Annotated in this window: 69 protein-coding genes (1 of these 69 only partly in view); 48 read left to right on the forward strand and 21 right to left on the reverse strand. The window is 70.1% G+C overall.

Features of this window, described 5'->3' with window-relative positions; all coding sequences use genetic code 11:
- Positions 1-1,005, forward strand: partial view of a fatty acyl-AMP ligase gene (locus tag KY661_RS26785; protein WP_225412929.1) — the 3' portion only. Its footprint begins 861 nt before the window's first position; 1,005 of the gene's 1,866 nt are visible here — the last part of the coding sequence; the start codon falls outside the window, past its left edge; its stop codon occupies positions 1,003-1,005.
- A gap of 66 nt (positions 1,006-1,071) precedes the next feature.
- The gene (locus KY661_RS26790; RefSeq protein ID WP_225412930.1) at positions 1,072-2,160 is read left to right on the forward strand and encodes an acyl-CoA dehydrogenase family protein; all 1,089 of its coding nucleotides are present in this window, start codon (positions 1,072-1,074) and stop codon (positions 2,158-2,160) included.
- A 15-nt stretch (positions 2,161-2,175) separates the two neighbouring features.
- Here the strand turns inward: KY661_RS26790 and KY661_RS26795 are convergent, their stop codons facing one another.
- The 7 genes from KY661_RS26795 to KY661_RS26825 all read right to left on the reverse strand — a co-directional run bounded on the left by KY661_RS26795 (position 2,176) and on the right by KY661_RS26825 (position 13,805).
- Entirely contained in the window at positions 2,176-3,480 is a 1,305-nt protein-coding gene (locus KY661_RS26795; protein ID WP_225412931.1) for a sensor histidine kinase, read from the reverse strand.
- Between the two features lie 98 nt (positions 3,481-3,578).
- Positions 3,579-3,872 (reverse strand): hypothetical protein, encoded by a 294-nt coding sequence (locus KY661_RS26800; protein ID WP_225412932.1) that lies wholly within the window; start codon positions 3,870-3,872, stop codon positions 3,579-3,581.
- Positions 3,873-4,058: 186 nt separating this feature from the next.
- Complete coding sequence (locus KY661_RS26805; RefSeq protein WP_075010335.1) at positions 4,059-4,352, reverse strand: hypothetical protein; 294 nt, start codon at positions 4,350-4,352, stop codon at positions 4,059-4,061.
- Positions 4,353-4,667: 315 nt separating this feature from the next.
- The gene (locus tag KY661_RS26810) at positions 4,668-6,590 is read right to left on the reverse strand and encodes a CocE/NonD family hydrolase (protein ID WP_225412933.1); all 1,923 of its coding nucleotides are present in this window, start codon (positions 6,588-6,590) and stop codon (positions 4,668-4,670) included.
- A 7-nt stretch (positions 6,591-6,597) separates the two neighbouring features.
- Positions 6,598-8,466 carry a gamma-glutamyltransferase family protein gene (locus tag KY661_RS26815; protein WP_225412934.1) on the reverse strand — a complete coding sequence of 623 codons (1,869 nt, stop codon included), beginning with the start codon at positions 8,464-8,466 and terminating at the stop codon, positions 6,598-6,600.
- 164 nt (positions 8,467-8,630) lie between these two features.
- A complete protein-coding gene (locus KY661_RS26820; RefSeq protein ID WP_225412935.1) occupies positions 8,631-12,164 on the reverse strand; it encodes an endopeptidase in 3,534 nt (1,177 codons plus the stop codon).
- A 135-nt stretch (positions 12,165-12,299) separates the two neighbouring features.
- Positions 12,300-13,805, reverse strand: coding sequence for an ArnT family glycosyltransferase (locus KY661_RS26825; RefSeq protein ID WP_225412936.1), 1,506 nt, complete (start codon positions 13,803-13,805; stop codon positions 12,300-12,302).
- 81 nt (positions 13,806-13,886) lie between these two features.
- Here KY661_RS26825 and KY661_RS26830 point away from each other — a divergent pair, with 81 nt between their 5' ends.
- The 23 genes from KY661_RS26830 (at position 13,887) to KY661_RS26940 (ending at position 45,350) form a co-directional block, all read left to right on the forward strand.
- Positions 13,887-15,395, forward strand: a complete 1,509-nt coding sequence (locus KY661_RS26830; RefSeq protein WP_225412937.1) for an FAD-binding oxidoreductase — start codon at positions 13,887-13,889, stop codon at positions 15,393-15,395.
- A gap of 158 nt (positions 15,396-15,553) precedes the next feature.
- Complete coding sequence (locus KY661_RS26835; RefSeq protein WP_225412938.1) at positions 15,554-16,474, forward strand: metal-dependent hydrolase; 921 nt, start codon at positions 15,554-15,556, stop codon at positions 16,472-16,474.
- A 113-nt stretch (positions 16,475-16,587) separates the two neighbouring features.
- Entirely contained in the window at positions 16,588-17,001 is a 414-nt protein-coding gene (locus KY661_RS26840; RefSeq protein WP_225412939.1) for an MGMT family protein, read from the forward strand.
- A gap of 60 nt (positions 17,002-17,061) precedes the next feature.
- The gene (locus tag KY661_RS26845) at positions 17,062-18,213 is read left to right on the forward strand and encodes an LOG family protein (RefSeq protein WP_225412940.1); all 1,152 of its coding nucleotides are present in this window, start codon (positions 17,062-17,064) and stop codon (positions 18,211-18,213) included.
- 37 nt (positions 18,214-18,250) lie between these two features.
- On the forward strand, positions 18,251-18,976 hold the full coding sequence (gene deoD / locus KY661_RS26850; RefSeq protein WP_075010343.1) for a purine-nucleoside phosphorylase: 726 nt from the start codon (positions 18,251-18,253) through the stop codon (positions 18,974-18,976).
- A 56-nt stretch (positions 18,977-19,032) separates the two neighbouring features.
- Positions 19,033-19,953 (forward strand): ribose-phosphate diphosphokinase, encoded by a 921-nt coding sequence (locus KY661_RS26855; RefSeq protein ID WP_225412941.1) that lies wholly within the window; start codon positions 19,033-19,035, stop codon positions 19,951-19,953.
- A gap of 141 nt (positions 19,954-20,094) precedes the next feature.
- Positions 20,095-21,234, forward strand: coding sequence for a serine/threonine protein kinase (locus KY661_RS26860; protein ID WP_225412942.1), 1,140 nt, complete (start codon positions 20,095-20,097; stop codon positions 21,232-21,234).
- Positions 21,235-21,274: 40 nt separating this feature from the next.
- On the forward strand, positions 21,275-23,578 hold the full coding sequence (gene eutB / locus KY661_RS26865) for an ethanolamine ammonia-lyase subunit EutB (RefSeq protein WP_225412986.1): 2,304 nt from the start codon (positions 21,275-21,277) through the stop codon (positions 23,576-23,578).
- 84 nt (positions 23,579-23,662) lie between these two features.
- Positions 23,663-25,600, forward strand: a complete 1,938-nt coding sequence (locus KY661_RS26870) for a two-component system sensor histidine kinase NtrB (RefSeq protein WP_225412943.1) — start codon at positions 23,663-23,665, stop codon at positions 25,598-25,600.
- A 91-nt stretch (positions 25,601-25,691) separates the two neighbouring features.
- Positions 25,692-26,339: a CDP-diacylglycerol--serine O-phosphatidyltransferase gene (gene pssA / locus KY661_RS26875; protein WP_225412944.1), complete on the forward strand. Its 648-nt coding sequence runs from the start codon at positions 25,692-25,694 to the stop codon at positions 26,337-26,339.
- A gap of 176 nt (positions 26,340-26,515) precedes the next feature.
- Complete coding sequence (locus KY661_RS26880) at positions 26,516-29,458, forward strand: choice-of-anchor D domain-containing protein (protein WP_225412945.1); 2,943 nt, start codon at positions 26,516-26,518, stop codon at positions 29,456-29,458.
- 167 nt (positions 29,459-29,625) lie between these two features.
- Entirely contained in the window at positions 29,626-29,979 is a 354-nt protein-coding gene (locus tag KY661_RS26885; protein WP_225412946.1) for a hypothetical protein, read from the forward strand.
- Positions 29,980-30,142: 163 nt separating this feature from the next.
- Positions 30,143-32,122, forward strand: coding sequence for a serine/threonine protein kinase (locus KY661_RS26890; protein ID WP_225412947.1), 1,980 nt, complete (start codon positions 30,143-30,145; stop codon positions 32,120-32,122).
- A 19-nt stretch (positions 32,123-32,141) separates the two neighbouring features.
- The gene (locus KY661_RS26895) at positions 32,142-33,857 is read left to right on the forward strand and encodes a serine/threonine protein kinase (RefSeq protein ID WP_225412948.1); all 1,716 of its coding nucleotides are present in this window, start codon (positions 32,142-32,144) and stop codon (positions 33,855-33,857) included.
- Positions 33,858-34,061: 204 nt separating this feature from the next.
- On the forward strand, positions 34,062-34,586 hold the full coding sequence (locus KY661_RS26900) for a MerR family transcriptional regulator (RefSeq protein WP_083423500.1): 525 nt from the start codon (positions 34,062-34,064) through the stop codon (positions 34,584-34,586).
- Positions 34,587-34,637: 51 nt separating this feature from the next.
- The gene (locus KY661_RS26905) at positions 34,638-35,129 is read left to right on the forward strand and encodes a sigma factor-like helix-turn-helix DNA-binding protein (RefSeq protein WP_225412949.1); all 492 of its coding nucleotides are present in this window, start codon (positions 34,638-34,640) and stop codon (positions 35,127-35,129) included.
- Between the two features lie 56 nt (positions 35,130-35,185).
- A complete protein-coding gene (gene purH / locus KY661_RS26910) occupies positions 35,186-36,784 on the forward strand; it encodes a bifunctional phosphoribosylaminoimidazolecarboxamide formyltransferase/IMP cyclohydrolase (RefSeq protein ID WP_225412950.1) in 1,599 nt (532 codons plus the stop codon).
- Between the two features lie 3 nt (positions 36,785-36,787).
- The gene (locus tag KY661_RS26915) at positions 36,788-39,415 is read left to right on the forward strand and encodes a tetratricopeptide repeat protein (protein ID WP_225412951.1); all 2,628 of its coding nucleotides are present in this window, start codon (positions 36,788-36,790) and stop codon (positions 39,413-39,415) included.
- A gap of 3 nt (positions 39,416-39,418) precedes the next feature.
- A complete protein-coding gene (gene purD / locus KY661_RS26920) occupies positions 39,419-40,678 on the forward strand; it encodes a phosphoribosylamine--glycine ligase (protein ID WP_225412952.1) in 1,260 nt (419 codons plus the stop codon).
- A complete protein-coding gene (locus tag KY661_RS26925) occupies positions 40,675-41,790 on the forward strand; it encodes an LptF/LptG family permease (protein WP_225412953.1) in 1,116 nt (371 codons plus the stop codon). The genes purD and KY661_RS26925 overlap by 4 nt, the downstream gene beginning before the upstream one ends.
- Positions 41,787-42,908, forward strand: a complete 1,122-nt coding sequence (locus KY661_RS26930; protein WP_225412987.1) for an LptF/LptG family permease — start codon at positions 41,787-41,789, stop codon at positions 42,906-42,908. The genes KY661_RS26925 and KY661_RS26930 overlap by 4 nt, the downstream gene beginning before the upstream one ends.
- Before the next feature lie 35 nt (positions 42,909-42,943).
- Positions 42,944-44,185, forward strand: coding sequence for an O-antigen ligase family protein (locus tag KY661_RS26935; RefSeq protein ID WP_317987306.1), 1,242 nt, complete (start codon positions 42,944-42,946; stop codon positions 44,183-44,185).
- Positions 44,172-45,350, forward strand: coding sequence for a glycosyltransferase family 87 protein (locus tag KY661_RS26940; RefSeq protein WP_225412954.1), 1,179 nt, complete (start codon positions 44,172-44,174; stop codon positions 45,348-45,350). Before KY661_RS26935 ends, KY661_RS26940 begins: the two co-directional genes overlap by 14 nt.
- Here the strand turns inward: KY661_RS26940 and KY661_RS26945 are convergent.
- Positions 45,345-46,415: a glycosyltransferase family 4 protein gene (locus KY661_RS26945; RefSeq protein WP_225412988.1), complete on the reverse strand. Its 1,071-nt coding sequence runs from the start codon at positions 46,413-46,415 to the stop codon at positions 45,345-45,347. The two genes, KY661_RS26940 and KY661_RS26945, sit on opposite strands and share 6 nt — an antisense overlap.
- Before the next feature lie 79 nt (positions 46,416-46,494).
- On the opposite strand from KY661_RS26945, the gene KY661_RS26950 reads away from it, so the two are divergent.
- The 3 genes from KY661_RS26950 to KY661_RS37370 all read left to right on the forward strand — a co-directional run bounded on the left by KY661_RS26950 (position 46,495) and on the right by KY661_RS37370 (position 52,845).
- Complete coding sequence (locus tag KY661_RS26950) at positions 46,495-47,613, forward strand: glycosyltransferase (RefSeq protein ID WP_225412955.1); 1,119 nt, start codon at positions 46,495-46,497, stop codon at positions 47,611-47,613.
- A 219-nt stretch (positions 47,614-47,832) separates the two neighbouring features.
- Positions 47,833-49,227: an undecaprenyl-phosphate glucose phosphotransferase gene (locus tag KY661_RS26955; protein ID WP_225412956.1), complete on the forward strand. Its 1,395-nt coding sequence runs from the start codon at positions 47,833-47,835 to the stop codon at positions 49,225-49,227.
- Between the two features lie 57 nt (positions 49,228-49,284).
- A complete protein-coding gene (locus tag KY661_RS37370; protein ID WP_263437387.1) occupies positions 49,285-52,845 on the forward strand; it encodes a GspE/PulE/PilB domain-containing protein in 3,561 nt (1,186 codons plus the stop codon).
- Between the two features lie 50 nt (positions 52,846-52,895).
- On the opposite strand, the gene KY661_RS26965 is transcribed toward KY661_RS37370, so the two are convergent.
- Positions 52,896-55,673, reverse strand: coding sequence for a vitamin B12-dependent ribonucleotide reductase (locus tag KY661_RS26965; RefSeq protein ID WP_225412957.1), 2,778 nt, complete (start codon positions 55,671-55,673; stop codon positions 52,896-52,898).
- A gap of 586 nt (positions 55,674-56,259) precedes the next feature.
- On the opposite strand from KY661_RS26965, the gene KY661_RS26970 reads away from it, so the two are divergent.
- The gene (locus KY661_RS26970; protein WP_075010363.1) at positions 56,260-56,610 is read left to right on the forward strand and encodes a (2Fe-2S) ferredoxin domain-containing protein; all 351 of its coding nucleotides are present in this window, start codon (positions 56,260-56,262) and stop codon (positions 56,608-56,610) included.
- Between the two features lie 12 nt (positions 56,611-56,622).
- On the opposite strand, the gene KY661_RS26975 is transcribed toward KY661_RS26970, so the two are convergent.
- Together KY661_RS26975 and KY661_RS26980 are read right to left on the reverse strand one after the other, a co-directional pair.
- Positions 56,623-57,333 (reverse strand): Bax inhibitor-1/YccA family protein, encoded by a 711-nt coding sequence (locus KY661_RS26975; protein WP_225412958.1) that lies wholly within the window; start codon positions 57,331-57,333, stop codon positions 56,623-56,625.
- Positions 57,334-57,431: 98 nt separating this feature from the next.
- Positions 57,432-58,904, reverse strand: coding sequence for a hypothetical protein (locus KY661_RS26980; protein WP_225412959.1), 1,473 nt, complete (start codon positions 58,902-58,904; stop codon positions 57,432-57,434).
- Positions 58,905-58,928: 24 nt separating this feature from the next.
- Here KY661_RS26980 and KY661_RS26985 point away from each other — a divergent pair, with 24 nt between their 5' ends.
- The 6 genes from KY661_RS26985 to KY661_RS27010 all read left to right on the forward strand — a co-directional run bounded on the left by KY661_RS26985 (position 58,929) and on the right by KY661_RS27010 (position 63,597).
- On the forward strand, positions 58,929-59,522 hold the full coding sequence (locus KY661_RS26985) for a 2-hydroxychromene-2-carboxylate isomerase (RefSeq protein WP_225412960.1): 594 nt from the start codon (positions 58,929-58,931) through the stop codon (positions 59,520-59,522).
- Between the two features lie 79 nt (positions 59,523-59,601).
- Complete coding sequence (locus tag KY661_RS26990; protein ID WP_225412961.1) at positions 59,602-60,042, forward strand: hypothetical protein; 441 nt, start codon at positions 59,602-59,604, stop codon at positions 60,040-60,042.
- A 272-nt stretch (positions 60,043-60,314) separates the two neighbouring features.
- A complete protein-coding gene (locus tag KY661_RS26995; RefSeq protein ID WP_225412962.1) occupies positions 60,315-60,815 on the forward strand; it encodes a hypothetical protein in 501 nt (166 codons plus the stop codon).
- Between the two features lie 98 nt (positions 60,816-60,913).
- Positions 60,914-61,291, forward strand: a complete 378-nt coding sequence (locus KY661_RS27000) for a hypothetical protein (RefSeq protein ID WP_225412963.1) — start codon at positions 60,914-60,916, stop codon at positions 61,289-61,291.
- 10 nt (positions 61,292-61,301) lie between these two features.
- Positions 61,302-61,907: a hypothetical protein gene (locus tag KY661_RS27005; protein ID WP_225412964.1), complete on the forward strand. Its 606-nt coding sequence runs from the start codon at positions 61,302-61,304 to the stop codon at positions 61,905-61,907.
- Between the two features lie 10 nt (positions 61,908-61,917).
- The gene (locus tag KY661_RS27010; protein WP_225412965.1) at positions 61,918-63,597 is read left to right on the forward strand and encodes a tetratricopeptide repeat protein; all 1,680 of its coding nucleotides are present in this window, start codon (positions 61,918-61,920) and stop codon (positions 63,595-63,597) included.
- Positions 63,598-63,600: 3 nt separating this feature from the next.
- On the opposite strand, the gene KY661_RS27015 is transcribed toward KY661_RS27010, so the two are convergent.
- The 6 genes from KY661_RS27015 to KY661_RS27040 all read right to left on the reverse strand — a co-directional run bounded on the left by KY661_RS27015 (position 63,601) and on the right by KY661_RS27040 (position 68,825).
- Positions 63,601-64,473: a metal ABC transporter permease gene (locus KY661_RS27015; protein ID WP_225412966.1), complete on the reverse strand. Its 873-nt coding sequence runs from the start codon at positions 64,471-64,473 to the stop codon at positions 63,601-63,603.
- The gene (locus KY661_RS27020; protein ID WP_225412967.1) at positions 64,454-65,263 is read right to left on the reverse strand and encodes a metal ABC transporter ATP-binding protein; all 810 of its coding nucleotides are present in this window, start codon (positions 65,261-65,263) and stop codon (positions 64,454-64,456) included. Before KY661_RS27020 ends, KY661_RS27015 begins: the two co-directional genes overlap by 20 nt.
- Positions 65,250-66,095, reverse strand: a complete 846-nt coding sequence (locus KY661_RS27025; RefSeq protein ID WP_225412968.1) for a hypothetical protein — start codon at positions 66,093-66,095, stop codon at positions 65,250-65,252. Before KY661_RS27025 ends, KY661_RS27020 begins: the two co-directional genes overlap by 14 nt.
- Before the next feature lie 3 nt (positions 66,096-66,098).
- Positions 66,099-67,016 carry a metal ABC transporter substrate-binding protein gene (locus tag KY661_RS27030; RefSeq protein ID WP_225412969.1) on the reverse strand — a complete coding sequence of 306 codons (918 nt, stop codon included), beginning with the start codon at positions 67,014-67,016 and terminating at the stop codon, positions 66,099-66,101.
- A gap of 24 nt (positions 67,017-67,040) precedes the next feature.
- Positions 67,041-68,336 (reverse strand): zinc-regulated TonB-dependent outer membrane receptor, encoded by a 1,296-nt coding sequence (locus KY661_RS27035; RefSeq protein WP_225412970.1) that lies wholly within the window; start codon positions 68,334-68,336, stop codon positions 67,041-67,043.
- A gap of 66 nt (positions 68,337-68,402) precedes the next feature.
- Positions 68,403-68,825: a hypothetical protein gene (locus KY661_RS27040; protein WP_225412971.1), complete on the reverse strand. Its 423-nt coding sequence runs from the start codon at positions 68,823-68,825 to the stop codon at positions 68,403-68,405.
- A 276-nt stretch (positions 68,826-69,101) separates the two neighbouring features.
- Between KY661_RS27040 and folE the strand changes: the two genes are divergently transcribed.
- The 5 genes from folE (at position 69,102) to KY661_RS27065 (ending at position 74,815) form a co-directional block, all read left to right on the forward strand.
- The gene (gene folE, locus KY661_RS27045) at positions 69,102-69,662 is read left to right on the forward strand and encodes a GTP cyclohydrolase I (RefSeq protein WP_075010377.1); all 561 of its coding nucleotides are present in this window, start codon (positions 69,102-69,104) and stop codon (positions 69,660-69,662) included.
- Positions 69,659-71,089, forward strand: a complete 1,431-nt coding sequence (locus KY661_RS27050; protein ID WP_225412973.1) for an FAD-binding oxidoreductase — start codon at positions 69,659-69,661, stop codon at positions 71,087-71,089. Before folE ends, KY661_RS27050 begins: the two co-directional genes overlap by 4 nt.
- 218 nt (positions 71,090-71,307) lie before the next feature.
- Complete coding sequence (locus KY661_RS27055) at positions 71,308-72,045, forward strand: sigma-70 family RNA polymerase sigma factor (protein ID WP_075010379.1); 738 nt, start codon at positions 71,308-71,310, stop codon at positions 72,043-72,045.
- Between the two features lie 170 nt (positions 72,046-72,215).
- Entirely contained in the window at positions 72,216-72,956 is a 741-nt protein-coding gene (locus KY661_RS27060) for a hypothetical protein (RefSeq protein WP_225412974.1), read from the forward strand.
- Positions 72,953-74,815 (forward strand): AMP-dependent synthetase/ligase, encoded by a 1,863-nt coding sequence (locus KY661_RS27065; RefSeq protein WP_225412975.1) that lies wholly within the window; start codon positions 72,953-72,955, stop codon positions 74,813-74,815. The genes KY661_RS27060 and KY661_RS27065 overlap by 4 nt, the downstream gene beginning before the upstream one ends.
- Before the next feature lie 138 nt (positions 74,816-74,953).
- Here the strand turns inward: KY661_RS27065 and tatA are convergent, their stop codons facing one another.
- Positions 74,954-75,193 (reverse strand): twin-arginine translocase TatA/TatE family subunit, encoded by a 240-nt coding sequence (gene tatA / locus KY661_RS27070; RefSeq protein WP_225412976.1) that lies wholly within the window; start codon positions 75,191-75,193, stop codon positions 74,954-74,956.
- Between the two features lie 75 nt (positions 75,194-75,268).
- The gene (locus KY661_RS27075) at positions 75,269-76,297 is read right to left on the reverse strand and encodes a sensor histidine kinase (RefSeq protein WP_225412977.1); all 1,029 of its coding nucleotides are present in this window, start codon (positions 76,295-76,297) and stop codon (positions 75,269-75,271) included.
- Positions 76,298-76,503: 206 nt separating this feature from the next.
- Between KY661_RS27075 and KY661_RS27080 the strand changes: the two genes are divergently transcribed.
- The 7 genes from KY661_RS27080 (at position 76,504) to KY661_RS27110 (ending at position 82,216) form a co-directional block, all read left to right on the forward strand.
- On the forward strand, positions 76,504-76,887 hold the full coding sequence (locus tag KY661_RS27080; protein WP_225412978.1) for a response regulator: 384 nt from the start codon (positions 76,504-76,506) through the stop codon (positions 76,885-76,887).
- A gap of 70 nt (positions 76,888-76,957) precedes the next feature.
- Entirely contained in the window at positions 76,958-77,284 is a 327-nt protein-coding gene (locus KY661_RS27085) for an SCP2 sterol-binding domain-containing protein (RefSeq protein ID WP_225412979.1), read from the forward strand.
- A 109-nt stretch (positions 77,285-77,393) separates the two neighbouring features.
- Complete coding sequence (locus KY661_RS27090; protein ID WP_225412980.1) at positions 77,394-78,605, forward strand: CaiB/BaiF CoA transferase family protein; 1,212 nt, start codon at positions 77,394-77,396, stop codon at positions 78,603-78,605.
- Between the two features lie 122 nt (positions 78,606-78,727).
- The gene (locus KY661_RS27095; RefSeq protein WP_225412981.1) at positions 78,728-79,018 is read left to right on the forward strand and encodes a hypothetical protein; all 291 of its coding nucleotides are present in this window, start codon (positions 78,728-78,730) and stop codon (positions 79,016-79,018) included.
- A complete protein-coding gene (locus tag KY661_RS27100) occupies positions 79,015-80,016 on the forward strand; it encodes a ferritin-like domain-containing protein (protein WP_225412982.1) in 1,002 nt (333 codons plus the stop codon). The genes KY661_RS27095 and KY661_RS27100 overlap by 4 nt, the downstream gene beginning before the upstream one ends.
- 3 nt (positions 80,017-80,019) lie before the next feature.
- Positions 80,020-80,448 (forward strand): acyl-CoA thioesterase, encoded by a 429-nt coding sequence (locus tag KY661_RS27105; RefSeq protein ID WP_225412983.1) that lies wholly within the window; start codon positions 80,020-80,022, stop codon positions 80,446-80,448.
- Between the two features lie 16 nt (positions 80,449-80,464).
- Entirely contained in the window at positions 80,465-82,216 is a 1,752-nt protein-coding gene (locus KY661_RS27110) for an AMP-binding protein (RefSeq protein WP_225412984.1), read from the forward strand.
- A gap of 10 nt (positions 82,217-82,226) precedes the next feature.
- Here KY661_RS27110 and KY661_RS27115 read toward each other — a convergent pair whose 3' ends face one another.
- Positions 82,227-83,279: a hypothetical protein gene (locus tag KY661_RS27115; protein WP_225412985.1), complete on the reverse strand. Its 1,053-nt coding sequence runs from the start codon at positions 83,277-83,279 to the stop codon at positions 82,227-82,229.
- Between the two features lie 74 nt (positions 83,280-83,353).
- Here KY661_RS27115 and KY661_RS27120 point away from each other — a divergent pair, with 74 nt between their 5' ends.
- Positions 83,354-84,493 carry an acyl-CoA dehydrogenase family protein gene (locus tag KY661_RS27120; RefSeq protein ID WP_075010390.1) on the forward strand — a complete coding sequence of 380 codons (1,140 nt, stop codon included), beginning with the start codon at positions 83,354-83,356 and terminating at the stop codon, positions 84,491-84,493.
- 1 nt (position 84,494) lies between these two features.
- Here the strand turns inward: KY661_RS27120 and KY661_RS37615 are convergent, their stop codons facing one another.
- A complete protein-coding gene (locus tag KY661_RS37615) occupies positions 84,495-84,635 on the reverse strand; it encodes a hypothetical protein (protein WP_317987307.1) in 141 nt (46 codons plus the stop codon).
- Positions 84,636-85,391 lie beyond the last annotated feature (756 nt).

Below are 85,391 nucleotides of genomic sequence, written 5' to 3' on the forward strand. Positions count from 1 at the left end.
TGGTTGGACCTCATCTCGCGCAACCGCCTGACCGTGAGCGGCGCGCCGGACTTCGCCTACCGGTTCTGCGTCGAGGCCGTCTCGGAGGAGGAGAAGAAGCGCCTGGATTTGTCGTCTTGGGAGCTGGCGTTCAACGGTGCCGAGCCCGTGCGCAGCGAGACGCTGGAGAACTTCTCCGCGGCGTTCGCCTCCTGCGGCTTCCGCCGGAGCGCCTTCTACCCCACGTATGGGTGCGCGGAGGCGACGCTGTTCGTGGCGGGGGGCCTGAAGGAGGCTCCTCCCGTGAAGCTCGTCGTCCAGCGCTCGGAGCTGGAGCGGGGCCGGGCCGTCGAAGCGGCCGAGGGCGGCACGCAGGATGTGCGCGTGCTGATCGGCTGCGGAAAGAGCGCCGCGGGCCAGAAGCTGTCCATCGTCCATCCCGACACCCGCGTGCAGGCCGCGGAGGGCGAGGTGGGGGAGATCTGGGTCTCCGGCCCGAACGTGACCGGCGGGTACTGGAACCGGACCGAGGAGAGCGAGGAGCGCTTCCGGGCGCCCATCGCGGGTGCGGAGTCCCGGCTCTGTTACCGCACGGGCGACCTGGGCTTCCTGCGCGATGGCGAGCTGTTCATCACGGGGCGGGCGAGCGATCTGATCATCATCCGCGGCCTGAACCACTACCCGGAGGACATCGAGCTGACCGTGGGTGCCGCGCATGAGCACTTCCTGATGTCGTGCGCGGTGTCCATCGACGTGGACGGGGAGGAGCGCGTCGTCGTGGTGCAGGAGGTATCGCGCGAGTTCCCGGACGAGCAGACCGACCAGGCAGGCGCCGCGGCGCGCCGGGCGCTGTCCGAGTTCCATGGCCTGGACATGCACTCGCTGATTCTCCTGCCCCGCGGCCGGTTGCCCCGGACCTCCAGCGGCAAGGTGCAGCGGCGCGTCTGCCGCGAGATGCTCCTGAAAGGGGCGCTGGAGCCCATCGTGGTCTGGACGGGCCCCCAGCAGCCCCCCACGCTGTCGTAGGATGGGGACAGGCCCGCCTCTGGCTTCCGCGGGCCTGGAGTTCCCCGGGGCCAGGCAGGTGCAGCGATGACGGAAGCGGATCTTCTGAAGGAGGCGGAGCGGATCAGCGCCTTGCTGGCGGAGCATGCCGCCCGGCATGACCAGGACACCACCTTCCCCCTGGAAGGCAAGGAGGCCATCTCCCAGTCGCCGCTGAACACCGCGCTGCAGGAGGGCATCTCGTGGCTGACCTTCGGCAGGGTGATCAGCACCCTGTCCCGGGGGAATGCCTCCTTCGGCACCGTGTGGTTGATGCATCAGGGCTCGGGCATCACCTTCCTGGCCCTGCCGGATCCCGCGCAGCGGGCCTTCTTCAGCGCCGAGTTCCGCCGCGCGGCCTGGTTCGGCAACGCCTTGTCCGAGCCCACCAGCGGCAACATGTTCCTCATGCCGCACCAGGAGGCCCGCCGGGTGGAGGGCGGCTGGCGCCTCTCGGGCGCCAAGCGCTTCGTGTCCGGGTGCGAGCACGCCCAGTTCCTCCTCACCAACGCCCTCTGTGACGGGCAGCCGGGCTTCTTCCTCATCGACAAGGATGCCTCCATCCGCGTGGAGGACATCTGGGACAGCATGGGCATGCGCGCCACGCGCAGCCAGCTCCTGCACATGCAGGACACCTTCCTGCCGGACTCGCGGCGCCTGGTGCTGGATCCGTCCCAGCCCAACGCCATCGCCATGGGGCTGCCGTGGATCTCCATCGGCCTGGCCGAGGCGGCGCTGGCGTTCGCCATCGGCTACGCGAAGGAGCGCACGCTGCCCCCGGAGAACAAGCCGCTCGCGCAGATGCAGTGGGTGCAGTTCTCCGTTGCGGAGATGAGCACGCGCCTGGAGTCGGCCCGGTCCCTGGCCATGCGGGCCGCGCTCGCCACGGATCGCCGCGAGCCCGACGCGCCCTTCCTGCAATTGCAGGCCAAGCTGGTGGCCAACGAGGCGGCCCTGACGATTTCCACCGCGGCGCTGGAACTCGCCGGGGGCAGCGGCTACCTGCGCAGCCGCCCCATCGAGCGCTACGTGCGGGATGCCCACAGCGGCCCGCTCATGGCCTGGTCCGCGCCCGTGACGAAGGACTTCCTGGGCAAGGCCCTGCTGGGGCTCCTGCCGCCACCGCCCCAGGGCTGAGCCCTCCGGGCGGGGCTACTCTGGCAGGACGGGCAGGCGGATGGTGAAGGTGGTGCCCTGGCCCGGCTCGCTCTGCACGTCGATGTGGCCCTGGTGGCTGGCGATGATGCTGTAGCTGACCGAGAGCCCCAGGCCGGTGCCCTGCTCACGCGGCTTGGTGGTGAAGAAGGGGGTGAAGAGCCGGGCGCGCACCTCGGGCGTCATGCCTTTGCCCGTGTCGGAGATCCGTACCACGATGGCATTCTGCTCGTGCCGGGTGGAGAGGGTGATGGCGCCCTGCGTCTCGATGGCCTGGGCGGCGTTGATGAGCAGGTTGGTGAAGACCTGGGCGAGCTGGGTGGGGTGGCACCGGAGCAGGGGGAGCGTCCCGAAGTCCCGCGTCACCGTGCATTTGTACTTGAGCTGGTTCCACACCATCTTCAGCGTGGACTCCAGCTCCGCGTTCAGATCCGCGGGCTGCGGCTCCCGGGAGTCCTCCCGGGCGAACAGCCGCAGGGTCTGGACGATCTCCCGGATGCGCCGGGCGCCCACCAGGGACTCCTGGAGCAGCTCGGGCATGTCCTCGAGGATGGACTTCACGTCCTCACGCTCCCATTGCGCGCGCATGCGCTCGAGGACGGGCTCCTGGGGGGCCCCTGTGGCCGAGGCGGCCAGCAGCTCCTGCTGAAGCCGGAGCAGGGGCAGGAGCACCGCGCCGTACTCGTTGAGCGCGCCCAGGTTGCTCAGCACGTAGCCCACGGGGCTGCTGATTTCATGGGCGACCCCCGCCGCCATCTGCCCCAGGGAGGCCATCTTCTCGGCCTGAATGAGCTGGGCCTGCCGCTCTTCCAGCGAGCGCGTGGCCTGGACCAGCCGCTCGGTCCGCTGGCGCACCAGCTCCTCCAGGTGGGCGCGGTGGCGCTGCAGCTCTTCCTCCTGGGCCAGGAGCCGCTTCTCGGCCTGCTTGCGCTCGGTGACGTTGCGGATGATGCACACCGCCTCGTTGGGGCCGCAGCGGACGATGCGCGACTCGTAGTGCTGGAGGCCCCGGAGCACCTGCAGCTCGTACTCGAACACCTCCACGGTGCCTTCCTCGATGGCCCGCTTGAGGCTCTGGAGCACCGTGTCGGTCAGCTCCGGGGGCAGGCCGAGCTCACGGATGTTCACGCCCCGCATGGACTCGGCGGAGGCGGTCAGCTCCTCGGCCTTGCTGACCACGAAGTCGAGGTAGGTGCCGTCGATGCTCTGACGGATGATGAGGTCCGGCAGGGAGTGCACCAGGGCCCGCAGGCGCTCAGGGCTCGTGCTCGGCGTCGCTGCTTCCTGAGAGGGGAGTTGCATGAGCGGAGTTCCTCACGGGCAGGCAGCCCGGCGGAAATCCTACTCGGAATGCGAGAAAACGAGAGCGGCCTGGGTGGCCGCGGCCCCACCACCGCTACTCAGGGGGTGAAGGAAAGTCCCAGGGAGCGGCCAGCCTCGAACTGGGGGGCCTGCTGGAGCCGCTCCAGCACCTGCTGCTGGCAGCTCAAGGTCACCATCGGGAGGGAGCCCGGCTCGCTGACCCACCGGACCGCGTCCATCAGCTGGTGGGAGTTCAGGTAGTCGAGCACCGCCGTGCGGAACCGGTAGCTCTCGGTGAGCGCCTTCGCGTGGACCTGCGAACGGTCAGGCCGGCAGCTGGGGCGGTACGGCGCAGGCTCCTCGCTGGGCATGATGATCGCATCAATCCACATCCGCGCACCTCTCCATTCTCAGTGGCCGGAAGGTAGCAAGGCGCGCCCTCAACGCATCCGCACAAGGTTGCATCTAGACGCCGAAAGGTTGCGTCTGGACGCCACGGACCGGGCCCTCTGTAAAAAGAGGAGCGCGGGCTTCCCATCTCTCGGGGCTATCGGGGTTTGGGAACGAGGAGCGCCGGTTCAGGCGTTCAACTCGAGGCCGGCGGAGCGGCCCGCTTCGAACTGGGGGGCGTTGCGCAGGTGCTCCAGCACCTGTTGCTGGCAGAGCAGGGTGACCAGGGGGAGGCAGCCCGGCTCGCTGACCCACTTCACCGAGCCCATGAGCTGGTGGCTCTGCAGGTAGTTCAGCACGGACGTGCGGAACTGGAGGCTCTCGTCGCAGCCTGCCTGGTGCACGGCACGGCGGTCACGGCGCGGCGAGGGGCGGTACGGCGCACGCTCTTCCCGGGGCATCACAATCGCCTCGATCCACATGGACGTGCCCTCTGCGTTCGTGAGCCAGGAAGTTGGCTACGTGATTATCGTACGGTTCCCGCCCCGAGTTGCGTCTAGGGGTAAAACGACAGGGCGACGAGATTTTGGAAGACCGGCAAAGGCGGGATGCAAGGGTGCGTACCGCCTGAGGATTTCCCCCTGCCGCGAGGCGTGACGGCCCGCGTCGCGGGCCGGTCAAAACACCCGCCTCTCCAGGCTGCAGGGTTTTCCATTTCTTCGGAACGGCCCCTCGCGAAGGCACCGACCCAGGGAGAGGGGCGCGCGGCAACCGACTCTCCAGGGAGGGTGCTCCGTTCAATCGCCCAGCGCGGGCAGCACCTGCACCTTGAGGGCGCTGGGGGTCGCCGCGGAACGGTACACGCGGTGGGTGGCGCGCACGAAGTCCTCCTCCTTCGCCTCGAAGATGTTGGGGACGAAGGTCTGCGGGTTGCGGTCGATGAACGGGAACCAGCTCGACTGCACCTGAATCATCACCCGGTGCCCGCGCAGGAACGTGTGGAAGACGTCGTTGATGACGAAGCGCACCTTCGTCACCTCGCCCGGCGTGAACGGCTTGGGCGTGGCGTAGTCCTCCCGGAACCGGCCGCGGAACGGCTCGCCCCGCACCAGCGTCTGCTGGCCACCCCGGTTGCGGGCGCCCTCGTCCTCGTCCTGCCGGCGCCAGCCGGGCAGCTTGCCCGGGTTCACGTCGATGAGCTTCACCACCCAGTCCGCGTCGGTGCCCGTGGTGGACACCCACAGCTCGGCCTCCAGGGGCCCCGCGAGCGTCAGGTCCTTGTCGAGCGGCTCGGTCTGATAGACGAGCACGTCCGGCCGGCGCGAGGCGAAGCGCTGGTCCTCGGCCATGTACGGCTTGTTCAGCTGGGGGGTGATCTCCGCCGTGAAGGGCACGGGCCGGGAGGGGTCACTCACGTACTCGTCGAAGAGGGCCCCCGTGCCGGAGGGAGGGGTGAACGTCAGGCCGCCCTTGGGCTGGAAGTAGAGCCGGGTCTCGCGCACGGTCTTGGGGGGCCAGGCATCGAAGCCCCGCCAGCGGTTGGCGCCCCCCTCGAAGACCCAGGCCTCGGGCAGCTCGGGCTTCGGGCCGTCCTTGAGGTGGTGCTTGAAGAAGGCCAGCACGGCCTCCTGGAAGCCCGCGCTCGTCGGGAAGCCGAAGTCGGCATCGCCCAGTGAGGCACCGTCTTCCCGGGCCCACCCGCCGTGGGTCCAGGGGCCCATGACGAGGCTGTTGGACGCCTTCGGGTTCTGCTGCTCGATGGCGCTGTAGGTCCGCAGCGGGCCGTACAGGTCCTCGGTGTCGTACCAGCCGCCCACCACCAGCACCGCGGCCTTGATGTTGCGCAGGTGGGGCAGCACGTTCCGCGCCTTCCAGAACGCGTCGTAGTTGGGGTGGGCGGTGAAGTCCTTCCAGAACGCGATGTCCCCCTTGAAGTAGCGCGTGTCCGCGTTGCTCAGCGGCCCCATGTCCAGGAAGAACTGGTAGCCGTCGGGCGTGCCGTGATCAAACCGGTCCCAGTCCTCGTTGGCCGTGGGCTGGGGCCGCGGCTTCCCGAAGGAGGAGAAGAAGTTGAAGGCCAGCATCAGGTTGAAGGCGCCATGCCGGTGCATGTCGTCCCAGTACCAATCGGCGATGGGGGCCTGGGGCGACACGGCCTTGAGCGAGGGGTGCGAGTCGATGGCGCCCGCCGCCGCGTAGAAGCCCGGATACGAGATGCCCCACATGCCCACGCGGTCGTTGTTGCCCGGCACGTTCTTCACCAGCCACTGGATGGTGTCGTAGGTGTCCGTGCTCTCGTCGATGTCCTGGGCCCCTCGCTTCGTGGGCAGCTGCGGCCGCACGTTGACGAACTCGCCCTCGGACAGGTTCCGGCCACGCACGTCCTGGAAGGCGAAGATGAAGCCCTCCTTCTCGAAGGCCACCGAGCTGCCCAGGCCCCGCTTGTACCGGTCCACGCCATAGGGCGCGACCGAGTAGGGCGTGCGCTGGAGCAGGATGGGGTAGCGCTTGCGAGGGCTCGCATCGGTGGGCACGTAGATGGACGTGAAGAGCCGCACGCCATCGCGCATGGGGATGCGGTACTCGTACTTGGTGTAGTGCTCGCGGATGAACCCGGCGCGCTCGGTGGGCTCGCCCTGGTAGGCGGGGCGCTTGGGCACCTGGGCCCACGCGGGGCTCACGAAGGCCAGCACCACCAGGGGGATGAGGAAGCGGGACATGGGGGGGTTACCAGGCGATGCCATAGTCCTCACCATGGTGGCTGGAGCCACCCCAGAAGGTGCCGTGCTTCGCGTCGAAGGCGATGGCGTTGATGGGGCCTGAGGTCCTCGCCTCGAAGCTCAGCTCGTACCCCATGCGCTTGAGCTCTCCGCGCACCCAGGGCGGCATCTGCTCGTGCAGCAGCAGCTTGCCCGGCTTCGAGGTGTGGTCTCCGAACGAGTTGCGCAGCTGGAAGCTGTTGATGTTGGCGGCCTCGGCCGCCTCCTGCACGGTCATCCCGAACTCCACCACGTTCAGGAAGAACTGGAGCAGGTTCTGGTCCTGGCTGTCCCCGCCCTGGACCGCGAAGGAGAGAAACGGCTTGCCGTCCTTCAGGGCCAGGCTCGGGGTGAGCGTGGCCCGGGGCCGCTTGCCCGGCTCCAGCACGTTGAAGGGGCTCTCCGCCTCGCTCATCGCGAAGCTCTGCATGCGCTGGCTCATGCCCACCCCCGTGCGGCCCGCGATGACGGAGGGCACCCAGCCACCGCTGGGGGTGATGGACACCACCCAGCCCTTCGCATCCGCGGCCTGGATGGACGTGGTCCCCGCGTAGAAGGTGCGCTCGAAGTCCTCCAGGCTCGTCTGCGGCGCGCTCGGGGGGGCCGGAGGCTTGGGGGGCCACTGCGTGAGCAGCTGCGCATACGGGTTGGTGCCGCCCTGGAAAGGGTAGGGGTCTCCCGGCTTGATGTCCGGATCGTTCTTCTCCCAGGAGATGAGCTTCGCCCGCTGCTTCGCGTACTCCTTCGACAGCAGGCCCCGGATGGGCTCCTCCGGCGGGAAGTACGGATCGCCGTAGTAGAAGTCCCGGTCGGCGAAGGCCAGGTTCATTGCCTGGTAGAGCGCGTGGATGTAGCGCGCGCTGTTGTAGCCCATGCCCTTCAGGTCCTGGCCCTCCAGGATGTTGAGCGCCTGGAGCAGCACCGGGCCCTGCACCCACGTGGTGAGCTTGTAGACCTCGATGCCCTTGTAGTCCGTCTTGACGGGCTGCTCGATGTGGACCTTCCAGCGGCTCAGGTCCTCCAGGGTGATGAGCCCTCCTTCCTCCTGGGCGCCCCGGACGAACTCGCGGGCGATGTCCCCCCGGTAGAAGCGCTCGTAGGCGGCCAGGATGGCCTGCTTGCGGTTCTTGCCCGAGGCCAGCGCCCGTTGCTCCGCCTCCACGAGCTTCTTCAGCGTGGCGGCGAGGTCCGGCTGGCGGAACACCTCGCCCGGCTGGGGGGCCTCGCGGGCCTCTCCCGCGTGCGGCAGCATCACCGCGCGCGTGTAGCGCCACTGCTTGAGCTTCTCCTTGTGCTTCTCCAGGCTGTTGGCCGCCTGGGCCTCGATGGGGTAGCCCTCGTCCGCCATCTGCAGCGCGGGGCCCAGCACGTCCCTCAGCGACAGGGTGCCGTACTCCGCGAGCATCACCATCAGCCCGCCCGGGGTGCCCGGGGTGACGGCGGCCAGGGGGCCGTACTCGGGGGGATACGCGAGGTTCTTCTTCTGGAAGAACTCCACGGTGGCCCCCGTGGGCGCCACCCCCAGGGCGTTGATGCCCACCACCTTGCGCGTGCGGGGATCATAGATGAGGGCCTGGGTCTCCCCGCCCCAGCTCAGCACGTCCCACATGGTGGCGGTGGCGGCCAGCATCGCGCAGGCGGCATCCACCGCATTGCCCCCTTTGTGGAAGATCATCGCGCCCGCGGTGGCCGCGAGCGGCTTGCCCGTGATGGCCACCCAGTGCTTGCCGTGCAGCACGGGCTTGGCGGTGGACTGCGCCCGGAGGGGCGCGGGGGTGAGCATCGCCAGGACAAGCAGGCCCATGAGGGCCCGGGGGAGCATCCCTGCTGCGTTCATGGCTTCTCCGGGAAGGGAGGGACAGGCGCGCAGCCTATGTCCGCGAGGCCTGAGGCTGTCCATTCTTCCGTCCCGCAAAGCAAAGGGCCCCGGGTTTCCCCGGAGCCCTTCACCGCTTCGTGCTCAGGGGCCTGCCCCGGTGCCGGAGCAGGCCCGCGCCGCCCTTAGCGGGGCGAGACCGTGAAGATCAGGTCGTCACGGTCATTGTAGTTGCCGGTGGAGCAGGTGCCCGCCGAGCTCTGGTAGCGGAACTGGGCGCGGATGGCCTGCAATCCCGTGGAGCTCGACTGCAGGTTGAACGTGTGGGTGAACGTCTTCGCCTTGCCCGCATCCGCCGCCGTGCAGGGGAGGCTGGTGGCCAGCGTGTTCCAGTACGGCTTGGACGGCTTGGTCGTGTAGTACAGGTCCAGGGAGTCCGCGGTCCCGAAGCACCACACCGTCACCTCGACCGTGACCTTCTTGCCCGCGTACAGGGGGCCCTTGTCCACGGTCTTGATGGCCATGCGGTCAATGCTCTCGTCCGAGTGGAAGGAGCCGCTGTTGCCGTCGGCGCAGACGGACGTCGACAGGGTGTTGGGCCGGTTCGTCTCGTTGCCGTTGGTCATGGTGCCCCGGCCCTTGATGAGCGTGGGGCCCGTGTCGCAGGCGCAACCCGCCGCGCACTTGGGAGCCGTCAGGGTGGCGTCGAAGCCGGCCTGGGCCGGCACGCAGGTGCTGCCGGTGGTGAACTTGGACACGCCGCTGAAGGCGCTCGGGCCGCAGACATCGGTCGAGCGCACCCGCCAGTAGTAGGTGGTGCTGGTGAGCAGCGCCGTCTTCGGCTCCCAGAGGCTGGCCGCCGAGGTGTGCGAGGCCACCACGTTGGTGAAGGCCTCGTCCGTGGCCACTTCCACCTCGTAGCCGGTGGCGCTCGGCCGGTCACCCCAGTTCAGGGAGAGGATGGGCTCGACGTTCGTGGCACCGTTCGTCGGGCTCTGCGTCGCGGGGGCCTGCAGCGTCACGCAGCCGCGCGTGGTGAAGGTGCGCGAGGCGCTCCAGTCACTGACGCCGCCGCAGGAGTTGGCCGTCCGCACCCGCCAGTAATAGGGGGTGGAGACATTCAGCGTGGGCGAGACGGCCCACTCCGAGCCGAGCACGCCAGTGGCCGAGGCCACCACGTTGGTGAAGGCCTCGTCCGTGGCCACCTGCACGTCATAGGTGCCGCCCGCCGTGCCCGTCCAGCTCAGGACCGCGGCCAGCTCCACGCCCCCGGTGCCGGCATCCGGCGCGCCCAGGGCAGGAGAAGAGGGCGCCGCGCACGTCGGCGTCACACAGGTGCAGGTGCTGCCCGCGCTGTAGCACGCGGCGCTCGAACCGGCCGCGACCACCGAGTAGCAGTACTGGCGGCCATTGGCCACCTCGCCATCGACGTAGCCCGGCGTGGTGACGGTGGCGATCTTCGCCTTGCCGAAGTCACAGCCCGCGAAGCCCTCGGTCTTCGTCACCCAGTACTCGGAGGCGTTGGGCACCGCGGACCACTGCAGGGCGACCTGGCCGTCCCCGGCGGTGACGGTGGGGGCGGGGGCCGTGGCAGGACCGGCGGAGCAGCCCGAGTCCACCGGCGCCGGCGTGGAGCAGGCGATGCCGTGGCGGTTGAAGGCCGCGTAGAGCGCGGTCATGTGCGGGGTGCCGTCGGCCAGGTTGCCGTTGTCATCGTCCGCCGCCAGCCACTGCATGTAGCCGTTGGTGGCGCCGCAGCCGTCGGAGGTACCCGCGGTGCAGTTGCAGCCGTGCCAAGTGCCCACGTTGCCGCTGCCCTGGTAGAAGATCTTGTTGGCCACCAGGAAGGCGGTGTTCGAGTCGTAGTTGTACGGCGCGGCCTGGAGGTCGCGCGCGACGAAGTCCCACGCCGCCTGGCGCACGGGCGAGGCCGAGCAGTGCACCTGCTTGCCGCACAGGCCTGTGCCCGAGGTGCAGCGGGTGCAGGTGAAGTTGGACGGGGTGGCCGGGGTGTTGGCGACGTGCTTCGCCCAGTCCGCGTCACGCACGCCGGAGCAGTTCGTGTTGCACCAGGGCTCGCCTTGGAGGGCCTCGTTCTGGTTGTAGCCCGAGCCGTCCAGCGTCTTGCCGCAGCCCTTGTCCGAGGTGTGGAAGAAGCCAAAGCCGACGCAGGAGGTCTGCAGGCGGTAGATGGCGGCGATGTCCGCGTAGCCCTCGCTGGAGTTGCTGAGCGTGCCGTTGGCATCGAAGTCATCCATGCCGTGGCCCCACTCGTGGTCGAACACGGCGCCGATCTCACCCGTGTTCCGGCACCCGCCGCCGCTCTTGTAGAAGTTGACGGTCGCGGCCGAGGGGCTCCAGAACGCGTTGCACGTCTGGGGCAGGTTGACGTTGGCGGTGAGCTGGCCCTGGAGCCAGGTGTTGCTGGGCAGCCAGCCACGGGCCTGCTCCTGCAGCTTGTTGGTCTCGTAGAAGCACGAGCGCGCCGCGGCCGTGTTGCCCGCGCCGCCGCCGCCGGTCACGCAGTCGTGGTCGTTGTTGTTTCCGCCCATGTTGATGCTGCCCGTGGCGGAGCTGAAGCTCGGCGTGCCGCAGGTGTCGGTGATCTTCACGTACTTGCCGGCCAGCGTGGTCTTCACTTCGCCCGCGCTGTAGCTGTAGACGCCCGCGCCATCCGTGTAGTTGTTGGGGGCGGGGAAGCCCGTGTCCGCCCAGGGCATGGGCGAGTTGGGCTGCATGGTGCCGCACACGGTGTTGTCCGCGCACGTGCCGACGTTGGTGGTCGGGTAGACGCCGCCCTTGATGGAGGCATCCAGGTAGTGGTTGTCGTCCTCCATGGAGAGGACTTCACCGGTCTGCGCGTCCACCGTGACCTTCCAGCGCTCCAGCTCGCCGGGCTCCTGGAAGCCGTAGGTCCACGCCAGGTTGTAGCTGTAGCCCTGGCCGAAGGTGCCCACGAAGGTCTGGCCCCGCTGCGCGTCCGCGCGCACCTGGGGAACGACTTCCAGCGTGGGCTGCATCCACAGGGTGCTAGGCGTCGAGAGCAGGCCGAACCGGTCGCCCGCGAAGGCGATGGCCTGCTCGGGCGCCACGGTGGGGCGCACCGAGAGCCGCTGGGGCGTGGACCACGCCTCGGTGCCGATGAGGATGAGGTTGCCGTGGCTGATGGTGGCCGCCACGCGGCTGTGCCGCACCGGCACCCCGTCCACCAGCTGGGGAATGTGCACCTGCCACAGCTGCGGGGTGATCTGCGTGACGCGCGGCTCGCCGAGCATCATCGGGTCCACGGCCATCGCGTCCTGGTTCTCGGCGATGAACTGGACGACGAGGTCGGCGATGGTGGCCTCGTCCACCCGGCGGACGTCACGGCCCAGGCGCTGGCGCAGGCTGTCGAGCGTGACGCGGTTGCCCACGCCGTCGCCGGGGATGAGGGGAATCACACCCTGGATGGACGTCGGGGTGCCCGTGCGCGCATCGAGGTAGACGTTGAAGTCGCGGCCGTGGCGCGCGAAGAACGCGTCCCACCCGCGCAGGCTCGAGGCGGACATCTGCGGCTGGAGCTCACGCAGGGGCACGTTGCTGATGGTCAGGGTGAGCTCGGGCTTGAAGAAGGCCTTGCTCGCCAGCGTTCCAGGACCTGACTCGGGGGGAACGATCGCCCAGCTCGCCGCTGCTCCCAGCAGCGCGCAACAGGCGGTCAACTTCGCGACATGACGCATTCAATTCTCCTACGGGGACCACGACACGACAAAAGGGACCGGAGCCGGTCCCAGGGGATGGGCAGCACGGGAAAGACGAATCTCGGAAGGTTCAGCAAGTGTAATAAATTGAACAGCCCGCTGAACAGGGGGGGCTCACGGTTTCGGCCAGATTCGCACCCAGTCGTCCTGGATGAGTTTGCCGCTGGTGCGCTCCGTGCTGCCACTGGCCATGAATTGGCGCGGTTCCCCGAGCGCGAGAGCGCCCGCTTCGACCCAAAAGAGCAACGTGGCGCCCGCCAAAAACAGGGGAACCTTGTGAGACAGGCGAGGGCGGGAATGAATGAAGACAATGAAAGGCAAAAGAATCAGCGGCACCAGCACGGGAAAGAGGACCAGCATTCCTCGCGCGTAACCAAAGAAGGCCAGGGTCACGAGCAGGCGGTGCAGGACCACGGCGGTGCAGAGGCTGAAGGCCCGGAAGGGCGCGCGCAGGGACAGCCCCGCCCCGATGAGCAGCAACAGTGCCAGCGGCCAGTGAAGCCAGGGGTGCTCGGGCACGAAGACATCCACGGGCGCGCGCGCCCCGGTCAGGCCCGAGGGCCAATCCGAGAGGCCGAAGCCCAGGCTCAGGCCTTCCAGCCACCGGGCCAGCTTGGCGAGCCACAGCCGGAGCCCCTCGCCGGGGTTTTCGGCCAGCCACCGCAGGCCCTCGGCGTAACCGTGTAACAGCAGGTGCCGCTGGGCGGGGTTCGAAGGGTCGAGGTGGCCCGCCGGGCCCATCTGGTTGATGAGGTCCGGCGTGAACCCTCCCGTGGCCCGCGCGTTGTTGGCCATGGCGAAGTTGATGGGGCCGTACGCGGTGACCAGGGTCAGCTCCGGCAGGGGCTCGAGCGCCGGGGCGCGAGCATTCAGCTCCTGGAGCATGCGCGCATTGTGCAGTGCCGTGGGGACCAGGAGGACCAGGGAGACGAGCACCGCGGCGGCCCAGCGCCCCAGCAGGGGCTTCAGCGCGGTTCCCGGGGGCCGGGTGAACAGCGCGTAGGCCAGGAGGAAGGGCCAGAGGTACAGGTGCTCGGCCCGCGTGAGCGCGCCCAGCCCCATGGCCGCGCCCAGCAGCACGAGGGTGCCCGCCGTCAACTGCCCGTCGCGGGTGCGGAGCACGAGCCCGCACGTGGCGGAGAGGAAGAACACGTACAGCACCTCGTTGCTGTACGTCGTCGAGAGGACGAGCCACCCGAAGCTGGAGGCGAAGAGCGCCGTGGCCAGCAGGCCCCAGGCGGGCCCCAGCAGCCGGCGCCACCACGCCCAGGACAGCGCCACCGTGGCCGAGTGGAGCACCGCCAGGCACAGCTTGTAGGGGAAGGCGCTGCCCCGGGGCGCTCCCAGCAGGCTGTACAGCATGCCCAGGAGCCCGGGGAACAGGGGCGGGTGGTAGGGCAGGGCCACGGGCGGCGGCTGGTGCCGGGCCTGCTCCAGGGCGGTGAGGTGGAAGAAGCGCGAGTCTCCATAGAAGAAGATGGAGAAGGGCCAGTCCCGGTCCGGCGAGGCCTGGAGGTAGAGCAGCCGGAGCAGGAGGCTCAGCAGAAACGTGGCCACGAGGCCCACGGCCAAGGAATGCCGGGCGCACAGCCGCCAGGTGCTGGAGAGAAACGCGCGCATGAAGTGCCGGGTGCCACCTTACATGGAAGCGCACCCCCAGGGCTGGGAGCGCGGCGGCGGGTGGGGCAGGATGAGGGCCGAATGCCCTCCTCCCTTGAGCTGTTCTTCACGGCCCTCCGCGAGCAACTTGGCGCCGAGGCCGTGGACACGAATCCCGAAACCCTGGCGCGCTACGGCGTCAACCTCCTGCCCTGCGGGGCCCGGCCCCCGGCCGGAGTGCTCTTCCCGGAGTCGACCGCCCAGGTGCAGACGGTGGTCCGCCTGGCCAACACGCATGGCGTCTCCCTCTGGCCCACGAGCACCGGGGAGAACCGGGGCCTGGGGCTCAAGTCCCCGGTGCGGCCGGGCCAGGTGGTGGTGGATCTCGGACGGCGCATGAACCGCATCGTCGAGATCGACGAGACGCTCGCCTATGCCGTGGTGGAGCCGGGCGTCACCTACGCTCAGATGTACGAGGAGCTGGGCCGGCGCGGGCACACGCTCATGATGGACACGACGTCGGGCCCGCCCGATGGCGGCATCCTGGGCAACACGCTCGACAAGGGCGCGGGCTACACGCCGTACTTCGATCACTTCGGGATGAGCTGCGGCTACGAGGTGGTGCTGCCCACCGGCGAGGTGCTGCGAACCTCCGATGGCGCCTCGCCCGGGGCGAAGACCCAGTACCTGTCCAAGTACGGGTACGGGCCGTTCATGGACGGCCTCTTCGTGCAGTCGAACCTGGGCATCGTCACCCGGATGGGGGTGTGGTTGATGCCCCGCCCGCCGGTGATTCGCGCGTTCTTCTTCACCTTCCCCGAGGACACGGACCTCGGCGACATCATCGAGCTGGTCCGGCCGCTCAAGCTCAACAACCTGGTGCCCACCCTCATCAAGGTGACGGGCGACCTCTACGCCCTGGGGACCGAGGAGACCTATCCGTATGCGCGGACCCAGGGCCGGACGCCGCTGCCGGATGCGCTCCGCAAGGAGCTTCGGGAGAAGCACGGCCTGGGCGCGTGGCTCGTCTCCGGCGCGTTCTATGGACCGACGGAAGAGGCCCTGCAGCCGATGCTCGAGCGGGTCAAGGCGCACTTCCTCCGGTCCGGCAAGGCCCGGTACCTCTCCCATGCCGAGGCGGAGCAGAGCCGCATCCTCCGGATTCACCTGGCCACCTTCAGCGGCCAGCCCACCCGGGACGAGCTGGATCTGGTCCAGTGGCGGCAGGGGGGAGGCGCCACCTGGTTCCTGCCGGCCACGCCCATGCTGGGCCCCGTCGCCAACGAGCATCAGGCCCTGTCCCGCCGCATCCTGGGCGAGCACGGCTTCGAGTTCGTCACCGAGTATGTCTGTGGCCCCCGCATGAGCCGGGCGCTGCACCTGATCCTCTTCAACCGCCAGGACGCGGAGGAGCGGCAGCGCGCCGGGAGATGCTTCCGGGCCCTGCTCAAGGCCTATGCCGAGGCGGGCTATCCCATCTCACGCGCGCCGCTCGATGCGCAGGAGGAGGCGATGGCCCGGCTCGAGGTGCTCCCCAGCGTGCTGTCCCGGCTCAAGAAGGCCATGGACCCCCAGGGCGTCATCGCCCCGGGCAAGTACGGCATTTCGTAAGGCACGCCCCCCTGAAGGGGAAGGGCCCCCGGCACGAGGGGGAGGGCACCTGACAGGTAGGAGACCAGGTGTCCTTTCCGGGCGATCCCAGGTTTTCGGGAGGCCGGGTATATGATGATGCTCACTGCTGAACGCTCACTTCTCCCTGTGAGATCTCCTTGGGGCACCTGCCGTCCACGGTCTTCATTCAACCCATGTCCCGGTTCGAGCACAGGCCGCTCGACACGGGGAACGTGCGGCCTCGGCGCACGGCCTTCTCCTTTCCGCAGTCCATTCCCCAGCACTGGTTGAAGGGCAGTCCAGCGCAGACGCACTTCTTCAACGCGATCAATCTGTTCGTGGTGTCCTTCGAGGACTTCATGGGGCGGGTGATGCGCGGGCAGCTGGTCAACCTGAAGGACCCGGAGTTCCTGCGGCAGGTGCGCGGCTTCATGGGGCAGGAGGCGACGCACTCCTTCGTGCACACGAAGTACCTGGCCAACCTCCGGGCCCAGGGCTACCAGATCGACGCGTACCTGGAGATGGCCGACCGCATCTTCAAGGACGTGTTCGAGAAGAGGCTCGGGCCCGCGCTCTGCCTGTCCATCATCGCGGGCTTCGAGCACATGACGGCCCTGCTGGCCGAGATCGTCCTGTCCTCGAACATGCTGGGCGAGGCGGAGCCCGCCATGGCCGAGCTCTGGAAGTGGCACGCGGCCGAGGAGATCGAACACAAGGCGCTGGCGTTCGATCTGCTGAAGGCGACGCACCCGTCCTACCTGCTGAGGCTCCTGGGCGCCTTCCTGGGGGCCCTGGTGGTCGCGGGCTTCCTGAACGCGGGCATGGCGATGCTGTTGAAGCAGGACCAGCAGCTCTGGCGGCGGCGGACCCTGAAGGACGCCTGGGAGCTGCTCCTGGGCAAGCACCGGATGGCCCCTCGCGCCCTGGGCCTCTTCATCAAGTACTTCCGGCCGGGGTTTCACCCCTCGCAATACGACAATTACTTCCTGGCGGACCAGGTGCTCCAGGGCCAGGAGCCCGAGCGCGAGGGCGTCCGGACGCGAAGCTCCCTGGAGCCGGCCGTCCCGTCCGTGAAGTGAGCCGGGGGGCTCCTTTTCACGATTGACACATGACCTGACCGGTAGTGTCTTTGCGGGACAACCCAGGACATGCCTTCCGGTGGGCGGTGTCCACGGGGAAGGCCAGGAGCCCCATGTCTCTCAGCAGCAGTGACGAGCGCGGCTATTACGAGCGCATCTATCAGGTCGTCCAGCAGGTCCCTCCCGGCAAGGTGACCACCTACGGGGATGTCGCCGCCATCGTGGCCGAGGGCTGCGACGCCCGCATCGTGGGCCATGCGATGGGGGCCCTCGGGCCCCGGTCCGTCGAGGTGCCCTGGCAGCGCGTCATCGGCCGCACCGGGCGCATCACCACCTCGGGCCTGCACCAGCGCGACAAGCTCGAGGCCGAGGGGATTGGCTTCGATGAGCGGGGGTATGCGCTCATGGAGCGCTTCCGCTGGGAGGGCCCCAGCGCGGAGTGGGCGCAGGCGAACGGCTGCAAGACGCTGTCCTCCGAGGCCGCCGCGGAGGAGGAGGCGCCGGACTCCCAGCTCCGCCTGTTCTAGGCGGAAAAAAACCGGGGCCCCGGCGGGGGCAGGCGTGGGATTCTCCCGGTGAGGATTCCCATGACCGAGCTCGACACCCTCGATGCCTTCGCGCGCCACCTCCGGGGTGGCGCCTCCCTCGCCAACGTCATCCTGCAAGGGCTCGATCTGCGGGGCCACACGCGGGAGCTGAGCGTCCTGCCGCTCGCGGGGGCCATCTTCCTGGGGTGCCAGCTCGAAAAGGAGGCGCTCCAGACGGCCATTGCCCACGGGGCGATGGTGTTCCCGCCCTTCACGGGGCTGCCCTACGTGCCCTACCGCAACAGCCTCTACACCCCCGAGGAGCTCTACGCGGGCTTCGAGTCCGCCCGGCCGGAGACCTACGCGCAGACGCTGGATGCGCGCATCTACGCGCACTGGAACGAGCGGGGGCGGGCCAACCCGCCGTCGCTGCTCGAGACGCTGGGACAGCGGCTGCATGACCACGCCATCACCGATGCGATGGAGGAGCTGCTGGCGGTGGAAGGCCCCCCGCGCAAGGTGGTGGCCATCATGGGGGGCCACTCCATGCGCCGGGGCGAGGCGGACTACCGGACGGTGGCGGTGCTGGCGCGCGAGCTGACGCGCCGGGGCTTCTTCATGGTGAGCGGGGGAGGGCCCGGTGCCATGGAGGCCACGCACGTGGGGGCTTGGTTCGCCCGGCGGACGGAGGCGGAGCTGGCACAAGGCCTGGCCGTGCTCGCCCAGGCCCCGAGCTACACGGACCGGGAGTGGCTCGCGCGGGCCTTCGAGGTGCGCGCGGCGTTTCCGCTCCGGGACGAGGACCTGCTGGCCTGCGCCAGCCTGGGCATTCCCACCTGGCACTACGGCCATGAGCCGCCCAACCCCTTCGCCACCCACATCGCGAAATACTTCGCCAACAGCGTCCGGGAGGATGGGCTGCTCACCATCGCCACGGGGGGCATCGTCTATTCCCCCGGCAGCGCGGGCACCATCCAGGAGGTGTTCCAGGACGCGTGCCAGAACCACTACAACTCCGTGGGGGTCATCAGCCCGATGATCTTCCTGGGCCGCGAGTTCTGGACGCGCACGCGCCCCGTCTACCCCCTGCTCGCGCAACTGGCCCAGGGGTACGAGTACGCGCGGTACCTGCGCATCACCGACGACGTGGAGGAGATCATCCAGGCGTTGGAGGCGTACGAGCGCGAGCGGGCGGAGGGGGCAAAGACCTGAGGCTTTTTCCGGCGGGCCTGGGCTATGGTCTCAGGCCATGCCAACTCCCCACATCTCCTCCGCGCCGGGAGACTTCGCCGAGGTGGTGCTGATGCCCGGAGACCCCCTCCGGGCCCGCTACATCGCCGAGCGGTTTCTCACCCAGCCCCAGCAGGTGACGTCCGTGCGCAACATGTATGGCTACACGGGCACCTTCCAGGGGCGAAGGCTGTCCGTGATGGGGCATGGAATGGGGATTCCCTCCCTGTCCATCTACGCCACCGAGCTCATCAAGGAGTACGGGGCCAAGGTGCTCATCCGGGTGGGCAGCTGCGGGGCCATCCGCAAGGACGTGCCGGTGCGCAGCGTCATCATCGCGCAGGGGGCGGGGACCGACTCGAAGGTCAACCGCATGCGGTTGATGGACCACGACTTCCCGGCGGTGGCGGACTTTGGCCTGGTGCGCCGGGCGGTGGAGGCGGCCGAGCGGCGCTCGCGCGTGGCCCGCGTGGGCAGCGTGTTCTCGACGGACCTGTTCTACCACCCGCAGGGCGCGCTGCTCGATGCGCTGGAGCGTATGGGGCTGCTGGCCATCGAGATGGAGGTCGCCGGGCTGTACGGCGTGGCCTCGGAGTATGGCGCCCGGGCGCTCGGACTGCTCACCGTGTCGGACCAGCTCCGCACGGGCGAGGCGCTGTCCGCGGAGGCGCGCCAGACGTCGTTCGATGAGATGATCGAGCTGGCCCTGGATGTCGCCGCCGCCGAGAGCGCCTCCATGGCGTGAGCGGGGGCGCCTCATCCGGTACCCCCTGGAAGTCAAAGACCTGCACGGGAGCTGTCATGCGCGTCGTCTTGATGTCCGGTTCGTCCCACCCCGTGCTGGGGGCGGCTCTCGCGGAGGCGCTCGGGGTGGAGCCTGGGCGGTGTGAGATTGACCGCTTCCCGGATGGCGAGCACCACGTCGAGGTCATCGAGGAGGTGCGGGGCTGTGACGTCTACCTGCTCCAGTCCCTGGGGCCCCCGGTGGACTCGCACCTGATGGAGCTGCTGCTGCTGGTGGACGCGTGTCGCCGGCGGGGGGCCGGGCGGGTGACGGCGCTCGTGCCGTACTTCGCCTATGCCCGGCAGGACCGCCGGGAGACGGGCCGGGAGCCCCTGGGGGCGCGGCTGGTGGCTGACCTCATCCGGGCCTCGGGGTTGGACCGGATCGTCACGTTGGACCTGCACAGCCCGGCCGTGGAGAGCTGCTTCAGCCTTCCGGTGGAGCACCTGAGCGCCATGCCCCTGCTGGCCGAGCGCCTGCGCCAGCTCGTCACCCCAGGCTCGGTCATCGTCGCGCCGGACCTGGGGGCCATGAAGCGCGCGGAGCGGTATGCCGCGCTGCTGAAGCTCCCCGTGGCCGTGGTGCACAAGCGGCGCACGAGCGGCTCCCAGGTGCATGTCCACCACATCACCGGCGATGTGAAGGGCTGCACCCCCATCCTCGTGGACGACATGATCTCCACCGCGGGCACCATCGAGGCCGCGGTCCAGGCGCTCCTGGAGGCGGGCTGCGAGCCCCAGGTCACCGTGGTGGCGACGCACTCGCTGCTGGTGGGCCCGTCCATCGAACGCCTCCGGCGGCTGCCCCTGCTCCGGCTGCTGACGACCGACAGCGTGCCGAGGCCCGCGGCCCTTCCCATTCCCCTGGAGACCGTCTCCATCGCCTCGTTGCTGGCCCGTGCCATCGAAATGTTGAGAGCTGGGCTGTCAGGACGTTAGACAAAGATGCTGAGTTCCCGAGGGCTTAGGTAAGCCGAGGCAGGCTTGTCCCGGAGTCTAAGAGGGGCGGGGTTGGAATGACCCACCAAGCTCTGCTAGGGTGGCCGTTGCTGCTGACACCTGGAGTTCTCTGTGTTGGACATGGAGATGTACGCAGTTCGTCCAGATGCATTGATTCCAGGAACCCTGGTGGGCAACTGGCGCGTCCTCCAACGCCTGGGACATGGCAGCCAAGGGGCTGTCTACCGGGTCGAGGATGTGCGTCAGCCCCGGGAGCACCTGGTGCTGCGCATCTCCCTTCGCGCGGCGGAGGGCCGGTTCGATCAGTGGACGGCCCAGCTCAAGCGAGCTCACCCCAACGTGGTGCTGCTGCACGCCTGTGGGCGCTGGCCCCGGCCCCGGAGCGGCTTCTTCTACTCCGTGCGCGACTACGTGAAGGGCCAGGCGCTGTCGAACTGGGTGGAGACCGTCAACCCCACCTTCCTCCAGGGGGCCGCCATCCTCAGCCGGCTGGCGCTGGCCATCGACGACATGCACCAGCGCGATGTCTGGCACCGGGACATCCGCCCGGACAACATCCGCGTCCGCGACGGGGATGGGGAGCCGGTGCTGCTGGACCTGCGGGCGGGCGGCAACGAGGAAGTCGATACGCTCACCCGGATGCCGCTGCCCACGGAGCTGCTGATGTACCGCAGCCCCGAGGCCCTGCGCTTCCTGCGGATGAACTGGGGGCGCCGGGGCGTGCGCTACCACTTCCGCCCCGCGGATGACCTGTACGCGCTGGGGGCCACGGCATACTGGCTGGTGACGGGGCACATGCCCTTCTCGGCGGCGCTCGCCCCGGACGTGCTCCACGGCGCGCTCGAGATGCGGATGCCGGTGGCGCCCCACGAGGTGAACCCGCGCGTCCCCCGGGCCTTCAGCGCGTTGATTCTCCGGCTGCTGGAGAAGGAGCCGGATTACCGGCCCCGCAGCGGTGAGGCCCTGAACGCGGAGCTGGTGGCGGCCGTGTCCGCGGGCGCCCGGTCCATCTGGGCCTCCCGCATCTTCGACTGGTGCCGGGATGCGGCGGGGCAGGAGCTGTCCCCGCTGCGCATTCTCCGCCCCACGGCCCCCTGGGAGGGCAGCTCCGGGTGCCCGCGCCTGCCCCGGGTGGTGCACTTCAACCCGCCCCACGACAAGGCGCTCTTGCCCTTCGAGCCTCCCCCCTGGTGTGCCAATCCGGTGCCGGTCCGCAAGTGTCCCGAGGAGCCCATGGGGCCCTGGTCCCAGATGATGTGAGCGGGGGAAGCTCGCTTCGCGGATGGAGGCCGTACCCATGATGCAGCCACAGCGGGTGTTGTCCGAGGAATCCTCTCCCACACCAGATGCCGCTGAAGGCCGGATTCCCCAGCGCCCAGAGCTCTTGGAGCCGGGCGTGGCCCTGCTGGAGATCCTCCCGGACGAGGACCTCTTCGGTTACCTGAAGCGCGCGCGTGGAGGCTTCGAGCCTCGCCTCTACCAGCAGCTGCTGGGCGCGGCCAACGCCTTCAAGGAAGGCGATGCGTCCATTGGCGTGGCGGCGGCGGACGCGCGGTCCCGGGACAATGCCCGGCTCCTGCTCGCGCGCACCCGGGTGGGAGACCTCCATGCCCACCCGCCCCTGGAAGACCGGCTGCACGTCTTCATGACGGAGGCGATCGACACCGAGGCCCAGGCCCTGACGGCGGACTGGACCCTGGGCCGGCTGAAGGACTTCCTGCTCTCGGCGGAGGAGGCGGCGGTGAAGTCCGTCTGCGCCGGGTTGGGCAGTGACGTCATCGCCTGCGCCGTGAAGCTGATGAGCGACGCGGAGCTCACCGCGCTGGGCAGCAAGGTGTTTCACCCGCTGCCGGGCAGCCACCTGGGCGCGCGCGGGTACCTCGGGGCGCGCATCCAGCCGAACTCGCCCACGGACCACCCGGACGACATCCGCTGGCAGGTGTTCAACGGCTGGTCCTTCGCGGTGGGGGACGTGGTGCTGGGCACCAACCCGGTGTCCTCGTCCCCCACGTCCGTGGCCGCGGTGGAGGCCGCGCTGCACGACATCCTCGTCACCTTCGGGCTCGAGGAGGTGATGCCCCACTGCGTCCTGGCCCACATCGATGTCCAGGCGCGCGTGGAGGAACTGCAGCCGGGCACCACGGGCATCTGGTTCCAGAGCATCGCGGGCACCGACGCGGCCAACGGCACCTTCGATCTCACCCTGGAGAAGATGGTGGAGTACGCGGCGCGGCGCACGGGCCGCTTTGGGCTCTACTTCGAGACGGGGCAGGGGGCCGACGCCACCAACGGCCAGCACGGCGGCTGCGACATGGTGCTGCTGGAGTCGCGCAAGTACGGCTTCGCCCGCGCGCTCAAGCGGCGCGTGGCGCTGGCGCGGGTGGGAGCGGGGCACGAGGCCGAGCCCTGGGTGCACGTCAACGACGTGGCAGGCTTCATCGGCCCGGAGGTGTTCCGCACCCGCGAGCAGCTCGTGCGCTGCTGCCTCGAAGACATCGTCATGGGCAAGCTGCACGGGCTGATGATCGGCCTGGACATCTGCTCCACGCTCCACATGGACGTGACGCTGGATGATCTCGGCTGGTGCCAGGACCAGATCGCCCCCGCGAGCCCCGGCTACCTGATGGCGCTGCCCACGCGCAATGATCCGATGCTCAGCTACCTCACTACGTCCTTCCAGGATCACGTGCGGCTGCGCGAGCGGTGGGGCACCCGGGTGGATGACCGGATGTGGGCCTTCTTCCAGCAGCTCGGCGTCATCGACGCGCAGGGGCGGCCCACGGAGCACTTCGGGGACCCCCGCTGGGTCTACGCGCAGTACCGCCGGCGCAAGGGTGACACCCGCCCGGACGCGGAGCTGCGGGCGGAGGCCGAGCGGGGCATGGCCGAAGTCCATGCCCGCAGCGTCGCGCTCGCGGTGGGGCACGGGGCGCGGCCCTGGGAGATGGTGGCCGGGCTGGAGCAGGAGGTGCGCGGCCACTACGAGGACGCCAAGGCGGGCATCTGGACGGAGCTGTCCCCCCGGTTCATCGAGACGATCTCCCAGGCGGTGCGCCTGCGCACCCAGGCGATGGACCGGCGCGACTACATCCTCCACCCCGTCTCCGGAGAGCGGCTGGAGGCCAGCTCGGTGAGCCGGGTGGAGGCGCTGCGCCTGCGCCGGGAGGCCCGCTGGGACGCCCAGATCGTCATCTCGGACGGCCTGGACCCCCGCTCGCTCATGGACGAGGGCCACCTGGGCCCCTTCCTGGAGGCCCTGCGGCGGGAGCTGGAGGCCCACGACTACCGGGTGGCCCCCGAGCACCTGGTGGTGTCCTATGGCCGGGTCCGCGCGGGCTACCAGGTGGGAGAGCTGCTGTTCGGGGACGCGGCCGACCCGCTGCCCCGGGCCCTCATCCACGTGGTGGGCGAGCGCCCCGGCTCCGGCCACCACAGCTTCTCCATGTACCTCACGGCCCCCTCGGGCAAGGGGTGGACGGGCGCGCCCCGGCCGGTCGACCACGACCTGACCCGGGTCATCGCGGGCATCTCGGACACGAGCGTCCGGCCGGAGGACGCCGCCCGGGAGGCCCTTCGCATCCTGGGAGAACTTTGCCGGGGTTGAGCACCGAAGAGGGCTTTGCCCTAGTGCATCCCCCCTGACGTGTGAAGTACATAGAAACGCATGTCCAGTGGCGATGGATGGTGGATGGCAGGGCAGCGCACCCGTGGGTACCTGCTGCTGCTGCCATTCCTTCTCCTGGTGGCCTACGCCGTCGCGTTGGGGCTGCACACGCTGCGGCACGAGGGGAATGCCCGTCTCCTCGGGGTGGAGGAGAGCACCGCCAAGAAAGTCACCCTGCGGATGGCCCGCCTGCAGATGGCGCTGGCCCGCAACCTCAAGGCCGGGCAGCTCGCCGCGGTGCGGGCCCGGATCTCCGAGCTGGGCGCCGACCCCCACGTCCGGGTGGCGCTGCTGGTGGATGACCAGGACCTGGTCCTGGCCTCGACCCGGCTGGAGCTGATCGGCAAGCCCCTGCAGGAGGCGTGGCCCGAGCTCGCCCAGCCTCCGTACACGGAACGCGCGGCGCACGCCCGCACGGACTGGACGGGAAGCGTGGACGTCAGCCCGGATGGGGGGCAGCTCGTGGGCAGCTACCCCGTCTTCCTCAACCCGGACACCACGCCCCCCCGGGTGGGCCTCCTGTTCCTTCAGCACGACCTGATGGCGCTCAAGGCCGCCAGCCGCCAGGAGACCCAGCGGACCGTGGTGCAGGCCACCTTCCTGTTCCTGCTGCTCGCCGCGGGCATCGGGGTGTTGTTCCACGTCATCCTCGGCCGGCGGCTCCAGAAGCTGGCCGACGATGTGCGCAACCAGATGGGCGTGGCGCCCTCCGCGCAGTCCGAGCTGCCCCGGACGGATGCCCTGGGCAACCTGGGGCTGGCCATCGACGAGCTGGCGGCGGAGATCGGCCGCAACCGCCAGCGGCTCGAGGAGAACGAGGAGCGCTTCCAGACGCTCATCGAGCGCTCGCCGGATGCCATCCTGATTCACCGCGAGGGCCAGCTCGTCTTCATCAACCCGGCCGGCGTCTCCATGCTGGGGTACGAGCGGGCCGAGGAGCTGCAAGGCCGCCCCATGGAGGCGCTGCTCCCCTCGTCGGACGAGGAGGAGACGCTGACGGGGGCGCCCCTGGAGGCGGCCTCCGCGGCCGCCGAGGTCGAGTGGCAGCACCGCTCGGGGCGCAAGGTGCTCGGCGAGGTGGTGGCCTTTCCGCTCGTGTTCGACGGCAAGCCCGCGGTGGTGTCCATCGTGCGGGATGTCACCGAGCGCAAGGCCGTGCAGACGCGCCTGAGGGCCGCGGACCGCATGGTCTCGCTGGGGACGCTGGCGGCGGGGGTGGCGCACGAAATCAACAACCCCTTGTCGTTCATGCTGAGCAACCTGCGGTTCATCGACGACGAGCTGCGCGCGCTGATGGAAGAGGGGCAGAGCCTCGCCAGCGAGCGCGGCAGGGAAGTGCGGGAGGCGCTCCAGGAGACGCTCGTGGGCGGCAACCGCGTCAACGACATCGTCAAGGACCTGAAGACCTTTGCCCGGAGCAACGAGGAGCGCTACGGCCAGGTGAACGTGCACGAGGTGTTGGACCTGTGCGCGAACATCGCCCGGAGCGAGCTGCGCCACCGCGCGCGGCTCGTGAAGGAGTACGGGACGCTGCCGCCCGTGCTCGCCAACGAGTCCCGGCTGGGGCAGGTGTTCCTCAACCTCATCGTCAACGCCGCCCAGGCCATTCCCGAGGGCGGGGACGTGAAGGCCAACGAGGTCCGCCTCACCACCACCCAGGATGCGCAAGGGTGGGCGGTGGTGGCGGTGAAGGACACGGGGACGGGCATCTCGCCCGAGAACCTCGGCCGGCTGTTCGATCCATTCTTCACCACCAAGCCCGCAGGCGTGGGCACGGGGCTGGGCCTGTCCATCTGCCACGGCATCATCGTGGCGCTGGGGGGCCGCATCACCGTGGAGAGCGAGCTGGGCAAGGGCAGCACCTTCCGGGTCTTCCTGCCCCCCGCGGGCGGAGGCGCCGTGACGGCCCTGCCGGAGCAGCCCCCGGCCGCCTCCGAGCAGAAGCGGCCGGAGGCCAGCTGAGCCGTCCGTCAGCGCACGCGGCGGGCCCCTGGCGCGTCAGGAGACGCGAAAAAGCATGGTGTGCCCTGGCGATCCCGGGGATCGTTCGGAAATGACGACCGAGTCTCACGAGAAGCAGAAAGGCCGCCATTTCTCGATGATCCGCACCTTCGTGCTCGCGGACTTCGTCACGCTGGGCAATGGCTTCTCGGGCGCGGGGGCCATCCTCTCGGCGATGCAGTACCTGGCCACCGGGGAGACGCGCTGGCTCTGGGTGGCGTTCTCGCTGATGCCGCTGGCGTTCGCGCTCGATGCGCTGGATGGGCGCATTGCCCGCTGGCGCTTCAAGTCCTCGCCCCTGGGGGCGGACCTGGACTCCCTGGCGGATGTCATCTCCTTCGGCATGGCGCCCGCGGCCCTGGCCTTCGCCGTGGGGATGCGCGGCGCGCTGGATGTCGCGGTGCTGCTCTACTTCGTGGCGTGTGGCATCAGCCGCCTGGCGCGCTTCAACGTCACGGCGGCCCAGCTCTCCGATGGCACGGGCAAGGTGCGCTACTTCGAGGGGACGCCCATCCCAACGAGCCTGGCGCTGGTGGCGGTGCTGGCGGTGGCGACGTGGAAGGGCCGCATTGGCCCCGGGGAGGGGCTGTTGGGCGGCGTGTGGGAGGTGGGCGCTTTCTCGCTGCACCCGCTGGTGCTGCTCTACCTGGTCAGTGGCAGCGCGATGATCAGTAAGACACTGCGCATCCCGAAGTTCTGAGCGTTGGCCAGTGCACGTTGGGCGCGGGGGATGCCTTCCCCTGTCCTGCCGTGGGCGGTTGCCCTGCCCAGGGCAGGTGCCTAGTTTCGCCACGTGATCCACGGGTCTTCCCATGTGGGTAGTGGGCGGGCCTCTGGAGGCAAACAGGGTGATGGTGTGGGGCGGGGAGGGGTATCATGCGGAGGCGTTGGGGCCTGTGGGTGCTCGTGCTGGGGCTGTTCTCCGGATGCGCGGACCGGGAACGCTCGTCGATGGCCGATGGCCGCCTGGCGGTGACGCCGGCCGGCATCGACTTCCAGCGGGTGGCGATTTTCGACGGGCGCGAGGTGGACGTCACCGTGCGCAACGTCGGGCGTGCGCGCCTCTCGGTCGATGAGGTGTGGGTGGAAGGGCCGGATGGCACGTACGTGGCCGCCTTCACCCACGAAGGACCCCACAGCCTGCTGCCCGGCAGCGAGTGCTCCATGAAGGTGCGCTTCGCGCCCCTGGAGTCCGGGGCGCTGCCCGCCACGCTCGTCATCCGCTCGGATTCGAAGGTGGAGCCCTTCATCCGCATTCCGCTCAACGGCACCGGCGTGGACGCCATGGCGCGCGTGTCGCCCCGGCGGCTGGACTTCGGGCGCATCGAGGCGGATTCCTCCAAGACGCTGAGCGTCAAGGTGGAGAACCCCACGGACATGCCGGTGGAGGTGGCCACGCGGCTGGTGGGCGCCGACAAGGACGAGTTCGTCATCGAGCCGGTGCAGCTGGCGCCGGGCGAGACGCGCGAGCTGCCGCTGACGTTCAACCCCGTGCTGGTGGGGCGCAAGAACGTGGCGCTCGCGGTGACGCCGTGCCACGGGTGCGCGGACGTGCCCGTGCTGGTGTCCGCCGAGTCCCTGGAGCAGGCGGTGGTGGCCGAGCCGGGCGCGCTGGACTTCGGCGGGGTGCCCGTGGACCGGGACAAGCGCTTGATGGCCCGCCTGCACAACCTCAGCACCGAGCCGATGACGGTGTCGCGCATGGACCTGGGGGGCAAGGACGCCTCCTTCACCCATGCCACCACGGCGTTTCCGCTGGTGCTCCAGCCGGGCGAGGTGCGCGAGTGGGAGACGCGCTACAGCCCCGGCCACATGGGGCCCGCGGACGACGTGATGACCTTCCAGGTGGTGAGCAAGCGCCACCCCACCACCACCATCTCGCTGATGGGGCATGGCGGCGCGGCGGAGCTGTGCATCTCGCCCATGGCGCACGACTTCGGCCAGAAGCCCATCGGCTCGAAGACGGCGGTGACCGTCAACATCAAGCACTGCGGCTCGGAGAACGGGGGGCCGCTGAAGCTCACCGGCCTGGCGCTCCAGGACACCTCGGCGCAGCCGCAGTTCAACCTCACGCCCGCCGTGGCGCTGCCGCACACGCTGCAGCCGGGTGAGGAGCTCAACCTCAAGGTCTTCTTCGAGCCCTCGGTGGTGGGGCCCGCCACGGGGGCGCTGGTGGTGGAGACGAACGCCTTCAACGCCGGGCGGGTGCAGCTCGACTTCAAGGGCGGGGCCGAGCCCCACGCGCCGTGTGAGCTGGCCATCAACCCGATGGCCGTGGACTTTGGCACCGTGCGGCCCCGGAAGGGCGCGGTGCTGGGTGTGAAGGTGGAGAACCGCGGCCACGACGTGTGCCCGGTGAAGAACATCCGCGTGCGCGACGATGGGGGAGGGGTGTTCCGGCTGCCGGGCGGGGACCTGGACGGGCTGGTCATCTATCCGGGCGACTGGTTCGCCTTCCAGGTGGCCTTCACGGCCCCGGCCACGGGCGGGACGTTCCTGGGCACGCTGCAAATCGAGCAGGCGGACCCCGCCAACCCGCTCGTGCTCGTGCCGCTGAGCGCCCACTCCCAGGGCACGTGCCTTGTGCCGGATCCGTACTTCGTGGACTTCGGCCTGGCGCGCCGGGATTGCCCGGCCGCGCCGCGGCAGGTGCGCTACGTCAACGCGTGCAAGGATCCGGTGACGGTCTCGAATGTCTTCGTGGGCCCGGGGACCACGGACCTGGAGTTCGCGCTGCGCTCGGCGCCGTCGCCCATGCCCTTCGCGCTGCAGCCGAACGAGGGCTTCACGGTGGAGGTGGACTACTTCGCCCAGGTGAGCGGCATGAACCTGTCGCCGCTCTTCGTGGCGTCGAGTGATCTGCCCCATCCGCTGCTGGTGCCGCTGCTGGGCGAGTCCTCGAAGAAGGTCGAGAACACGGACACGTTCATCCAGCAGGATGCCACCAAGGTGGACGTGCTCTTCGTGGTGGACAACACCGCGTCCATGGTGGAGGAGCAGCCGCGCTTCATCCAGGCGCTGCCCGCCTTCGTGAGCACGGCGCTCGACAAGCAGGTGGACCTGCACGTGGCGGTGACGACCACGGGCATCACCCCGGAGTCGAACGCCTGCCCCGGCGGCGCCCAGGGCGGTGAGGCGGGCCGGTTCTTCCCGGTGGATGGCAGCGCGCCGCGCGTGCTCACCCACCAGATGCCGGACCTGGCCGCGCGGCTCCAGGCCAACGCCCAGGTGGGGCAGTGCGCCGCGGTGGAACAGGGCTTCGAGGCGGTGCGCCGGGCGCTCTCCGAGCCGCTGGTGAACAGCGCGGATGACCCCCGCACGCCCGAGCTCAACGACGGCAACCTGGGCTTCCTGCGCGACGAGGCCGCGCTGGTGGTGGTGTTCGTGGGCGACGAGGACGACCACTCGCCCGACAGCGTGGACACGTACGTGCGCTCGTTCCAGGCGAAGAAGGGCCTGTACCAGCCGCAGCGCATGTCCATCTACGCCATCGCGCCCACGGGCAGCGCCTGCGGCACCGCGGGCGGCACCGGGCTCCGGTACTCCGAGGCCGCCCAGCGCACCGGAGGCGAGGTGGTCTCCGTCTGCGCGCCGGACTACGCGCCGCTGCTCCGCAACGTGGCCAACAAGGCGTTCTCGCCCCAGGACCGCTTCCCGCTGAGCGTGCTGCCAGAGGTGGGCTCGGTGGTGGTGCGGATCAACGGTGTGCCCGCCACCAGCGGGTGGACGTACGACGGCGTCTCCAACGCCGTCGTCTTCTCGCCGGGCCCCGCGCCCGGCGCCAAGGTGGAGGTCTCCTACCGGCGCGCCTGCCAGTGAACGCTGCAAGGGAGCAGCACGCGGAGCCCTGATTTCCGGCCCCGCACAGACGTGTCAGCCCCCGGTGCTACAGGGCTGCATGGAGCTGTGCGGATGACCAGAAAATTGGAGGACACCGCGTGCTGAGTACCCTGAGCCCGTCACTGCAGCAGCCGAGGAGACGCCCGGTGAGCACACGTCAGCCCAAGCCTTCGATGTCCGCGGAGCGGACGGGGTCCACTTCGCCGGGGCCGAACCTCCGGGTGATCCGGGGAGAAGGACAGAAGCGCCCCCCCGAGCCCCTGACGTCACGCGACGCGGTGGCCCGGGTGCTCATCGAAGCGGGTGCGGACCTGCTGCTGCGCAACATCTCCTCGGCGCGGGCCGAGGAGATCGAGCGCCAGGTCGACCAGGTGCTGGAGCTGTTTGATCGCGTCGACAGCGCCCCGGTGCTGCTGCCGGTGCTGCGGCGGCACCTGGACGAGCTGGAAGCCTTGATGCGCGAGACCCGCGCCCGCCGTCCCCTGCGCCGGGGCGGGTGATCGCCCGCCGCCTTGCCCCGCCCGCGGTGGGGGCCCGGGGCGGGCCTGCGGGGAATCGGTAGCCGGGGTTTGACCCCCTCGCCGGTGGGACATACGCTCGGGGCCTTTGGCTTTCTGGGCTTCCCCTGGCTCGATGACCGGGCACGGGGGGGCAAGTTGCACCGTGTCGCTCGAGACCTACGGCAATTATCAGCTCGTGAAACGGCTCGCCCTGGGCGGGATGGCGCAGATTTACCTCGCCCGCCGCAAGGGGCAGGACGCCTCCGCCCCCCTGGTGGTCGTCAAACGCATTCTCCCCCATCTGGCCGAGAATCTCGAGTTTGTCCGGATGTTCCTGGATGAGGCGCGGATCGCCGCGCGGCTGGCCCACCCGAACATCGTCCAGCTCTACGACTTGGGGGCGCAGGACGACAGCTTCTTCCTGGCCATGGAGTACATCCATGGGGACGACGTGCGGCGCATCTGCAAGCGCGCCGAGGCGCTGGCGCACCCGCTGCCGGTGGCGCTCGCCTGCCGCATCATCATCGATGCGTGCGCGGGGCTGGACTACGCGCACAAGAAGCTGGATCCGCTGGGCAAGCCGCTGGGCATCGTCCACCGGGATGTGTCGCCGCAGAACATCCTCGTGTCGTTCGCGGGCGAGGTGAAGGTGGTGGACTTTGGCATCGCCAAGGCGGCGGACCAGGCCACGGTGACGCGCTCGGGGGTGCTCAAGGGCAAGTACTCGTACATGTCCCCCGAGCAGGCGGCGGGCAAGCGGGTGGACTGCCGCAGCGATGTGTTCGCGCTGGGGGTGGTGCTCTACGAGCTGCTCACCGGCACGCGCCTGTTCAAGCGCTCCTCGGACATGCAGACGCTGTCGGCGGTGTCCGAGTGCCACGTGACGCCGCCGTCGGAGATCAGCCCGCGCGTCCCGTCTGACCTGGATGCCATTGTCCTGAAGGCGCTCGCCAAGGATCCCGACGCGCGCTACGCCGAGGCGCTCCAGCTCCAGGTGGCGCTGGAGGAGTGGCTGCACCAGCACCCGTCGGCGTCGTCCTCGGCGGACCTGTCCGAGTTCATGCAGGCGGTGTACGCGGAGCGCCTGGCCCGGGAGGCCCGCACGGGGCAGGTGGCGGTAGAGGAGGAACTGCCCGTCCCGGTGCAGCGCCCCTCGGGGGAGACGCCTCGCCGCTCGGGGGTGAGTGCGAGTCCCTCCTCGAGGGAGGTCACCCGGGCGGACCGGGGCGAGGGGGGGGAGGCCGTGGTGCTGGAGGCCACGGCGCGCTCGCCGGGCCGCTCCGCCCGGCCCAGCCGGCCTGCCGAGCCGGTCCATGATCCGGAGGAGACGGACCGCCAGCGTCCCGAGCGGCGCAGCGTCACGCCCCGGGCCCTCGAAGTCCGCCGGCCGGAGCCCACGGTCTCCGTGCAGACGCGCACGGAGCAAGAGGCGCACTCGTTGTCGGTGACGGACACCACGCGGGCGCCCTCGCGCCGCCGTCCGGAGACGTTCTCGCGGTGGGGGTGGTTGATGGGCCTGGCCGCGTTCCTGCTCGTCGCGGGGGGCACGGCCCTGCTGTGGGTGTGGTTGGCGCCGGGGCTCCTGGCGCCCGAGACCGCCCAGCACGTGCCGGAGAAACCGGCGCCCGCGCAGGAGAAGCCCGCGCCCGTGCCCGCGCTCGTGCAGCTCACCCTGGAGACGAAGCCCTCCGATGCGGCGGTCTTCGTGGATGGCAAGGAGCAGCAGGGGCCTCGCCCGGTGGTGATCCAGGCGGCGCGGAATCAGGAGCTGGAGGTGCGGGTGACGGCGCCGGAGTACCAGGGCGCCAGCTGGCGCGTGAAGGTGAACGAGGGCCCCTCGCAGTGGGAGCGGTTCGTGCTGTCACGTCCACCGCGCCCTGCTGCCCCGGTGGCGGCGCCTGCCCCCATCAAGAGGTCGCGCGGCGAGGAGAGCGCCAAGGCGAAGGTGCGCTTCACCGTCACGCCCTGGGCCCGGGTGTCCTGTGATGGGCTCACCCTGGGCACCACCCCCATGATGAGAGAGGTGACGCTGCCGGTGGGCGTGCACGAGTGCACCTTCCACAACCCGGAGCTGAACAGGTCGCACAACCAGCGCGTCGAGGTGAAGGCGCTCACGCTCAACGAAGTGGACGTCCACTTCTAGCCATGGCCCGGATCCTCCCGTGACGCTCGCCGCAGGTGCCCAGATCGGTAAGTACATCGTCCGCCGGAAGCTCGCCGAGGGCGGGATGGCGGAGATCTACCTGTGCACCGCCCAGGGGGCGGAGGGCTTCGAGAAGGAAGTCGTCATCAAGCAGGTGCGCGCGTTCCTGGCGAGCGATCCGGGGTTCGTGGAGATGTTCATCGCGGAGGCGCGGCTGGCCTCGCGGCTCAACCACGCCAACGTGGTGCAGATCTTCGACTTCGAGAAGCACGAGGACACGTACTACCTGGCGATGGAGTACGTGCGGGGCTGCACGCTCTGGGACTTGCGCAAGAAGTGCAAGGAGCAGCGGGAGCCCATGCCGCCCGTGCTGGTGGCGCATATTGGCGTGGAGGTGGCGCGCGGGCTCCACTACGCGCACCGGCTCCAGGTGAACGGCGAACCGCTCTTCCTGGTTCACCGGGATGTCACCCCGCACAACGTGCTGCTCTCGTTCGACGGGGCGGTGAAGCTCACCGACTTCGGCATCGCCAAGGCGGGCAACAAGCTCACCTCGCCGGGCATGCTCAAGGGCAAGTTCGCGTACATGTCCCCCGAGCAGTCCCGGGGCGAGCACGTGGATGCGCGCACGGACGTCTTCGCGCTCGGCATCGTGCTCTGGGAGATGCTCACCGGCGGGCGGCTGTTCGACGGGGACTCGGAGCTCGCCGTGCTGCGCGCCGTCCAGGAGAGCGCCATCGCGCCGCCCTCCCGGCTCAACCCGGAGGTGCCGGAGGAGCTGGGGGCCGTGGTGATGAAGGCGCTCTGCCGGGACGCCTCGGAGCGCTACCAGACGGCGTCGGAGTTCGAGCGGGCGCTGGCCCAGTGTGTGATGAACCATGCCCGGTCCGTGGACGACACGGACGTGGGGGCCTTTCTGCGCCGGCTCTTTGGCGGGACGCCCGCCCAGCACCTGCCGGCCGTGTGGGAGCGGACCCAGCAGTCCGCGGCCGAAGCCGTGCCGGCAGCGCCCCCGGTGTCCGAACCGGGGCTTCGCGAGCCCACGGCCGTGATGCCGGGTGCCCCGCGCCGCCGGGGCTCGAGCCTGGGAGGCGCTGGGAGCCCAGCGGCACCTTCTCCCGACGAGGACGTTCACGCGCCCACGCACCGGCTGCCCCTCCCGGGGCCGGTGAGCGGGAATCCGGGCGTGCCCGTGGAGGCCTCCAAGCCCTCGGGGCGGGGAGGGGAGGCGTCTTCCGGGCGCAAAGGGTTGTGGGTGGGGCTCGGGCTGGGGGCCCTTGGGGTCCTCGCGGGCGCGGGGGGCCTGGCCTTGTCCCAGAAGCAGGCTGCGCCGCCCGCTCCTTATAATGATGCCGAGCCATCCCGGACGGCTCAGGCGCCTGCCGCTGCTCCGGCCGTGACGGAACCGGAAGCCGGGCAAGCCGTTCTCCCTCCGGTGGAGCCGTCCCCCGGGCCTTCCGCTCCGGAGCGCACACCGGCCGAGCCCTCCCTGGCGGAAGCGGCCGCCAAGCCCTCGGCCCTGCCGAAGGGCCGCCTCGTCGTCAAGGCGACGCCATACGCCACGGTGCTGGTGAACGGGCGTTCCCTGGGTGAGGTCCAGAGCCGCAAGGTCTTCCCCCTGGAGCCCGGGAGCTACCAGATCACGCTGGTACACCCCAAGAAGACCAAGACCGAGTCCATCACCATCGTGTCCGATGGAACGGTGACCCGGGAGTTCCGCGCCCTGGCGCCCTGAGCGCCTCGCGCCCGTGCCTCCACCGCCTCCGGGGCTGAGCCTCCGCCGCTTGCGGAGGGCGTTTCCGCGTCCAGACCGGGTCTTTCTGGCCTGATGGGACGCTCCTTTGTCCACTGCTGAACAGAGCCCGTGAGGCCGAGTTCCGCCTTGACGGGCCCGATCGGTTCTGGCACTCAGTGGCGTCTCTTCAGTATCCTCTATTGAATGGAAGCGATGGACCTACTGGGCCTTGAGGACATTGAGCGGATCGAGCGCGACCACGCGGGCGGGCTGCCGGCGAGCGCCATCCTGGAGATCTTCCGCCCGTGCGGCGTCCAGCTGTCGGAGGCGACGTTCCGCAAGTACGTCCAGGCGGGGTTGCTGCCGCGCAGCCGCCGCGTGGGCCGCAAGGGCAAGCACCAGGGCAGCCGGGGGCTCTACCCGGTGGAGTCCGTCCGGCGCATCAACGCCATCAAGAAGATGATGGCGGAGGGGCACACCCTGGAGGACATCAAGCGCTCATTTCTCTTCCACAAGAACCACATCGACCAGCTCCAGCGGAATCTGGCCGAGGTGCTTGACGGCTTCCAGGCCGAGCTGGGAGACCGCCCCTTTGGCGGGGCGCACCGGCGGATGCTCGAGGAGGAGTTGGCAAACCTGAGGAGTCGCGCGCAGGATCTGGTCCGGGACGTGGCCCGGCTGGGCAGTGCCGTCACCGCGCACGCAGACGAAACGGGCAGTTCGCATTAGGATGCCGGCGGCCAGGGCAACCGCACGGATTGGAACCTTTCTGGAGGGGTCATGTCGGAAGTGAAGCAGCTGGAGGGCGAGGAGGAGGGGGCGGAGGAGGGAAAGACAGCGGAGCGCCGCCGCTCGAAGACCATGTCGCGCAAGGAGATGGCGCGGGATTTGCGGCGCCGCCGGTTGACGGGGCAGATGGACCCGGAGGAGACGGAGCTCCTCCAGAACATCGATTCCCAGCGCCCGCGCACCCGGGCCGACTGCGTGAACGGTCCCCGGCCGTGCTTGTTCGTCTCCTGTAAGCACAACCTTTACCTGGATGTGAACCCGGAGACGGGCTCCATCAAGCTCAACTTCCCGGACAAGGAAATCACCGAGCTGGAGCACACCTGCGCCCTGGATGTGGCGGAGAAGGGGGGCATCACCCTGGAAGAGGTGGGTGAAATCATGAACCTCACCCGCGAGCGCATCCGCCAGGTGGAGACGCGCGGGCTGATGAAGCTGCGCGAGGCGACCGAGGCCGAGCCGCCCGTGTCGGCCCGAAAGCCCTGAATTCCCCGGGCCCTTGCAGAGGGCCCGCCCTGTGACAGCGCGTTTGACACCCTGGGATGCGGTTGCTAACACCGCCGCCTCCCCTCCCTCTCCACGAGGCGCACACGCTCGTGCTGGCTCTCCTCAGCGTTTCCGATAAACGCGGGTTGGTTCCCTTCGCGCAGGGCCTCGCCCGGCGTGGCATCCAGTTGCTGTCCACGGGGGGCACCCTGTCGGCGCTTCAGGCCGCGGGCGTGGCCGCCACCCCCGTCTCCGAGCACACCCAGAGCCCCGAAATCCTCGGCGGCCGGGTGAAGACGCTCCACCCGCGCATCCACGGGGGCATCCTGGGCCGGGTGGACCTGGCCGGGGACCAGGCGGAGATGGCTGCCCATGGCATTCCGCCCATCTCCCTGGTGGTGGTGAACCTCTACCCCTTCCGGCAGACGGTGGCCTCCGGGGCGGGCGAGGCGGAGGTCATCGAGCAGATCGACATCGGCGGTCCGGCCATGGTGCGCGCGGCGGCGAAGAACTTCCGCCATGTCTGCGTGGTGGTGGACCCGGACGACTACGGCGCGGTGCTGGCGGAGCTGGAGGGCACGGGCGGGGTGGGGGAGGAGACGCGGCGCCGGCTCATGCGCAAGGCGTTCGCGCACACGGCCGCCTATGACGCGGCCATCGCCGGGTGGCTCGGGGGCCAGGCCCAAGAGCCCTTCCCGGCCGAGCTGTCGCTGGCCTTCCAGAAGGTTCAGGGCCTGCGCTACGGCGAGAACCCCCACCAGCAGGGCGCCTTCTACCGGGAGCACACCGCCCCCGCCGAGCCCACGGTGGCCTTCTCCAAGGTCCTTCAGGGTAAGGAGTTGTCCTACAACAACATCCTGGACCTGGATGCTGCGCTGGGGCTGGTGCTGGAGTTCCCCGAGCAGCCGTGCGCGGTCATCATCAAGCACAACACCCCCTGCGGGGTGGCGGTGGAGGCGCAGCTCGTCCAGGCGTACCGCACGGCGCGGGCCATCGACGAGGTGTCCGCCTTCGGCGGCATCGTCGCGCTCAACCGCGAGGTGGACGAGGCGTGCGCCCAGGCGCTGGCCGAGACGTTCCTGGAGGCGGTCATCGCCCCCTCGTATTCGGCCGCCGCGCTCCAGGTGCTCTCCGCGAAGAAGAACCTGCGGCTGCTGGAGGCGGGCCCGGCGCTGGCCTCGCTGCAGGCGCGGCCCCGGGTGCAGCTGGATGCGCGGAGCGTCTCCGGCGGCCTGCTCCTGCAGGACCGGGATGCCGCCGAGCCGCCCCTGGAGTGGAAGGTGGTCACCCGGCGGGCCCCCACGGCCGAGGAGGAGAAGGCGCTCCGCTTCGCCTGGAGGATCTGCAAGCACGTCAAGAGCAACGCCATCGTCTTCGCCCAGCCTCAGAAGCTGCTGGCCGCGGGCGGAGGGCAGACCAGCCGCGTGGACTCGGTGAAGATCGCCGCGGCGCGCGGAGGCGAGGCCCTCCGGGGGAGTGCCGTGGCCTCGGATGCTTTTTTCCCCTTCCGTGACGGGCTGGATGAGGCCGCCCGGGCGGGGGCCACCTGCGTCATCCAGCCGGGGGGCTCCGTCCGCGACGCGGAGCTCATCGCCGCCGCCGACGAACACAATCTGGCGATGGTCCTGACTGGAGTGCGACACTTCCGTCACTGAGCCATGCGGATCGTCTGCCAGAAATGTGCGGCTGCTTATGCCATCGAAGATCGGCTGATTTCGCCGAAGGGGGTTCGTGCGCAGTGCCCCCGGTGCCGGCACCTTCAGCTCGTGAAGAAGGATCCGGCCGGCGCTGAGGCCGGAGCCCCCGAGCCCGCCGCGGCCCCCGCGCCGCAGGCCGCACCGCCCGTAGCAGCGGCGGCGGCGGCGGCCCGTGTCCCGGCCCGTCCTCTGTCCTCCGAGGATGCCCTGCCGGGTTACGGCGACATGCCCGGCGGAGAGCCGGGGTCCGATCCGCTGTTCGATGGGCTCATCCCCTCCGGGCCTTCCCGGCCCGCCGCCGGTGCCGCGCCCGCCAGGGCCGCGGAGGCCGCGCCGGTGAAGTGCCGGGAGTGCAGCAAGCCCCTGCCGGATCCGTTCGATCAGGCGATTGGCACCTGCGAGGACTGCCGGCAGAAGGCCCATCCTCCGGAAGCGGCCGCGGCTCCCGCCGCCAGTGCCGCGCCGGCGAGCCAGGGCTTCCAGGAAATCGATCTGCCCCCGCTCGAGTCCATCGACATGTCGGGGGTGTCCGCCACGGGCGCGCCCGCGCTGGGGCCCGAGCCGCGCAGCAGCGCCAACCGCTCCCAGCCGCCCCGGCCTTCTTATGTGGCGTCCCCGCCCCCCAAGCCCGTGAAGAAGTCCGGAGGGGCCGGGGGCATCCTGCTCGGCCTCTTGCTGGCGCTGGTGCTGGTGGGCGGTGGGGCCGGGGCCGCGTACTACTTCCTGGTGATGAATCCGCAGGCGGAGGTGGTGGCCAAGCCCGTGCAGCCGGTGGGGCCGCCGCCCATTCCCGCCGCCATCCAGGCGGTGCTGCCGCGCTGGGAGCTGCGGTTCCTGGACCTGACCGGGACCAGCGCCCAGCGGATCGAGGTGGGCATGCGGCTGCTGGCCGAGGACCAGCGCTCCGCCTACGCGGAGGCGGAGGAGTCCTTCCAGCAGGCCCTGCTGATTGACCCGCGCAGTGACGCGGCCATCGCCGGCTACGTGCAGGCCGTGGCGCTCGGGCGGGGCACCAGCATCGACAAGGCCACGTTCGATGAGGCGCTCGCGCTCGTCGAGGCGGCCGAGGAGCGCGCGGGCCGCACCCCGGCGCTGCTGCTGGCCCATGCGAACCTGATGCTGACTCGGTCCAACCAGCCCGAGGCGGCGGGCCAGGCCCGGCGGCTGGCCGAGGAGGTGCTCACCCAGGGCATCGACATGGACAAGGCCGAGGCCCACGTGGTGATTGGCCGGACCTACCTGAAAACGTCCCAGGGACTGGCCAACCAGCACTTCGATTCGGCGCTCACGCTCGCCCCCAACCTCCAGCGCGTCGCCTATTACCGGGCGCTGGCCCACGAGTCCGCGGGCGAGTACTCCCGGGCGCTCGAGGCGCTGAAGGGGCGGCTGGAGAAGGACCCCGAGCACTGGGACAGCCTGGCCGCCATGGCCCGCATCTACCTGGAGGTCGGCGAGGTGGAGCAGGCCCGGAAGCTCTACGAGTCCCGCTCCAAGGGCCCGGAGGCGGATGGCCGCGCCCTGATGACGCTGGCGGTGATGCGCTACCAGGTGGACGGCAACGCGGGGGCCGCCGCCAAGGAGCTGCGCGCCCTGCTCAAGAACCGGCAGCGCTACGGGGAGCGGGAGGTCTCCGAGGCGCTCGTTCACCTCGCGGCCGCCGAGCGCATGGCGGGCAATGCCGAGGCGGGGGTGAAGGCGGCCGAGGAGGCGCTGACCGTCGCCAAGGACATGCCTGCGGCGCACCTGCAGTTGTTCCTCGCCGCCCTGGGGCGTGGGGAAGCCGCCAAGGCGGCCCCGCACCTGCAAGGCTTCCAGGGGAAGACCGAGGATGCCGCGCTGGAGAAGGTGCTCGAAGGCCGGCTGCGGCTGACCGAGCGCAAGCCCGCGGAGGCGCTGGAGCTGTTCCAGGAGGCCCTCAAGCTCGATTCGCGCCGTGAGGACGCGATGCTCCTGGCGGGCATCGCCGCGGCGGGGGCGGGCCGCCGGGATGACGCGTTCCGGTTCTTCTTCCAGGCCCTCCAGTCGGATCCCATGCGCCCGATGCCGCGCCCGGTGACGACGCTCTACTTCCTGCGCCCGGGCGAGACGCTGGTGGGGCTGAAGGGCGCCATCCTGGAGATGAAGAAGGAGTCCATGGACGTGGCGCCCTCGCTGTACGAGGGGCTGCTGCTCGTCCACATGGGAGAGCGCCCCGAGGCGGAGCGGCTGTTCCGCGAGGTGTTCGAGCTGGATCCCAACAACGCGGGCGCGGCGGCCTACCTGTCCCTGCTGGCCCTGCAGCGCGGCGAGGGCTCCAAGGCGCGTACCTTTGGCGCCCAGGCGGTGACGGTCGGCCGTCAGCAGCCCATCGCCCACTTCGCCAACGGCCTGGCGCTCGAGGAGAGCAAGAAGTGGGAGCCCGCCAAGCGCTCCCTGCGCGATGCGCTGGGGCTGGCGCCCGCGCTGCTGTCCGCGGAGGTGAAGCTCGCGGAGATGGAGATGGCCTCGAACCGGACCTCGGCCCGGGAGCGCCTCCTGAAGGTCGCCGGGTTGGATCCGACGTATCTGGCCGCCAAGCGCCTGTTGTTCCTGCTCGACCGTCAAGGGTGATTCGTGAAGGTGCTTCTGTTGGGGGCCGGGGGCCGTGAGCACGCCCTGGCGTGGAAGTTGGCGCGCAGCCCGAAGCTCTCGGCCTTGCTCTGTGGCCCCGGCAACCCCGGCATGGTCCGTCTGGGGACGCAGGTGGCCCTGAAGCCGGATGCGCCCGAGGCGGTCGCGGCCCTGGCGAAGCGGGAGAAGGTGGACCTGGTGGTGGTGGGCCCGGAGGCGCCGCTGGTGGCGGGCGTGGCGGATGCGCTGGCCGCCGAGGGCATTGCCTGCTTCGGTCCGGTGGCCGCCGCCGCGCGGCTCGAGGGCTCCAAGGCCTTCGCCAAGGAAGTTATGGCCGAGGCGGGGGTGCCCACCGCGGACTTCCAGGTCTTCGAGGATGTGGCCGCCGCCGAGGCGTATGCGGTGGCGCGCGGAAAGATTGTCGTCAAGGCGGACGGCCTGGCCGCGGGCAAGGGCGTCATCGTGGCGCCGGATGTGGCGTCCGCCCGGGCCGCGGTGAGGGCCGTGGCGGCGATGGGCCCGGCCAGCCAGCGCATGGTGCTGGAGGAGCTGCTGGAGGGCGAGGAGGTCTCCGTCATCGCGCTGTGCGATGGCGAGCGGTACGTGCTGCTTCCCCCCGCGCAGGACCACAAGCGGGTGGGGGAGGGGGACACGGGCCCGAACACCGGCGGCATGGGCGCGTACTGCCCGGCCCCCTTCCTGTCCGCCGAAGCGCTGGAGCAGGTGGGCAAGGACGTCATCGCCCCGATGCTCGCGGTGATGCGCCGGCGCGGGGCGCCTTTTCGCGGCGCGCTGTACGCGGGGCTGATGCTCACGCGCAGCGGGCCCAAGGTGCTCGAGTTCAACGCGCGCTTCGGGGACCCGGAGACGCAGGTGCTGATGCTTCAGCTCGGCGAGGATCTGCTGCCGCTGCTGGAGGCGTGCGCCCGGGGGCAACTGGAGCCCCGGCCCCTGACGCTGGAGCCGGGGGCCTCGGTGGGCATCGTCCTCGCGGCGGAGGGCTACCCGGAGGCACCCCAGCGCGGCCAGGAAATCCAGGGGCTGGAGGCAGTCCCCGCGGGCGCCACGGTGTTCGTGGCGGGCGCCGAGGCGAAGGGCAGCGCCATCGTCACCTCCGGCGGCCGGGTGCTGACGGTCTGCGCGCGGGGGGCGAACCTCGTGGAGGCGCGCGCCCGGGCCTATGAGGCCGTGGCGGGGCTGCGCTTCGAGGGCATGCACTTCCGCCGCGATATTGGAGCGCGAGGGGTGCGCACCGCGCCGTGATCCTGCTGGCGCGCTACCTGCTGAAGGAGCTGCTCGGCCCCCTGGTGGTGTGGGTGGCGTTCATGTTCCTGCTGCTGTTCGTCATGCAGTTCCTCGTGGGCACCGAGGTGCTGCTCGGCTCGGCGGTGACGCTCTCGGACGTGGGCCGGCTCATCCTCTACCTGACGCCGCACTTCCTGGTGAAGGCGCTGCCCATCGCGTTCCTGATGGCCATCCTGCTGGGGCTGGGGCGCCTGAGCGAGGACCGGGAGCTGACCGCGCTCCAGGCGCTGGGCATCAGCCCCGTGCAGCTCCTGCTGGGGCCCGTGGCCATCGGCCTGGTGCTCGGGGGGCTGATGGCGGTGCTGGCCTTCACCGCCCAACCCTGGGGCCTGACGAGCGTCAAGGCGCTGGTCAACGAGGTCATCAAGAAGAACGTGGCGGGCGACGTGAAGTCGGGCGTCTTCTACGAGGACCTGAGCGACCTGACGCTCTACGCGGAGCACGTCTCGCGCCAGGGCGGCGAGTGGACGCACGTGCTGCTGCACGATGACCGGGAGCCCTCCTCCCCGTTGCTGGTGCTGGCGCAGCGCGGCCGGGTGAACATGCGCGGTAGCGACGAGGCGCTGCGGCTCGTGCTGGAGGAAGGGGAGGTGCACCGCGCCAACCGCTCCACCACGGACTACAGCCTGCTGCGCTTCGAGCAGGGCGAGGTGTCCGTGGGGCTGGGCAGCTCGATGAACCGCAAGGGCAACCGCTTCCGCTCCCAGAAGGAGGAGATGTCGCCCGGGGAGCTGCTCCAGGCGGCGGAGGAGGCCGAGAAGAGCGGGGGAGACCCCCGGCCCTTCTGGATGGCCATCCACATGCGCGTGAGCAACGCGGTGGCGCCGTTCTCGTTCGCGCTGCTGGGCACGCCCCTGGCCATCGGGCGCAAGCAGGGCGGACGGGCCTGGGGGTACCTGCTGACGCTGGGCGGGTACGTGCTCTTCTACGTGCTCAGCCGGGTGTTCGAGACGCTGGGCAACCAGCAGAAGCTGCCGATGCTCCTGGCGGCCCAGCTGCCCAACCTCCTGTTCATCACCGTGGGCGTGGTGGCCATGTGGCGCGTGAGCCGCTCGGGGACGGTGCGGTGAGGGGCACGCTCTTCCGCTACGTGATGTGGACCTATGCCCGGTTCGTCGCGGGCATCCTCGCCGCGTTGCTCACGGTGTTCCTGGTGGTGGACTTCGTGGACCGCTCGCGCGCCTACACGGGCGAGGGGTGGGTGCTGGCCGTGCTGGAGCTGTACTGGAACAAGCTGCTCGTGACGACGCAGCTCTTGGGCCCGGCGGCCTTGCTGCTGGCAGCCGGGGCTGCCGTGTCCACGATGCGCAAGCGCGGCGAGGTGACGGCGCTGCGCTCGCTGACGTTCGGCCCCGCGGCGCTCTACCTGCCCGTGGGGGCCTTCGCGCTGCTGATGGTCGCGGGGCTCATCGCCTTCGATGAGTGGGTGGTGGCCAAGGCCAGCCGGCGGGTGGATGAAATCACCACCCAGCGCTTCAACCGGTGGGGAGACTGGCGGCTCTACTACACGCCCAAGCAGTGGTTCCGGCGGGGCGAGCACGTCTTCTTCCTGCGCAGTGGGAGCGTGCAGGAGGGCTTCCAGGAGGTGGCCATCCTCACGCTCTCCCCCGGCTTCAAGCTCGTGCGCCGGTTGGACGCGGACACGATGGTGCCCTTGGAAGGCACCCGCTGGCGCCTCACGGGCGTCCAGGAGCGGTCCTTCTCTCCGGAGGGCCGGACCACGGCCTCGGCGCAGCCGGAGGCGGAGTACGACCTGGGCGTTCCCGCCAGCGCCTTCTTCATCCGCCCGGGCCGTCCGGAGCAGATGCGCCTGCCCGAGCTGCGCGAGCAGATCCACGCCCGCACCGAGGTCGGTCTGGACTCACGGCAGTACGAGCTGGCGCTGTACAACCGCTTCGCCTACCCAATGGTGGGGCTGCCGGCGGCCCTGATGGCGGTGGGGTTGGCGCTGCGGCCCAGCCGCAAGGGGCACCTGACGGTGGCCATCGTGGAGGGGCTGCTCATCGCGGTGGCGATGTGGGGCCTCATCGTGGTGTCCCGGACCCTGGTGATGACGGATCGCATGGCGCCCAGCCTGGCTGCCTGGTTGCCGTCCTGCGTGCTCGTGGTGGCGGCCACGGGTTTGTGGCTGCGCCGGGAAGGCTGGCTCCTGATGCCGCGCCGTTCCGTGCCCCCCCCGTCACGATAGCCGTCGCACGCCTGGGCGGTTTGAGTTAATCCCTTGTGCCAGTGCGCCGCGCTGTCACCCTTACTTTCGCCGTGTGGGCCGTGGGGCTGGTCCTGGGAGAGCTCCTCCAGCAGGTGGCGGCTGGGGCGGCGGTGCTGTGCGCGCTCGTGCTGGCGTTCCGCCGCCGGCTCTTCCTGGCGCAGGACGTCAAAGCCTATGTCCTGGCCACGGTGGCGCTGACCTCCTGGCAGGTGCTCTCCCCGGCGGTGGCGCTCCTGACGGGGGCGGCGGACCGGTGGCCGCGGTGGGCGCGGTATGGGCAGGTGCTGGACACGGCGTCGGCCGCGGCAGTGGCCTCGGCGGGCACCGTGGGCGTGCCGTGGTTGCTCATCGCGGGGCTGGCCCTGGGCGGGTGGGTGCTGTCGGGGGCGCTGGGCCTCTTCCAGCACCTGGTGCGCTGGCCGTGGGAGCCTCCGGCGCTCTTCAAGCTGAGCCTGGCCCGGTTGCACGAGAACTTCGGCACCGAGGAGCACCCCCGCTATGCGGCCGGCGGCTTTGTGTTCCACCGGCTGCGCTTCTCGCATGGCGCCATGGCGGTGCTCGGGCCGGCGCTGGCCTGCCTGGCCCGGGCGCGGCCGGTGTGGCTCCGGGGGCTCGCCGCGGTGAGCCTCTGTGCCCTGCTGCTGGCCCCCTACACGGCGTTCGCGCGCGCCGCGTTGCTCACCGGGTTGATGGTGTGCGCCGTGGCGCTGGTGCTGCTCGTCCGGGGCACGCCCCGGAAGGTGGGGATGGCGCTGGCCGTGGTGCTGGTGGGCCTGGTGGTGGCGACGCCCGCGTGGCGGGCGCGGCTGGGCAAGGCGGTGGAGAACATCTATGGCGGCGAGCGGTCGCTGGCGATGTCCGTGGGCGGCCGGCTCGTGAGGGAGCATCCGCTGGTGGGCGTGGGGTTTGGCAACTACAAGCCCGCGGCGCTCGCGACCCAGGAGGAGACGGGCATCTCGGATCTCCTGTCCACGGATGCGCACAACCTGTGGCTGACGGTCTGGGCGGAGACGGGGCTGGTGGGGCTCCTGCTGCTGGCCGCCGTGCATGGCTTGCTGGCGCGGGCGTTGATCCGCCGGCACCGCCAGGGGTCGATTCCGGCCACGGGCGCGCTGCTGTCCTTCGTGGGGTTTCACCTCCTCGCGCTGGTGCACTACCTGCCGTTTCACTCCAGTGTTCACCTGTCCTTCGCGTTCGTCTGGGGCCTGGGCCTGTGCAAGTGGAAGCATCCGGAGAGAGCCGATGAGGGCCGCTGACACCTGGGGCGCCCGCGCGCGCTCGACGTCCAAGACGCCGCAGTGGGTCTTCTGGGCGCTGATGCTGGGGCTCGCGGTCCTGGCGGTCGCGCTGGGGCAGCACCCCCGGCGGGGCGTGGACTTCCGCGTCTACCTGCTGGCCGCGGAGCGCTTCCTGGCGGGCGTGGCGCTCTACCCCGTCTCGGATGGCACCATGCCCTTCAAGTACGCCCCCGTGACGGCACCGCTGTTCCTGCCCTTCACGCTGCTGCCCGCGCGGGTGGCCTCCGCGCTCTGGAACCTGGGCCTGGTGGCGGCCCTGGTGGCCGTGGTCCGGCTCACCTCGCGCCCGGCCTCCCGCCTGGAAGGGCGCGAGGCCTGGCCCTGGGCGCCCGTGCTCGCCACGCTGGCGCTGCTGCCCGCCTTCCGGTTCGAGTTCTTCTACGGCCAAGTGGATGCCCTGCTGCTGCTCCTGCTGGCGCTCACCGCCCTGGGGGCGGAGAAGGGCCACACGTGGGGCCCGGGCGTGGCGTTCGCCGTGGCCGTGTTGCTCAAGCCGCCCGCGGCGCTGCTGGTGCTGTTCCTCCTGGCGCGCCGCCACTGGCGGGTGATGGGGGCCAGCGTGGCGGTGGGGCTCGTGCTCGCGGTGCCCGCGCTCGCGCGCTATGGGTTCACGGGCCTGCTGGCGCAGACACAGGACTGGCTGGACACGCTCGCGCGCACCACGCCGCCGTGGGCGCTGGGGGCCAATGCCCAGGGGCTGCCCACGCTGCTGCTCGCGTTCATGGTTCCCCCGGAGCCCATGCCCTCGGGGGCGGCGATCTCCCTGGCGCAGGGGCTCGCCCTGGCCGTGTTCGCGGCGGTGCTGGCCTGGAGCCGGCCGCGGCCCCCGGCGCTGTTCGCCCTGTGTTGCCTCGGGGTGACGCTGCTCTCCCCGCTGGCCTGGCGCGCCAACTTCGTCATGGCCTGGCCGCTGCTGCGGCTCGCGGCGGAGCGGAAGACGCCGGGCGGCCTGGCCCTGGTGGCATTGGCGGGCGTGGTGGGGGTGTTCAGCGCGGACTTCGTGATTGGCACGGAGCGCGCGGAGCAGGTGCTGCTCTGGCGCCCCTATGCGCTCGTCTTCACGGCGCTGCTGGTGTGGGCCGCGTGGGATGCGCGCCGGGAGAAGGCCGCGGCTGCCTCATGAGGCGCGCGGGGCCGGCCGGTCCAGGACCCGGCGATAGGCCGCGAGCGTCCGCCGAGCGCAGTCCTCCCAGGTGAAGTGGGCGGCCCGGTCCCGGCCTTTCTCCACCAACGTCTCGCGCAGGGCATCGTCCCGGAGCAGGCGCAGGGTGGTGTCGCGCCAGGCGCGGACATCATCCGGGGGCACCAGCAGGGCGGCCTGTCCGGCCACCTCGGGCAGAGAGGAGGTGTTCGACGCCAGCACCGGGCACCCCGAGGCCATGGCCTCCAGCACGGGCAGGCCGAAGCCCTCGTACCGGGAGGGCAGCAGCAGCGCCCGCGCCGCCCCGTAGAAGCGGGGCATCTCCGCTTCGGGCATCTCCGCCAGCTCCACCGTGGTGGAGGGGAAGCCGAGCGCCTTCGCGGCCCCCTGGCCCGCGAGGAGCACGATCGGGATGGGAAGCTCCGGGGCCAGCTTCGCCAGCAGGCCGAGGTTCTTGTGGGCCTTGGGGTTGCCCACCGCCGCGAGGTAGCGCGAGGGGAGGCGATACCGCTCGATGAAGGCCCGGGCCTCGGACGCGGTGGGCGGCCGGTAGTGCCCATCCACGCCGGGCGCGATGACCTGGAACCGGTAGGGCGTCAGGCCCAGGTGCCTGGCCAGCTCCTCGCGGGAGAACTCGGAGACGGTCAGCAGCGCGGCGGCCTGCTTGGCGCGCGGCCCGACGACGAGCCGGTAATAGAGCGTGTGCAGCGGGCTGTAGTTCGCGGGCAGCGCCAGGTGGTTGGCGTCATGGAGCGTGGCCACGAGCTTTCCGTTCCACAGCCCCGGCAGCGAGAACGAGGTGGCGTGGAAGACATCCGGGGCGAGCTTCAGCAGGTCCCGGAGCAGCGCGGGCTGCTCCTTCAGCGGCGACAGGAAGCCCGCGCGGCTGGGGTACAGCGGCAGGGAAGGGGTCAGCTCGCCCAGCCCCGGCGGCAAGCCCTCCGGGGCCGTGAGGCCCATGAAGCGGAGGTCCGGTGCGAGCGGCGGCAGCCGCCGTGCCAGCTCCAGGGCATACCGTGCGATGCCGTGCAGCCTGCCCTGGACCATGCGCAGATCGATGAGGATGCTCGCCACGCCCCCTGGCGTAGCACACACGGCCCGGGGCGGGGATGCTAGAAGGGCGCCCGTGAAGGTCGCCCTGGTTCATGACTGGCTCGTCACGCTGCGCGGCGGCGAGCGTGTGCTCGAAGCGCTCTGTGAGCTGTTCCCCGGAGCGGACATCTATACGCTCATCCACCAGCCCGGGACGATGCCGCCCCTCATCGAGGACCGGCGCATCTACACCTCGTTCCTCCAGGACATCCCCGGCATCCACACGCGCTACCGGCACTTCCTGCCCCTGTTCCCGCGCGCCATCGAATCCTTCCGCCTGGAGGGCTATGAGCTGGTGCTCTCCTCCAGCCACTGTGTCGCCAAGGGGATCCGCACGCCGCCCGGGGCGCGGCACCTCGGCTACATCCATGCGCCCATGCGGTACATGTGGGATCTCTTCGACGACTACTTCGGGCCGGGCCGGGCCTCGATGCCCGTGCGCGCCGCGGCGCGCTCCGTGAGGCCGTGGTTGCAGCGGTGGGACCGGCGCACCGCCGCCGGCGTCGACCGCTTCGTGGCCAACAGCCAGCACATCGCCGGGAAGATCCACCGGTTCTGGGGCCGCGACGCCCACGTCGTGCACCCCCCGGTGGACCTGGAGCGCTTCTGCGCGGCGCCCCTGGAGGGCACGGGGCAGGGGGGCTACTTCCTGTGGCTGGGGGCCTTCGCGCCCTACAAGCGGCTCGACATCGCGCTGGAGGCCTTCCGCGCCCTGGACGCGGAGCTGTGGGTGGTGGGCACCGGGCAGGAGGCCTCGAAGCTCACCTCGGGCGCGCTGCCGCCCCACATCCGCTTCCTGGGCAACGTGCCGGATGCGCGCCTGCCCGCACTCTACCGCGACGCCCGGGCGCTCCTCTTCACGGGCGAGGAGGACTTCGGCATCACCCCGCTGGAGGCCCAGGCCACGGGCCGGCCCGTCATCGCCTACGCCAAGGGGGGCGTGCTGGAGACCGTCACGCCGCGCACCGGCCTCTTCTTCTCCGAGCAGACCCCGGAGGCCCTCGCCACCGCCGTGCGCCAGTTCGAGGCCTGGGCGCGCACCTTCTCGCCCGCCGAAGCCCGCGCCCAGGCCCAGCGCTTTTCCCGGCAAGCCTTCCTGCGCGGAATGCAGGCCGAGGTGGAGGCGCTCCTCAACTCGCCTGTCGTCAGATAACTGTGACGTTCCTGACAGGGGCCTCCTTTTTTTGAGCCCTTGGGGGGCGTGCGCCCCCTGGGTGTCCACTTCCGCCCCGGGTAAGCCCTTGGTTTCACGGGGCTTTCCGTGTTAGGTGGCCGGTGCGTCCGGGGGCTTCGCGCAGCACCCCGCTCTGGGGGCTGGGCGCGGGATTTGCACCCGTGCGGCCGGCAGTTGGCAGGCCACAGGAGTCCTGGCGTGTTCAGTCGTCTCCAGCGTTTCTACACGTCCATCAAGGTTGCCACCGACGTCTGCATGCTGACGGTGGCATTCGTGCTGGCGTACGCCACGCGCTTCGTGGGGCTCATCCCCGTGAAGGATGGCATTCCCCCGCTGGAGGAAACGGCCGTCTCGCTGGCCATGGCGCTGGCCATCTTCCCCTTCACCTTCCACCAGTCTCGGCTCTACATCACCAACCGCGCGCGCACCCACTTCGGGGAGCTGTTCGCGGTCTTCAAGGCCTCCATCACCGCGACGCTCATCCTCGTGGCGCTCACGTACTTCACGCGCGAGCGCTACTCGCGGCTCACGCTGGCGCTGTTCCTGGGCTACGCGCTGGTGCTCGTGTCGGTGACGCGGCTGGTGCTCCGGGTGGCGCTGTCCGAGGTGCGCCGCCGCGGCTACAACCTGAAGACCATCCTCGTCATCGGCGAGGGACCGCTGGGCCGCCGGGTCGTCGAGACGGTGCGCGAGCACCGCGAGCTGGGCTTCCGGGTGGTGGGGGTGCTCGCGCAGGATCCGGCCAAGGTGGGACGGCGGGTGCGGGGCGCGCCGGTGCTGGGCGAGGTGAAGGACGTGGAGCGCATCCTGGATGCCTGGCCCGTGGACCAGGTCATCATCGCGCTGCCGCTCGCCGAGCAGCTCGTGGTGAAGGAGCTGATGGAGCAGCTGGCGCTGCGCACCGTGGACGTGAAGGTGGTGCCGGACCTCTACCAGTACATCACCCTGTACGGCGGGCTGGAGGAGTTCGGCGGGCTGCCCATCATCAGCCTCCAGGGCGACCCGATGGATGGCTGGAGCCGGGTGGCCAAGCGCGCCTTCGACATCGTCTTCTCGCTGGTGGCCATCGCGCTGACGGCGCCCCTCATGCTGGTGACGGCGGTGATGGTGAAGCTCACCAGCAGGGGGCCCGTCCTCTATGCCCAGGAGCGCATGGGCATCGACGGGCGCACGTTCCCCATCCTCAAGTTCCGCACCATGCGGACGGATGCCGAGGTGGCCGGCGCGAAGATGGCCAGCCTGGAGGACCCGCGGCGCACGCCCATCGGCACCTTCCTGCGCAAGTACTCCATTGATGAATTGCCCCAGTTCTTCAACGTGCTGCGCGGCGACATGAGCCTGGTGGGCCCGCGCCCCGAGCGGCCCGTGTTCATCGAGGAGTTCAAGCGGCAGATTCCCCGGTATCACCTGAGACACAAGGTGAAGTCGGGCATTACGGGTTGGGCGCAGATCAACGGGCTGCGGGGACAGACTTCCATCCAGAAGCGCATCGAATACGACCTGTACTACATCGAGAACTGGTCGCTGCTGATGGACCTGAAGATTCTGGTGCGCACCGCGCTGGGCGGCTTCCTGTCCAAGAACGCGTACTGAGCCCGGGGAAAACCCGCAACCCGAACGCCCGGGAAGCCGTCTAGAATCGGCGGCCTCATGGCGGAAAAGCTCGGTGCCCTTCTGGTCCGCAAGGGCCTCATCACTCAGACCCAACTCGACGAGGGCCTCAAGGCCCAGATGATCTACGGCGGCCGCCTGGGGACGAACCTGGTCGAGCTGGAGTATCTGGACATCGAGAAGCTGGGCGAGGTGCTCGCGGAGCAGTCGCGCTATCCGCAGGCGACGGTCCAGGAGTTCGAGTCGGTCACCGTGGCGACGCTCGCGGCGCTGCCCGCGGCGCTGGCCGAGAAGCACGCCGCGTTTCCCCTGCTCCTGGAGGGGCGCCGGCTGAAGGTGGCCATGGCGAGCCCGTCCGACATGGAGCACGTGGACGCGCTCGCGTTCACCACGGGCCTGCGCATCGTGCCGTGCATCGCTCCGGAGCTGCGCCTCTACATCTACCTGGAGAAGCGCTATGGCATCGTCCGGCCGGAGCGCTTCATCCGGTTGGATCCGGACACCCGGCCGCAGGGGCTGCCAGGGGTGCATGCCCAGAAGCCGCCGGCCCAGGCGGCGCCCGCCACCCCGCAGTCCGCCGCGCCCGGAGGCACGCCTGAGTCCAAGGCGATGTTCGGTGGGCTCGATGACGGCGCGTACCTGAGCGATGACGCGCCCGAGGAGCTGCCGGGGGCTCCCGCGGCGCCGGGCGCCAGTGCTTCGAAGGGTGCTCCGAAGGCTGCCCCGAAGGCGGCTGCCTCGCTGATGGACGATGCGATCGACTTCCCCTCGGAGCTGCCTCCGATGAAGGCGAGCCCCGCGCCGGCGCCCGGTCGGCCGCCGGTGGAAACTGATCTGAACGCGTTGGACTTCCCCGACGGGCAGGGCATCTCGCTGCCGAAGCTGCGCTCCACGCCGCAGGCCGCGCCGCCGCCCAAGGCCGCGCCGCCGCCCCGGCCCCCGAAGCCCCTGGCGATTCCCTCGGGGGGAGAGGGGGACGCGTTGGACTTCCCCGATGGGCAGAGCATCTCCCTGCCGAAGCCGCGCGTCACGCCTCCTGCCGCCCCTGCCGCCGCGCCTGCTGCGCCTGTTGCGCCTGCCGCTCCTGCCGCCGCAGCGCCCAAGCCCCCGGCTCCTTCCGGGCCGCCCACGGCCCTCTCGGTTCCCACGTCGTTCACGCTGGAGCCGCTCGATGCGCCTGATGGGCTGTCGCTCGATGGGCCGTTCAATGCCGCCGAGAAGGCCCCTTCGCTTCCTCCGCCCAGCCCAGCGGCTCCCGCGCCCGCCAAGGCGGCAGGGACCCCGCCTCAGGGAAGTCCCTCTCCCTTGGCCGCTCCCGTGAGCCGCCCGCCGCCTCCGATTGCCCTGCCGTCGTCCCCTCAGCTCCTGGGCGGGATGGGCCCTGGGGCCATTCCACTGCCCGCGCCGGCGGCTCCTGCCGCTGCGCCTCCGAGCCTGGGCAGCGCGGCGGGGCAGGGGGCTCCGCGGCCCGCGGGGGCGCCGTTGCCTCCTCAGGCTCCTGTGGCTGCCCCCAGGCCCAACCCTCCCGCGTCGCCTCCGCAGGCGGTGCCCCTGCCTCCCGCGGCGCGGCAGACGCAGGCCTCCATTCCTTCCGTGCCCGCTGCCCGGCCGATCGCGCCGGGGGGACCCTCGGGTCCGCCGGGGGGACCCCAGGCGCCGGTCGCGGGACCGCCCCTCGTGCCCCCCGCGGCACCGGGTGAGACGCGGCCTCCGGTGGTGCCTCCCCGGCCCCTTCAACCGCCTGTGGTAGGGCCTCCGGCCGCGCAAGGCATGGTGCCAGGAGCAGCGCCTCGGCCGCCCCCAGGTGCGCCTCAACCGGCTCCAGCAGGGGGCGCCCGGCCCACGATGGGGCCGCCAGGGGGACCTCCCGCGCCGGCGGGAGCGGTGCCGGTGGCGGCTCCAGGGCGGGCGACGTTGACGGGGATTCCCGCCATCCAGACGCCCGCCGCGGCACGGCCGCCTGCGCCAGGACAAGCTCCGGGTGTGGCTTCGCCCACCGGTGCTCCAGCGGGAGCGCGTCCTCCGGGCGCGCCCGTGCGGCAAGAGCCGCCGAGCCGGGCTGCGATTCCCGCGGTGGGGGCTCCACCACCGGTGGCCGCGCCCGTGCCCCCAGCGGCCCCCGTGCGGCAAGAGCCACCGAGCCGGGCCGCGATTCCTGTCGTGGGCGCTCCACCGCCGGTGGCCGCGCCCGTGCCCTCCGTGGCCTCCGTCCGGCAGGAGCCGCCGAGCCGGGTCGCAATTCCCGCCGTGGGGGCTCCTCCGCCCGTGGCCCCTGTGCGGCAAGAGCCACCGAGCCGGGTCGCGATTCCCGCCGTGGGGGCTCCTCCGCCCGTGGCCCCTGTGCGGCAAGAGCCGCCGAGCCGGGTCGCGATCCCTGCGGTGGGTGCTCCGCCTCCGGCTGCTGCTCCAGGGCGGCCGGCGCCTCCGGTGGCACCGGGTCATCCGGGCGTTGCCGGCCCGGCTTCCCAGCGGCCCTCGATGCCGGTACCTGGGGAGTCTTCGCCGGCCGCTCGGCCCTCGGCACCCGTGCCGCTCCCGGCGCCAGCCGCTCCCCCTCCGGGCATCGCGCCTGTCCCGCCGGCTGCGTCCTCCAACGCGTCCGCGATTCCTCTCCCCGCGCCCTCGCTGCCGCCCGTGGCCGCGGATCTTCCGGTGATCGCGCTGCCCGCGCCGGTGTACACGCCAGAGCTTCCGGCTGAAGCCTCCGAGCCACCGCCCGTGATCGAGCTGGAGAGCGAGAACATCGACGAGGAGACGCTCGAGCCCGAGGCCGCCCTCGAAGAGGCGGAGATCGAAGAAGAGGAAGACGACGCCCAGGCTGCGGAAGCCGAGGCCTCCCTGCCCGAGATCGACATCGGCACGGTGACCGAGCCCGAGCCGTCCCAGGACGCTGCCGAGGAAGACGAGACGACCTCGTCCGGCGCCTGGACCCTGGAGGGGGTCAAGACCCAGCCCCCTCCCCCGGCCGAAGCCCTGGCGGAAGCGCCCGAGGCTCCGCTGGAGGAGCCCCCGGCCGCAGTGGAGAAGCCGCGGGCCCCCATTGATCTCGGCGAGCTTCCTCCCGAGCCCGAGGAGCCGCTGCAGCTCGCGGCGACGTGGGAGTTCGTCTCCCAAGGGGCAGGGGCGGAGGTCCATGCCGGACACGAGTCCACGCCTTCGTGGGAGTCGCGCGGGGTGGACCTGGAGACATCGGTGGCCGCGGCCCCGGAGCGCCCCGGCAAGCCTCAAGACGAGGTGGCGCTGGTGCCCACCTGGAGCTTCGTGCCGCCGTATCAGCCCGGGGCTCCCGCCGCGCCGGTGCCCCCGAGCCCTCCCAAGCCGCCCGCGACGGTGACGGCGCCTCCGGTCCTGGCGCCGGAGCTCTCCAGTCCGGAGCCCACGACGCACCGGTACGGCATCACGTCCGCCGCCTCCACCTCGGTGACGACCACGGCGAAGTACGGTGTCGCCCCCACCGCCTCCAGCCCCTTGCCCGGGTTCCCGGAGGTGGAGACGGATCCCTTCGAGGAGTTCGCGGCGTCGGAGGCCGCGAAGCCGCCCGAGGGTGGGCCGCCCGCGTCCGTGCCCTGGGACGAGAACCCCGAGGACAAAGAGGACTGAGCGGGCGTCCGAGGGCCCTGGAGACGAATCCAGGGCCCCGGAGCTTCGGCTCAGCTACAGCCGCTCGTGGTGCCGCAGTTGGAGCACTTGTAGCAGGCGCCGCTGCGAACCATGATCGCGCCGCACGTGTGGCAGGGCGGGGCGTCGGCCTGGTTGAGCCAGGTGTTGCGCGGGGCCACCGCGGGCAGCTGCAGGGCCACGGGCTCGGAGGGCGCCGGAGCCTCGGGCGTGGCCTTCACCTCCACCGCCGTCACCTCGGCCTCCTCCGGCGCGTTGCTCGGCAGGAACTTCAGCGCCAGCCACCGGAAGATGTAGTCAGTGATGGACTTGGCGATGGGGATGGCGGGGTTGCCCGTGAAGCCGCTCGGCTCGAAGCGCGTGTGGCTGAGCTTGTCCACCAGCACCTGCAGCGGCACGCCGTACTGGAGCGACAGGGACACCGTGGTGGCGAAGCTGTCCATGAGGCCGCTCACCACCGAGCCTTCCTTGGCCATCACCACGAAGAGCTCGCCGGGCTTGCCGTCCTCGTACATGCCCACGGTGAGGTAGCCCTCGTGCCCGCCGATCGAGAACTTGTGGGTGATGGACTGGCGCTCGTCCGGCAGGCGCCGGCGCATCGCCTGGGGCTCGGGCTTCACCAGGGGCTCGGGCTCCGCGGCCACCTGCACCTTCGTGTCCTTGACCGTGTCCTTCGAGGTGTTCAGCGGCTGGGTGCGCTTGCAGCCATCCCGGTACACGGCGATGGCCTTGAGGCCGCGCTTCCACGCCTCCATGTAGGCCTTCTCGATGTCCTCCACCGTGGCGTTCGACGGCATGTTCACCGTCTTGGAGATGGCGCCCGAGAGGAACGGCTGGCAGGCCTCCATCATCTGGATGTGGCCCATCCACTGGATGCTGCGCTGGCCGCGCGAGGGCTTGAAGGCGCAGTCGAACACCGGCAGGTGCTCGGGCTTGAGGTGCGGGGCGCCTTCGATCGTCTCGTTCTTGTCCAGGTAGGCGATGATGTCCTGGGCCTGGGAGTGACGGTAGCCCAGGCGCTCCAGGGCCTGCGGCACCGTCTGGTTGACGATCTTCAGCATGCCGCCGCCCACCAGCTTCTTGTACTTGATGAGGGCGATGTCCGGCTCGATGCCCGTGGTGTCGCAGTCCATCATGAAGCCGATGGTGCCCGTGGGGGCCAGCACGGTGACCTGGCTGTTGCGGAAGCCGTGCTCGGAGCCCAGCGCCAGCGCCTCGTCCCAGGCGGACTTCTGCGCCGCGTACAGCTCCGGGCTCACGCCCGTGGGGGAAAGCTGGTGCCCCGCCTTGCGGTGCTTGCGGATGACCCCGAGCATCGGCTCGGCGTTCTGCGCGTAGCCCGCGAAGGGGCCCATGCGCTCGGCGAGCCGCGCGCTCATCGCGTACGCCTGTCCGCACATGAGCGAGGTGATGGCGCCCGCGTAGTTGCGCCCTTCCGCCGAGTCATACGGCAGGCCGCACGCCATGAGCAGGGCGCCCAGGTTGGCGTAGCCCAGGCCCAGGGGCCGGTAGTCGTGGCTGTTGCGGGTGATTCGCTCGGTGGGGTAGCGCGAGAAGCCGACGATGATCTCCATCGCCAGGAGCACCACGTCCACCGCGTGCTTGAAGGCCACCGGATCAAAGCACCCGTCGATGGTGCGGAAGTGCATCAGGTTCAGCGACGCCAGGTTGCAGGCCGAGTCGTCGAGGAACATGTACTCGGAGCACGGGTTGGAGGCGTTGATGCGCGCGGTGTTGGCGCACGTGTGCCAGGTGTTCACCGTGGTGTCGAACTGCATGCCCGGGTCGCCGCACAGGTGCGCCGCCTCGGAGATCTCCCGGAACAGCTCCCGGGCCATGTGCGTCTCCTGGGGCTGCCCGTCGCGCACCGCGCGCGTCGTCCACGCGCCGTCGTTGACGACCGCGCGCATGAACTCGTCCGTGACGCGCACGGAGTTGTTCGAGTTCTGGAAGTAGACGGAGCCGTAGGCCTCGCCGTTGAACGACGCGTCGTAGCCAGCCTCGATGAGCGCCCAGGCCTTCTTCTCCTCGTTCGTCTTGCAGCGGATGAACTCGAGGATGTCCGGATGGTCCGCGTTGAGGATGACCATCTTCGCGGCGCGCCGCGTCTTGCCGCCGCTCTTAATCACGCCGGCGAACGCGTCGAAGCCGCGCATGAAGGAGACGGGGCCCGAGGCGGTGCCGCCGCCGGCCAGGTGCTCCCGGCTGGAGCGCAGGGTGGACAGGTTGCTGCCCGTGCCCGAGCCGTACTTGAAGAGCATGGCCTCCGTCTTGGCCAGCGTGAGGATGGACTCCATGGAGTCCTCCACGGAGTTGATGAAGCACGCCGAGCACTGCGGGTGCTCCTCCACGCCCACGTTGAACCAGACGGGGGAGTTGAAGGCCGCCTTCTGGCGCAGCAGCAGGTGCGTCAGCTCCGCGTGGAAGGTGTCGCGGTCCTCCTGCCGGGCGAAGTAGCCGCCCTCCGTGCCCCAGCGGGCCAGGGTGTCCACCACGCGGGCCACGAGCTTGCGCACGCTGCCCTCGCGCTCCGGGGTGCCGGGCGCGCCGCGGAAGTACTTCGAGGCCACCACGTTCGTGGCCAGCATGGACCAGGCCTTGGGCACCTCAATCTGCTTCTGCTCGAAGACGCTCTTGCCGTCCTCGCCGGTGATGCTGGCGGTGCGGTACTCCCACGCCAGCTCGTCCGCGGGATCCACGCCGGGCGTGGTGAAGAAGCGCTCCACCGTCAGCCCGGCGGCAGGGGACTTCGGCTTCTTCCCCACCTTCTTCCCATTCATCAACGGCTTCGAATTGAGTTCCTTCTCCATGGACCGCCCTCCCGTTGACTCACTCAAGAATGTGACCGCACCCAACCTGCGAGACCGCGAGCTTCCAGCCGCTCGCCGTGTGGACCGCCCCGGCGCGGCGGCACCGGACGGCTCGAAGAGGCCCTGACCGGGGTTCACACACCCGGAAGCAGGGCAGCCCGCCTGCCGGCCTCAAGGCCGCCAAGGCAGGAGATGCCCCTGCCAGATCAACCCTCGGCTTCTCGGAAGCCTTCCTGAACACCCCCAGATGTTGTGGCTGTTGCCATCTGACAAACCATAGGTGGTGGTGCTCAAGGGCGCTGACCCTCCGGGGTGCTCGGCAGACAGAGCACCGGGCGGCGAGACGGGGAGGGCGGATCTAGGTCCAAACGCAGGGGGGATCAAATTTGCCTTCCCGTGGCGCGTCGTCACTTGGCATGACATGTATGGTCACGCTGCGGCTAGAAGAGGAACTGATCACTGGGCGATGCTTTCGGTGATCTGCACACGAACTTCCGGCTGCCAAGTCCCCCGGGGGCAAAGCGCGGCTTGGACCTGGGGACGAGGGTGTTCTTCCGGCGGGGGGTGCGTTAGGGAAGAGGGAGCCATGGCCCCTCCCTTTCAGAGACACGTGTTCGTTTGCACCAACCGCCGCCCGGACGGCCACCCCAAGGGGTGCTGCGCCACCAAGGGCGCGGAGGAGGTGCGTGCCGCCTTCAAGAGCGAGCTGGAGAAGCGCGGCATCAAAGGGCAGATGCGCGCCAACGCCGCCGGGTGCCTCGACACGTGCGCCTTTGGCGTCTCGGTCGTCGTCTACCCGGAGGGCGTCTGGTACGGCGGGGTGAAGACGGAGGATGTGCCCGCCATCGTGGACGAGCACCTCGTGGGGGGCCGGCCGGTGGAGCGGCTCCTGATGCCCCTCATGAAGAAGGCACCGAAGCCGGAGGCCGGAAAGTAGGCGCCGGCGGGCCTAGCGGCGGCGGCCGAAGAGCCGCAGCAGGGCCAGGAACAGGTTGATGAAGTCCAGGTACAGCGTGAGCGCGCCCACCACGCTGAGCGTGGCGGCGCTGCTGTAGCCGGAGGAGGCGTGCATCTGGCGCAGCTTCTGGGTGTCGTAGGCCGTCAGCCCCGCGAAGACGACGACACACGCGCACGCGGTGACGAAGGACATGCCCTCGCTGCGCAGGAAGATGTTGGCCACGCCGGCCAGCACCACGCCCACCAGGCCCATGAAGAGGAACGCGCCCCAGGCGCTGAGGTCCTTCTTGGTGAGCGTGCCGTAGAGGCTCAGCGCTCCGAAGACGCCGCCCGTCATCAGCAGCGCCTGGCCAATGGAGCCCGCCGTATAGATGAGGAAATAGATGGAGAGCGTCATCCCCGTGAGCGCCGCGTAGCCCAGGAACAGGGCCGCGGCCACGGGCCCGGACAGGCGGGCCGCGAGGAAGGAGAGGGCGAAGACGGCGCCCAGCTCCGCCACGAGCAGGCCCAGCCGCCACTGGAGCGCCCACTGCAGCAGGGCCTCATTGCTCACCGTGTAGAGGGCCACCACCCCGGTCAGCATCAGCCCCGCGAACATCCAGCCATACACGCGCGACATGAACGCGCGCTGTGACTCCTGCACGAGGGCGCTGTGTACCTCCGACGGGGAGGTGGTCTGCCATCCCGGGTTTTCCCAAGCCATGCGAGCTGTGTCCTTTGCTGTGCCGGCATGCATCCCGGCGGTCCGGCATCCTTATAGCGCGGAGCGCCGGGCGCCGCTGGCCTGCCCGGCGCGGAGGATTAGAGGGCCTTCCAGGCCATGAGCAGCTTGTGGGCCACCTCGGCGGTGATGAGCGGAATCACCCCGCCGCCGCCCACGATGTTGACGATCTCCGCCATGGAGCCCCGGCACACCCCGCCCCAGGCGGGTTGCCGGGCGAGCCCCACCGACGCGTAGGCGGAGTAGTCCACGTAGAGCGAGGTGGGCAGCACCCCGGTCTCGGTGCACAGCACGTGGGGCTCGGGCGAAGTCTCGACGAGCTCCTGCACCACGTAGCCGCCCCCCGTGGGGTCCGCGACGGCGCGCTCGCACAGCTCCGCCCACGGCAGGGGCGCCCCGTAGAGCGCCTGCGCGCGCTCGTTGTAGGGCACGGTGCCTACGGAGCGGCCGATGAAGACGGCCTTGCCGCCGTAGTCCCACGAGCGCTTGAGGACGAACCGCTGGGGCTCCGCGGCGACCGTGGCCACCAGGTCCTCGAGGGACTCGCCCGTGGGGCCCCCGGTGGGGCCATGCCGGAAGCGGCGCGTCCAGGGGACGGAGACGCGGATGGCCTCCAGCTCCTCGGGCGTCAACTGCGCGCCCTCGGCCAGCTCCGGGGTGGCGAGCGCCTGGGAGAGCAGGGCGAAGGTCACCTTCTCCTCGACCTGGGAGGTGGGCGGGTTGAGGAAGACGGCCTTGCGGCCTGGCACCGTGCCGAAGAAGTCCTCTATCCACGGCGAGGGGTTCTCCTCCAGCCTCCGGACGAAGAGGTGGCGGTAGACCATCTGGTACGTCTTGCCGTGGGCGATGAAGGCGTCGTCGCCGGAGACGTCCTCGGGGTGGACCACGTCCGCGTCCGCGCCGAACTCCCGGAAGCGCTCCGCCAGGTACTGCAGCTCGGAGATCTGCGCGTCATGGCGGCGGCAGAGCAGGGCGATGGTCTCCGGCATCTGCCCGGGCCGCTCGGCGGCGTAGCCGTCCAGCAGCGCGCGGTAGAGCGCCAGGGCATTGCTGCCGTTGAGCGTCAGCAGCGAGGCGATGGCGCGCTCCGGATAGCGGAGGTGCCGGGCTACCACCTCCAGGAAGACGCGGGCCGCGATGTCCGAGTAGCCCTGCATGGCGGGAATGGTGGTGTTGACCTCCAGCGCGCGGGGCTGCTGGCCCGCGCCCACGAAGAAGTCCACGCGCGTGGTGGCCAGCCGGGACACCTGGCGCCACGTGCGCTCGGCGATGGCGCGCTCCAGGGGGGACAGGCCCCCGAGCAGCACTTCCCGGGTGTCCCCTCCGAGCACCGCCTCGGCCATCTTCAGCGCGGCGGAGGACAGCCGCGCGGCCAGCTCGCAGCGGCGGCGCACCTCCGCGGCCTCCAGGATGACCGGCGTGGCGGTGATGGGAATGGGCTGGCGGGTGCCGTCCTTCTTCGTCACCGCCAGGCCGCGCTGGAAGGCGGTCCGGGCCAGCTCGGGCCCAAAGTGGGCTGCCTGGTGGCGCAGCACTTCTAAAAGCTCGTTCACGGGGCTAAACCCTCTTGCTCGCTCATGTCCAAGACGATCGAGTTCTTTTTCGACTACGCAAGCCCCTATTCCTACCTCGCTTCGGCCCAGGTGGAAGCGCTTGCGGCACGCACCGGGGCGGAGCTGCGCTGGCGCCCCTTCCTGCTCGGGGCCGTCTTCAAGGCCACCGGCAACCAGTCCCCCGTCACCAACCCGGCCAAGGCCCGGTATTTGTTCAAGGATCTCCTGGACTGGACGCGGATGCTGGGCCTGCCGGACTTCCGCATGCCGGAGCCTTTTCCCGTCAACGCGCTCCAGGTCAACCGCCTGGGCCTGGTGGCGGCGGAGCAGGGGCTCATCGCCCCGTTCTCCCATGCCGCCTACCGGGCCGCCTTCGCCGAGGGAAAGAACCTGGCGGACCCCGCCGTTCTCGCGGAGGTGGCGCGCACCGCCGGACTGGAGCCTGCGCCGGCGCTGGCCCGCATCGAGAACCAGGAGATCAAGGACGCGCTGAAGCGCAACACCGAGGAAGCGGTCGCCCGCGGGGCGTTTGGGGCCCCCACGTTCTTCGTGGGCGAGGACATGTTCTTCGGCAACGACCGCTTGCCCCTGGTGGAGCGGCGGCTGCGAGCGGCGTGAGCCCGCCGCCGTCCTGCTTGCGCCGGAAATCAAACTGGCTTACAAACGCAACTCGGATTCATCTAGGAACCTCATCGACGTGAGACGCTCGGAACGCCACATGCCCTGGAGCCTCCACCGGCCGCGCTTGCTGGCGCTGCCGCTCGTGGCGCTCTGCATGCTGGCGTACCTGGGCAGCGTGGCCCACTTCGCCCTCGTCCAGCACACCCTGTGCCCGGAACACGGCGAGATGGTTCACGCCGGTGAGGAGGGAAGCCATGCCCGGCTCGCGCCGGTGCAGGAGTCCTTCGATGACTCCCGCGTGGCCTCCTCGGCCGGGGAGGCCACGGTCTCCCACGGCTCCGAGGCCCACTGCGCGCACGCCTTCTTCCGCCGCGAGCCGCTGCCGCCCGCCGGTGAAGTCCTCCTGCTCTCGGAAGCGCCTGCCCCTTCGGGGCCGGTGTCCGTGCGGGCGCAGGTGCAATCGGAGCCCGTGGCCCGGCTCCGGGTTGCCCCCAAGTCGTCTCCTCCTCAGTCCTGACGTCCCTGGAGCGCGTCCGTCACGGCCCTGCGTGGGCCGTGCGTGCGGGCTGTCGAGGGTGTGCGTCCGCGGGGGGCCCTGAGCGCCCCTGCCGGTCCGTGCACCGTGCTTCGCCCTCCGGGACGTAACGCTCCCCCTGCGCGCGGGAAGACCTTCCTCGCCGCGGGCCCCTGCCTTCATGCCCCCGCTTGCGCTCCGTGTCCTGCCGCCGAAGGCCAGGGCGCCCGAGGGCATTCGTCTGCCGTACGCCGTACTCACCCGTGGAGTCACACATGAACAGGAAGCTGTTGTCCGCCGTGCTGCTGTCCACCTCGATCCTCTTCAGCGCCGGTTGCGGCGACGACGAGGAGGAGACCGAGAGCCTCGACGCCGAGGGTTGCGCGCACCTCCAGAAGGGCCCCTCCGCGCCCATCACCGCCACCGCCGCGGCCTCGGGCGCTCCGGCGGTGAACACGGATCACAAGCGCTACGACATCTCCCTCATCGACGTGACGGGCGGCAAGGGCGGCAGCGTCACCTTCGCGGTGGCGGAGGAGGGCGACTACCTCTTCTTCATCAACGAGGACGTCCCGATGTCCATCCAGACCATCAATGGCGTGGCGATCCAGCCCGAGGAGCTGGCGAAGAGCTCCACCGAGTGCTCGGACATCAAGGGCCGCTACACGGTGGACCTGGGCGTGGGCACCCACGTGCTCACCTTCGGGCCTACCGCGAAGACGTCCGTCTCGCTCGTCGCCGAGCACGGCGCGCACGAGCACGACCACGAGCACTGAGCTTCATCCAGGGGCAGGGGGCCTCGTGGGCCTCCTGTCCCGCTTTCCGGAGCCAGGGAAGCCTGGCTCCTTTTCCCCGAAGTCCCAGGAGAGACAGCATGGGTACCTTTCAGCAGTTCCTGAACGAGCAGAAGATCGACACCCGCGCCGTGGTGCGCCTCTCGGCCCAGCTCGAGGGCCACGCGGATGAGGATCGCCTCTTGGAGCACAAGCGCTGGGCCAAGCGGCGCGACAAGGACAATCAGGGCAAGTCCTATGCGGAGCTGGGCATCGGCAAGCCGAAGAGCGGGCGCGGGGTGAGTGAGCGGCAGCTCCAGGCGGCGCTCTCGGACCAGCCGCTGCCCCCCCGCGTGCGCGGCAAGATTGTCCGCGCGGTGAACGCGCTGCTCACCAAGAAGGGGGCCGCGGCCGTAGCGCCCGCCTCCCTCTTCGGGGACATCAAGCCCCGGCAGAACGCGCCGGCCAAGGCGAGCTGAGGCGTCCGTCATGGCCACCGCCCTGCCTGCCGTGTTGCCCCTGGAGCTCCGGCGTGATGCGGAGCGCCTGTTCGACATCTCCATGGGGTGTCTTGGAAAGGATGTCACGTGCCCGGAGGGCAACCTCCTGCTGCGCCGGGGACTGTCCCGCACGCGCCGTCCGGAGGACCAGAAGGGGTGCAGCGCGTATGGCTGCGTGCTGCCGGGCGGGGCCACCCTCACGATGTGGGGGTTCGGGATGCTGCTCCAGGAGGAGCCGGAGGCCCTCTTCCTCGCACGCGATGGCTTCTCCCCCCGCTGGGTGGAGCCCGCGTGCGTGCGGTGGCCGGTGTTCCTGGCCGAGGGGCTGGGGCCGCTCCGGGAGCCGTTGCGGTTCGAGGAGCAGCGGGCCGCGCGCAGGGCCGTGGTGACGGTGGCCGAGTGGCTGGCCGTGTACGAGGAATGGGTGCTCGCGGAGGTGGGCGTGGACTGGCGTCGCGAGTGCCTGGAGAGCCGCCGGAAGGCGTCGCCCGTGAGGGCCGAGGAGCTGCCGGGGGCGTGGTGGCGCATCGCCACGCGCGCCCGGGCATTGGAATTCGCAGGAATGGATTCGAGCGCCCCCCATGCGGGGGCCTGAGGAGGACAACATGCTGGCGAGACTTCTTCGAGCCGAGGAACCCTCCATTTTCTCCCACGCGCCGTGGGAGGACATCCCCAACGCCGAGCTCCCCACGCCGCCGCTGCGCGACGGGCTGGGACAGGCCCACATGCAGGTCAGCACGCGTGTGCCCCTGGCCCAGGCGTACTTCGACCAGGGGCTGCGCCTGCTGCACCTGGGGTGGGGCACCGAGGCGCGGCGGGCTTTCGCCGAGGCCGCGCGGCAGGACCCTCGCCTGGCCATGGCCTTCTGGGGGCTGGCCCTGACGCGTGGGGCGGGAGGGCGCTTCGCCGCCGAGCGCAACGAGGCCATCCGCCAGGCGCTCGCGCTGTGCGAGGGGGCCACGGATCTCGAGCAGCGCCACATCGTCGCCGCGAGCCTCCTGGCCGACAAGGGCCCCGCCAATGGCCGCCAGTCCTTCGTCCGGGAGATGGAGTACCTCATCGAGATCTACCCTGACGACGTGGAGGCCCGGCTGCTGCTCGCGGGCTTCCTGGTGGACGGGTACGAGCCCAGCGGCAGGCCCTGCCCGGGCCAGTCCTATGCCCAGTCGCTCCTCCGGGAGCTGGTGCGCACGCATCCCCACCACGAGGGCGTCCACCATGCGTGGGTGAGCGCGCTCCTGGACAGCGCCCGGCCCGAGGGGGCCCTGGACAGCGCGCGGCAACTGGTGGCCCTGGCGCCCCAGGTGGGCCCGGCCCTGCTGGGCGTGGGGCGGCTGCTCCAGCGCCTCGGCCTCACCGGGGAGGCGCACGAGGTGCTCCAGCGCGCGGTGGAGGCCGATGACGCGTACCTCGCGCGGGAGACGCTGCCCGCGAACGCGGCGCCTTGCGCGGAGCTGGCGATGCGGCTGCTCGTGACGGGGTGTGCCGAGGCGGGCCAGTACGGCGAGGGACAGGTCTGGGCCCGGCGGCTGCGCGCCCGGGTGGAGGGCCTGGGCGATGGGCAGGCCGTGGTGCTCTCGGCCTGTGTCCTCTCGGGGCTGCACCTGCGCTTTGGCTTCTGCCGCGCGGCGGCGGACATCCACGGCGGGCTCGGCGAGGGCGCGACGGCCGCGGAGCGCGGGCTGCTCGAAGGCCTGCGCCTCTACACCCGGGGGCTCTGCGCGCTGGAGGTGGGCAAGCTCTTCGAGGCGGAGCGCGTGTGCGGCCTGCTCGATGCGCTGCACACGGCCTTGACGGACGAGCGCCGCGCCGAGGGCCGCATCCTCTGCCCCCGGGACGTGGCGCGGGTGCTGGAGACGGCCAGCCAGGAGCTGCGCGGGGCGCTGGAGGCGCGCCGGGGCGACTCCGCCCGGGCCGAGGCGACCCTCATCCGGGCGTTCCGGCTGGAGCGCCGGTTGCGCCCCGTGGGCCCGCCGGCCTTCTCCCGGCCCGCGCGCGAGACGCTGGCGCGGACGCGGCTGCGCTTCGGGCGCGAGGACAAGGCGCTGGAGCTGGCGCTCGAGCTCGCGGCGGAGCGGCCCGGCAGCGGCCATGCGCGGCTGCTCGCCGCGGAGGCCCGGGTGGGGCAGGGGGACTTCCCGGAGGCCGCGCGGGACTTCACCCACTTCCTCGAATGCTGGCGCCAGGCGGATGCCCACCTGCCCGAGCTGCGGCGGGCCCGGTCGTTCGTGACCGGGCGGGGCCATGCGCTTCGCCTGGTGGGAGGAACCGAGGCCCCGTACTGAGCTTCAGGGGGCGGGGCGCACGAGCCTGCGCACCCCGCTCAGCAGCACGCAGACGCCCACCAGCATGCTGGCGCACACCGTCTGCGAGGCCCCGACCGGGAAGTCATAGAAGAAGGCGAACAGGTAGCCGCCCGCGCCGGAGAGGCATCCGGCGAGCGTGGCCAGCAGGAACGTCCACGGCAGGCGCAGGTCGAGCACCAGCGCGGCGATGGCCGACAGGGTGGAGAAGGCGAACACGGGCAAGGCCCCGAGCGCCCGGGCCGACACGCCCACCATGATGCCGATGGAGACCATCAACACCGCGTCGAGCAGCCGCACCGGCAGCCCCTGCACCCGGGCGCCCACCCGGTCGAAGCTGGCGAAGGTGATGCCCCGGAACCACCACAGGTGGATGAAGAGGATGGCCCCGCCCACCCCGGCCACGGCGGCGAACTGCCCGGGCGTCACCAGCACCGCGGTGCCGAAGAGGATCCCCTGGATGTCATGGGCCTCCTGGGCGATGCGGTCGCCCACCAGCACGGCGGCCCCGCCCGAGAAGGCGAAGGCCAGGCCAAGCACGCTCTCCCGGGTGAGCTTCAGGCGGGAGGGGTCCGCCATCAGCAGCGCCGTGGCCAGCAGGGACAGGCCGGTGGCCCCCAGCGTGGGGTCCACGTGCATGCCCAGGTGGATCTCCGCGAAGAAGGCGAGCGCCACGCCCAGCCCCGCGGCCTGGGTAACGGCGGCGCTGACGAACACCATGCGCCGCAGCACCACGTAGACGCTCAGGAACCCCAGCACGCCCCCGGCGATCAGCGCGCACAGGACCGGATCCAGGAACAGGTCGAGGCTCGCGAGGAACTGCTCCCACTTCGAGGGTTCAACCAGGGATGGGTCCACGGGATGATCCAGAAGCGAGGCGGGCGGCGTACTCGTCGCCGTATTGGTGCCGGAAGGCGGGGTGGTGGAACACGGTCTGGGCGTTGCCCAGGACGACGGCGGGCGCCTCCCGGTCCACGAAGAGCAGGGTGCTGGCATACTCGGCGGCCATCGCCAGGTCGTGGCTCACCACCACCACGGCGATGCGCCGCTCGCGGGCCAGCGCCGCCAGCCGCTGCATCGTCTCGCGCTCGGCCACCGCGTCCATGGCGGCGGTGGGCTCATCCAGCAGCACGAGGTCCGCGTCGCTGGCGAGCACCCGGGCGAGCAGCGCGCGCTGCTTCTGTCCCTCGGACAGCTCGCGGAACGGGCGGTGGGCGAAGGCCCGGGCGCCCACGGTGTCGAGGGCCTCCTGGGCCACCCGGCGGTCTTCCGGGCTGGAGAAGGGGCGCAGGAAGTTCCACCCGGCCAGCCGTCCCCAGAGGACCATCTCCTTGGGGCGTACGGGCAGCAGCGCGTCGATGCTCGCCGTCTGCGGCACGTACGCGCTGCGCATGCCGGGCACGCCCTTCTCGATGCGGCCCGAGACGGGGGCGAGCAGCCCGAGCAGCGTCTTGAACCAGGTGCTCTTGCCCGAGCCATTGCGGCCCACCACGGCCACGAAGTCGCCGCGCCGCACCTGGAGGTGGATGGGGGGCAGCAGCGCCTTGTTCCCGTAGCCGATGACGAGCTGCTCGCAGGACAGGAGCACCTCGGACGGGGGAGCCGTGGCGGCGGCCTCGGCGGAGAGGGTCGGGTCACCGGGCTTCACGCGTCACCTCCGCCGAGGGGATCAGCTCCGCCACGCCCTTCAGGATGGCCTCTCGCGCCGGGGCGTTGGCCGCGGCGGTCAGGTCCACGGTGCCGTTGCCCTCCGGCTGGGGAGGCGCCCAGTCCACGCTGTCGAAGATGCGGGACGTCATCTCCAACTGGAGCGCCAGGCGGACGCGCGGCGCGTGCTCCCGGTCCGAGGGAATGTCCAGGTCTCCGCGGAGCACCGCGAGCGGCTCGGAGGAGGCCCCGCCGGGAGCCACCTCCAGGCGGAAGGGCTTCTCGCCGGCGAAGCGCGGCAAGTCTCTCCCATCCCGCGCGATGCCCTCCAGCGTCAGGCCCGTCACCGCCCACTGGCCCCGCGACACCGTGCCGCTGGGCAGCTCACACGCCGGGCTGCACGTCACCTGGCGCGTCTCCGGGGCGAGCAGGTTCACATCCCCCACGGGCAGGGTGGCCACGGTCTGGGTGGAGGAGCCCCCGCCGCCCAGCTCCGCGGCGATGTCCTCGTAGTCGATGAGGGCCCCATCGTCGCGGTGGCAGTGGCCGTTGTGGCACAGGCTGTAGCCCGGGGGCGGGTTCGCGGGATCAAAGGTGCCGCCCTCGCCTCCACCGGAGGAGGCCGTCAGCTCGATGCGCTCCAACCGCATCGTCGCGGTGGTGAGGCGCACCTGGTAGTCGGAGCTGAGCCGCCGGTACCCATCTCGCGTGAGACGGGAGTCCTCGGGGGCATAGGCCGCGCGCACGGTGGGCTCCAGCACGGCGAAGCCCTCGCCGGCCTCCCAGGCGCAGCCACCCAGCAGGACCAGGGGCAGGAGCAGGGACAGGCGCATGGCTCAGGTCCCCTTGCCCGCGAGGCCCTGCTCGAACTGCTTCACCATCTTCTCCATGCGCTGGAGGTACGTCTCGCCGCCCCGGAAGTTCGTGCCGCCCGGGATGACGACCAGGGGCGCGGGAAGCTTGGAGGCCACGAGCCGGGAGGTGGTGTCCGGGTAGTAGTCCTCCTGGAAGAGGAACCGCGCCTTCTGCGCGCGTCCCTCGGTCAGCACGTGGGCCACGTGGGCCGGGTTGGGCGGGATGCCCGGCTTGGGCTCGAGGAACGCGAGCTGCGTGAAGCCCAGCCAGTCGGACAGATAGGCCGTCGTGCGGTGGTAGGAGATGACCGGTGCGCCGCGCAGCCCGGCCAGACGCTTCTCCCAGTCCGCACGGGCCTTCTCCAGCGCGGTGGTGAAGCTCTTGAGGTTGGCCTCGTAGGTGGCCGCGTTCTTCGAGTCGAGCTGCGTCAGGCGCGCCGCGATGCCCTGGGCCACGTCCAGGGCGGCCCGGGGATCATAGAGGTAGTGCGGGTTGCCGCCCGGGTGGACATCGCCCTGGCTGCGATCGACCGCGACCGTGGGCACCTCGAGCAGCCTCACGAGCTGCGAGGCATCCAGGTAGCCGGGGTTGCCAGTCTGGATCTTCACGTTGCGCGCGCCGATCTGGAGCGTGGGCAGCCAGCCCACTTCCAGCTCCAGCCCCACGGTGATGAGCAGGTCCGCGCGGTTGAGCACCAGGGCGAGGTTGGGCCGGGCATCCACGAAGTGGGGATCCTGCGAGGGGGACGCCAGCGCGGTGACGTTGACCTTGTCCCCGCCGACGGCCTTTGCCAGCGCGGCCAGGTCCGGCACGGAGGTGACGACGTTGAGGGCGGCGTGGGCCGGGAGGGACAGCAGGAAGAAGAGGGCGGCACTCAGGGCCGTGAGGAGGTGTCTCATCGGAAGGCTCCGGGAGAAAAGGGGTCAGAAGGCGTGGGCGCCGTGGGTGCCCATCACCACTTCGAAGGCGAGAAAGGCGGAGTAGCCGGGCTCGTCGCGCCAGCCGGCACGGTCCGTGGCCGCCTGCAGGCGCAGCCGGGAGAACTCGGTGGGCCAGAAGGTGAGGTTGGCGGAGATGCGCTGGCGCGTGGCATCCCACTCAGGATCCAACGGGTCGGCGGCCACCTGTCCGTCCTGGCCGCGCGCGGCCGTGCCGAACTCGTAGCGCGCGTTGGTGGCCCAGCGCTGGGCGAAGCGCCAGTGGAACTGGGCATAGCCGCCCCAGTCCCCGAGCAGGTCCTCGGGAACCTGCCGGCGCCGGTAGAGCACCTCCGCCTGCAAGGCGAGCACGGTGGGATCGTTGCCCTGCACCTCGCGGTACTTCACATAGAGGTCCGTGCCGAAGACGTCGCTGCGGTTGCGGTGGCCCGTGGCGTTGGGGCCCGTCACCGCCGACAGACCCCACAGCACGGACAGCGCATCCGAGACGGGGAAGAACTGCTTCAGCGCCCCGGTGAACTGGAAGTCGAACGGGGACACCACGCGGCTCTGGGTGGCGCCGAAGAAGCTGCGCGCGGTGGACGCGCCGTTGGCATCGGTGACCGAGCCCAGCACTTCCACGTACCAGGGCAGGGGGGCCAGCCACGAGAGCTCCAGCCCCAGCCCGCGGTTGCCCTCGCCGCCGAAGACGCGGCTGAGCACGAAGGGCTGATCCACGAAGTCCCACGCGTGGGGGTGGGTGTTGTTGATCCGCCCGAAGCGGGTGAGGAACTGGCCGGCGCGCACCTGGAGGTTGGCTGGCAGGTCCAACGTGCTGGCGTAGGCCTCTTCGATCTCCACGCCGAACTGGCTGAAGACGATGTTGCCGTTGAAGCGGAAGTACGGGTCCACCACGCTGCCGATGGACAGCTCCAGCTGCTGAAGGGTGAACCCATTGGTGGACGGGTCATGCCCGCCGCCCTGGAGCGGCTCCTTGTCGGTGAAGCCCGCGAGCGCCACATCCAGGATGAAGCTCATGTCGAGCCACGCGTTGGACAGGGCGCGGGGCACGGGCAGCGGCGCGTTGCCGCCCGGGGCGGCCCCGGAGGACGCATCCGGGGGGGAGGCCGCCTGGTCCTTGCCCACGGCGGCTTCGATCTCCGCCAGCTCCTCCGGGCTCAGCCCGGCGCCGCTGCCGGGCTCGGAAGGGGGGGACTGCGCCGCCGCCGGAAGAACCGGCAGGACGAGCGCGCAGACAACAAGAACAGCCATGCCGGAGAACCGGCGTGAAGAAGGGGACACCCTTGGACTCCTCGGAACCCGGCACCCGGCAATGGGGTGCCCACCACAGTCAACCGCTTCGGGACGCTAGGCGCGTGCCGGGGGCGAGGACTTGGGGGCGAGGGCGAGGATGGGGAGCGAGACGATGGGCTGCGGGGGCGCGGTGGCCAGGAGGCTCACGCGCAGGAAGGCCGTGAGCGTCCACACCGCCTCGGGCGGGAGCAGCTCCTGGCCCATCCCGGCCGTCAGCACCGGGCACGCTTCGTGGGTGAGCCGCGAGGCGTCCAGGCCCTCGTTCAGCCGGGAGGCGGAGAGCAGCGGCGTGTGCGTGGCGAACTGGGACACCATCTGTCCCATGCCGCGCACCGTCTCCTCGAAGGCCTGGTGCTCCGCGCAGAAGCGGTGCGCATGCTCTTCGGAGTGCCCGAGCGCGCCCAGCAGCGGCAACAACCACAGCACGGCGAGCACCGTCGCGGTGGAGCGTCGAAGGCTGGAGGCTCGGGTGAACATTCGCAGGGCGTACCGCCCGGGTGCTCTAACGGTGTACCCCGGACGTGTCAAGGCAGGGGCCTCCGGGCATCCCCATGGGAGTCTCCCTCTGCATTGTCCCCTGCATGCCGGGGCCTTCGATGTACGCTCGGGAGCCTGCTCGTCCGTACCGGAGGTCCCCCGGGACCTGGCCCGTCCGCTGACGCTTGCCCTCAAGGAGTCTCACCCGTGGGAACCCCCCGAGCCCCCCGCCGCCCACCCCGTGAAGCCCCCCGCGCCCGTCCGGACGCCGCCGCCATGGCCCAGGCGGTGAAGGACTTCCTGCGCGCCGCGGGCCTGCCCCTGGAGACGGATCCCAACCTCCAGCGCACGCCCACGCGCGTCGCCGAGGTGTGGATGACCGAGTTCCTCGACGGCTATGCCCTCACCCCCGAGGAGGCGATCGGGGCGATGTACCCCGCGCCCCCGGAGTCCGCTGGCGAGATGGTGGTGGTGACGGACCTGCGCTTCCACTCCATGTGCCCCCACCACCTGATGCCCTACGAGGGCCGCGCCCACCTGGCCTACGTCCCGGGCAAGCACGTGGTGGGCTTCGGGCGCCTGGGCTCGCTGCTGAACTGCTTCGCGCACCGGCTCATCCTCCAGGAGGATCTGGCGCGGTGTGTGGCGGGCGCCATGGCCCGCGTGCTGGACAGCCCCGCCACCGCCTGCATCCTGGAGGCGAAGCAGGCCTGCCTGCGCCTCCGGAGCGGCGAGCAACGCGATGCCGTCACGCACGTCGAAGCCTACGAGGGCCGTTTGCGCAAGGAGGGCTCTCTGCGCCGGGAGCTGTGGGCCCGGCTGGGAGCGCTGAAATGACGATGCCGTCCGAGAAGACCTTCCCCCGCGTGGAGCCTGGACGGCTGGAGGCCGTGTGGACCGCGCTGGGGCAGACGCTCTCCTCGGAACAGCTTCGCCGCGACGAGGAGACGCGCCAGCGTTACGCCCGGGACGAGTCCGACAGCGGCGTCTACCCCCCCGACATCATCGCCTTCCCCGAGACCACCGCGCAGGTGTCGGCCGTCTTCAAGGCGTGCCAGGCCCAGGGCGTGCCCTTCACGCCTTGCGGGGCGCGCAGCGGCAAGAGCGGCGGCTCGCTCTCCTTGAGGGGCGGGGTGATGGTCAGCCTGGAGCGGATGAACCGCATCCGCTCCGTGTCCGTGGAGGACCTCACCGCCGTCGTGGAGCCGGGCGTCATCACCGGGGACCTGATGCGGGCGGCGGACGCCGTGGGGCTCTTCTACCCGCCAGACCCGAACTCCTGGGAATTTTGCACGCTGGGGGGCAACGTCGCGGAGAACGCGGGCGGGCCCCGGGCGCTCAAGTACGGGGTGACGCGCGACTACGTCCTGGGCCTGGAGTGGGTGCTCCCGGATGGGGAGGTGCTCCGGGTCGGCCGGCGCACCCTCAAGGGGGTGGCCGGGTACGATCTCGTGGGCCTCTTCGTGGGCTCCGAGGGGACGCTTGGCGTGGCCACGGAAATCACCCTCCAGCTCATTCCCCGGCCCCGGCACGTGCTGACGGCCCTGGTCATCTTTGACTCGGTGATGCGGGCCGCGCACGCCCTCTCGGCGGTACTGGCCTCGGGCGTGCTGCCCCGGACCCTGGAGCTCATCGACGAGGTGGCCCTCCAGGCGGTCGCGGGCAAGGGCTACCCCTTTCCGCCCGGCGCCGGGTCGGCCGTCATCGTCGAGGTGGACGGGAGTACAGAGGAGGGCTTGCTCGCCGAGCTGGCCCAGGTGGGAGATGTCTGTACCCGCATGGGGGCGACCGAGACCCTGGTGGCCCAGAACGAGGCGCAGCGCGAGAAGCTCTGGGCGGCCCGCCGCCTGGTCTCCCCGGGGCTGCGCGCCCTCAAGCCGCACAAGATTTCCGAGGACATCGTCGTGCCCCGCTCGTGCATCCCCAGCCTCATCCAACAGCTCAAGGCCCTGGGGGACCGGCTGGGGCTGCTGGTGGCCACATATGGTCACGCGGGGGATGGCAACCTGCACGCCAACATTCTCTACGAGGGGCCCCACCAGCGGCCGTTGGTGGAGGAGGCCATCCAACAGATGTTGAAGCTCACCGTGGAGATGGGCGGCACCATCACCGGCGAGCACGGCGTAGGTCACGCCAAACGCGATTACCTCGCGTTGGAGCAAGCCGGGCCGGTCATCGCACTGCAACGCCGGCTCAAAACCTTTTTCGATCCATCAGGGCTGCTCAACCCCGAGAAAATCTTTCCCGCGCCCGATTGTTTCTAGTGGCACAGCAACTCATCGCTGGGGGCGCGTTCGAGTCCGGAAGTTCCTGCGTGGAGTCCCTCAGGGAACCCCGAGGAAGATTCCCCAGGTGTGGCTGAAAAGCCTCCTGGATCGGAATGAGAAACTCTTTCCGCCGTTGCGCGTCTTATCTGCACATGGGCGCTCACGGTGTTACCGCGCGCGTCCGGAGCACTCGGAACGAACGGAGGTTTGGAACCATGGCCAACACGGCGAAGTATGCGGCGGAAGGACTGTCGCACTACCTGCGTCACCTGGGCGGGCATCACCAGCTGACGCGTGAGCAGGAGTACGAACTCGCAAGGGCGGCTCGCAAAGGCGACGAGTCCGCCCGCCAGACGCTCGCCACCTCCAACCTGGCTTTCGTGGTCGCGGTGGCCAAGAAGTTCGCCAACCGCGGGGCCCGGCTGGATGACCTCATTCAGGAAGGCAACGTCGGCCTGATGAAGGCGATCGAGCACTTTGATCCCAAGAAGAACGTGCGCTTCGCCACCTACGCGGTCTGGTGGATTCGCGCCTACATCACCCGCTACCTCAAGGACAACCGCAGCCAGGTGCGCGGCGGCGAGTCCGAGCGCGGCAGCATGGTGGACTTCTCGCTGGACGCGACGATCGACGAGGAGGGGGAGACCACCTTCATGGATCGTCTCGAGGACGGGGGCCCGTCGCCCTCGGATGTGTACCTGGCCCGGGAGCAGGACCAGGAGGTGCACGAGGCCCTCACCAAGGTGCGCAAGCGCATTGGGGACCTGGGCTGGGACATCCTGCAGGAGCGCCTCACGCAGGATAAGCCGTTGACCCTGGAAGAGCTGGGCCAGCGGTGGGGCGTGTCCCGGGAACGGGTGCGTCAGGTGGAGCTCAAGACGAAGAGCTTCCTCGAGCGCTACCTGGTCGCCTTCAACCAGGACGAGGAGAACGTGTCGGCTGATGCGGCGTGATCCGCCGGTTCCTCTCCTCCGAGAAGAGACAATCCAGGAAGGGCGGTATGCGGGGCTTCAACTCCGTGTGCCGCCCTTCTTGCATTTGACGCGCAGCGTCTGGCGCATCCTCCCTGTCAGGTCGGGCATCGGTTGCTGGGGGCGGAGTCCGCGTGCTAACACCGCCGTCCATGCGCTTGATTTTGCTCGCCCTTTCGTTGCTCGTCGCGTGGCCGGTGCAAGCTGCGCCGCCCGAGCTGCTGGCCTCCCTGGATGCCCTGTACGCGCGCAGGGCCGATGCTTCGGCCGCCAAGGAGCTGGAGGCCTCGCTGAAGAAGGAGCTGCAGGTGGCGCCGGACGACTACGAGCTCATCTGGCGCTCGGCGCGGCTGCTGACGTGGCAGGGCGATGTGGCGCAGGACAGCCGGCTCAAGAAGGTGCTCGGCAAACAGGCGTGGGACCGGTGCGAGCAGGGCGTGAAGCTCACCCCGGCCCGGGTTGAATGTCAGTACTACGCGGCGCTGGGCATCGGCACCTACTCGCAGGCGGTGGGCATCGTGAAGGCACTCGGCGAGGGGCTGGAGGGCAAGTTCAACGAGCGGCTGGATGCCGCCATCCGCATTGATCCGGACTTCGACTTCGGCGGGCCGGTGGTCATCAAGGGCCGCTACTACTTCGAGCTGCCCTGGCCGAAGCGCAACCTGGCTGAGTCCGCGAAGCTCCTGGAGCGGGTGGCGGCCAAGTTCCCGCAGAACCTGCGCGCTCACGCCTACCTGGCCGAGACTCTACTCAAGGACGGCAAGGCCGCGAAGGCCAAGGAATCCATCGTGAAGGTGAAGCAGGGCAGCACGACGTACAATCCGGCCGAAGCGCAGCTCGTCCAAGAGCGGTCCAAAAAAGTCGAAGCGGAGATCGAGGAGGAACTCAAGTGAGAGCCGAGAGTCAGATGATCTCCCCCGCCTCCGGGGGGAGCGAGCAACACCTGGTGGAGCTGCTGCTCCAGCAGGCCAAGAACGCGTCCAAGGTCGCCGTGTCCCACAAGAAGGACGGGCGGTGGCAGGAGGTGACGTGGGGCGAAGTCCTTCAGCAGGTGAAGGAGCTGTCCGCCGGCCTCCTGGCGCAAGGGGTGAAGCCGGGAGACCGCGTTGCCCTGTTCGCCAACACCACGCTGCAGTGGGTGGTGAGCGACCTGGCCATCTCCGCGGCGCGCGCCATCACCGTGCCCATCTACGGCTCCAACACGCCGGACGAGTGCCGCTACATCCTCAACCACTCCGAGACGTCGTTCCTGCTCGTGGACAACGACGAGCGGGACTCCAAGCAGATCGGCCGCCTGTCGCGCATCCGCCAGCGGCTCGCCGACTGTCCCACCGTGCGCAAGGTCATCGTGTTCGAGGGGCCCGTGTCGGGAGACCGGGAAGTCTCGCTCGCGGAGGTCATGGCGCAGGGCAAGGCGGCGGAAGCCGCGCAGCCGGACGCGTTCGAGGAGCGCTCGCGCCAGGTGGCGGTGGATGATGCCTGGGGCTTCATCTACACCTCGGGCACCACGGGCGAGCCCAAGGGCGTCATCCTCACCCACGGCAACTGGGCCTACGAGGCGCGCACCGCCCAGGCCATCGGGCTGATGGAGCCCCAGGACTCGGTCATGCTGTTCCTGCCGCTGGCGCACGTGTTCGCGCAGGTGGTGAAGGCCGCGTGGCTGCGCATGTCCTTCCGGCTCGTCTTCGCCGAGTCGGTGGACAAGCTGCTGCCGAACCTCGCGGAGACGCGGCCCTCGGTGCTGCCGTCCGTGCCGCGCGTGTTCGAGAAGGTCTACAACAACGTCGTGTCCAACGGCTCGGCGGCCCCGGGGCTCAAGGGCAAGATGTTCCGCTGGGCCTTCCGGCTGTTCGACGAGTACGCGGACGCGCGGATGCAGGGGCGCGAGTACAGCTCGCTGCAGTTCTCGCTGGCGCGCAAGCTGGTGTTCAGCAAGGTCCGGGGCACGCTCGACGAGAAGCTCGGCGGCAACATGCGCCTGTTCATCTCCGGCGGCGCGCCGCTGTCGGGGAAGATCGCCCACTTTTTCGATCTGCTCGGCTTCAAGGTGCTGGAGGGCTACGGCCTCACCGAGACGTCCGCGCCCTGCAACGTCAACCTGCCGGACAAGATCAAGATCGGCACCGTGGGCCCGGCGCTGCCCGGCACCGAGCTGAAGATCGCCCCGGACGGCGAGATTCTCGTGCGCGGCCCGTGCGTGATGAAGGGCTACTACAAGAACCCCTCCGCCACCGCCGAGGCGCTGGATGCCGACGGCTGGTTCCACACCGGGGACATCGGCGAGCTGGACGCGGACCGCTACCTGCGCATCACCGACCGCAAGAAGGACATCATCGTCACCGCGGGCGGCAAGAACGTGGCGCCGCAGAACATCGAGAACACGCTGAAGACGTTCCCGCTCATCAGCCAGTCGATGGTCTACGGCGATCAGCGCCCCTTCCTCGTGGTGCTCATCACCGTGGCGGAGGAGAACGCGCGCAAGCTGCTGCTCGACAAGGGCATCCAGGCCAGCTCCTACGCGGAGCTGGGCAAGCGCCCGGAGATCCGCGCCGCCGTCCAGGAGATCCTCAACAAGGTCAACGGGGATCAGCCGCCCTACAGCACCCTCAAGAAGTTCGAGATCATGGACTCGGACTTCACCCAGGAGAGCGGCGAGCTGACGCCCACCCTCAAGGTGAAGCGCAAGTTCTGCAGCCAGAAGTACGCCGCCATCATCGGCAAGCTGTACGAGGGCGGGAAGGGCGGCGACTAGCCTCCGCCTTCCGCCGTGGGCTCCCCTCCCGGGCAGGGAGGGGGCGCCGGGTGCCCGCAAAGAGAAACCGCCCGGCCTGCCTCCGCGCGGGGCGGGGCGGGACGGGCGGGGCTCACGGCAGCGCGAGCGCGCGGCGGCTCAGCCCGGGTGGCTGGGCGACTTGGCCGAGGTGCCCGGCTCCACCGTGGTGCTGCTTGCGAGCGTGCCGGTCTGCGGCTTCTTCTCGTCGGCGGCGGGCTCTCCCTCGCCCCCGAAACCGCGCTTGAAGTTGCGGATGGCGCTGCCCAAGGACGAGCCGAGTTGCGGCAGCCGCGACGCTCCGAACAGGAGCAGCAGCACACCCATGATCAGCAGGATTTCCGACATCTTGAGACCCATCGCACCGCTCCTCTGAAGTCAGCGGGTGGAGCATACCGGCCCAGGGCGTGCCCCGCCAGTGAACTCAGGCGTCCTTCAAGGGTGCAAGGCCGCTGGGCCGCCGAGTTCCTGGGAAAGCGTGCCCGGCAAGGAGAGGTACAGCGTGGTGCTGGCCGTGTCCGTCTCCACCCCGACGCGGCCCCCGTGGACCTCGACTTCCTGGAGTGCCAGGTGGATGCGCAGCGCGTCCTCCAGCTTCTTCTCCCGGAAGGCGCGCTCCTCGCGCTGGAACACAAGGCCCGCTTCTTCCTCCGACAAGGGCAGGCCCTCGCGCTGAACCTCGACGCGGATCCCCGCGCGGCCCGGCACGGCCCGCACGAGGATGCGTTCCCCAGGATGGGCCCGGCCCAGCTGGTACAGGACGAAGGCCTCCACGGCGTGCTGGATCCGGCCCCCGTCGATGTTCAGCAGCGGCAGCGGCAGCGGGCCCTCCAGCTCCAGCGTCACCCCGGCCGTGCGGGCCGCCGCCTGGTGCCGCTCCACCGCGGCGGCGAGCAGGGGATCGAGCGCCTGAGGCTCCTGCTCGAAGGCGAGCGAGTTCAGGTCCGCCCGGCTCGCATCGAAGAAGTCCTGGGAGAACGCCAGGGCCCGGTCCGCGTTGCGCAGGATGGTCTCCAGCCCCCGCTGCACCTTGGGCTCCAGGGCAATCCGCCCGCTGAGCAGGAGCGCCGCGTACGAGCGGATGTTGGCCAGGGCCCCGCGCAGATCATGCGAGGCGAGCGACAGGTAGCGCACCCGCTCGTGCGTCGCCTCCGGCGTCAGGGGCTCCTGGGGGGAGGAGAGCGGCCAGGTGCAGATCCACCGCGTCCCATCCTCCAGGAACGCCTCCGTCACCCCGAGCGTCCGCCCGTCCCGCTCCCAGCAGTCCGTCACGCCCGGACTCGGCCGGAAACCGGCCTGGACCATCAGGTCCGCGGCCGAGGCGATGAACGGGGGAAGCTCCTCCAGCTCCAAGTGCTCGAGCAGTTGCCGGCCCAGCAGCCGAGGGTCACCTTGGCGTGGAATCAGGACGAGCCCCGGCGGCTGCCGTGTCCCATCCTCCCGCTCCTGTACCCTCTGACCCATCTGGCCTCCCGCTCGCGGTTCAACGAATCTCGGGAAAGGGTGGGCAGCGAGTGTCGGTTTTGCAACGTGCCCCCGGTGTGCCGGGGAGAACCGCGATTTTATTGAGCCCCCCCAGTCCCGATTGGTATGAAAATCCGATTGGGCGTCCCCGGGAGAAGATTCTGGCTTCTGCAATCTCACACGGCAGTGGTTCCACCGTCATCCTGGTGGTCGATGACGATCCCGATATCCTGGAGGCCCTCTCGGAGATTCTCGAGGCCGAGGGGTTCGAGATTCGCCGCGCCCGCAACGGCAAGGAGGCGTTGGACCGCCTGGAGCCCGACCCTCCGCAGCTCATCCTGTTGGACCTGATGATGCCGGTGATGGACGGGTGGGAGTTCGCCCAGCGCATGCGCCAGCGCCCCCCCGCCATCTCCTCCATCCCGCTCATCGTGCTGAGCGCGGACCGCAACGTGGGCTCCAAGGCGGTGGACATCGGCGCGGTGGGGCACCTGGCCAAGCCCTTCGAGCTCAATGATCTGCTCGACATGGTCCGCCGCGCGCTGGAGCCCGCCTCCAAAGTGCTCTCCTCGAACCTTCCTCGTGCTTGACCGGGGAGGGGGCCGGACATTACGGTCGGCTGGGTATTGACTCACCAGTCAATCGACAGGAGACAGACCGATGACGGCGCAGCAAGTCCTCGAGACGGACATCCCCACCCTGCTCAAGCAGAAGCCCGAGCTGGGCAAGGACATCAACGCGATCATCCACTTCAACATCACCGGGGGCAGCGGCGGGACCTGGACGATGGACCTCACCAAGGACTCGGACTGGGTGACGCAGGGCACCACCGGTGAGCCGAAGATGACCATCACCGTGAGCGACGAAGACTTCGTGAAGATCCGCGAGAAGAAGCTCAACGCGCAGATGGCCGCCATGCAGGGCAAGCTCAAGTTCAAGCCCATGGACATGGGGCTCGCCATGAAGCTGGCCAAGCTGCTCGGCTGACCTTTCCCCGGCGGTCTCCGGCGCGTCCCTCCGGGGCGCCCGGCTGAAACGGCGCGTCCTCCCTTTCCGGGAGCCGCGCCGTTGCCGTCTTCTCTCCCCGGGTGCTCCCATGGACACGCTTCCGCTTCAAGGCCTCAAGGTGTTGGACCTCTCGCGGTTGCTGCCGGGCCCGTACGCCACGCTCGTGCTGGCGGACCTGGGCGCCACCGTGGACAAGGTGGAGGAGCCCAACGGTGGGGACTACATCCGGCAGATGCCCCCGCTGCGCGACGGGGAGAGCGCGCTCTTCTACGGGCTCAACCGCAACAAGCGCTCGGTGACGTTGGACCTCAAGTCCGAGGCGGGGCGCGAGGCCTTCAAGCGGCTCGTGCGCGGCTACGACGTGCTGGTGGAGAGCTTCCGCCCGGGCGTCATGGACAAGCTGGGCCTGGGCGAGGCGGTGCTGCGGGCGGAGAACCCGCGCCTCATCTACTGCGCCATCTCCGGCTATGGCCAGACGGGGCCGGACCGGCTCAAGGCCGGGCATGACCTGAACTACGCGGCCCGCGCGGGCGTGCTCGCCTACGGCGGGGCCGCCGGCGGGGCCCCGGCCTTTCCCGGCGTGCAGATGGGGGACATCGGCGGCGGGAGCCTCTTCGCGCTGGTGGGCATCCTGGCGGCGCTGCACGAGCGCGAGCGCACGGGAAGGGGGCGCTTCGTGGACGTCTCCATGACGGATGGGACGGTGGCCTTCCTGCACATGCACCTGGCCGCCCGGCTCGCCATGGGGGAGCAGGGGGCGCCGCTGCAGCGCGGGCGCGAGGCGCTCAACGGGGGCTACGCGTGCTACGGCCTGTACGGCACGCAGGACGGGCGCTGGCTGGCGGTGGGGGCGCTGGAGCCCAAGTTCTTCGCGGGCCTGTGTGAGCGCCTGGGGCGGATGGACCTCTTCGCGGACGGCTACGACACGGCGGAGGCCGGCGCGCGCGTGAAGGCCGAGCTGGCACGTCTCTTCGCCGAGCACCCCCTGGCCTACTGGCAGGAGCGCTTCGCGGGCACGGACCTGTGCATCGAACCCGTCCTGGAAGGCGATGAAGTGTGCAAGGACCCGCAGCTCCAAGCGCGGGGGCTTTTCGTGGAGGCCGAGGACGCGCAGCGTGGGCGAAGGATGACCCACCTGCTGACGCCCCTCAGAATGGGCCCCACGCCGCTGCGGCCTCCACCCACCCTGGGCCAACACTCCCAGCAAATCCTGGCGGAGGCCGGCCTCACGCCTGAAGAGATGCTGCATCTGAAAATCATTATTCCTGTTGTCTCTCGCGATTCCGAAGATGTTTCATAAGGAACTGAGAAAGTGCCCCGGGCCTACGGACGGGGTAGGGCTTGGTAGGCACTTTTAACTGCGTTGAAATTTTAAACCCGGGGCGGTGTTCGAATCACCCGGCAACGCCAGGGAGGGCAACGATGGCCGACGTGGGCGAGTTGAAAGAGTTCATCTGCCAGAAGTTCTGCGAGCACGTGGGGCTGAACGCCGAGGAGCTGTTCGGCTCGAATCTCACCCTGGCGGAGGTCATCGCGCGGTCGGACCGGATGCACAACAGCGTGGACCTGATGGAGGCGTTCGCGAAGTCCTCCAACGCGCTCCGCAAGCAGTACGCGGTGCGCGTCCGGCTGCCGGCGCTGTCGCTGGACACCCCGATCTCCCAGGTCGTCGAGCTGTTCGTCCGCGAGTGCCAGCCTGGGAGCCCCACTTGAGGGCGGTCATCCGGGAGGCGGCGGGGGCGCAGGCGCCGCTGGGCGAGGCGCTCTTGCGGATGGCGGGGCTGGTGGAGCGCAACACCGTGGAGCGGAGCCCTCCGCCAAGGCCCGCGGTGGTGACGGACCTATACCGGGCCTTCAAGGAAGAAGGCCGGCGGCTGGTGGACATCACCTGGGAGCAGCACCGGCTGCACGAGTCGCGCCGCTGGAGCGCCTCGGAGCTGGTGGAGTCGGTGCGCCTGGACCAGCTCACCGAGAAGGACCGGTTCGTGGTGTGGAACGCCGGCAAGGCGGAGATGACCGCCAAGCCCAGCGCGGACCGCATGGCGCGGCTGGCCGACCAGGAGTGCCGGCGCTGGGTGGGCAAGGACAACGTGGTGGCCTCCATCATCCAGTCGCTGGGCACCTGGAGCCGCTACTGGAACGAGGAGGAGTCGCACCACGAGACGAGCTTCACGCAGCTGGCCATGCGCGTGGGCTTCGAGCCGCTGAGCGATGCGACGGTCATCGAGTACCGCAAGGTGTTCCCGGACGATGACCTGTTGCGCACGGTGACGATGCTGGCGTTCTCCGAGAGCATTGCCTCGGTCAACTACGGCCAGTACATGCGCCAGGTGGCCGACCCGGGCCTCCGGATGCTGTTCAAGCACGTGGGGGCCGACGAGGTGCAGCACATGCAGTACTTCATCTCGTTCGCCAAGGCGCTGGTGGACAGCGGCGCCTACCCCATCAAGGAGGCCTTCGCCGTGGCGCACTTCTTCCTCCGGGAGGAGGGCGAGCTGTACGGCAGCGCGCGCGAGCACGTGGAGGACCGGGGCACCCACATCAACTGGTGGGACCACCTGGAGAACGAGGCGGGCCAGACGGCCGTGGCGCCCGAGGCGCTGGACCGCAAGCGCTCGCTCATCCTGCACTCGCTGCGGCGCATCACCGGCGTGGCGTGCGCCTCCGCCCAGGAGGTGGAGGACTACTGGATGGACCTGGTCGGGTGCTGAGCCGTGCGCTTCGACGAGTCCCTGCTGACGCTGCGCGTGCGGCCCAATGACCTGGACAGCCTGGGCCACGTGAACAACGCCACCGCCCTGGAGTACCTGGAGGCGGGGCGGTGGGCGTGGATGGAGCGCAACGCCCTGCGCAAGGTGTCCCAGGTGGTGGCGCTCACGATGCGGGTCGAGGTGGACTACCGCAAGGAGATCGCCCCGCAGGAGGTGGTGGTGCACACCCGCCTGGAGTTCCCGCCCGAGGAGGAGCTGCGGGACGAGCACGAGGTGCACTACCGGGTGCGCTTCCACCAGCAGCTCCTCATCGACGGCGGGACGCGGCTGGCGGTGGAGGCCCGGGTTCAGGCGGCCTTCGTCCACGCCGCGGATCGCTCGCTGTGCTCGCTCCAGGAGTTCCTGGCGGCGTCCCGTGTCCCTTCTCCCTGAGCAGGACGAAGTCCCCATGTCCGAGACCCTCTTCGCCCGGCTCCTGGCGGCGGATCCCCAGCGGGGCCTGTCCCTGTTCGAGGACTTTGGCCACCGGTCCTCGTTTCTCGCCTACCGGCAGATGCCGGAGCGGATCGCCGCCAGCGCGGAGCACTTCCGCGCCCAGGGCATCCAGCCCGGGGACCGGATCCTCTTTCCCTTCGAGACGTCCGAGGCCGTCGTCCTCTCGTTCCTCGGGCTGCTGGCGCTGGGGGCGGTGCCGTTCTCGGTGAAGCCCTACATCCTCAGCACGCCCAAGGGCGCTTACCGGGACTTCCTCTCGCGGCTCTCCGAGCGGCATGGGGTGCGCCGCATCCTGGACGTGCCGAGCCTGCGCGCCCTGGAGCTGTCCCTGGAGCGGGTGCCCTTGCCGCCCGCGGGGGCGCGCGTGGAGGGGGCGCGCTTGAGGGAGCCTGGCGAGGACACGCTGGCCTTCGTGCAGTTCTCGTCGGGCTCGACGGCGTTCCCCAAGGGCGTGCCCATCACCTGGGGGAACCTGCACGCCAACCTGCGGATGATCGTGGAGCAGGGGCGGCTCGGCGCGCAGGACACGTGCGTGAGCTGGTTGCCGCTGTACCACGACATGGGGCTGGTGGGCGGGATGCTGTCGTGCCTCTACGGGGGCTGTGACACGCTCCTCACCCCGCCCATGAGCTTCCTGATGGATCCGGCGGGCTGGCTGGAGTTCCTGTCCGAGCACCGCGCCACCCTGGCCGTCATCCCGAACTTCGCGATCGACTACACGCTGAAGATCCTGAACGGGCTGGAGGCCGAGGACCTTCAGGGGCTGAACCTCTCGGCGCTGCGCACCGTGTATCTGGGCAGCGAGCCCATCAACATCGCCAACCTGGAGGACTTCACGGCCCGGCTCGCGCCCCAGGGGCTGCGGCGCGAGGCGATCAAGCCCTGCTACGGCATGGCCGAGGTGGTGCTGATGGTCTCGTGCGTGGGGGACGAGGGGTGGCGGGTGGTGACGGCGCCCAGTGGCCAGCCCGCCATCTCCGTGGGGCGTCCCCTGAGCGAGTTCGAGGTACGGCTCCGGACCGAGGAGGGCCGCGTCTGTGGGGAGCGGGAGCTGGGCCAGATCGAGCTGCGGCGCGGGAGCCTGGCGCAGACGTACTACGCGGACGAGCGCCCGCTGCGCGGTGAGGACGGGTTCTACCCGACGGGGGACCTGGGCTTCGTGGAGGGCGGCGAGCTGTTCATCACGGGCCGGCTCAACGACCGGATCAAGATCAACGGCCAGAGCTACTTCTCCAGTGACTTCGAGCAGGCCATCGAACGGCTTCCGTTCATCCGCTCGGGCAGGACGGCGGTCATCCAGGCGCAGGGGCGCGTGGTGGTGCTCGCCGAGGTGAGCCGCCCGGAGGTGCTGGAGCACCGGCCCGAGAGCCAGAAGCAGGTGTCCGCCGCCATCCTGGAGGCGGTGGGCGTCACCGTGGCGCACGAGGACGTGCTGTTCATCCGCTACGGGCAGTTGCTCAAGACGAGCAGCGGCAAGCTCCAGCGCCGGGCCCTCACCGAGGCCTACGAGCAGGGGCGCATCCGCGTGGCCACCGCCCAGCAACTGCGCGCGGACCTGCTGAAGCTCCGCGCCCAGCGGTTCTTCCTGGGGCCGGTGTTCGAGGTCCGCCAGCGGGGAGGAAGGCTGCTGCGCTCCGGGGCCCAGTGGCTGCGTCAGGGCAAGGCGCGCCTCGTGGCCGGGGTGTGGCCGCGCCCGCGCTCCTGAGCGGCCTCGCTTACTTCCAGAGCTCCAGGCCATGCGCCGCATGGCAGGCGTCTCCGAGCAGATCCCAATAGAGCTGGGGTTGCTCCTGGGCGAGCGTGGGCATTCGCTGAAAGGCCTGCGCCTCGCCCAGCCTGCGGACGGTGGCCTCCAGCAACTGACGGGCCCGCAGCACGGCCTGCTGCTGCTTCGGGGTGGGGCGCCAGCCGTTCTCCTTCCGGTAGCGCCCGAGCGTCTCCAGGAAGTGGCCATAGAACTTGAGCGACTGGGAGAGGAGCACCAGCCGGTGCTCGGGCGAGGCGGCCAGCGCGGCCTCGTACTGACGGGCCTCGGAGCCCAGCCGGTAGAGCAGCACCTCCACTTGGGCCTCCAGCCTTCCGCCCCACGCCTTGCGCACGGCGGGATGGCGTGCCCAGCTCGCTACCGCCTGGAAGAAGTGCAGCCCACCACACGGGTGCGTGTAGATGCCCCGCTTGCGCTTGGGCACCTGGGGCAGGCCCGCCTTCATGCCCTCGGCGAGCTCTGCCTGGGCGCGCTCCAGCGTGGCGAGCGCCTCGTCCATCACCGCGTCGAACCGCACGGTCTCCCCCGCGCCGTTGCGAAAGGGGGTCCCCGGCGGAAGGACGTGGCCCAGGGCATCCAGCGTCCACGCGCCGTCCGGCGAGGAGGCGAGGGCAGGGGAGAAGCCGCGCTGGAGGGCCTCCACCAGCGCCTTCAGCGTCACCGCGCCTTGAGGGGTCTGGAACTTCCGGCCCAGCGGGACACCGGCCAGCACCAGCGTCTTTTCCTGGAGGGCCGGGTGGGGTTGCACGGGGATGCCCTCGGCGGTGAAGGGCTCGAAGCGCGGCCCCAGGCGCACGAAGTCCGAGACGATGACGTCCACGGCGCGGCGCCCATCGCGGGCGCGGAAGTCCCGGCCCTCCAGGGTGATGCCGTGGGCGAGGGCCCAGGGGTGGCCCGGATCCGCGGCGTGGGTTTGACACACCGCGCGAAGCGTCCCCTCCAGGGAGACGGGCGGCGGGGGCGCGGCGGTGAGTCCAACGAGCAGCAGGGGCACGAAGGGCATGGCGGGACCGGAGGCTTGTTCAGGAGCACATCGCCTGCTATTGACTTGGAAATCAACCTTTCCGAGGAGCCGCCATGCCCACCCCCTTCACCGCGGAGCACGAGGCCTTTCGCAAGACGGTCCGCGCCTGGGTCGAGAAGGAACTGACGCCGCACGCCCTGGAGTGGGACCGGGCGGGCATCTTCCCCAAGGAAATCTTCAAGCAGGCCGGCGAGCTGGGCTTCCTGGGCATCAACCATGACCCGAAGTACGGCGGCAGCGGGCTGGACTACTGGTTCGTGACGGCGTTCTGCGAGGAGCTGTCGCGCAGCCAGAACGCGGGCGTGAACATGGCGCTGCTGGTGCAGGGGCAGATGGCCACGCCCATCATCAACGAGATTGGCACCGACGAGCAGAAGCGCGAGTTCCTGGAGCCGGCGCTCAAGGGCGAGCGCATCGCCGCGCTGGGCGTGAGCGAGCCGGGCGTGGGCTCGGACGTGGCCAACATGAAGACCACGGCGCGCATCGACGGGGATGACTACGTCATCAACGGCTCGAAGATGTGGATCACCAACGGCACCCGGGCGGACTTCATCACCCTGGGGGTGCGCACGGGCGAGGCCGGCTACGGGGGCATCTCCCTGGTGACGTTCCCCACGGACGTGAAGGGCTTCTCGGTGTCCAAGAAGCTCGACAAGGTGGGCAACCTCTCCTCGGACACGGCCATCCTCTACTTCGAGGACTGTCGCATCCCCCGGCGCTACGTGCTGGGCGAGGAGAACGCGGGCTTCTACTCCATCATGACCAACTTCCAGGGCGAGCGGCTGGTGGGCGCGCTCACGGCGGTGGCGGGCATGGAGCGCATGGTGGAGGACGCGCTGCGCTACGGCACCGAGCGCGAGGCCTTCGGTAGGCCGCTGCTCAAGTTCCAGGTGTGGCGCCACAAGTTTGTCGAGCACCTCACGGGCATTGAGGCGGCCAAGCGGCTCACGTACCACGCGGTGTCGGTGTTCGACGCGAAGGAGAACGCGGTGAAGGAGATCTCCATGGCGAAGCTCTTCGCCGGAGACCTGGCGCAGCGCGTGGCCTACGACTGCCAGCAGTTCTTCGGAGGCATGGGCTACATCGAGGAGACGCCCATCGCCCGCGCATGGCGCGACATCCGCCTCATCACCATCGGAGGAGGCACCTCGGAGGTGATGAAAGAGATCCTCTCGAAGATCTACGGATTCTAAACTAGACCTCCTCAAATCGCGTGCCTATGGCCCCCATGCGTTCCAAGGCGTCCTTGATCTCCTCGAACACGATCAGGGAGCTGCTCCACCCCTCACAGCGAAACACCTTCGTGTTTCCTGCCTTGGCCTTGTCGATGCGCATCTCACGCACGGAGGCATACTGACCGACCTTGTACTGATCGGGTTGGCCCTCCACATCCACGGGGGCAGTTGCGCGTCGTCCGGGACCAACTCCGCGAACAGGGAGGCAGCCCGGACATGAACCACCGGGATGTTGAGACCCGCATCTGTGTAGTCCAGCGGCTTGCCCTCGATTGTGTCCGAACGGCTCGCGGAGAGGGGCAGAGGGCGTGAGGAGGACAAGCTCCGAGCCTCGCGGCGGATGTCTTGGGCCCATGGTGCTGATGCCCTTGGCCGCCTGGAGCATCATTCTGATCGCGGGGAACTTGAACCTGGCGGAGTTCATCGATTCCCCCTTCAACCTGGAGGATGGTGGGACCACAGGCGTGGCCGATGCAGCCGTGGAGGAGGTGCCGGGGGCCAGCGTGGCACGAGCGCCAGAGCCGAGTGGATTGGCGCTGGAGATGCTCAAAGCGCCTCTGCCCGGGCAGCGCCGTCCGCCTTGCGCTCGATTTCAGATCCACATCCAGGGAGGTTGCTGGGTGAAAGTCCCTCAAGCCTCTCCTCCCTGCGGAGAGAGCTACGACTGGAAAGGGGCTTGTTACTACCCAGTCGCTGCGCCTCCACGAACCAGCACGTCAGAAAAACCTTGAATCGCAGTCAGCCAAAGCCGGTCTTCGTGTCTCCCTCGAAGAATATCGGTAACCGTTCACCGCCTCAGGCAGCATTCGCGAGCAGAGGCGTGTCCACAATGGGCAGCAGCGAGGGCGTCGGCAGA

The sequence above is a fragment of the Allostigmatella hybrida genome (assembly GCF_020103775.1).
Lineage (GTDB): Bacteria > Myxococcota > Myxococcia > Myxococcales > Myxococcaceae > Hyalangium > Hyalangium aurantiaca.

Coding starts and splice junctions, on each gene's coding strand:
- KY661_RS26790 (WP_225412930.1), top strand. CDS start 1,072: ATGACGGAAGCGGATCTTCTGAAGGAGGCGGAGCGGATCAGCGCCTTG.
- KY661_RS26795 (WP_225412931.1), bottom strand. CDS start 3,480: ATGCAACTCCCCTCTCAGGAAGCAGCGACGCCGAGCACGAGCCCTGAG.
- KY661_RS26800 (WP_225412932.1), bottom strand. CDS start 3,872: ATGTGGATTGATGCGATCATCATGCCCAGCGAGGAGCCTGCGCCGTAC.
- KY661_RS26805 (WP_075010335.1), bottom strand. CDS start 4,352: ATGTGGATCGAGGCGATTGTGATGCCCCGGGAAGAGCGTGCGCCGTAC.
- KY661_RS26810 (WP_225412933.1), bottom strand. CDS start 6,590: ATGTCCCGCTTCCTCATCCCCCTGGTGGTGCTGGCCTTCGTGAGCCCC.
- KY661_RS26815 (WP_225412934.1), bottom strand. CDS start 8,466: ATGAACGCAGCAGGGATGCTCCCCCGGGCCCTCATGGGCCTGCTTGTC.
- KY661_RS26820 (WP_225412935.1), bottom strand. CDS start 12,164: ATGCGTCATGTCGCGAAGTTGACCGCCTGTTGCGCGCTGCTGGGAGCA.
- KY661_RS26825 (WP_225412936.1), bottom strand. CDS start 13,805: ATGCGCGCGTTTCTCTCCAGCACCTGGCGGCTGTGCGCCCGGCATTCC.
- KY661_RS26830 (WP_225412937.1), top strand. CDS start 13,887: ATGCCCTCCTCCCTTGAGCTGTTCTTCACGGCCCTCCGCGAGCAACTT.
- KY661_RS26840 (WP_225412939.1), top strand. CDS start 16,588: ATGTCTCTCAGCAGCAGTGACGAGCGCGGCTATTACGAGCGCATCTAT.
- KY661_RS26845 (WP_225412940.1), top strand. CDS start 17,062: ATGACCGAGCTCGACACCCTCGATGCCTTCGCGCGCCACCTCCGGGGT.
- deoD (WP_075010343.1), top strand. CDS start 18,251: ATGCCAACTCCCCACATCTCCTCCGCGCCGGGAGACTTCGCCGAGGTG.
- KY661_RS26855 (WP_225412941.1), top strand. CDS start 19,033: ATGCGCGTCGTCTTGATGTCCGGTTCGTCCCACCCCGTGCTGGGGGCG.
- KY661_RS26860 (WP_225412942.1), top strand. CDS start 20,095: ATGGAGATGTACGCAGTTCGTCCAGATGCATTGATTCCAGGAACCCTG.
- eutB (WP_225412986.1), top strand. CDS start 21,275: ATGCAGCCACAGCGGGTGTTGTCCGAGGAATCCTCTCCCACACCAGAT.
- KY661_RS26870 (WP_225412943.1), top strand. CDS start 23,663: ATGGCAGGGCAGCGCACCCGTGGGTACCTGCTGCTGCTGCCATTCCTT.
- pssA (WP_225412944.1), top strand. CDS start 25,692: ATGACGACCGAGTCTCACGAGAAGCAGAAAGGCCGCCATTTCTCGATG.
- KY661_RS26880 (WP_225412945.1), top strand. CDS start 26,516: ATGCGGAGGCGTTGGGGCCTGTGGGTGCTCGTGCTGGGGCTGTTCTCC.
- KY661_RS26900 (WP_083423500.1), top strand. CDS start 34,062: ATGGAAGCGATGGACCTACTGGGCCTTGAGGACATTGAGCGGATCGAG.
- KY661_RS26905 (WP_225412949.1), top strand. CDS start 34,638: ATGTCGGAAGTGAAGCAGCTGGAGGGCGAGGAGGAGGGGGCGGAGGAG.
- purH (WP_225412950.1), top strand. CDS start 35,186: ATGCGGTTGCTAACACCGCCGCCTCCCCTCCCTCTCCACGAGGCGCAC.
- KY661_RS26915 (WP_225412951.1), top strand. CDS start 36,788: ATGCGGATCGTCTGCCAGAAATGTGCGGCTGCTTATGCCATCGAAGAT.
- KY661_RS26940 (WP_225412954.1), top strand. CDS start 44,172: ATGAGGGCCGCTGACACCTGGGGCGCCCGCGCGCGCTCGACGTCCAAG.
- KY661_RS26945 (WP_225412988.1), bottom strand. CDS start 46,415: ATGGTCCAGGGCAGGCTGCACGGCATCGCACGGTATGCCCTGGAGCTG.
- KY661_RS37370 (WP_263437387.1), top strand. CDS start 49,285: ATGGCGGAAAAGCTCGGTGCCCTTCTGGTCCGCAAGGGCCTCATCACT.
- KY661_RS26965 (WP_225412957.1), bottom strand. CDS start 55,673: ATGGAGAAGGAACTCAATTCGAAGCCGTTGATGAATGGGAAGAAGGTG.
- KY661_RS26970 (WP_075010363.1), top strand. CDS start 56,260: ATGGCCCCTCCCTTTCAGAGACACGTGTTCGTTTGCACCAACCGCCGC.
- KY661_RS26975 (WP_225412958.1), bottom strand. CDS start 57,333: ATGGCTTGGGAAAACCCGGGATGGCAGACCACCTCCCCGTCGGAGGTA.
- KY661_RS26985 (WP_225412960.1), top strand. CDS start 58,929: ATGTCCAAGACGATCGAGTTCTTTTTCGACTACGCAAGCCCCTATTCC.
- KY661_RS26995 (WP_225412962.1), top strand. CDS start 60,315: ATGAACAGGAAGCTGTTGTCCGCCGTGCTGCTGTCCACCTCGATCCTC.
- KY661_RS27000 (WP_225412963.1), top strand. CDS start 60,914: ATGGGTACCTTTCAGCAGTTCCTGAACGAGCAGAAGATCGACACCCGC.
- KY661_RS27005 (WP_225412964.1), top strand. CDS start 61,302: ATGGCCACCGCCCTGCCTGCCGTGTTGCCCCTGGAGCTCCGGCGTGAT.
- KY661_RS27010 (WP_225412965.1), top strand. CDS start 61,918: ATGCTGGCGAGACTTCTTCGAGCCGAGGAACCCTCCATTTTCTCCCAC.
- KY661_RS27025 (WP_225412968.1), bottom strand. CDS start 66,095: ATGCGCCTGTCCCTGCTCCTGCCCCTGGTCCTGCTGGGTGGCTGCGCC.
- KY661_RS27030 (WP_225412969.1), bottom strand. CDS start 67,016: ATGAGACACCTCCTCACGGCCCTGAGTGCCGCCCTCTTCTTCCTGCTG.
- KY661_RS27040 (WP_225412971.1), bottom strand. CDS start 68,825: ATGTTCACCCGAGCCTCCAGCCTTCGACGCTCCACCGCGACGGTGCTC.
- folE (WP_075010377.1), top strand. CDS start 69,102: ATGGCCCAGGCGGTGAAGGACTTCCTGCGCGCCGCGGGCCTGCCCCTG.
- KY661_RS27050 (WP_225412973.1), top strand. CDS start 69,659: ATGACGATGCCGTCCGAGAAGACCTTCCCCCGCGTGGAGCCTGGACGG.
- KY661_RS27055 (WP_075010379.1), top strand. CDS start 71,308: ATGGCCAACACGGCGAAGTATGCGGCGGAAGGACTGTCGCACTACCTG.
- KY661_RS27060 (WP_225412974.1), top strand. CDS start 72,216: ATGCGCTTGATTTTGCTCGCCCTTTCGTTGCTCGTCGCGTGGCCGGTG.
- tatA (WP_225412976.1), bottom strand. CDS start 75,193: ATGGGTCTCAAGATGTCGGAAATCCTGCTGATCATGGGTGTGCTGCTG.
- KY661_RS27075 (WP_225412977.1), bottom strand. CDS start 76,297: ATGGGTCAGAGGGTACAGGAGCGGGAGGATGGGACACGGCAGCCGCCG.
- KY661_RS27085 (WP_225412979.1), top strand. CDS start 76,958: ATGACGGCGCAGCAAGTCCTCGAGACGGACATCCCCACCCTGCTCAAG.
- KY661_RS27090 (WP_225412980.1), top strand. CDS start 77,394: ATGGACACGCTTCCGCTTCAAGGCCTCAAGGTGTTGGACCTCTCGCGG.
- KY661_RS27095 (WP_225412981.1), top strand. CDS start 78,728: ATGGCCGACGTGGGCGAGTTGAAAGAGTTCATCTGCCAGAAGTTCTGC.
- KY661_RS27110 (WP_225412984.1), top strand. CDS start 80,465: ATGTCCGAGACCCTCTTCGCCCGGCTCCTGGCGGCGGATCCCCAGCGG.
- KY661_RS27115 (WP_225412985.1), bottom strand. CDS start 83,279: ATGCCCTTCGTGCCCCTGCTGCTCGTTGGACTCACCGCCGCGCCCCCG.
- KY661_RS27120 (WP_075010390.1), top strand. CDS start 83,354: ATGCCCACCCCCTTCACCGCGGAGCACGAGGCCTTTCGCAAGACGGTC.
- KY661_RS37615 (WP_317987307.1), bottom strand. CDS start 84,635: ATGCGCATCGACAAGGCCAAGGCAGGAAACACGAAGGTGTTTCGCTGT.